Here is a 98,077-nt window from a genome sequence, read left to right as displayed (position 1 = left end):
TGGGGACCCCCCCGCTCCCCCGGTCCGGGGGGGCCCGGCGGGCCCCGGGGGGGGGGGGCCGGGGGCCCCCCGCAGCCGGTCCTTCCCCGTCGTGGTGATCAGCATTCAAGCGCCTCGGCGAGTAGTTCGGTCAAACCGGAGCCAGCCCTACCCGTAGCCGTACTCGTCCACGTCGAGCTCTGCTCTCGTCAGTCGAAGAAACTCCAACACCCGAGCTTCGATGTGCCAGCCCAGCAACTGGTGCTGACCAGGGAGCTTCTGCAGGCCTTCGACGGGGCTGGTCAGGTCTTCTTCCTCGCCATCCGGATGCTCGAACACCCGGACGACCTGCAGCATGCTCGCGCCCGGCGCTCCATCGATGTGGTCCAGTTCGACGGCCAGTTCACCGATGCGCTCCGCGTGACCGAAGAGCCGATCCACGATCCGGTTGATCTGTTCGTCGACGGTCAGCCCGGGCTTGCGACACGTGATCTTCCACCGGTGGCTGGCGGGCCGCACCGGGCTGGCCCGGCGGCTGCCACGAACGACAATCTCGTCCGGTTCGATGCCGAGTCTCGCGGTGATCTCGGCGGCGGAAACCCGGTTCGAACTCAGCGCGAAGTACGCGTACTGAGAGATGATCACCGGCGGACCCTACCCACGCAGGTACCGACGGCGCTGCCGGTTTCTTGCTGCACCTCGCTGTGGTACGAGGTCGGAAACGTGCTTCCCCACGCCTTGTTGCTGCGGAGACTCGGGTGGGGCCGGTAGGAAACGACAACGTTGGAGAGTGGTTTTCACCCTGGCGTTCGTCGGTTTCTGTCCAGCGGTTGTCACCGTCGTGGTGGCAATGCTTCTACTACGCACCAGACTTCGCGGCGCTGGCGTGGGAGCGTTGAGTGGAACCCGATCCTGATTCTGCTGTGGATAGTCGGCGTGACGTCCTACGCCGCCGGCGTCGTGTCACCAGGGATGACGGATGTAGCAGGCCACCGTCGTCCAAGGTCGTCCGTCGTTGTTCGCACCGATCGTCACCCAGTTGGTCACCCGGCGCGAATCCGAACGGGGTTGCCAGGATTCCACCGGGTGCCGCCACGCTCACCGCCGACTGGACCTCAAGCGCGACCTGATCGGCGAGCCTTGGACTAGTTCACTTGAGTTCGGCTATACCCGCTCACAGATCAGCGCGCAGCGGGCGGGGCTGTGGTGGCGAGCGTTGCCAGGTAGCCGTCCAGGAGGCGGATCTGCCGCTCGGGCGGGAACTCCTCCGCGTCGAACAGCGCCTGCACGATGAGGCCGAGCGCGAAAGACTGGACAGCCGCCGCGATGTCGTCCGGATCATGCGGTGGCAGCTCCCCGAGGCGTTGCGCCGCCTCCACATGGTGGCGGATCCGGTCGCGCGAGCGCGCATAGCGGGCCGCGTGCCCGACCGCGAGGTCCGGGTCAGCCAGCGAGGCGTCCCACGAACTGACCCAGATCCGATTGTCCGCGGCAGCCTGCGGCGTCAACGGAAGGATGTCCATCAGTATCGCCCGTAATGCGGCGAGCCCTTCGGGCTCGGGTGCGATGCGCCTCGGCCGTGCCGCACGGTGCTCGTCCAGCAACGTCAACGCATGCGCGACCAGGTCCTTCTTGTTCGGAAAGTAGTGCGTGAGCAGGCCGGTAGTCGCGCCCATCTCAGTGGCGACCGCCCTCAGCGTCAGGCCGCCGAACCCGTGCGCGGCCAGCACCCGCCACACGGCGCCGGACACGTCGCGGCGGCGGGCGTCGTGGTCTCCCTTGTGGCGTGGCATGCCGACAGGATACATTCACGCAACATCTGTTATGTGAATGGAGATTCCGTGTTCGCCACCGCGCTGCGCGCCAATGCCGAGCTGCGGGCGCTCGAGCCGCACCACGCCGAGGAGTTCCTGGCCCACCTGGACCGCGCCCGCACACACATCGCACCCTGGGTGGGCGCGAGCTTCGTCGCCTCCGACCTCGACGCCGCGCGCGCGGTGCTCCAGCGCTACGCCGACGGCCAGGCCGCCGACCGGCAGCGCCTCTACGGCATCTGGCTCGACGACACCCTGGTCGGCGGCACTATGTTCGTCAGCTTCGACACCGCCCTCGGGGGGTGCGAGATCGGCTGCTGGCTCGAGCCCGCCGCGGAGGGACAGGGGCTGATCACCCAGGTGGTCCGGATGATGATCGACTGGGCCTTCCACACACGCGGCCTGGCCCGCGCTCAGTGGTGCACCCTGCCGGACAACACCCGCAGCATCAACGTGGCCAAGAGGCTTGGTATGGGCCTCGACGGCACGCTGCGGCAATACAATCCGGGCGCCGACGGGCTTCGGCGCGACAAGCAGGTCTGGTCCGTGCTCGCCACCGAATGGCCTGAATCCACCCACCCTGGAGGGGGTGCGGACGTCAAGGCCGAGCTCGACCAGCTGATGCGCGCCTTCCTCGGCGCGTTCACCAACACCGGCGGCAGCCGGCCGAACCTCGGCGCTATCCATGAGGTGTTCATCCCACAAGGAACGATCATCAACAACGTCGGGGCAGTGCCCGTGATCTACGACCTCGACGCGTTCATCGCGCCTCGGGAGAAGATCCTCACCGACGGGACGCTGACTGAGTTCTCCGAGTGGGAGATCGCCGAGCGGACCGAGATCTTCGGGTCGGTCGCGCACAGGTTCAGCCACTACCGCAAGTCCGGTGTCCTCAACGGCGAGTGGTTCGAGGGCTCCGGCCACAAGACCACCCAGTTCGTCCGGACGCCCGACGGCTGGAGGATGAGCTCGATGGCTTGGGATGACGTCCGGTAGGACCCGGCCTGTCCGTCACCGCGATGCGGGAACGCCCGCCAAGCGTCGCGGCACAAGCCAGGCCGGGGCGGCTCCTTGTACGGCGAGTCGGCCATCCTGGAGCCGGAGCGCTTCCGCCGGAGGCGCACCAACCGCGACCCCGCGACCGCCGCCAGCTCGCCGACGCGGCCGCCGTGTTCTCCCCTACGCCGCGCGAGTCCTGGCCGCGCAGCCCGGCCGGCTGCCGGCCCACCACATCACCCTTCAACGGGTCAGTCGTTCAGTGGCGGCCCTCTGGGCTTCCCGCTGTCCGCGCCAGTCGCCGGGCATCAGGGGTGACGGCCGCGGAGCGACAGCGGCAGCGGCCGGCGCGCGCCCTGGCGGCGGCCCGTTGCGGGCCGCCTTGACAGACGTACAGAAACTTCTCCCACACCAGCCGGCAGCCGGCTGTCGTACTCCGCTTGATGCGTTACGTCGTGGCTTCACTTGATGCGTGACACGATGCCCTGGCTCGTTGGCTACCCGCTGTCGCGGGCGGCCGGAGAGGCTGGCGCATCCGCTTCTGGCGATGAGCAGCGATGGATCTCCGGACCGCTCGGCGATGCGGCTGTCCGTGCTTCGTCGCGATGAGGCAGCCGGTCAGGCTCAGGCAGTGAACGAAGCAATGCCGCCAAGTCGCCGAACAGGAGGGGAAGGCCGCCCAGCTCGCTGATCCCGACCCATGCGATGTCGTCATGCTCATCAGGTGCACGGTTGGTCGGAGAGCCAACCCAGTCTCCAATTTGCCAGACGCCCACGTGAACGGCGTCCTCACCACTGCCGGCATGCCAGTCGCCCAACCGTGAAGAGGACTCCGCCACAATGTGAACACCGAGCTCCTCGCGCATCTCACGCGCGAGGGCTTGTAGTTCCGACTCACCCGCTTCGACATGCCCCCCGGGCAGATCCCAGAGATCTGGGTATGCCCGGCGGGTCGGGCTGCGGTGTACTAGCAGGACCGCGCCGTTTTCAACGAGTGCGCCTGTGACGACGACATGCATGACGGGATTAGAGCACAGGGATAGGACAAGCTCGCTCCAGCCAAAGGGGACGCGCAGACGCCCGGATCTGCCGCTGACCGCGCGCCTCTGACGGGCCGTCGAGTCCGCCCGGCGTCCGGCTGAGTAGTAACTCGATGTAACAACGGCAGCCCATCGCGCGGAAACCCGTAACGCGTCAAGTGGAACCAATGTGTCACGCATCAAGTGGAGCCCGACACGGCCGGCAGCCAGCCTGTCCTCCGTCGACTGACGCGCGACACGGTGCGCCAACTGATCCGCGCCAACCTCAGCGCGCTGATCCCAGCAGATCCGGACGTGCCGAGTTACTCGTAGCCAATGCCGGCCAGGGTGCGTCGCAAAATCGGGGCTCGTGGCCGTAGTGAGCGGATGAAGAGGGTTTGGGTCAGCCTGGGGCAAGGAGGCAGAACTCGTTACCTTCCGGGTCGGCTAGGACCGTCCACCGGACATCGTGGTCCAGCTCGATGGCGGTGGCGCCGAGCGTCCGCAGTCTGGCCGCCTCGGCCTCCAGGTCGTCACCTGGGTATGGGCGGACGTCGAGATGGACGCGGTTCCACACCGTCTTCACGTCGGGTGTGCGGAGGAACTGCAGATATGGGCCGACGCCCTTGGCGGAGCGCAGTACCGCCTTGTGGTCGGTCACCTCGTGCAGGGTCCAGTCCATGGCCTTGCCCCAAAAGCGGGCCATGGCTCGCGGATCCGCGCAGTCGACCACTACCGCGGCGATCGGTCCGGTGTCTCGATAGAGCGGTCGGGGGTCCAGCACGCAGAACTCGTTGCCCTCTGGGTCGGCCATGACCGTCCATGGGACGTCGCCCTGGCCCACGTCGGCGGGTGTTGCGCCGAGATCCTTCAGGCGCGTGACCACCTCCGCCTGATGGGCCGCCGAGGTGGTGGCGAGGTCGACGTGCACGCGGTTCTTCACCGTCTTGGGTTCCGGGGAGACGATGAGGTCTAGGCAGACGGCGACGGGGTCGGGGTAGACGAAGCCCTCGGGTTCGAGGTTGGTCACGCCGGGTCCCTCGCTGGAGACTCCCCAGCCGAGCGCCTCCGCCCAGAAACCGCCCAGCGCGGAGTCGTCCCGAGCCTTCATGTTGACTTGAACAAGCCGCGTTGCCATGCCGACGATGCTAGCGGCAGTCTGGCACATCAAGATCAGCCGTACTGCGGGCGCGCGGGAGATCTCCGTGCACACCACCCGGCGGACATGCGCCTCCCTGCTGGTGGCCCTCGACGTCCACCCCCGGGTGACCATGCAGATCCTTCGGCACAGCCAAATCGCCGTGATCATGAACATCTGCAGCGAGGTCGCTGCAGAGGCCACCGAGAAGGCGCTCAAGCGCCTCGGCCAGCAGCTACGAAGCTAGACGTTGGGAACGCTGTGGCACGAACGCAGTCATTGCCGGGAGCCCATCCACTCCACGTACGGGTGACTAGGACGACTGAAGTTTTGGATGCCATCGACCGACCCGGCCGGTTGGGCGGCGAAGAGCACCAGTAGGTCACTTTCGCGCCCGTCGGCAAGAGCCTCGTCAAGTTGGACGTAGTGCGCGAGCCAGGCATCGAAGGTCGGCATGACTCGCTCAGTCAACTCCCGGCCTAGGGTCACCCCGCAGTCGGGAGCATCTGTCACCGACCCGATCACCCAACAGCCGAAGGGCTCCGCGTAATGGCGCGAGGCTGCCCCGAGTCGCGTCCACCACTGACCGTCGGATGCCGTAGGCCGGCCACGGTGGTCTCCACCGAACCGCTCCTGACGCCAATCCAGCCAGGAAGCCGTGGCGACGCCGAGGTTGACGTAGAAGAGGGAAAAGTCCCCTCCGCCGGCCCTCGAACCCTGAAACTCGATCACCGCCGCGTGGCCGGCAGCGGAAATCCGGCGGAAGGTACCTCCCGACCGTTTGAACCCGTGTCCCCGAAGCACCGGCGCGACTTGCCTGGAGATCATGCCAAGGTATGCCTGCCGCACTGGACGCTCCATGGGCAAGATCCTATTGACCGGTACGACATCGGAGCCGAGCCGTAAGGGCCCAGTCCAGGCTGCTGCACGTCACTGCTGCACAAGATCGAAAAAGGCCGTCTCCCAGGACGGGAAACGGCCTTTGAACTGGGTGGAGTTGAGGGGATTCGAACCCCTGACCCCCTCGATGCGAACGAGGTGCGCTACCGGACTGCGCCACAACCCCTCCGCCGGCGAACCGGCTTCGGTCCCACCTGGCTTTCACCAGGCGGGCCGGCGACAAGGCTAACAGGTCCACCCTCCCCGCCGCGAATCCACCCCCGGCGCACCGACGGGCTCCGTCCGAAGATCGACTCGGGATGCGGCATGTCGCGGTGTCCGAGCCACCGAACACCCCGACACGCCGCAAACGGCGCAAGGAACAACGGACGCGAGGAACAACGCGGCGAGGAACAACGCGGCGAGGAACAACGCCGGTCAGGCGGGGTGGGAGGAGCCGCGGCCGGACTGGTACGGCCGTCCCCGCAGTCCACCGGCCCGGCGGTAGGAGACGGAGCCGCCCCCGCTGGCCGCGGCCGGCAGGTCGCCCGACCGGTCCAGGCCCATCGCGGTGCGGCGTACCGCCTCGCGCTGGGCCGCCAGGCGGCGCTGCGCCTCCCGGCGGGCCGCCGCCCGGCGGGCCTGCTCCCGCCGCACCTCGGCCTGCCGGGCGGCCAGCCACGCCGCCTCCCGGGCCTGGATCCGCCTCCGTCGGCGCTCCGCCACCGCCCGCTTGCGCAGGTGTACGACGTACGCCACCAGCAGCGTCCCGGTGACCGAGATGCTGATCCAGAAGCCGGGGCTGACCACGATCACGCCGATCAGCTCGACGAAGTTGAGCAGCAGCAGCGCGGCGAGCACCCGGCGACGCCGGTACACGGCCGGGGTGTGGCGGCGCCGGGGCGGGGGGCGGCGGCGGGCCTTGCGCGCGGCGGGCGGCACGGCGCGCAGCCGGCCCGAGCGGCGGCCCGCCGCCGGGGGCGCGGAGACCGGGGCACTCAGGCCGCCCGTGTTCGCATCGTCACTCAGCGTGACGACGAGGGCGCGGGACGGGTTGACCGGCCGCCGTCCCGGGACAGTACGGCGTCGCCGACGGCGCTGGAGCACCCGCGCCGTCGACTGCGCCCGCTCCGCCACCAGCCGCTCGGTGGCGTCGTACCGGCGGACCAGCGCCGGCGCGAGGGCGAGCAGGCCGGCGGCGGCGAGGACGGCGAGGAGCACCGAGGTCGGCACCCTCACCCCTCCCGTCACCGAATTCGGGGCAATCGCCGGGCCACCGCAGGATCTTCCCCGGATGGTCGTCCACGGCGCAGATCGTACGGGCGGGCAGCGCTTGCCACAGCTTGCAGTTACTTGAGGTTACGGGCGTTCGACCCTGATGCCGGCGCGCCGCGCCGATCCCGTCCGTGGGACGGCTCACCCCTTGCGATCACGGATCCGGTGCCAGCGGGCCAGCAGCCCGCCTTCGGCGGCCACCTCCTCGCTGGTCATCGCGTATCCGATGTGGTCGCGCCACGCCCCGTCGATGTGCATGTAGCGTACGTGGTACGCCTCTTCGCGGAAGCCCAGCTTCTCCACCACCCGGCGGGACGGCCGGTTCTCCGGCCGGATGTTCACCTCGACCCGGTGCAGCCCGCCCGGCCCGAAGGCGTGGTCCACGGCGAGCGCCATCGCGGTCGGGATCACCCCGCGACCGGCCACTGCGGAATCCACCCAGTACCCGACGTACCCGGAGCAGAACGCCCGCCGGACGATGCTGCCCACGTTGAGGTGCCCGACCAGCCGGTGCCGGCCGTCCTGACGAAGGCAGACCGCGAACGGCATCCCCTCACCGGTCCGCGCCGAGCGTCGCTGGTCCTTGTGGACGTAGCGAAACGCGGTCGGCGAGTTGGTCTCGTCCCAGGTGCCCGGCAGGTGCGACTCCCACGGCGCCAGCCAGGCCTGGTTGGCGCGGCGCACCGCCGACCAGGCGGCCGCGTCCGAACGCCGGTACGGCCGCAGCACCACCGGCCCGTCGGTCAACACCACCGGCCAGCCCGGTGCCCGCCCGAAGCCGAACAGACTCACCGGCGCCGGTCCAGCAGGAGTACGTCCACGGTGGAGCCGGCGGCGGCGGTGGTCACCCGCTCGCCGAGCACCATCAGCCCGTTCGCCTCGGCCAGCCCGGACAGGGTGAACGGCCCACCCGGCAGCGGCTGGACCGTGTATCCCCCGCCGCGCCGCTCGGCGACGTGCGCGGGGCGGAACTCGCGCAGCCCGCCCGGGGAGGTGATCGTCTCCAGCAGGTGCGCGCGGACGCTCGGCCGGAACACCGGCTCCGCCCCGGCCAGCAGGTTGATGGCGGGGCGGGCCAGCACCTCGAAGCCGATCAGCGCCGAGCCGGGCTCACCGGGAAGACACACCACCGGTACCTCCTCGGCGCCGACGGTGCCGAATCCGAGCGCGGTGCCGGGATAGAGCGCCACCTCGGTGAAGGTGACCGGGCCGGCCCGACCACCCTCCCTCCTGGACAGGATGCGCCGGACCATGTCGCCCGGGCCGGTGCCGGTGCCGCCAGTGGTGATGATCAGGTCGGCCCGCAGGGTCTGGTCCTCCAGCAGGCCGCGCAGCCCCTCCGGGTCGTCGTCGCAGATGCCGACCCGGTACGCCAGCGCGCCCACCTCGGCCGCGGCGGCGGTCAGCGCGTGCGAGTTGGCGTCCACCACCTGGCCGGGCTGGCTGCCCCGGCCGACGTCGACGAGTTCGTCGCCGGTGGCCACGATGACCACCCGCGGGCTGGGCCGGACCACCACGTGCCCGATCCCGGTGGCGGCGAGGACGGCGACCAGCGCCGGCGAGACGTACGTGCCGGCGCGGGCGAGCAGGGTGCCGGCGGGTAGTTCCTCACCGGCGCGACGGACGCCGTACCCGCGCTTGGGGGTCCGGAAGATCTCCACCGCGGCCATGCCCTGGTCGGTCCACTCGACGGGGACGACCACGTCCGCGGCCACCGGCAGCGGCGCCCCGGCGGCGACCGAGAAGCACGAGCCCGGGGTGAGCCGGACCGGTCGCCAGCTCGCCGCGCCCAGGTCGCCGACCACGTTCAACCGCACGGTACGGCCGCCCGACCCCCCGGAGGGGGCCGGGCCGTAGCCGACGAGGTCCTCCCAGCGGGCCGCGTACCCGTCCACCGCCGCCTGGTCGAAGGCGGGGAACGAGTGCGGCGCGACGACGTCCTCGGCGAGGACGTTGCCGTACGCCTGGGTGAGGTCGAGGTCGAGCGGAGGCAGCGCGCGCAACCTGCGCAGCACACTGCCCAGGTAGTCGGCGAGCGGCGTCAACTCGTTCGCGGCCGCCTCGGCGTCGGCCGTCGCTGTCATGTATTAGGACCGCCCGACGCGTCGGAGTTGACGAACTCGGCCAGCCACTTGCGGAACTCACCGCCGATGTCGTCGCGCTCGACGGCGATCTGCACCACCGTCTGGAGGTAGCCCAGCGGCATGCCGGTGTCGTAGCGGGTGCCCCGGTAGACGATGGCGTGCACCGGCACACCCTCGTTGCGCAGCAGTTCCATCGCGTCGGTCAGCTGGATCTCGCCACCGCTGCCCGGCTCGGTGCGACGGATCGCGTCGAAGATCCGGCCCGGCAGCACGTACCGGCCGAGGACGGCGAGGTTGCTCGGCGCGTCCTCCGGCTTCGGCTTCTCCACCATGCCGGTCACCTTGACCACCTCGCCGATGTCGGTCAGCTCCGACTCGGCCGGCTCGACCGAGGCGATGCCGTACCGGCTGGTCTCGGCCGGGTCCACCTCGAAGAAGGCCAGCACCACACCGCCGGTGCGCGCCTGGAGTTCCAGCATGGCCGGCAGCAGCGGCTGGTCGAGCTTGACGAACTCGTCGCCGAGCAGCACCGCGAAGGGCTCGTCGCCGACGTGCGACGCGGCGTACCCGACGGCGTGGCCGAGGCCGAGCTGCTCCGGCTGGCGGCGGGTGTGGATCTCGGCCAGTTCCGTGGTGCGCTGCACGGCGGCCAGCAGCTCCGGCTTCTTCGCGAGCCGTTCCTCCAGGTCGGGCCGGCGGTCGAAGTGGTCCACCATGGCCGTCTTGTTGCGCCCGGTGATCAGCAGTACGTCGGTGAGCCCGGCCTGGGCGGCCTCCTCGACGATGTACTGCAGGACCGGACGGTCGACGACCGGCAGCAGTTCCTTGGGCACCGCCTTCGTCGCCGGCAGGAACCGGGTGGCCAGGCCGGCGGCCGGGATGACGGCCTTGACTGCACGGGGACGACCGGTCGCGGCGGCCGTCGAGGGGTTCGCTGAGTGCTCCGACATGTCGCGAGACTATCGGCCACGGCTCTGCCGCGGCGGGTGAGGACCGGAAGACGCGCCGCCCGTAGCCGGCTGTGTCACACCCGGAGCGGGTGCCGGGACTGCGGCGGCCGGCCGGCTCGAACCCTCCGCCGCCCTGGTGGTCGCCGGCCCGGCGCGCGGCAGCTCGTCGTCCGGGCTGACCGCGCCGGCCGGCACCGGGATCTCCTCGGTCACCGCGTCGGGGCGCAGCCCGGTCACCCGGTATCCGTCCCGCCCGGCGGCCTTGGCCGCGTACAACGCCTCGTCGGCGGCGTCGAGCACCTGCTGGCCGGTGCTGGCGTGGTCGGGGTAGACGGCGATGCCGATGGAGACGGTCACCGTGATCGCCACGTGCTCGTCCACCACGATCGGGGTGTCCCGCACGGCCGCGCCCAACCGCTCGGCGACGATCGCCGCGCCCCGGGCGTCGGTCTCCGGCAGCAGCACCACGAACTCCTCGCCGCCCTGCCGGAACGCCAGGTCGACCTCGCGGATCTCCCCGCGTACCCGGCGGGCGAACTCGGCCAGCACGACGTCGCCGGCGGTGTGCCCGTACGTGTCGTTGACCCGCTTGAACCGGTCCACGTCCAGGGCGAGGATGCTGAGCATCCGTCCGAACCGGCTGGCCCGCTCCACCTCGCGGCGCAGCGACTCGCGCAGGTAGCGGTAGTTCCAGAGCCCGGTCAGCGGGTCGGTCAGCGAGAGCCGTTGCGCCTCCTCGTGCACCCGGACGTTCTCCACCGCGACCGCCGCGTGGCCGGCGAAGGTGCGCAGGGTGGCCAGGTCGTCGTCGTCGAACTCTTCGCCGCCCAGCCGGTCGTAGAGGGCCAGCACCCCGACCGCCGGCTCCCGGCCCGCCGGTTCGGCGCCGCCGGGCGCGGCGAAGGGCACCGCCACGTACGTCTCACAGCGCGGCTCCCCCGCCGGCGCCTCGGCCGGCTCGACCCGGCCGCGCTGCGGCTCCCCGGTGGCGGCGACCGCGCCGATCACCCCGGCCCCGATCGGCACCCGCAGCGGCTCGGCGTCCGGCACCCGGCCGTCCAACCCTTCGGCGCACTGTCCCACCAGCACGCCGTCCGGGTCGAGCAGCAGCACCGCCCCGGCCCGCGCCCCGGTCGCCCCGAGCGCGCTGTGCAGGATCACCCGCAGAATGCGTTGCAGGTCGTGGGTGCTGGCCAGGGTGTCGCCGAGCACCGCCAGGTGCCCCCGCAACTGGTCCCGACTGCTGGTCAGCGCCGCCACGTAGCTGGCCGTCTCCCGGGTCATCCGGTTGAACGCCCCGGCCAGCCGGCCGATCTCGTCCCGACTGCGCACCGGCACCCGCGCGGTCAGGTCGCCGCGGGCCACCCGGTCCACCGCGCCGGCCAGCTCGACCAGCGGCCGGGTGGTCACCCGGGCCAGCCGCCAGGCGGCCAGCACCGCCAGCACGGCGGCGAGGAGCACCGCGCCGACCAGCACGGCGGGCAGCTTGGCCGGCTGCTCGCCCGGGACGGAGAGGACCAGCGGCAGCGGCTGCCCCGGGCTCGGGCCGAGGCGGCGCACGTACCTGCCGTCGGGGGTCTCGGTGACCCGGTCGCCGTCGACGGTGCTCGCGGCGGCGAGCACCGCCTCGCGTACCCGGTTGGACTCGGTGGTGTGGGTGATCCGGTCGGGGGCGGCGGGGCCGTCGAGCAGGGTGACCGCGACGCCGGTGGCGGCGGCCAGCCGGGCGACGAACGCCGGGTCGACCACCTGGGCGGCGGCGACGGTGCCGAGCGCGACGCCGGCCGGGTCGCGCAGGTCCACCCGGGCGCTGAGCGCCCGGACCGGCCCGGCAGCGGTCCGGTCGCCGGAGCAGTCCTGCCAGGGCGTCGGGGGCGCGCCGGGGGTGGCGTAGGTCGTGGTGCCGGCCACGTCGGTGACCAGGACCGCGCCGGCCAGGCCCCGGCTGACCACCTGGGTGGCGGCGCCGGCGCGGGCGGCGGGCTCGGTACGCAGCGCCACCGCGTCGGCGGCGGCCCGGAGTTGCTGGCAGAGGGCGTCCACCGAGGTGCGCACGGTCGAGGCGGCGAGCCCGAGGCGTTCGGTGGAGCGGCTGCGGTCGACGGCCGCGAGGGTGGTGCCGACGAAGACCGCTCCGAGCAGCACCGGGCCGAGCACCACCGCGAGGAACGCCGCCGTCAACCGCCCGCGTAGCGTCAAGCTTCCCCCCGGAAGTTCTGCGCCCGTTCCTGCGATGCTGACACAGAGCAACCGGAAGACGCGGTTTGCGCAAGGGAGTGTTGCGTGCCCGAATTTCCTGATGGAGCGCATGAGGCCAAACGCGAGACGCGGGTCGCGCTGCTCGCCCACCGCCGGGCGCTGACCGCACCGCAGCGGGCCGAAGCCGCGGCGCGCATCCGGGCCGAGCTGGTGGATCTGGTACGCCGGCTGCGCCCGCGCCGGATGACCGGGTACGTGCCGGTGGGCTCCGAGCCGGGCGGCCCGGAGCTGCCGGAGGCCCTGCGAGCGGCGCTGCCCGGCCGGGCCGAGCTGCTGCTGCCGGTGCTCCGCGACGACCTGGACCTCGACTGGGCGGCGTACGACGGGCCCGACTCGCTGGTGGCGGCCGGACGCGGCATGCGGGAGCCGGCCGGCCCCCGGCTGGGCCGCGCGGCGATCGGCGAGGCGGAGCTGGTGGTGGTGCCGGCGCTGGCGGTGGACCACCGTGGCCTGCGCCTGGGGCGCGGCGGCGGCTCGTACGACCGGGCGCTGGCGCGGGTGCCGGGAAGAGTGCTCACGGTGGCGCTGTTGCACGACGGTGAGCTGGTCGAGACATTGCCCGCCCAGCCGCACGACCGCCCGGTGCACGCCGTAATCACCCCGTCGGGCGGTCTGCGTACGCTGACCGACGCGCCCGGTGTCGATCCCCCCACGTCCGCTGGACGAACCCGGGCCCGATGACGCACCATTGGCACTCGAAACCGTCGAGTGCCAACCGGCCGTACCAGATCCGGAGGAGAACGTGCCCACGTACCAGTACGCCTGCACCGCGTGCGGCCACCAGCTCGAGGCGGTGCAGTCCTTCTCCGACGAGCCGCTGACCGAGTGCCCCACGTGCGAGGGGCGGCTGCGCAAGGTCTTCAACTCGGTTGGTGTCGTGTTCAAGGGCTCCGGCTTCTACCGCACCGACTCCCGCTCCTCCGGCTCGGAGAGCAAGACCGGCGGCACCACCCCGAAGCCGGCGAAGTCGGACAGCGACTCCTCGTCGGGTAGCGGGTCGTCGGGCACCTCGTCCAACGGCGGCAGCACGTCCGGCTCGTCGGGCTCGTCGAACGGCGGGTCGGCCAAGACCGCGGCCAGCACCTCCGCCTCCTCCTGATCTCGAACGCCACCGCCCCCGCCGCCCTGTTCGGGCCGCGGGGGCTTTCGGCGTCCGCGCTCCCTTCGCCTCGCCTGCGGTCCTCGCTTGATCAGGCGCCGGCCGGTGGCCGAGGCGAAGGGCCAGATTCGGCTTTCCTGGGTGGCGCGGTCCCCGGGACGCGAGAAGCTGGCCTTTCGCTCGGTCAGTCCGGTCGCCCGACCACACCGACCTCGGTAGCAGGTCGAGCACCGCTTCGGGCGTTGTCCACAGCCCTGCCGGTTGTCCACAGGCCGGTGCACACGACACTGCTGCGTCGGCTCCTGTCCCCTAGCGTGCTGTCCGAGCGCCGCGACGGCGGCGGACAGCGAGGCGAGGGCCGGCGGTGGGCCCTCGGGATGCGGGGCGGCCTGACGGCGAGGCAGGCGCTGGGTTCCGGGGCGGCTCGACGGCAGGCACGCGCTGGGTTCCGGGATGGGTGGCTCGACGGCGAGGTGGGAGGTGGGCGGCATGGCTGGTGGTGGCCCGGACGGGAGGGACTCCCTGCGCCCGGTGCGTGGGCTCCGCCGCCCGGGCGGCGGCACGCTGCTGCGCCTCGGGCTGGTCGCTGCCCTGCTCGGCCTGGCGGTGGTCGTCCTCGACTCGTCCGGCGGCTGTCCCGCCCCGGCTCTTTCACCGGGCTCCTCGGCTGACGGCGCGACCGCCGGAGGCACACCGGCCGAATCAGCGGGCGGGACCGGATCAGCCGGGGACCTGTCGGGCGGGGAGCCGTCCAACTCAGGCGTGCCGGGGGCGGGACCGCCGACCGAAGGTGGTCGGCCGGGGGCGGGACCGCCGACCGAAGGTGGTCGGCCGGGGGCGGGACCGCCGACCGAAGGTGATCGGTCGGGGGCGGGACCGCCGACCGGAGGCGACCGGCCGGGCGCACTGCCGCTGCCGAGCGGGTCGGTGGGCGTACCGGTGCGGCTGGCCGAACTCGCCGCGCTCGCCGTGCTGCGGCCGGGAGCCCGGGTCGACCTGCTGGTCGTACCGGCCGGCCGAACACCGGTGGAGGCCGCACTGGTGGCCTCGGGAGCGCTGGTGCTCGACGTGGTGGGCGGCGACGCCGCCGACGAGTCCTCGGCCCTCTACCTCGCGCTCCGCCCGGACCAGGCACAACGTGCCGTCGGCCAGCCGGAGGGCAGTCGCTTCGCCGTCGTGGTGCGCGGCTGACCCAGCCCGTCCCGCGCAATTGCTACCTGATCATGGGGCGCTGTCGGAGAGCCCGCCAGCCAGACGGAAGGAGGGTGGGTCAGCCCCAGTGCGGCGGGCGCTCGGCGAGCAGCCAGTCGTCGTTGCCGCCAATGCGCTCACCCCAGCCGTGGTCGGTGTCGTCCACGGTCTGCTCGGGCAGCACCACGAAATCCTCGCTGAGATCGACGGCGCGGTCGTCGTCGCGCACGTCCGGATTCTCGATGCTCACGAGCGGCAACACTATCCCAGCCCAGCCCGATCCTGGCGGCCATACGTAGACCAGGACGGCGAGCGCCGCCCGGCCTCATCGACCAGACGAGCCTGACCCGGGACTGCACCCACCCGCAGCTCGGCTGCGAGCCACACCAGGCCCGGTCGCCGCCACCTCACCGCTGTCACCGGCACCGACCCGTCGCCGCGTCGGGCGGCCGAGCGCTCCCCGCGTTGGTAGCGTCGGACGGCGTGACGACGCCCAGCAGTGCCAGCTCCGAGGACGAGTTCTGGCGACGGCCGCCCGAGCAGGCCCAGCCGACGGCCCCGGACACCGGCCGGACGACTCCCGACACCGGCCGGAGCACCCCGGGCACCGACGGTGCGACGCTCGGCGAGCCCACGTTCGGCCTCAACCCGGCAGCGGGGTCGCAGCCCTCCGGGCCGGCGACCGGCACCAGGGCGACGACCAACGGCGTGGCGGCTGCCGGCACGCCCGCCGCACCGACCTCGCCGTCACCGTGGGCCGCCCCGACGGACGTACCCCCGCCGCCGGTCCCGGGGCAGGCGGCTGCGCGGCCCGTCGGTGGCTACGCCGGTCCGCCGCCGACCACCCCGCCGCCGCCCGGTTGGCGACCGCCGGTGCACCTCCAGGCCACGCCGCCGCGGGCACTGCCGCCGCAGGACATGGAGGCCATGGACGCGGCGGAGCAGCGCGCGCAGCGGGTCACCTACGCCGTCGGCGGGGTGGCCGGGACGGTGTTGCTGGTCCTGCTCTGTCTGCTCTGCTCCCGGGCGCTCTTCTGAGGCGGACGACCGGTCAGAGGGTGTTGCCCCAGACCGACTGGGCACCCGTGTCGCCGGTCAGCACGACGTAGCTCAGCGCGAACACCCCCAGCACCACGATGACGCCGCTGAGCAGCCAGCTGACCCAGGAGGGCAGGCGCGGGGTACGGACCCGGTCGCTGGTCAGCGCCAGCAGCACCAGGGCCGCCACGGCGAGCCCCAGGGTGAGCCAGAACGTCGTGTCGCCGTACTCGGAATGCTCCTCGATCTTGGCCAGCAACTGGGGCGGGTAGTTCTTGCCCTTCAGGAACTCCTCGAACGCCTCGCCGGACTCGGTGGCCACCCAGGTGATCACCGGCGTCACCACGGAGAGAATCGCCACCGCCCAGGCGAGCCGGGGACGCCAGCGGGGCACCAGCCCGTACGCGGAGGCGAGCAGTGCCAGCAGCGGGACGAACACCACCGCCGCGTGGATCACCAGGATGTGGCCCGGCAGGCCGTTGATCTCCTTGAACACCGACACCTCCGACGATGGCTGCGGTTGGCCGCGAAAGCGTACGACGATCCATCCGTCGCAGCACGCCCCCGATCGGACACACGCGGTGTCAGCCGATCCGGTTCACCGGCCACGAAAAGGCTGTTGAGCTGTGGCCGGGGCCACGTGCCGCCGGGTTCACTTGTCGACCCGGTGACCCCGTGCTGTCATTGCCTCATGTCCAGAGGTGAGGAGCTGCTCCGGTCGAGGGGCCTGCGGGTCACCCGGCCGCGCCTCGCCGTCCTGGACGTGCTGGCCGCCGGCGGCCACCTGGAGGTCGACGAGATCACCCGCCGGGTACGCGAACGCCTCGACTCGGTCTCCACCCAGGCGGTGTACGACGTCCTCGGCGCGCTCTCCCGCGCCGGCCTGTCCCGCCGGATCGAGCCGGCCGGCAGTCCCGCCCGTTACGAGGCCCGCGTTGGCGACAACCACCACCACGTGGTGTGCCGGGGCTGCGGCGAGATCGCCGACGTCGACTGTGCCGTCGGTGGCGCCCCCTGCCTCGACCCGAGCACCGCGAACGGCTTCGAGGTCGACGAGGCGGAAGTGACCTTCTGGGGGCTCTGCCCCACCTGCCAGGCCCGCCGCTCCGCCGACGCCTGACCCGGGGTCGCGGCACCCTCGCTCGCCGTCGACGGTCACCGCCGTGGACCGGGTGACCCGAGGACCGGGGTCGCACCCGAGCGGCCGTGGCACTCTTGGGCGGTGGACTCCGACGACATCGGCCTCTTCGGTCCGGGATCGGTCACCTGGAAGGTGCACGACGAGCCGGTGCTGATCGTCGCCGGCCTGCGCTCCCTCTACCTCCAGGCGCTGCATCCGCGGGCGATGGCCGGGGTGGCGCAGAACAGCAACTACCGCACCGACGCGTGGGGCCGGCTGATCCGGACCGCCACGTACGTCGGCACCGTCATCTACGGCACCACCGCCGAGGCGGAGGCGGCCGGTCGGCGGCTGCGCGGCCTGCACGCCCGGATGCGCGCGACAGACCCGCGGACCGGCGAGGAGTTCCGGATCGACGACCCGGCGCTGCTGCGCTGGGTGCACGTCACCGAGGTCGAGTCGTTCGTCAGCACCGCCCGCCGGGCCGGGCTGTCGCTGACCGACGCCGAGGTGGACGGCTACTACGCCGAGCAGCGGCGCGCCGCCGCGCTGGTCGGGCTCGACCCGACCGAGGTGCCCGGCAGCGCCGGCGAGGTCGCCGACTACTACCGATCGGTACGGCCCGAGCTGCGGATGACTCGGGAGGCGGCCGAGACCGCCCTGTTCCTGACCGCGCCGCCGATCCCATGGAAGCTGAGCCTGCCGGCCCGGCTGGGCCTCAGCCTCGGGCCGCCCCGCTGGGCGTACCTGGGGATCGCCGGCACCGCGCTCGGCCTGCTGCCGCCCTGGGCACTGCGGTTGTACGGCGGACTGGGGCTGCCCACCACCGCGCTCTCGGCCGACCTGGGCGTCCGCGCGCTGCGCCTCGCCCTGGCCGCGCTGCCCCGCGACTGGCGCGAGGGCCCGATGCAGCAGGCGGCCAAGGAACGGGCCGCCCGGCTCGCCGCGACGGTCGCCTGACCTGCGACGGTGACGGTTCGGTCGGTCACCCCGAAGGGTGCGGCCCTACCCTGGCACCTTCCCGCCCGCCGCCCGGAGCGGTCGGCTCGGCATCCACCAGCCATGGCTGGTCTGACAGAGGGCGCTGACCGCCCGAAGCGCGCCGGCGGCCAGCCGGCACATACCCTGGTGAGCGATATGCCTGAGCGGAATATTTATGCCTGACAGGCATATCGCTCATTCTCAAGTCCTGCGGCACGGGCGGCACTCTGGGCAAAAGCCGGACATCTCGCGGGGCGAGGCGGGCGGGGTCAGCGGCGGGCGGGGTCAGCGGCCGGCGTCAGCCGTGACCATCTCGATCCGGGCTGCCGGCCATCGCTCAGGGCACCGTGCCGCTGTTGGCCAGGGCTTCCCGCCTCAGGCACCGCCGCCCGCCACCGGGGAGGAGTCGGCGCCGGGTGCGGCCGGGCGGTCCATCGCCGCCCACGGCTCGCGGCCGGGCACCTGCGCCCCCACCGGGCAGCTGCGGCGGTAGTCGCACCAGCCGCAGCGCGCCCCGGCCACCGGCGGGAACGCCTCGTCGGGGTCGGCCCCGTCGGCGACCGCCCGCTCGGCGGCGATGATGTCGCGCGCGGTGTCCTCGGCGCGGGTGAGCTGCCGGGCCAGTGACTCGGTGGTGTGGTCGTGCGCGGCGACCGTCCCGGTGGGCAGATGGTGCAGCTCCACCCGGCGGCACGGCCGGCGGAACGTCCGCTCGGCGGCGTACGCGTACAGCGCCAGCGCCTGCGAGCCCCGCGCGTCGTCGGTGTCCAGCCCGGTGCGGCCGGTCTTGTAGTCGACGATGACCAGCTCGGGCCCATCCGGCCCGGGTCGGGAGTCGATCCGGTCGGCCCGGCCGTTGAAGGCCAGCACGGCCGTGCGGACCGCGACCACCCGCTCCACGCCGAGCGGGTCGGCGCCCGGCTCCAGCGTCTCGACGTACGCCTCCAGCCAGCCGAGCGCCCGCCGGTAGGCCTGCCGCTCCTGCTCGTCGTCGCGGTAGCCCTCGTGCACCCAGGTGCCCTTGAGCAGCCCGGCCAGCGCCTCCGGCCGGCGTCGCTCCGGGGTCAGCGCGTACCAGTTCTTCAACGCGGTGTGCACGCTGGCGCCGAGCGAGTTGTGCGCCCACGGCGGCCCCTTGGGCGGGGCGGGCCGGTCGACGTAGGAGTAGCGGTAGCGGCGGGGGCAGTCCTCGTACGCGCCGAGCTTGCTGGGGGTGCAGACGAAGAGCCGCTCCGGCATGCCCTCGAAGCCCAGCTGCTCGGCCTGCTCGGCACGGGGTCGGGGGGTGCCCGCGGATCGTCCGGCGGAGGAGGCTCGTCGCACGGGTCCGATCCTGCCACCCGGGTCCGACACCGCCACGCTCGCACCGCCGCCGGGGCCGGGCCGGGTCAGGTCATGTTCACGTACTGGGTGACGAAGGCGGCGACCGCGTCGGCGATGAGCTGCACGGCGATCGCGGCCAGCAGCAGGCCGGCGATCCGGGTCAGCACCTCGATGCCGCCGGGGCGCAGGACCTTGACGATGCCGCCGGAGAAGCGCAGCACGATCCAGACCGCGATCATCACGGCGACGATCGCGGCGGCGATCGCGAAGTGGTCGTCGAGACCGTCGGCCTGCTGCACGAAGAGCATGGTCGCCACGATGGCGCCCGGACCGGCCAGCAGCGGCGTGCCCAGCGGCACCAGCGCGATGTTCGAGGTGACCTGCTGGCTGGGGTCGTCGGCCTTGCCGGTCAGCAGTTCCAGCGCGACCAGCACCAGCAGCAGGCCGCCGGCCGCCTGCAACGCGGGCAGGTCCACGTGCAGGTAGTCGAGGAGCGTCTGACCGGCCACCGCGAAGATCACGATCACGCCGAGCGCCAACGCGACCGCCTGCCAGGCCGCCCGGTGGCGGTCGCGCGCGGTCAGCGGCCCGGTCAGGGCGAGGAAGATGGGCATCATGCCCGGCGGGTCGACGATCACCAGCAGGGTCACGAAGACCTCACCGAAGAGCTTGAGATCCACCGGCTAACCGTAGTCGGGCCGCTGTGGACGGAAACGCGGATCAGCCGGAAGCGACCCCGGTCACCCCGGAGGCCGCCGCGACGATCCGCTCGTACGCCTCCGGCGCGGTGGTGTGCGCGCCCAGCCGCACGGTCTTGTGCGTGCCGTGGAAGTCCGACGAGCCGGTCACCAGCAGGCCCAGCTCGGCAGCGAGCGCGCGCACGTGCGCGGCCTCGGCCGGGGAGTGGTCCTCGTGGTCGGCCTCCAGGCCGGCCAGCCCGGCCGCGGCCAGCTCGACGATCAGCTCGTCCGGCACGATCCGGCCCCGCCGGGTCGCCCGGGGGTGGGCGAAGACCGGTACGCCCCCGGCGGCCCGGATCAGCTCGACCGCCCGGAACACGTCCACGTCCTCCTTCGGCAGCCGGTAGCGCTCGCCCAGCCAGTCCGACCCGAACGCCTCGGTGGTGGTGGCGACCAGGCCAGCCCGGATGAGCGCCGCGGCGATGTGCGGCCGGCCGACGGTCCCACCGCCGGCCGCGGCCATGATCTCCGGCCAGCTGATGTCGACCCCGTCGGCGCGCAGCAGCTCGACGATCCGCTCGCCGCGCACCTCGCGGGCGAGCCGCACCCGGGCCAGCTCGGCGACGAGTTCCGGGTGGTCCGGGTCGAAGAGGTACGCGAGCAGGTGCAGCGGGACGGCCGGCTCGATCCCGTGCCACCGGCAGGAGATCTCCGCGCCGCGGATCAGGGTGAGGCCGGGCGGCAGCGCCCGCACGGCGGCGTCCCAGCCGGCGGTGGTGTCGTGGTCGGTGATGGCGACGACGTCCAGCCCGGCGTCGGCGGCGGCGCGGACCAGCTCGGCCGGGCTCAGCGTGCCGTCGCTGGCGGTGGAGTGGGTGTGCAGGTCGATCGCCGGACGCGAGATCACGCTCTGACGCTACCGCCCGGCCGTCAGGAGGCGCCGGACACCACGACCGGGCGCTCGCCGGAGGTGACCCCGCTCAGCATCGTCGTGGAGGCCCGTCCCCCGGCCAGCACCTTGTCGGGGTCGACCCGCGCCAGCGCCCCGCCCCGGTCGACGTAGGCGGCCATCGTGGCGCCGTTCCAGGCCACCTCGCCGCTGATCGTCGGGCCGGCGGCCCGGGCGGCGTGGCCCGGTTCCGGGCCGGTGAGGTCGACCAGGAGCGCGCCGTCCGTCCCGCCGGTACGGCCGTTGACCAGCAGCCACCGGCCGTCGGGCGAGACGGCCCCGAGGCCGTCCCCGGTCAGGGGAGCCGCGCAGCCGGTGGCGGTCGGCGCGAGATCGGCCGGGTCGAGCACCGCCAGGCAGGACCGGCCCGGGTTCCCGTCGGCGGGCACCCGCCCGACGGGCCGGCCGTCGGGCAGCGCGCCGTAGACGTCGAGGACCCGGCGGTCGCCGTCGGGCAGCGGGCCCGCCGCGGGCCGCCACAGCAGGTGACCGCCGGTGCGGGTGCGCACCAGGACGCGGTCGCCGACGAAGCGGACCGGCGTGGCGCCGTGCGCGGCGGTCGTACCGGCGGTGGCGAGGAGCCGGTTGGCGACCAGGCCGGCCGCGAAGAGCCCGTCGCCGTCCCGCCAGGCGACCTGCCGGCCGTCCGGGCTCGGCACGACCGCCTCGGCACCGGCCAGCAGCACCTGCGGGGCGTCGCCGGACGGCACGACCCAAAGGGTGCGCCCGGCCGGGGTGGGTGCCCCCACCACCAGCCAGCCGCCGTGCTCGGGCAGCCGCTGGGCCCGTTCGACCGGGCCGATGCCCAGGTCGTACCGCTTTCCCTCGGCGGTGACCAGCGCACCGCCGACGATGAGTTCGACGTCTCCCCCGGCGCGCGGGGCCGGTGGGGCGGGGGCGACCGGCCAGGCGGCCGCGGTGGCCCCGCCGCGCGGGTCGCCGAGCACCACGGTGGGCGTGGTGGAGCGGCCGGGGTGGCCCCCGAGCTGCGCCATCCCGGCGGTCACCGCCGCGGTGGCGACCGCCGCCAGCGACAGCCCGGTCAGCGTCCGCCGGTAACGGATCCGCCGGGCCCGGCCGATGGCCAGCCCCGCCGGGTCGGCGGCCAACGGCGGAGGCACGGCGACCCGGCGGGAGAAGGTCTCCCGCAGCGCCCGCTCCAGGTCGTCCTGCGTCACAGCCATTGGACGCTCCGGGCCGCCGGTCTGGTTGTCCCGGCGGCCGGGGTCGGCTTCACCGGGTCTCCGCCGGGACGGCCGCCCGGGGGCGGACGGCACCGGGCACGGGCAGTTCGGGCCGTCGACCCGTTCCGGCGGGCACGTCCCGGCCGGCACCGCGGGCCTCGGCCGGGCGGGGCGACGGGGTGGTCGCGCCGCTCCCGGCCGTCCGCCCCGGTCGCCCGGCCTGCGGGGCACGCCGTGGGCCGGCGGGTTCCGAGGGTACGACCGCAGCCGCCCCGGACGACGCTGGCCGCCCTCCGGTCGGGGTCGCCGTCTCCGGCAGTTCCCGGGCCGCCTCCTCGCCGAGTCGACGGCGCAGGGTGGCCAACGCGCGGGAGGTCTGGCTCTTCACCGTGCCGGGCGAGATCTCCAGCAGCGCGGCGGTCTGCGCCTCCGACATGTCCTCGTAGAAGCGCAGGACCAGCACGGCCCGCTGCCGGGCGGGCAGCGCGGTCAGGTGCCGCCAGAGCACGTCCCGGTCGAGCTGCTGCTCGATCTCGTCGACCCCGGCCCGCTCGGGCAGCACCTCGGTGGGGCGTTCACCGTGCCAGCGCCGCCGCCACCAGCTGGTCGAGGTGTTGACCATGACCCGCCGGGCGTACGGCTCGATTGCCTCGATCCCGCCGAGCCGCTTGCAGGCCAGGTACGTCTTGGTCAGCGCGGTCTGGAGCAGGTCCTCGGCGGTGGCCCAGTCCCCCGCCAGGAGGTACGCGGTGCGCAGCAGGGCACTGGAGCGCGCCGCGACGAAGTCGCGGAACTCCTCCTCGAGCGGATCCCGCTCGGCCACGCGTCACCTCCGCACCCCGTGCCTGCAGGCAGGGTGCCATGGCCGAGGCGGCGGGGTCGACGGCGAAAGGTTCGCAGTTCCTCCGATGAACGGACGAAAAGCTTCAGGCGCCGTCGTCGGCCTTGGCCTCGTCGGCCTCCTTGCCCAGCCGCGCCTCGACCGCCTGCGGCTCGTACATCTCCTCGACCACACGCAGGTAGAGCTCGTTCGGGTTGGGCAGGTTCTTGATCTCCCGCAGCGCCTGCTCCTGGCCCGCCGACTCCAGCACGAAGGTGCCGTAGTTGAGCGCGCGGCCGGTCGGGGTCTGCTCGTACTTCATGTCGGTGACCCGGACCAGCGGCATCATGGCGACCCGGCGGGTGATGATGCCGTTGACCACCATGACCCGCTTGTTGGTGAGGATGAAGCGGTCGTACCACCAGTCGGCGACCCGCCAGGCGACCCAGCCCATCACCGCGAACCAGAGCAGCACCGCGACGGTGGTGAGGGCGCCGACGTCCTGCCCGGCGAGGAAGCCGGAGAGGTAGCCGAGGATGAAGGTCGCGGCGATGCCGACGACGATCGGGGTGGCGAGGTGGATCCAGTGCCGCTTCCACTCGCCCCGGTAGCGCTCGGTGGGGAAGAGGTAGCGGGCGACCAGCGAGCTGGGCTCGTCCTCCAGGGGCAGCACCCGCCGGGGACCCATCGGCATGCCGGAGGCGTCCACCCGCAGCCCGGCCAGCTCCTCCTCGGAGATGGTGGCCTGCTGGTAGCCGGCCTCCGGGTCACGCGCCCAGGTCCGCCCGGAGCGGCCCTCACCGGCGTATCCGGGCCCCTCGCCGTAGCCGATGTCGTCCGAAAGGGACGGACCGTCGCCCAGGCCCGGGCCGGAGCCGTAACCCGGGCCGTCGTCGGGACGGAACCGCGGGATCGGCTCGGTGTCCCGCTCCCGGCGCTCCCGGTCGGGGTCGTCGGGATCGAAGGGGGGTCCGGAGGGGCTGCCCATGGGCGGTCAGGCGACGAGGCTGGTGAAGAAGTCGCCGAAGCCTTGGGCGATGTCCATGATGCCGCCGCCGAGCGACTTGAAGACGTCCGCGGCGGAGTTCGGCCGGTAGGCGACGAAGAAGATCAAGAATGCGACGCCGGCCCAGGTGAGGACCTTCTTGACCATAGCGGGCCATCCTCTCGCGCGGGGCCGGGTCCGTTTACCGCAGCGGCACCCAGAGTATCAGTATGGTGTCGTACAGTGAATATCTGCGTCCGTTCCCTGACAAGTCCGTCAGGGCGGTCAGGCCCTGCCGTGCAGGTTGGGTGACGGCGCGCCGTACACGAGCTCGGGCGGTGTCCACTCGGAAAGGTCGTGCAGGACGACGTCTTCCGCGAGGAGGTGACCCGCGCTCGCCGGCCAGGCTATCGCATGCAGCCACATTCCCCGAGCCTCGCCCGCGTACGCGCTTCGATCCGCCGCCGAATTCACCAGCCACAGTGGAGTGGGGTGGCCACCGACCCTGATCCGGGCCGGCTCGACGTGCTCCGGGTGGCCGAGTCCGGGGCCGGGGCCGGTGAGCGCCTCCGCGAGTTCGGGCCCCGGGTCCGGTCCGGACACGCCGGCGAAGCGGGCACCCAGCCCGACGCCCGGCTCCTCGGCCACCAGCAGGAGTTCGGCCGGTCCCCCGCCCAGCGGCGCCGGACCGGCGCAGGCCACCGCCGTGGCCCGTACACCGGAGGGGTCGTCCCCGGCCCAGCCGACCCCGGTGACCGTCCAACCCTGCGGCAGCGGCCACGGACACCAGAGCGGCACCCGGAGTCGCTCGGCCTTCTCGTCGGCGACGACGCGGTCGACCACGCTCGCCATGATCTCGGCTCCGATGTTCTCCGGGACGTGCAGCGGCGCGACCGGGCCGCACCGCGCGCACCGCGACTCGGGGTGCATCAGGTCGGGGAGCCGGACCTGACCGGCGCACCTCGGACAACTCACCACGACACTCACATCCCCACCGTGGCCCCCCGCCACCGGCCCGTCAAGCGGAGCGGCCGTTTCCCTTCGGCGAGCCTCGAGCGACCTCAGCCGGGCGGAGGGCCGGCGTGGGCGCGGATCCAGGCGTGCATGGCGATGCCGCTGGCCACGCCGGCATTGATCGACCGGGTCGAGCCGTACTGGGCGATGGAGAAGAGCTGGTCACAGGCGGCGCGAGCCGGGTCGGACAGGCCCGGTCCCTCCTGGCCGAAGAGGAGCACGCAACGGCGGGGCAGGGTGGTGGTCTCCAGCGGCCGGGAGCCGGGCAGGTTGTCGATGCCCACCACCGGCAGGTCCCGTCCGGCGGCCCAGGCGACGAACTCCTCGATCGTCGGGTGGTGCCGGACGTGCTGGTAGCGATCGGTCACCATGGCGCCGCGCCGGTTCCACCGGCGCAGTCCGACGATGTGCACCTCGGCGGCGAGGAAGGCGTTGGCGTTGCGGACCACCGTGCCGATGTTGAAGTCGTGCTGCCAGTTCTCGATCGCCACGTGGAAGTCGTGCCGGCGCTCGTCCAGGTCGGCGACGACGGCCTCGCGCCGCCAGTACCGGTAGCGGTCGACGACGTTGCGCCGGTCGCCGGCGGCGAGCAGCTCCGGGTCGTAGCGCGGGTCGTCCGGCGGGTCGCCGGGCCACGGTCCGACACCCACGTCGAGCTGGTCCTCGGTCACGGTCACAAGAGGGTACGGCCGGCCGGGGCACCGCCGGACGCCACCCCGGTCACCGCAGCCCCAGGGCACCACCCAGCCGGTCCAGCAACCGTCGGTCGGCGGGCCCGGGCGGATCGCCGGCCCGGCAGACCCGGGCGGCCACCGACTCCACCCACTGCCGGTACGCGGCCGAGTCGGCCGGGTCGGCCCGCTGACCGAGTACGCGTACCGCGGCCCGGCAGGCGGCGAGGAGGTCGACCAGGTCGGTGAGCCGGTCGGCCTGGGCCGGCGCCCCGTCGTGGCGGGCATAGATGGCGGTGACGACGGCGCGTACCAGGTCGCTGTCGGAGGCCCGGCCGGCGGCCACGGCATCGAGCCCGGCGAGCCCGGCGGCGACGCCGCGGGGCGGGCGGCCAGGGGTGGGGGAGGCGGCGGCCACGAGTACCCGGCCGGGCAGGGTGGTGAGCAGGTCCCACTCGGCGGCGGAGTAGACGGCGGTGGTCAGCGGTGCGGCACGGCGTCCGGCAGAGGGCGGCTCTCCGGCGAGGGAGTGGCTCATCTCAGACCTCCGGCGTCAGCATATGCCCCGGATCGCGAAAAGGGCCCCTTCCCGACCAGAACACGGTGGGAAGGGGCCCCGTCGGGGCTGCGGTCAGCGGGGCTCGGGGAAGCTCGGCCGCTCCGGGTCGACGCCGTCCGGCACCGCCGCGGCGGCGTACTCCTTCTTGGGGACCATGACCTTGCGCCGGAAGACGCAGACCAGGGTGCCGTCCTGGTTGTAGCCGCGGGTCTCCACCGCGACGACGCCCCGGTCCGGCTTCGACCCGGACTCGCGCTTGTCCAGCACGGTGGTCTCGCCGTAGATGGTGTCGCCGTGGAAGGTCGGCGCGACGTGTCGCAGCGACTCCACCTCGAGGTTGGCGATCGCCTTGCCGCTGACGTCCGGCACGGACATGCCGAGGAGCAGCGAGTAGATGTAGTTGCCGACCACCACGTTGCGCTTGAACTGGCTCGCCGACTCGGCGTAGTGCGCGTCCATGTGCAGCGGGTGGTGGTTCATGGTGAGCAGGCAGAAGAGGTGGTCGTCGTACTCGGTCACGGTCTTGCCGGGCCAGTGCCGGTAGACCGCGCCGACCTCGAACTCCTCGAAGTAGCGGCCGAACTGCATCCTTGTCCCCTTCGACGGGCGGCGATGGAGTTCGGCACAGCATGCCTTACCGGTGGTTAAGGCGATGACGGGGGCGGAGGCCGAGTGGAAATGTCACACCGGGCGTATCCGGGGGGAGACGCAATGAGCGGCGGGGCCCTCCCCGGCACCCGCCGCCCACGCTCTGATGCCAGAGATTCTGCCGTACGCGGTGGACACATCGACAGAGACGGACGTCACATTTACCGTTTTGTGACATCACTGTGAGTAATCGACGGCACCGTGCTATGCGATCTCTAGCCGCACAGTCACCCCTTGTCAAGGCTGAAGTTACCGATTCGTACCGACGAGTGGCATGGATCTCTTTGGGAACGCTCCCATCACGGGAGGTGACGCAAGTGCGTGGTGCATTTGCGTTCCGCAGCGCGGGATCGACAGATGCGGTTCGATGGCTTCCCGGCCTGCGGCCGCCCCGCCCCGGGCCGCGCCGGTTTCGGCCCGCCCGGACCGGGAATTCAACCGGGGCTGCCCTGGTTCTACGGGACGAAAAAGCAATCCGCTGATCGGAGAGTGCAATGGCAACGGTTGAGCTGACCACGGCCAACTTCGACGAGGTGACCGGGAGCGACGGCATCGTGCTGGTCGACTTCTGGGCCGATTGGTGTGGCCCGTGCAAGCGGTTCGCCCCGGTCTACGAGCGCTCCTCGGAGAAGCACTCGGACATCGTCTTCGGCAAGGTCGACACCGAGGCGCAGCAGGAGCTCGGCGCGAAGTTCGACATCCGCTCCATCCCGACGATCATGGCGATCCGGGACGGCGTGATCGTCTTCGCCCAGCCGGGCGCGCTGCCCGAGTCGGCGCTGGAGAACCTGATCGAGCAGGTCCAGGCCCTCGACATGGACGACGTGCGCAAGCAGCTGGCCGACCACAAGCACTGAGCACCACCCACGACGGCCGGGCTCCCCACCAGGGGGTCCGGCCGTCGGCGTATCCGCCGACACGCAGGGCCAGCGGCAGACCGCGCAGGGACACCGTCGTGACGTCCCGATCCCGTATCGTCACGACCCGATGGAGACGTTGACCCCCCGCGGCCGCGCGGTCCGGCTGGGCGCGACCGCGCTCGGCCTGGCCCTGCTGCTCGCCGGCACCCTCTGGGGGGTCGACGACCACTTCCCGTTCGGGCCGTTCCGGATGTACTCCACGTCGGAGCCACCGAACGCGCCCGCCCCCGACACCCGGGTCGAGGGCGTCGACCGCACCGGCGCGGTGGTCGCGCTGGGCCAGGACGCCACCGGCATCCGCCGCGCCGAGATCGAGGGCCAGCAGGACCGCTACGCCGCCGACCCGGCGCTGCTGCGGCAGGTCGCCGACGCGTACGCCGAACGCCGGCCCGGCGCGCCGGAACTGGTCGAGGTCCGCATCGTGATCCGCTGGTACGGGATCCACCAGGGCCGGCCCACCGGACGGTGGACCGACGAGACCACGGTGCGCTGGCAGGAGGCGCGGTGACCCGCTGGCTGACCGAGGCGGTCCCCCGCGGCCGGGTGGCCGCCTTCCGCACCCTGGTCTACCTCTTCGTCGCCGCCGACCTGGTCGTCTTCACCCCGTGGGTACGGACCCGGGTCGACGTACCGGGCGAGCTCTACCAGCCGTTGCTGATCGGCCGGCTGCTCCCGCTGCCCACCCCGACCCCCACCATGGTCGCGGCCATCTTCTGGACGCTGCTGCCACTGGCCCTGCTCGCCGCGACCGGCCGTGCGCCACGACTGCTCGGCTGGTCGGTCTTCGCGTTCTACCTCGAGTGGATGATCATCGCGATGAGCTACGGGAAGGTCGACCACGACCGGATCGGGCTCCTCGTCGCGCTGGCCGTCCTGCCCACCGCCGGCCGCGCCCGGCACGGCGACCCGACCCGCACCGAGGCCGGCGGCTGGGCGCTGCGGGTCACCCAGATCGCCGTGATCTGCACGTACTTCCTCGCCGCCTGGGCCAAGCTGCGGTTCGGCGGGCTGGACTGGGCGACCGGCTCGGTGCTCGCCCGGGCCATCATCCGGCGCGGCACCGACTTCGCCGACCTGATCGCGCAGGTGCCGTACCTGCTGCTCGTCGCCCAGTTCGGCATCCTCGCCTTCGAGTTGCTCAGCCCGGTGGTGTTCCTGCTGCCCGAGCGCTGGCGGGTGGCCACGGTCGGCTTCTTCTACTCGTTCCACCTGGTGACCATCGCGACGATCACCATCTCGTTCGCGCCGCACCTGGTGGCGCTGACGAGCTTCCTGCCGCTGGAGCGGATCAGGCCGGTGGTGTGGGCCCGCCAACTGATCACCCGTCGCCGTGACGGCGCCGCGCCGACCGACTTGACCCCGGATGTGCCGGCATCGAAGGACCAGGAGCCGGCACCGGACGACGTACCCGCTGCGGCGCCACCGGTGGCCGGCCCGGCACCGGCGGTCGGGCCGGCGACGCCGTAGCCCGGCGACGCCAGCGGCGGTCAGGCGTCGGTGGTGGGGCGGCCGCTCGGGCCGTACAGGCGTTCCCGCGCCTCCTGGGGCAGCGCGCAGGCGGCGGTGCCGCCGGGAAGCCGGTGCCGGTTGCGGGCCACCCAGCGGTACGCGGGCCAGGCGGCGAGGCGGACCGGCGGGACGCGCAGCCCCGCGCCCGCCACCCGCCACAGCGGACCGCTCTCGCCGAGCAGCCGGGCGATGGCGTCGGGCCCGGCGGCACGGGAGCCGTCGGCGCCGACCCACTGCACCGCCTCCTCGCACTCGGCCTCGGTCAGCCCGAGGGCGTCGAGGTCGGCGAACTGCCACGGCACCACCCGGGCGCCCGACGGGATGCGCCGCTCGACGAACTCGGCGCACCGGGTGCAGAACGCGCAGTCCCCGTCGTAGACGAAGGTCGACCTCTCCATGGCTCCATCCTCCACCCGCCGCCCGGCGGGCGGGAGCCGGTGTCCGGCGGGTCACTTGCACTCTTCTCGTACACATGTTCGAATGAATGTCATGCGCTGGGAGAACCTCTCCGCTCCCCCGGACGAGGGGCATCCCGACGGGTCAGCGCCAGCGACTCCACCCCTGCCGCTGGCGCTGCCCGGCGCGATCGCCCGCACCTTCGACACCCCCGGTTTCGCCGGGATGACCTTCTACGAGGTGCAGGCCAAGTCGATCATCAACAAGGTGCCGGGCGCGTCCCGCGTGCCGTTCGAATGGACGATCAACCCGTACCGGGGATGCAGCCATGCATGTAAATATTGCTATGCACGCAACACCCACACCTACCTGGACCTCGACGCGGGTGCGGACTTCGACCGCAAGGTGATCGTCAAGGTCAACGCCGGCGAGCTGGTCCGGCGGGAGCTGGCCGCCCCGCGCTGGCGCGGCGCGCACATCGCGATGGGCACCAACGTGGACTGCTACCAGCGGGCCGAGGGGCGGTACCGGTTGATGCCGCCGATCATCGAGGCGCTGCGCGACTTCGCCAATCCGTTCTCCATCCTGACCAAGGGCACGCTGATCCTGCGGGACCTGCCGCTGCTGCGCCAGGCCGCCGAGGTGACCCGGGTCGGCGTCTCGTACTCGGTGGGGTTCGTCGACGAGGCGCTGTGGCGGGCGGTCGAGCCGGGCACCCCGAGCCCGCGCCGGCGACTCGACGCGGTACGCGCGCTCACCGACGCGGGCTTCGAGGTGGGCGTGCTGATGGCGCCGATCCTGCCCGGGCTCAGCGACAGCGACGAGTCGATCGAGGCGACGGTGGCGGCGGTGGCCGCGGCCGGGGCGGGCAGCGTGACGCCGATGGCCCTGCACCTGCGCCCCGGCGCCCGCGAGTGGTACGCGCACTGGCTGGCCCGGGAGTTCCCGCACCTGGTGCCGCGCTACCGCGAGCTCTACCGGGCGGGCGCGTACGCGCCGCAGGCGTACCAGCGGGAGTTGACCGCGCGGGTGCGGATCGCGGCCCGCCGGCACGGGCTGCACCGGGGCGAGCGGGGCGACAACCGGCGGCTGCCGACCCCCGAGGCGCCACCCGCCGCCGAGCAACTGTCGCTGCTGTAGCCGGCGGGCCACCGCACCGGTGGGGTTAGAGTCGGCGGGTGCGTACCGCTCAGCAGATCCTCGCCGACTCGGCCGTGATCGCCGTCGTGGGCGCGTCCCGCGACCCCCGCAAGGCCGCGCACAGCGTGCCGTTGCAGATGCAGCGGTACGGCTGGCGGATCATCCCGGTCAACCCGACGGTCGACGAACTCTTCGGCGAGCGGGCGTACGCGTCGCTGGCCGACATCCCGCACCCGGTCGATCTGGTGGACGTGTTCCGGCCGGCGGCGGACGCCGTGCAGGTGGTCCGGGACGCCGCGGCGATCGGCGCGCCGGCGGTGTGGCTGCAACTGGGCATCGTCTCGGCGCAGGCGCGGCGGATCGCCGAGGAGGCGGGCATGGAGTACGTCGAGGACCGCTGCCTGATCGTGGAGCGCGCCGCCGCCGGGCTGACCCGGCTGGGCTGAGCGGCCCGGTTTTGCTGGCGGCCGATCCGTACCCTGCGCCCATGCCTCTGCTGCGGACGCCGCGTCTGCGCCTGCCCCCGACGCGGGACGGACTCTGGTCGCGCCGCCTGCTCTCCCTGGCCGTCGCCGCAGCGGTCACGGCGGCGGTGGCCGCGCCACTGCTGGCACTGTCCCGGTCCACCACCTTCGACAGCTTCGCCTGCGTCGCCTGGCTGATGTTCGGCGTGCACCAACTGGAACGGCGCTGGTGGCCGCGGCGGAACGGCCGGCTGGCCTGGACGGCCCGGGTGGCCGGCCGGGACGCGGTCGAGCCCGGACTGGTGGCCCGCCGGTCGCTGGCCGGCTGGGCGGGTCTCCTGGCGGACCTGACCCTGGTGGCCGGGACGGCGGTGGTGATCACCTCGTGGTTCCCGACCGACCGGGAGTGGGGCCGGATCGTCCGGACACTGCTGGTCCTCGGCGCGGCGGCGGCTGTGGGACGGATCGCGTACCGGGAGACGCGGTTCACCGGCCGGTTGGCGCTGACCGCCAGCGGGATCCGCTACGGCAGCCAGTCCTACGACTGGTCCAACATCGACCGGGTCAGCCTGCACAAGCGGGAGAGCCGGTTGAACGGGGTACGGCTGCGACCGGTCAGGTGGCAGTCGCTGGAACCGGCGCCGGTGGTCGGTGGTCGGGACACCGCGGTGCCCGAGCAGCGGCTGGCCGCCGCGATCGAGGAGTACCGGTCGCGCCCGTACGTGTTGGCGGGCGGGCCGGTCACCGCCCCGGAGCCGGCTGCCGAGCCGGCCGGACGGTGACCGGCGCACCGGTCAGAGCTTGTACTCCTTGAGCAGGCCCCGGGAGATGATGGTCTTCTGGATCTCCGAGGTGCCCTCGCCGATGAGCAGGAAGGGCGCCTCCCGCATCAGCCGCTCGATCTCGTACTCCTTGGAGTAGCCGTAGCCGCCGTGGATGCGGAACGCCTCCTGGACGACCTCGGCGCAGTACTCCGAGGCGAGCAGCTTGGCCATGCCGGCCTCGACGTCGTTGCGCTGGCCGGCGTCCTTGAGCCGGGCGGCGTTGACCATGAGCGCGTGCGCGGCCTCGATCTTGGTGCCCATCTCGGCGAGCTTGAAGGCGATGGCCTGGTGCTTGGCGAGCGGCTGACCGAAGGTGCGGCGCTGCTGGGCGTACTGGACGGCCAGCTCGAAGGCGCGGATGGAGATGCCACACGCCCGGGCGGCCACGTTGACCCGGCCGACCTCGATGCCGTCCATCATCTGGTAGAAGCCACGGCCGACCTGGTCCGCGCCGCCGAGGACGGCGGACGCGGGGACGGTGACGCCGTCGAGCACCATCTCGGTGGTCTCGACGCCCTTGTAGCCCATCTTGTCGATCTTGCCGGGGATGGTCAGGCCGGGCGCGGTCTCGCCGAAGCCGGGCTCCTTCTCCAGCAGGAAGGTGCTCATGTTGCCGTAGACCGACTCCGCGCCGGTGTCGGTCTTGACCAGGGTGGCCACCACCGACGAGTACGCCCCGTTGGTCAGCCACATCTTCTGGCCGTTGAGGACGTAGTTGTCGCCGTCGCGGACGGCCTTCGACTTGATCGCCGAGACGTCGGATCCGGTCTCCGGCTCCGACATCGAGAACGCGCCGCGCACCTCGCCGGTGGCCATCTTCGGCAGCAGCCGGGCCTTCTGCTCGGCGGAGCCGTGCTGGGAGATCAGGTACGCCACGATGAAGTGGGTGTTGACGATGCCGGAGATCGACATCCAGCCCCGCGACAGCTGCTCGACCACCAGGGCGTAGGTCAGCAGGGACTCGCCCAGGCCGCCGTACTCCTCGTCGATGGTGAGACCGAACAGGCCCATCTCCCGCATCCCGTCGAGGATGTCGGTCGGGTACTCGTCGGCGTGCTCCAGCCGCTGCGCGTGCGGGATGATCTCCTTGTCGGCGAACTCCCGGACGGTTTCCAGGATCGACCGCTGCACGTCGGTCAGGCCGGGCGTCTGGGCGAGTCTGGCCATCTCAGCCTCCGGGGGATCGGCGCATTACTCATGGGTAACTGAACGCTCGGTCAGTATCGGCCCCGGGACGGTCGAGGCCAAGGTGACCAGTCCACACAACCGCTGTGAAAAGGTTCACCGCTGCGGGTAGCGTCCGCAAGAGAGAGGCGCTGTGACCTGCGGCGGAGGAGGCGAACGGACGTGAGTCATCCACCACCCGGCGAGCCGGAGCAGCCGCCGTCGCCGTACGAGCAGCCGGGCCAGCCCTCCGGGCTGCCCCAGTGGGGCCAGCAGCCCGAGCAGCCGCAATGGGGCCAGCAGCCGGACCAGCCGCAGTGGGGCCAGCAGCCGCAGGAGCACCAGCAGTGGGCGCAGCAGCCGGCGTACCCGCCGCAGGGCCCGTACGGCCAGTACGGCCCGCCACCGGGAGGCGGCGGCGGACCGAACACCATGGCGATCCTGTCGCTGGTCTTCGCCTTCGTCTTCGCCCCGGCCGGGATCGTCCTCGGCCACCTGGCCAAGCGGCAGATCCGGCGGACCGGCGAGGACGGTGACCAGCTCGCCACCTGGGGGCTGATCCTCAGCTACGTCTTCACCGCGATCGGCCTGCTCGCCTGCTGCGGCTGGATCGCCCTGGCCGTCTGGGCCAACTCCGACGGCGGCGGCGGCACCTACAACTGACCCGGGCGGGGGTCAGCGGAACTGCGCCTCGCGGACGCTGTTGCCGCCGTCCACCACCAGCATCTGCCCGGTGATGTACGAGGCGGCCGGCGAGCAGAGGAAGGTGATGGCGGCGGCCACCTCGTCCGGGGTGCCGGGGCGCCCGACCGGGGTGCCCATCCCCTGCTTGATCTCGGCCACCGTCGAGGCCGCCGTGTAGATGGTGCCCGGGGCCACCGAGTTCACGGTCACCCCGTCGGCGATCATCTCCATCGCCAGGGCACGGGTCAGCCCGACCACACCGGCCTTGGCCGCCGCGTACGCCGCCTCGGTGGGCAGCGCGTTCACCGGCCCGGCGGTGGCCGCCAGGTTCACGATCCGCCCCCAGCCCCGCTCGGCCATCCCGCCGATGAAGGCGCGGCTGCACAGGAACGCGGTGGTCAGGTTCCGGTCGATCTCGCCCCGCCACTCGTCGTAGCTGAGCTGGGCCACCGGGCGCAGCACCTCCGGGCTGGCCCGGCTGGCCAGGCCCGCGTTGTTGACCAGCACCTCGACGTCGCCGAGCTGCTCGGCCACCGCGTCGGCGAGCGCGCCGACCTCGGACTCGTCGGTGAGGTCGGCGACGAAGCCGGTCACGCCCAGCTCGCCGGCCCGTTCGTGGATCCGCCGGGTGGTGGAGACGATCGCCACCCGGGCGCCCAGGTCGGCCAGCCGGCGGGCGGTCGCGTACCCGATGCCGTCGGGACTGCCCGCGCCGGTGACCAGGGCGACCCGCCCGTCCAACCGCATGGTGACCGGCTCGGCCACCGGCACCGGCTCGTCCTGGTCGTCCGGCCCAATGGTGGCCACGGCGCGGGTGCGCCGGGCCAGCCCGGGGCGGCTCACGTCCCGCCTCGGTCGGCTGCCGGAACGGTCGGCACCACGCGCGTCGATAGCCATGCGGAGATCCTGCCCGTTCGGGACGTCCCGGGCAACGCGGCACCACGGGGACCTCTTGTTTGTCCGGTCATGACTACCCTGACGGCGCACCCACACGCGACGGAGAGACCTGATGACCTATCCCCCACCGTCCGGCGGCTGGAGCAACCCGGCCGGCGACCCGACACTGCCGGTCAGCGGCCAGCCGATCCCGGCGCAGCCGACGGGCAGGGACCCGTACGCCCCGCCGGACCCGTACGCCGCCGCGATGCCGCCGCAGGCGGCTCCGGTCGATCCGTACCAGCCGCACGGCTACCCGCCCCCGACCGGTTACCCCGGGTACGGCTACCCGCCGGCCCCGCAGACCAACGGTCTGGCCATCGCCGCGATGGTCGTCTCGATCCTCGGCGCGCTCGGCCTCTGCGGCTACGGGCTCGGCGGCTGGATCGGGCTCATCGGCGCGATTCTCGGCCACGTGTCCCGCAAGCAGATCCGGGAGCGGGGTGAAGGCGGCGAGGGCTTCGCCACCGCCGGCATCATCGTGGGCTGGATCGCCACCGTGATCGCGCTGCTGGCCACCATCGCCATCGTGGTGTTCTTCGTCTGGCTGGCGAACCAGGACCCATCGACCTACGACAGCAGCACCTACTGACCGGTGCCGCCGCCCCGGTCGCCCGGGGCGGCGGCGTACGGGTCACTCCGAGGGCGGGGTGAAGCTGGAGGTGCGGGTCATCCCGGCGGCGCGCCCCTTGGCGGCGATCACCAGGGCCATCTTGCGGGACGCCTCGTCGATCATCTCGTCGCCGAGCATCACCGCGCCGAGCTTGCCGCCGGCCTCCGAGGTGTAGTGCTCGTACGCGTCGAGGATCAGCTCGGCGTGGTCGTAGTCGGCCTGGGCTGGCTGGTAGACCTCGTTGGCGGCGTCGATCTGGCCGGGGTGCAGCACCCACTTGCCGTCGAAGCCCAGCGCCGCGGAGCGCTTGGCCACCTCGCGGAACGCGTCGACGTCGCGGATCTGCAGGAACGGGCCGTCGATGGCCTGCTTGTCGTGCATCCGGGCGGCCATCAGGATCCGCATCAGGATGTAGTGGTAGGGGTCGCCCGGGTAGTCCGGGATCAGCGCGCCGACCACCAGCGACTTCATGTTGATCGAGGCCATGAAGTCGGCCGGGCCGAAGATGATGGTCTCCACCCGCGGCGACGCGGCGGCGATGGCGTCGACGTTGACCAGGCCGGCGGCGTTCTCGATCTGCGCCTCGATGCCGATCCGGCCGACCTCCAGGCCCAGGGTCTTCTCGATCTGGGTCAGCGTCAGGTCCAGCCACTGCACCTGGGCGGCGTTCTGCACCTTCGGCAGCATGATGCAGTCGAGGTTCGCCCCGGCGCCCTCGACCACCTCGATGACGTCCCGGTAGGTCCACGGGGTGGTCAGGTCGTTGACCCGGACCACCCGGGTCTTGCCGGCCCAGTCGCCCTCGTTGAGCGCCGCGACGATGTTCTTTCGGGCGTCCGGCTTGGCCAGCGGGGCGACCGCGTCCTCCAGGTCGAGGAAGACCTGGTCGGCGGGGAGGCCCTGGGCCTTGCCGAGCATCTTGACGCTGGAACCCGGCACGGCGAGGCAGGACCGGCGGGGGCGACCGACTGCGGCCATAGGATGCGCTCCTTCCAGCGTTCGGCGGGCACGCCGACGCCACCTGGATGACGAGAACGAGAACTTAACGATCCCAAAGGGCGTTGTGACGCCACGGTAACCTCGTGCCGTGACCGGGGTGAATGGACCTGTGGAAGATCTCACTGGGCGTCGGACCGTGGTGGTGACCGGGGCCAGCTCCGGCATCGGCCTGGCCGCCGCGACGGCCCTGGCCCGCCGGGGCGACCGGGTCGTGCTGGTCGGGCGGGACCCGGCCCGACTCCAGGCCGCCGGCGACCGGGTACGCGAGGCCTGCGGCGAGCGCCCCGAGCTGTTCCGCGCCGACTTCGCGGTGCTGGACGACGTACGCGGGCTCGCCGAGCGGCTGCGGGCCGCGTACGACCGGATCGACGTGCTGGCCAACAACGCCGGGGCGATCGTGCTGGAACCGCTCACCACCGTGGACGGCTTCGAGCTCTCCATGCAGGCCAACCACCTGGCCCCGTTCCTGCTGAGCAACCTGCTGGCCGACCGGATCGGCCGGATGGTGGTGACGGCCTCCGGGGCGCACCGCAGCGGGGCGCTCGACCCGGACGACCTGAACGCCACGCTGCGCCCGTACCGGCCGGTCCGCGCGTACGGCACCAGCAAGCAGGCGAACATCCTGTTCACCGCGGAGGCGGCCCGGCGCTGGCCGGACGTCCGGTCGTACTGCTTCCACCCCGGGGTGGTGCGGACCCGGTTCGGGGCGGACAGCCGGCTGGTCGCCCTCGGCATGCGGCTGCTGCCGTTCCGCAGCCCGGAGCGGGGCGCGGAGACGCTGGTCTGGCTGGCCAACCAGGACCCGTCCCGGCTGGTCGACGGCGCCTACTACGCCGACCGGAAGCTGCGCCGGCCGCTGCGCAAGGCGGCCGACCCGCAGCTCGCCGCCCGGCTCTGGACGGCCAGCGCCGAGGCCGTCGGCATCGACGGATGAGCGCCCCGGACGAGGGGCTGCTCCTGGTGGCGGTGGTCGACCTGGCACCCGACGCCGTCGATGCCGGCCACCGGTACGAGGACGCCGTGCTCGGGCTGCTCGGGCGGCACGGCGGACGGCTGGAACGGCGGTTGCACAGCACCGACGAACGGACCGAGGTGCACCTGATCCGGTTCGCGTCGCGGGCCGGGCTGGCGGCGTTCCTGGCCGACCCGGACCGGCTGGCCCAGCGGGCGGCGATCGGCGACGCGGCACCGACCACCCGGGTGATCGAGGTCCAGGACCGCTGACCGCCCACCGGGCGGCCCCACGGTCACTCGCTGAGGTGCACCGGGACGCTGGTGACCACCACCCCCGGCAGCGGCCGCAACGCCCGGCGCAGCCGCTGCTCGGCCCGGCTGTGCAGCGGGCGGTGCCAGCTCCGGCGCAGCACCACCTCGGGCACGATCACGGTCAGCACCAGTTCCGGCCCGGTGTCGTGCAGCGCCTCCAGGTAGTGCGCCAGCGGCCCGATCACCGCCCGGTACGGCGACACGATGGTCTCCAGCCGCACGTGGTCCCCCCAGGCCCGCCACTGCTCGCGGAACCGGTCCGCCTCCGCCTCCTCCGGCGCGATGTGCACCGCCAGGGTCGGCTGGCCCAGCGACACCGCGTACGCCAGGGCGCGCAGCGATGCCCGGTTGAGCCGCGCCATCGGGACCACCACCAGGTGGCGTACCTGTTGGGGCAGCTCCTCCCCCTCCGCGGGCCCGGCGGCGACGGGCGCGACCGGCGGCGGGTGCAGGGCCAGCGCGGCGTGCAGGTTCCGGTAGTGCCGGTGCACCCGGTGGAAGAGGAACACGAGCAGCGGTACGGCGATCACCACCACCCAGGCGCCCTCGGTGAACTTGGCGACCGCCGCGGTGACGAGCACCAGCCCGGAGAGCGTGGCGCCGACCGCGTTGACCGCCAGCCGGCCCCGCCAGCCGGCCCCGCGTCGGCGGCGCCAGTGCACCACCATCCCGGCCTGGGAGAGGGTGAAGGCGAGGAACACCCCGACCGCGTAGAGCGGAATCAGCGCCTCGGTGTACCCGCCGAAGGCGACGAAGACCAGCGCGGCGGTTGCGGCGAGGGCGACCAGGCCGTTGCTGAAGGCCAGCCGGTCCCCCATGTGCAGGAAGCGGCGCGGCGCGTGGCCGGCCCGGGCCATGAAGAACAGCAGCCGGGGAAAGCCGTTGAAGGCGGTGTTCGCCGCCAGCAGCAGGATCAGCGCGGTGGCGGCCTGGATCAGGCCGTACCAGGGGCCGGTCGGAAAGGTGCTGCGGGCGAGCTGGGACAGCAGGGTCTGGTCCACCCTCGGCACCAGGCCGGCCAGGTGGAACAGCAGGGTGAGCGCGGCGAAGAGCAGCACCAGCATCGCCACCATCCAGCCGAGCGTGGTGCGGGCGTTGCGCCACTCCGGCGGGCGGAACGCCGGGACCGCGTTGGACACCGCCTCGATGCCGGTCATCGACACCGCGCCCGAGGCGAAGGCCCGCAGCACCAGCAGCAGGCCGAGCCCCTCGGCCGCCGGCACGGCCGGCGGCGGCACCGGCGTGAAGCCGCGCCCGGCGACCCGCAGGTAGCCGACCGCCAGCAGGGCCAGCAGCGCGACCACGAAGGCGTACGTGGGGAGCACGAAGATGTTGCCGGCGGTCCGGACCCCGCGCAGGTTGGCGGCGAGGAGCACCGCAATGACCAGCACCCCGAGCGGGACGGCGAACGGCGCCAGCCCGGGCAGCGCCGAGGTGACCGCGTGCACCCCGGCGGCCACCGAGACGGCCACGGTCAGCACGTAGTCGAGGATCAGCCCGGCCGCCGCGGTCAGCCCCGCCGCGGAGCCCAGGTTGTCCCCCGCGACGATGTACGACCCCGCGCCGTGCGGGTAGGCGTGGATGGTCTGCCGGTAGGAGACGCCGACGGCGATCATGAGCACCACCAGCGCGACGGCCAGCGGCAGGGAGAGTCCCAACGCCGCGCTGCCGGCCAGCACCAGCACGGCCAGCATCGCCTCCGGCCCGTACGCCACCGAACTGAGCAGGTCGGAGGAGAGCACCGGCAGCGCCACCAGCTTGCGCATCCGCTCGTAGAGCACCGCCGCGCTGGACAGCGGCGGCCCGAAGACGGCCCGGCGCAGCCGGGTCAGCGCCCGGCCGAACCGGGTGCCGGGCAGGTTGGCCGGTTCGGTGGCGACCAGTTCGTCCGGCTGCTCCCGGCGGAACATGGCGATCGGGGCGAGCCGGCCGAAGCGGGTCGGGGTGGGACGCTCCCCGTGCCGACCGAGGGTCGGGTCGATCGGCAGCTCGCCGGGTTGGTCGGCGCGCCAGCGGTCGCCGATCCGGCGCAGGGTGCCCAGCTCCTCTGGAGCGAGCGGCGGGAACTCGGCCGACGGGGTGACGACGGTGCCGCTGTCGGCCTCGTCCTCGTCGCCCGGTCGCCGCGCCATCTCGCCACACCTCCCTCCGCACTCTCACGCGCGAGCGGCGGTCGTGGCGGTGGAATCGGCGTTCTCCCGCCGAGCGGGCGGGGCGGCCGGCGGTGGGCCGGGCGGGCCGATCCGGGGTCGCGCGGCGGGTGGCCTCGGCGTCGGGGCCGCTGGTCGACCGCCTGGCGGGGACGGGGCGACCCGGAGTCAGGCCGCCGGCGGGGCGGCGTCGGCGGGGACCGGGGCCGGTGCGGGCCGGCGGCCGGCGCGGGCGCCACCGACCACCACCACGGCCACCCCGACCAGCAGCAGGGCCAGCCCGGGCAGGGCGAGCGGGCGGGGCAGCTGGCCGAGCCAGACCCAGCCGATCAGGGCCGCGCCGGGCGCCTCCAGCAGGATCAGCACGCTGACCGTGGTGGCCGAGACGCGGCGCAGCGCGTAGTTGAACATCGAGTGCCCGAGCAACTGGGCGCCGGCGACCAGGCCGAGGATGGCCAACCAGGTGGCGGAGTCGTACCCGCGCAGTCGCACGCCGCCGACCAGGCACACCACCAGCAGGATCAGCGCGCACACCCCGTAGCAGATGGTGGTGTAGGTGGTGGTGCTGATGGTGGCCCGGGCGCGCTCGCCGAACGCGGTGTAGACCGCGGCGAACAGGCCGCCGGTGATCGCCAGCAGGTCCCCGGCGAAGGCCCGCCCGGAGACGGCGACGTCCGCGCCGGTCGCGAGCACCGCGCCCGTCACGGCCACCGCGATGCCGACCCAGACGGCGTACGGCAGGTGCCGGCCCTGCCAGCGGGCGATCAGCCCCTGCCAGACCGGCTGGGTGGCGCCGAGCGCGGTGGCCGCGGCGACCGAGGTGAGCTGCGCGCTCGGCATCCAGGTGGCGAAGTGGGCGGCCAGCGCCACGCCGGAGAGCGCGCAGTACCAGCCCTCCCGCCGGCCCGCCCCCACGGTCAGCGCCCGGAACTCGGCCCGGCGGCGGGCCAGCGAGAGCGGACCGAGCACGGCGACCGAGAGCAGGTTGCGCCAGAACGCGACGGCCAGCGCCGGGGCCGCGGCGAAGGCGATCAGCGGGGCGGAGGAGGAGACGGCGGTGACGGCGAGCGCGAGGACGCCGACGGTCAGCGGGTCCACCGTCGGGCGGTGCGGGGTGGGCGACACGGAGAGCAATACTCACACAACTTTGGACACCACTGAGCGTCAACGCCCCGTTACGATCATGCGCGTCCGCACCGGCGATCCCCTCGACGTCCGGAGGCGCTTTCCCATGCCCAGGTACCCCGCGGTGCTGTTCGACTTCTTCGGCACCCTGACCCGCTGCGTCCAGCGCGGCGCAGCCCACGAAACCACCGCCGAGCTGCTCGGCTGTCCTGTCGACACGCTCGCCGCGGTCCTCGACCGCACCTTCTACCAGCGGGCCAGCGGCCGGCACGGCAACGCCGAGGCGACGTTGCGCTGGGTCTGCGCCCAGGCCGGCATCCACCCCTCCGACGACGCCGTCCGAGCGGCGGTGGCCTCCCGGCACCGGGCGGTACGCGCCGACACCCGGCTGCGCGGCGACGCGGTGCCCGCGCTCGCCGCGCTGCGGGAGCGGGGCATCCGCACCGGCGTGGTCAGCGACTGCACCCACGAGCTGCCGGCGTTCCTGCCGCAGCTGGCCGTCGCCCCGCTGCTCGACGCGCGGATCTTCTCCGTCCACGTCGGCCGGTGCAAGCCGGACCCGGCGCTCTACCTGGCCGCCTGCCGTCGGCTCGCCCTGCGGCCCGAGGACTGCCTCTACGTCGGCGACGGCGGCAGCCGGGAGCTGACCGGCGCGCAGCGGGCGGGGATGACCGCCGTGCGGCTGGCCGCCCCCGACCTGGCCGGGCATCTGGTCTTCGACGCCGAGCCGGACTGGGACGGCCCGGTCGTCGGCTCGCTGAGCGAGGTGGTCGAGCTGGTCGACGCGGTGCCGGTGGGTTGCTGAGCGCTCAGCGGCTGTCGGGAAGCCCGGGCGGTGTTTCCCGACAGTCGCTCACCGGCGGCGGACCTTGTGCAGGCGGAACGGTTTACGGGTGGCGCGCACAGCGGGAGTCTCGCGCGGCACCTCGGCCAGCGAGTCGGCCGGCAGGTCCGGGCCGGCGTCCGGCGCGCCGGCCGGGGCGAGCCGGGTCAGCGCGCAACCGTCGGCCACCCAGCGGGCCACCAGGTCGGCGGTGGGTCCGGGGGCGTTCAGCCGCTTCGCCGCCACCAGCGGGGCGGAGGTTTCCCACGCCTCGGTGCCCGGCGCCAACCGGGTCACCCGGGCCGGCCAGGTCACGATCCGCCCGCCGTGGTCGCCGCGCAGGGTCACCCGCACCTGCGCCGCCTCGGCCAGCCCGGGCGCGGACTGCTCGCCCGGCCCGCTGACCACGAAAAGCGACCCCTCCAGCGGTACGCACCACAGCGCCAGCGCCGGGCCGTCGCCGACGCTCACCCAGGCCACGGCCGCCTTCTTCATCGCCTCGTCGACCAGGGGCGTCGACACCGGGGCGTCCACCTCGTCCGTCACACCGGCATCCTCTCGTACGTGGGGCGTGCGGTCACCGGCTCCGGTCAACCGACGAACGGCGGGACCAGGATCTCGCCCCGGGCCACCGCCATGACCTGGCCGGAGACGGTGGCGCCGACCGCCGCCCCGTCGGCCGCGGTCACCGTGCAGGCCAGCGCCGACGGCCGGTGGATCTCGATGCCCTGGCGGACCGCGTACGCGGAGCGCCCGTCGCCGGGGAGCAGCCCGCTGGCGACCAGCCAGACGCCGAGCCCGAGGGCGGCCGAGCCGGTGGCCGGGTCCTCCGGCACGCCGAGCCCGGGCACGAAGACGCGGGCGTGCGCGGTTTGCGTCTCGGCGTCCCAGGAGAAGACGCTGACATGCTCCACCCCGTACCGTTCCGCCGCCGCCGCGTTGACCTTGGCGCGGGCCACCGCGTCCGGGCGGACCGGAAGGTAGGGGAACTCCAGCCCGCAGCCGGCCACCCGGGGCGCCGGGCCGGCGTGGTCGTCGGCGGTGAGGCCGGCCATCTCCAGCAGCGGCTCCGGGTCCAGCTCCGGCCCGAGGGTGGGGGTGCCGCCGGTCAGGGTGGCACCGGTCTCGCCGACCTCGATCGGCAGCACCCCGGCGGCGCACTCCTGGGTGATACTGCCCACACCGAACATCCCGCGCCGGCTGGCGGTGACCGCCGCGCCGACGCTGGGGTGCCCGGCGAACGGCAACTCCGCGGCCGGGGTGAAGATCCGGGCCCGGTAGGTGGCCCCGACCTGGGTGGGCGGCAGCACGAACACCGTTTCCGAGAGGTTGAACTCCAGCGCGAGCGCCTGCATCTGTTCGGTGGCGAGCCCGTCGGCGCCGAACACCACGGCCAGCGGGTTGCCGGCGAACGGGCGATCGGTGAAGACGTCCACGATCTCGTAGGCCAAGGTCGACATGTTGATAAACACTAGGCGCTTAGGCTGGTGCCCGTGAGCACGCCGAACCGGGTCTACATCGCCCGACTCGCCGGAGTCGCCGTCTTCGACCCGAACGGCGACCAGGTGGGCCGGGTGCGTGACGCGGTGGCCCGGATCCGGCCGACCCAACGTCCCCCCGAGGTGGTGGGTCTGGTCGCCGAGATGCCGATGCGTCGGCGGATCTTCCTGTCCATCAACCGGATCACCACCATCGACGCGGACGCGGTGGTGCTCGGCACCGGCACCCTCAACCTGCGCCGCTTCGAGAAGCGCCCCAACGAGCTGCTGGTGCTCCAGGAGCTGCTGGACCGACGGGTCCAGCTCGAACCGGGTGGCCAGCCGGGCGCGGTGGTCGACGTGGCGATGGAGTGCAGCCGGGGTGGCGAGTGGTCGCTGTCCCGGGTCGCCGTCCGCGAGCAGACCGGCCGGCTCACCCGCCGCGGCCACCTGCACCAGGTCGAGTGGGACCGGGTGCGCGGGCTGAGCGGCATCGCCGCCAACCGGGGTACGGCCAACCTGCTCGCCGTGCTGGAGGACATGCGCCCCGCCGACCTGGCCAACGCCCTGCAGGACCTGCCCGACGCGCGGCGCAACGAGGTCGCGGCGGCGCTGGACGACGAACGCCTCGCCGACGTACTCAGCGAGCTGCCCGAACACGACCAGGTGGAGATCCTCGCCGCGCTGGACCGGGAACGGGCCGCCGACGTGCTGGAGGAGATGGACCCGGACGACGCCGCCGACCTGCTCAACGAGCTGCCGCCGCCGGAGCAGGACGTACTGCTGGACCTGATGGAGCCGAACGAGGCCGACCCGGTCCGCCAGCTGCTGCGCTACGCCTCCGGTACGGCGGGCAGCGTGATGACCTCCGAGCCGGTGATCCTGCCGCCGGACGCCACCGTCGCGGAGGCGCTCGCCCGGATCCGGGAGGAGCAGCTCTCCCCGGCCGTCGCGGCCCAGGTGTTCGTGGCCCGCGCGCCGATGACCACGCCCACCGGCCGCTACCTGGGCATGGTGCACTTCCAGCGGCTGCTCCGGGAGCCGCCGGCGGAGATGCTCGGCGGGGTGGTGGTCAACGACATCGACCCGTTGCGGCCGGCCACCCCCCTGCCGGAGATCACCCGCCGGATGGCCACCTACGACCTGGTGGCGATGCCGGTGGTGGACCGCAACAACCGGCTGGTCGGCGCGGTCACGGTCGACGACGTGCTCGACCACTCGCTGCCGCGCGACTGGCGGGACCGGGACGCCGTACCGGCCCCGGGCCCCGTCGAGGGGACGGACAGCGCTGATGGCTGACCAGCGACGGGCCGAGCGACTGGACCAGCCGCGCGAGCCCCGGGGCCTCAAGCTGCCCCGGTTCGACCCGGAGGCCTTCGGCCGGTGGTCCGAGGGGATCGCCCGGGGCATGGGCACGGCGAACTTCATCGTCTACATGACGGTGGTCATCGCGCTCTGGTTCGGCTGGAACACCCTGGCCCCGGCGCACCTGCGCTTCGACCCGTACACCTTCACCTTCCTCACCCTGATGCTGTCGTTGCAGGCCTCGTACGCGGCCCCGCTGATCCTGCTCGCGCAGAACCGGCAGGCCGACCGGGACCGGGTGGCGCTGGAGGAGGACCGGCGGCGGGCCACCCTGCAGAAGGCCGACACGGAGTACCTGACCCGGGAGATCGCCGCGCTGCGGATCGCGATGGGCGAGGTGGCCACCCGGGACTTCCTCCGCTCGGAGCTGGCCCGGCTGGCCGAGGAGCTGGACGAGGCGGCCCAGCGCCGGCAGCGGCTGGAACGCCGGCAGCAGGAGAAGGCCGTGCGGCGGGGCGGCGAGGGCCTCGACGAGCCCCGCGACGACCTGGACGGCGACTACGCCCGCGACGGCCGGCCGGAGGGCTGACCGACGGGGGCCCGGCCCGCCCGTGGAGCCATCGATTCGCTCACACCGGCCCCGCTGGCGGCGGCCACCGATCACCCCCGACGTAGCATTGCGGGCATGTCAGCTCCCGTCAGCACCATCTCCGACGCGATCCAGGCCGCCCTGGCCACCGTCAACGACCCGGAGATCCGCCGCCCGATCACGGACCTCGGCATGGTCCGCTCCGCCGTGGTCGGCGACGACGGCGTCGTACGCGTCGAGCTGCTGCTCACCGTCGCCGGCTGCCCGCTGAAGGACAAGCTGCGCTCCGACATCACCGCCGCCGTGGGGGCGGTCCCCGGCGTGACGGGCGTCGAGATCGAGTTCGGCGTGATGAGCCCCGAGCAGCGCCAGGAGCTCCAGTCGAAGCTGCGCGGCGGCAACGCCACCGAGGAGCCGGTGATCCCGTTCGCCCAGCCGGGCTCCCGGACCCGGGTGTACGCGGTGGCCAGCGGCAAGGGTGGCGTCGGCAAGTCGAGCGTGACAGTCAACCTGGCCGCCGCGCTGGCCGCCCGGGGCCTCTCGGTCGGCGTGGTCGACGCGGACATCTACGGCCACTCGGTGCCCCGGATGCTCGGCGCGGACGGCCGCCCGACCCGGGTCGAGGACATGATCATGCCGCCGCAGGCGCACGGCGTGAAGGTGATCTCGATCGGCATGTTCACCCCGGGCAACGCCGCCGTGGTGTGGCGTGGCCCGATGCTGCACCGGGCGCTCCAGCAGTTCCTCGGTGACGTCTACTGGGGTGACCTGGACGTGCTCCTGCTCGACCTGCCCCCGGGCACCGGCGACATCGCCATCTCGGTCGCCCAGCTGCTGCCGAACGCCGAGATCCTGGTGGTGACCACGCCGCAGGCCGCGGCCGCCGAGGTCGCCGAGCGGGCCGGCGCGATCGCCCTGCAGACCCACCAGCGGGTGGTCGGCGTCATCGAGAACATGGCCTGGCTGGAGCTGCCCGACGGCTCGCGGATGGAGGTCTTCGGCGCCGGTGGCGGCCAGGCCGTGGCCGAGTCGCTGAGCCGGACGATCGGCGCGCAGGTGCCGCTGCTGGGTCAGATCCCGCTCGACACCCGGGTACGCGAGGGCGGCGACGCCGGCAACCCGATCGTGCTGGCCGAGCCGGACGCCCCGGCCTCGAAGGCGCTGGCCCAGATCGCCGACCGCCTCGCCGTCCGCCGCGAGTCCCTCCTCGGCAAGCCCCTCGGCCTCAAGCCCGCCGGCCGCTGACGACCACCCCACCCGCGCGCTCCGCGCGCCTCAAGATCCGCCGCACAGATACAGAGAAAGAGTGGCCTTCCGCGCTCGGGAGGCCACTCTTTCTCTGTATGTGCACGCTGCGCGCGCCCTGCCCTGGTCGGGCGCGCGGAGCGCTCGGGACGGGGGCGTGGTGCGGGTGCGGTCAGGTGGGGAGTGCGGGACGCGTCAGGTGGCGTCGTCGTAGCTGGGGCGGGGGGCCGGGGCGGGCGCGCCGCCCGTGGCGGTGGCCTTGCGGCCGCCCCTGCCGCGCGGATCGGCGGCGTCGGCGACGTCCTTGAGCTCGTTGTGCACGCCGGTCACGTCCGCCCGCAGGTTGTCGTAGACGCCCTGCAACGGCTTCCGGATCGCCTGCTCGTCCTCTTCGCTGAGCAGGTGCTTGCGGATGAACGCCTTGGGGTGCAGGTCCTCCAACTGGATGTCGGTGCCCAACTCGCGGCTCAGGTCGCCGGTCGCGTTGCGGGCCATGCCGCGCAGGTTGCGGACCATCCGCAGGCCGTCGTTGATGACGTTGGGCAGCCGGTCACCGAAGATCAGCAGCGCCAGGAGCAGCAGCGCACCGATCTCCCACCAGTTCAGGTTGTCGAGCACTGCTGGGGCCTCCTCGTCGGCGTCAAGGCAAGACTACGCACGTCGGGTGCCCGGCCGGGAGGGGGTGACCGGTCCTCACTTGGCGTCTGCGGCGAGCGTCACCGAGGTGTTCTGCCGGGCCGACCCCCGCCGGTACTCCACCGTCACCACCGATCCCGGGGCGAACTTGCGGACCAGCGCGATCAGGTCGGTCGGCTCGGTCATCGGGCGGCCGTTCAGCTTGAGGATCACGTCCCCGGCCTTCAGCCCCGCGCCGGCCGCCGGCCCGGACGGCTCCACCGCCGCCAGCCGTACGCCGGCGCCGCCGGTGACCGTGCCGGCGCCGCCCACCTGCGCGCCGATCACGGTACGGCGGGCCTTGCCGGTGCCGATGATGTCCTGCGTGATCCGCTTGGCCTGGTTGATCGGGATGGCGAAGGCGAGGCCGATGTTGCCCGCCTCCTGCCCCTCGGCGACCAGTGACTTGATCGTGGAGTTGACCCCGATCACCCGGCCGGCGGAGTCGACCAGCGGGCCGCCGGAGTTGCCGTGGTTGACCGCCGCGTCGGTCTGGATCGCCGCGTAGTAGCGGACCTGGCCGCCGGGCTCCCCGGCCTGCATGGTGCGGTCCAGGGCGCTGACGATGCCGGCGGTGACGGTGTTGGCCAGCGAGAGCGGCGAGCCGATGGCGAGCACCGGGTCGCCGACCGCCAGCGCGTCGGAGTCGCCGAACTCCACCGGGCGCAGCCCGGTGCGGCTGACCTTGATCACCGCGATGTCCGACTCCGGGTCCTGGCCGACGACGGTGGCCGGCGCGGTGCTGCCGTCGTTGAAGACCACCGAGGCCCGGCCGGTGGCGCCGGAGACCACGTGGTCGTTGGTGATCACGTGCCCGTCGGCGCTGACGATGAAACCCGAGCCCTCGCTCACCCCGCCCAGGCTGGACACCCGGACGGTCACCACGCTGGGCAGGACCTTCTCGGCGACTCCGGCCAGCGACTCGGGGCGACGCTGGGCCAGGCCCGGCGCCTCGGCCGGTCGGGCGCCGAGCGCCACCCCGCCCCCGGCCCCGCCGCGGACCGCGAAGGCGTACCCGAGGGCTCCGCCGAGGGACCCGGCGAGCAGCGCGGTGATCAGCGGGACGAGCAGCAGCTGGCGCAGCTTCGGGCGGCCCGGGGCGTCCGGGTCACTGACCGGTTCCGGCGCGGCCCCGGCGTCGGGCGCGCCCGGGACGACCACGGCGGCCGGCGCGTACGGGTCACGCCACGGGTCGGCCAACGCGTCGGACCACCAGGGCGATGTCGTCCCGCCCGGGGCGCCGTGCGGCGCCGTAGGCGGCCCCACCGGCGTCGCCCCGGCCGGCGGTCCCGCCGGTGCCGGAGTCCCACCGGGCTGGCGCCAGTCCCAGCCGTCGGTCACGTCGGTGCCTCCCAGTCCGTCCCCCGACCCCCCGTGCCGCGTGGTGCGGCGGCCGTCGCGAAACGAGGGATACCGCTTCCAGGATTGCACGGATGAGCCGGATGGCATCAGCTCTTGCCGGGCGTGATCGTCGACGGCGGACGGCGCGGCTGCGCGCCGGAAGGCTCGCCTCTAGGCTCATACCGCCAACCCGCCCCCCGCACCACTCCCGCCGCCCGGAGGTGTCCCATCGCCACGGTCGCCAATTCCGGCACTCCGACGGCACAGGCGCTGCAGTTCGCCGAGTCGTACGTCGGCGAGGACCTCGTCCTGCGGACCGCCCGCAGCCTCGCCCGGGAGGTGGGCCTCGACGCGGTGACGCCCGGGGCCGGGGCGGCGCTGCGCCTGCTCGCCGCCGCCGGGAACGCCCGGGCGGTGGTGGAGATCGGCACCGGCACCGGGGTCAGCGGCGTCTGGCTGCTGCGCGGGATGCGGGCCGACGGCGTGCTCACCACCATCGACCTGGAGGTCGAGCACCAGCGGATCGCCCGGCGCATCTTCGTCGAGGCCGGCTTCCCGTCTGGGCGTACCCGGATCATCACCGGCCGGGCGCTGGACGTGCTGCCCCGGCTCGCGGACGGCGCGTACGACCTGGTCTTCGTCGACGCCGAGGCGACCGGCTTCGCCGCGTACGTCGACGCCGCGCTGCGGCTGCTGCGACCCGGCGGGGTGCTGGCCCTCAACGGCACCCTGGCCGGCGGGCGGATCGGCGACCCGGCCGCGCGGGACGCCGAGACGGTGACCGTCCGCGAGACGGTCAAGGCGCTCCGGGAGTCCGAGCACTGGATCCCGGCGCTGCTGCCGGTGGGGCACGGCCTGCTCGCCGCCGTGAAGTGCTGACCCGCCGCCGACCGCCCGGCCCGGCGTCCGCCGCGCGCCGGCCGGGACCGCCGGCTCAGTCCAGCGTCGCCAGCCAGCGCAGCAGCCCGCGTACGCCCCAGCCGGTCGCGCCCCGGGTCAGTTCGGCGTCGTCGCCGTCGGCCCAGGACGGCGCGGACATGTCGATGTGCAGCCACCGGTCGCGCAGGTCGCCGGTGAACTCGCGCAGGTAGAGCGCGGCGGTCACCGAGCCGGCGCCGACGGCGGGCGAACTGTGCAGGTCCGCCAGGTCACTGCCGAGGTGCTCGACGTAGTCGGCGGCCAGCGGCATCCGCCAGGCGGCCTCGCCGGCAGCGTCGACGGCGGCGAGCAGGTCGGCGGCGAGCTGGTCGTTCTCGCTGTAGAGGGCGCCGGTGCGCTTGCCGAGCGCGACCGCGTTGGCGCCGGTCAGGGTGGCCAGGTCGATCAGCAAATCCGGCTGGAGTTCCCGGACCGCGTACGCCAGCGCGTCGGCGAGGACCAGCCGGCCCTCGGCGTCGGAGTTGGTGGTCTCGCTGGTCAGGCCGCCGTAGTGGCGGACGATGTCGCCGGGGCGGAACGCCGACCCGCTGACCATGTTCTCGGCCAGCGGGGCGAGCGTGGTGATCCGCACCGGCAGCCGCAGCGCGGCCGCGCCCAGCGTCGCCGCGACCACCGCGGCCGCGCCGGCCATGTCCTTGCGCATCAGCTTCATCGCCGGCACCGGCTTGATCGAGATGCCGCCGGTGTCGAAGGTGATGCCCTTGCCGACCAGCACCACGTGGGTGCGGACGTCGGCGGGCCGCCAGTCCAGCTCCAGCAGGCGCGGGGTGCTGGCCGAGCCGCCGCCGACGGCGAGGATGCCGCCGAAGCCCTCGGCGGCCAGTTCCTCGGGCCCGCGTACCCGCAGGTGCAGGTCGGGCTGGTCGGCCGCGGCGGCCTCGACCTGCGCGACGAACCACTGCGGGTTCTTCACGGAGGACGGGGTGTTGGTGAGGTCCCGGGCGAGCCGGGTCATCCGGGCGGTGGTCTCGGCCACCTCGACCGCGTCGCGGTACGCGTCCGGGTCGTCGACCAGCAGGTCCACCCCGGTCAGCGCGGGCGACTCGCCGGCCTCGGTCATCCGGAACCGGTAGGAGGCGAGCAGCAGCCCCTCGACGAGGGCGCGGACCGCCTCCGCGCCGGTGTCGGTCGGCACCGAAAACGTGATGTGCGTCTCATCCTTGCCGGCGCGGGTCAATGCCGCCCCGGCGGCCCGCCAGGCCCGGTCGGCGCCGTCGCCGATGCCGAGCAGCAGCAGCCGGGCCGGGGTGCGGGCCGGTCGCAGGTGCGCGTACGTCTCGCCGGCCCGGCCGGTCAGCCGGGTGGCCGGCAGCAGGGCGGTCGCCTCCGCCAGCACCTCGTCGGGCAGGGCCGGCCCGGTCGGGGCCAGCGTCGCCGGGGTGTCGCCCCCGTCGGTGTCGGCCGCGGCGCGGACGGGCAGGACGAGGGTGTCGAGCCGGTCCGGACCGGCTGACAGGCGGATGGCGAGCACGCTGGACCGTACCTCCGGGAAAGGATCGTGGTGCGGGGCCTGGCCACCCGCATGCAGAGATGAAGACCCTGAGCCACCGGCCGTGGCCGGTGGCTCAGGGATACGACGAACCGCCCGCGCGTCGCCGCGCGGCCTGTCGGTCGATCAGCCGGCGGCCGCCTTCAGTGCGTCACCCAGTGCATTGGCCTCGTCGGGAGTCATCTCGACGACGAGCCGGCCACCGCCCTCCAGCGGGACCCGCATGACGATGCCCCGGCCCTCCTTGGTGACTTCCAGCGGACCGTCGCCCGTCCGCGGCTTCATCGCCGCCATGTTGTCTCCCCTCAGACCTGTATCAGGGTCGGTGGGTTGCCCCACAGCCACTTCGTCACGACCACCCGCAACGTACGCGGAGGTGTCGACCAACGATTTTCCCTGATGAACACCGCCGGACCCAAACCGAAGCAGCATTGATGTAACAGCATCTAGCTTATCTTGAGAAGGCCTGTCACAATGTGCGGTCATGCAGGCACGGTCGGCACTCTTCGACCTGTACGGCGACTACCTCCGACCGAGGGGTGGCCGTGCACCGGTCGCCGCCCTGGTCAAGCTGCTGGCGCCGCTCGGGATCGCTCCTCCGGCCGTGCGCACCGCGGTCTCCCGGATGGTTCGCCAGGGCTGGTTGGACCCGCTCCGGCTGGCCACCGGACCGGGATATTCCATCACACCGAAGGCCGCCCGGCGACTCGACGAGGCGGGCGCCCGGATCTACCGCACCGGCCGGGTCACCTGGGACGGCCGGTTCGACCTCCTGGTGCTCCAGACCCCGACGGCCCGGCGGGACCGGCAGCGCCTCGCCGCCAACCTGGCCTTCCTGGGCTACGGCACCCTCGACGAGCACACCTGGGTGGCCACCCGGGCGAGCGAGGACGTGGACCTGCTCCTGGAGGAGGCGGGCGTGCGCTACGAGCGGTTCACCGCCGCGCACGCCGCCGGCACGCCGGGCGCGATGGGGGTGGTCCGCCGGGCGTGGGACCTCACCGAGATCGGGCACGCGTACGAGCGGTTCGTCGCCGAGCAGCGGCCGCTGCTGTCCGGGGTGACCGTGCGCAGCGGCGACGAGGAGGCGTACGCGGCCCGGTTCCGGCTGGTGCACGCGTGGCGTACCTTCCTGTTCCGGGACCCGCAGCTGCCCCCGGCGCTGCTCCCGGAGCGCTGGCCCGGCACCGCCGCGGCCAGCTTCTTCGACCGGCACGCGGCCCGGCTTCGGCCGGCCGCCGACCGGTACGTCGAGCACTGCCTCGACGCCAGCAACCGCATCGCCCGACAGAAGGGTCGTTAGAAACGTGACCGAGCCGCTGCTCGTCGACCGCACCGACGCCGTGGTCACCCTGACGCTGAACCGCCCCACGGCGATGAACTCGCTCGACGTGGCGCTCAAGGAGGCGCTCCGGGACACCCTGGCCGAGCTGGAGGCCGACCGTTCCTGCCGGGCCGTGGTGCTGGCCGGCGCGGGCGGGCAGTTCAGCGCCGGCCAGGACCTGCGCGAGCACGTGCAGACCCTCCAGTCGACCACCACGAACCCGCTGGACACCGTGCGGGCGCACTACAACCCGATCGCCGCCCGGCTGGCCAGCCTGCCCAAGCCGGTGGTGGCCGCGGTGCGCGGGATGGCAGCCGGGGCGGGCGCCTCGCTGGCCTTCCTCGCCGACTTCCGGGTCGGCGGCCCGAAGACGAAGTTTTTGATGGCGTTCGCCGGGGTGGGGCTGGCCGCCGACACCGGGGCCTCCTGGACGCTGCCCCGGCTGGTCGGCCACGCCAAGGCCGTCGAGCTGCTGATGCTCGCCGAGCCGGTCGGCGCCGAGGAGGCCTGCCGGCTGGGCCTGCTGAACAAGCTGGTCGAGGACGACGAGCTGGTGCTGCCGACCGCGCAGGAGCTGGCCGCCCGGCTCGCCGCCGGCCCGACCGTCGCGTACGCGGCGATCAAGCGTCAGCTCTCCATCGCCGACGCGGGCACCCTCGCCGACGCCCTCGCCGCCGAGGCGCAGGCCCAGGCGATCTGCGGCGCCACCGCCGACCACAAGGCCGCCACGATGGCGTTCGTGGAGAAGCGCAAGCCGGTCTTCGAGGGCCACTGACGGCACTGTCGCCGGCCCGGTCCGCCGGGCCGGCCGGCGCTCACCGGGTCAGTCGTCCTCTTCCGGGTCCTGGTTCGCCTCAGCGCCCAGCACGAACGCCTGCATGGCCAGCTCGTCGCCGGACGGGGAGACGAACGCGGGCAGCTCGGCCGGGCCCAGCTCCTGCACGTACGACCAGAAGAGGCGGACCGCCTCGGCCCGGGAGTCCGCCTCGATCGGGAGGTCCAGGCTGACCAGCCAGGTGCGGCGCAGCGGCGGCGGGCCGAGCCGGTCGGCCAGCTCGCGGTAGACCCCGGCGTCGAGTGGGGTGACCGGCCCGGCGACCGGCACCTGGTCGGCCGGGGCCGGCTCGTCGAAGGCCCGCCGGGTGTACGTCACCACCAGCGAGTCCGTGCCCGCGCGGGCGACCCGACCCAGGGCCACCAGCCGGGGCGGCTCCGGCACCAGCACCGCCACCGGGTCACCGGGGCGCGGCCGGGACTCCCCGACCGGGGCGGGCAGCGCCAGGGTGTCGTGGTGGACGAGGCGTTCGGCGTCGTACCGGCCGGCCGGCAGGAGCACCGCCCAGGCGCCCTCAGCCGGCCCGTCGACGTCTGTCGTCCCGCTGGCGCGGTGGTCGGTCGCGGTCATGCCCCCATCTCATCACGGGCCAGCCGGGCGGCTGCCACGTGGCAGCCGGCCAGGTGATCGTCGACCATGCCGGTGGCCTGCATCAGCGCGTACGCGGTGGTGGGGCCGACGAAGCGGAAGCCGCTCTTCTTGAGGGCCTTGGCCAGCGCGGTGGACTCCGGCGTCAGGGCGGGCACCGAGGCGTTCGACACCGGCCGGGCGGCCCGGGGCGGCGGCGCGTACGACCAGAGCAGCGCGGAGAGCCCGTCGCGCAGCTCCAGGGCGGCCCGCGCGTTGGCGATCGCCGCCTCGATCTTGGCGCGGTTGCGGACGATCCCCGCGTCGGCGAGCAGCCGGGCCACGTCGGCCTCGCCGTAACCGGCGACCCGCTCGATCCGGAACTCGTCGAAGGCCAGCCGGAACGCCGGGCGCTTGCGCAGGATGGTCAGCCAGGACAGGCCGGACTGGAACGCCTCCAGCGTCAGCCGCTCGTAGAGCGCGTCGTCGCCGCGCAGCGGCCGGCCCCACTCGATGTCGTGGTAGACGGCGTAGTCCGGGGTGCTCGACCCCCAGGCGCAGCGGGTCAGGCCGTCGGGGCCGGTCACCAGGTCAGTCACGGCGTACAGGCTAGGGCCTGGTCCCGACAGCGCCGGGTGGGGTCAGGGCAGCCGGCCCTGCTCGACCAGCCGGGCGAAGCGCTTCAGCGCCAGGGTGAGGCCCGCCTTGGAGCCCGGCCAGAGCAGCGGCCACGCCACCCGGCCGGCCGGCCCGCCCGGCAGGTGGAACCACTCGTGCCAGACCACCTGGGTGCGGTCCCGGGCCAGCGGGGTGCAGCGCAGCACGCCGGGACCGCGGAGCAGCTTGCCGCAGTGCACGACGCCGACCTCGTACGGCGCGTCGACCCGGACCACCCGCATCTCGTCGCGCAGCACCGCCGGCCCGAGCGCGGTGACCGCCTCGACCAGGGTGCCCTCCCCGCCGTCGCCCTCGACGACGCGGACCCTGGTGAACGGGATCCACTCGGACTGCCGCTCCCAGTCGGTGAGCGCGGCGAAGACCCGGGGGGCGGGGGCGTCCACGATCACCGTGGCGGTGAACTCGCCGGCCCCGGGCTGGGCGGCCTCGCGCAGGCCGTCCACGCCCTCCGGGCCGGTCACAGCGACTCCGAGCGGACCCTGTCGCCGGGCCGCCCGCCAGCCGGGTCGGCATCGGAGTCGGTGCCGTCGGAGCGGGGGTCGGTGTCCACGGCCGCGCTGCGCAGGGCGGGCGCGGCGTCGTCGGACGCCTCGGGCGGGGCCCCGGCGTCAGCGGCGCCGGTGCGCAGGGCCAGGGCGTCGAGCGGCCGGTCGGCGTCGTCGGCCGCCGACAGGTCGGCGTCGAGCGGGCGGATGCCGTCCGGGGCCGCCGCGCTCGGCTCGACGTCCGGCGGCGCGTCGGTCGATCCGTCCGCCGGTGTCGCGGCGGCGCCCCCGAGGTCGGCGTACCCGGGGTCGGTGGCCGGGGCGTCGCCGGCCGCCTCCTCGCGGGCGCGGCGCAGCGCGTCGGCGTCGGCCAGCCGGCCCTCGCGCAGCGCCGCGACCTCGGCCTCCAGCACGCCGATCAGCTCGGCCTTGTAGCCGATGTCGTAGGCGGCCCGGCGCATCGCCTGGTCGACCTGGGCCATCCGGTAGCCGCGCAGCGCGGTGTCGAAGCGGACCTCGCCGACGTCCGCCTCGCGCAGCGGGCGGCTGCCCGGCAGCGGCACGGCCCGGCCGTCCGGCTCGGCCGGCGCCAGGCCGGCGTCCCGGCCGGAGACCAGCACCGTCACCCCGAACACCACCGCCGCCACGGTCAACGCGATGACCAGTACGAGCAGAACCTGAGCCATGGACAGATCGTGGCACGGCGACCGCCCCCCGAGCGACCCCAACCACCGCAGCGCCCCGGATCCCCTGGTGACGTCCCGGCCCGGCGGCGCGCCGGCGGACCGGATAGCGTCGTCAGCGGCCGGGCGACCCGGCCGGCGACGGGCGGGAGGCGGGATGGCCGGGGCGCTGCGGCTCGGTGGGCGGACGTTCGCACCGGGCGAGCTGGTGGTGATGGCGATCGTCAACCGCACGCCGGACTCGTTCTTCGACCACGGCGCGACCTTCGCCCAGGACAGCGCGCTGCGCGCGGTGGAGGCCGCGGTGACCGAGGGCGCGGAGATCATCGACATCGGCGGGGTCAAGGCCGGGCCGGGCGACGAGGTCGACGTCGCCGAGGAGATCCGGCGGACGGTGGACACCATCGCCGCCGTCCGGGCCGCCTTCCCCGACGTGGTGATCTCGATCGACACCTGGCGGGCCGAGGTCGCGGTGGAGGCGGTGGCGGCCGGCGCCGACCTGCTCAACGACACCTGGTCCGGCGCCGACCCGGCGCTGGCCCGGGTCGCCGCGCAGACCGGGGCCGGGCTGGTCTGCTCGCACGCCGGCGGGCTCGCCCCGCGTACCCGGCCGCACCGGGCCGCCTTCGACGACGTGGTCGCCGACGTGGTCACCACGGTGACCGGGCTCGCCGAGCGCGCGGTGGCCCTGGGGGTACGCCCCGACGGCATCCTGATCGACCCGGCGCACGACTTCGGCAAGAACACCCGGCACTCGCTGGAGATCACCCGCCGGCTCGACGAGCTGACCGGTACCGGCTGGCCGCTGCTGGTGGCCCTGTCGAACAAGGACTTCATCGGCGAGACGCTGGACCTGCCGGTGCCGGAACGACTGGAGGGCACCCTCGCCGCGACCGCCGTCTCGGCCTGGCTCGGTGCCCGGGTCTTCCGCGCCCACCAGGTGCGCCCCACCCGCCGGGTGCTGGACATGGTCGCCTCGATCCGCGGCGACCGGCCCCCGACGCTCACCCGCCGCGGTCTCGCCTGACCGGCGCGGGCGTCAGGTCCAGCGGAGGATGTTCTTGCGCCAGGCGTAGAGGATGCCGAGCGCCACCACGGCCACGAAGATGCCCATCTCGGCGACGGTGACCAGGCCGAAGCCGGGACGGTCGAAGACCAGCGCCCAGGGGAAGAGGAAGACCGCCTCGACGGCGAACAGGACGTAGAGGTAGGCGTACACGTAGTAGCGGATCTGCATCTGCGCCCAGTCGCCGCCGACCGGGTCGAGACCGCACTCGTAGCTGGTCCGCTTGCCCCAGGGATCAGCCGGACGGCCAGGACGTAACACCCGATTGGCCGAGAACGCCGTAACGAAGAAGAGGGCGCTGGCGAGCAGCAGGAGCCCGAGCGTCGCGTACGAGCCCAGGTAACCGGTCACGGTGGGTCAGCCTACCGGCCGCCGGTCCCGCCCGACCGGCCCGGGAGGCGTACCGAACACGTTACGAATTTGTTTCCCGGTGGGACTGGTGCCCTCCGGCAACTGTTACCGAATAATGAAAGCGCACCCAGTGTCACGGAGGACAGATGGCCCGCGTGGACGTACGCCCCGGCCGCCGGGCGCTCGCCTGGCGTACCTCTTCGCTGGTAGCGGCGTCGCTGGCCACCGGGCTGGCGGTCGCGCTCGCGGCCGCTCCGGGCCTGGCCGCCTCCCCAACGGTGCTACGGGTGGTCACCGCCGCGACCGACGCGACGACGCCGGGGGGTGAGCCGACGGACGAGACGACCCCGCCGGTCGAGCCGACCGCCACCGAGCCGCTGCCGACCACCGCGCCGCCGACGCTGCCCCCCGACCCGGAGCCGACCACCCCGGCACCCGAGCCGACCACGGCCACCCCGACGACGCCCGCCCCCGGCGACCCCGCCCCGACCACCACCGCGCCGACCACCACCGCGCCGGCCCCGCCGCCGCCCCCGCAGGGTGGCGGCGGCCGGCCGGTGCCCCCGGCCGACCCCGCGCCGAGCCAGCAGGACACCGGCGGCCTCGGGGTACGGGTCACCACCCGCGACATCGTGCTCGGCCCCGGCTACTGGAACGCCCGGAGCACCACCACCACGCTGCGGGTGACCGTGGCCAACACCGGGACGCTCGCCGGGCGGGTCCACCTCGCCTACACCCTGCCCGCCGGGATGACCGACGCGGGCACCCCGGGCTGCGCCGCGGTGGGCGGCGGCAACTGGCAGTGCGGCGAGTGGGCCGCCGCCCCGGGCGCGAAGTTCACCAGCCTGATCCGGGTCCGGGTCGACGGACAGGCGTGGCGGAAGATGCCGCTCAGCGGCTCGGTACGGGTCACCGCGTCCGGCGCGGGGACGGCCACCGCCGCGGACAACGAGGGCTTCGCGGTCCTCTTCCCGCCCGGCCCGCCGGCGCCCGGGATGAGGCTCGACGCCGACGAGGTGGCCTTCGACATCAGCGGCGGTCCCGTCGAACTGGCCGTCCGGCTGGGCAACACCGGCCGGGTGGACGCCGCGGGACGGGTCGAGGTGGTCCTGCCCGACGGGGTCAGCGTGCTCTCCACGCCCAATTGCGAGGTGGTCTCGCCGACGCGTACCCGTTGCGACGCCGGGACCGTGGCGGCGGGCCGTACCGCCACTCTGCGCCTGCCGGTCGCCGCCACCCCGCAGGCCCAGCGCGAGGCGCCGCTGGCCGGAGCGGTGATCGCCCAACTCGACCCACGCTCCGGGCGGACCCGGCAGATGCAGATGAGCTTCCGGATCACCGCGGCGGTGGCGCTTGCCACTCCGCCGGCGGCCACCCCGGTCCCCACCGGCTCGCAGGGCGTGATCGCCGCGGGCGCTCAGACCTCCGACGGGGGCGCGATGACCTCGGCGCAGCGGATCGCGGTCACCCTGATCGTGATCTCCGGGCTGCTGGTGGTGCTAGCGCTCGTGCTGGCCACCAGCTCGTTGCGGCGCCGGATGAGCGGGCCGGTGCCGGACCCGTCGGCGAATCCGGCATCCGACTGAACCGGCCGGCCCGGTAAGGGTCGGCGGCCGTGATCTCGATTACGGCGGTCACCCCGAAACGGCCCACAACCGGACGAACAACCTTCGGATTCGTTCCCACTCGTCGGACCTCCACCAAGGATGCCCTAACGGCTCGACGTAGGCTCTGGGGTGAGAATCGACAGCGGGCCGGACCTGCCACGGGCGGATCGGCGCAGCGGCGCGTCAAGGAGGTCACGTGGCGGGGCAAGGCCGGGTCACCATCAGGTTCAGCCGCCCGCGCGACGGGGCTGAGCGAAGCGAGGTGCAGGCGTGACCAAGCAGATCCGTCAACTGGACCGGGTGGTCATCCGGTTCGCCGGTGACTCCGGCGACGGCATGCAGTTGACCGGCGACCGGTTCACCTCCGAGACGGCGCAGCTGGGCAACGACATCTCCACGTTGCCCAACTTCCCGGCCGAGATCCGGGCGCCCGCCGGCACGCTGCCCGGTGTGTCGAGCTTCCAGGTGCACTTCGCCGACTACGACATCCTCACCCCCGGCGACGCGCCGAACGTGCTGGTGGCGATGAACCCGGCGGCGCTCAAGGCCAACCTGGCCGACCTGCCCCGCGGCGCGGACATCATCGTCAACACCGACGAGTTCACCCGGCGCAACCTGGCCAAGGTGGGCTACGAGTCCAGCCCGCTGGACGACGACTCGCTCGCCGGCTACGTGGTGCACCCGGTGGCGCTGACCTCGATGACGGTCGGCGCCCTCGCCGACCAGGCGGTGTCCAAGAAGGACGCCGAGCGGGCCAAGAACATGTTCGCGCTGGGCCTGCTCTCCTGGATGTACTCCCGGCCGTACGAGTCGACGCTGCGCTTCCTGGAGCGCAAGTTCGCCGCCCGTCCGGAGCTGGTCGCCGCGAACGTGGCCGCCTTCCGGGCCGGCTGGAACTTCGGCGAGACCACCGACTCGTTCTCCGTCCGGTACGAGGTGAAGCCGGCCAAGATGCTGCCGGGCACCTACCGGAACATCACCGGCAACGCGGCGCTCTCGCTCGGCCTGGTGGCCGCCGGCGTCCGCTCCGGGCTGCCGGTGTTCCTCGGGGCGTACCCGATCACCCCGGCGTCGGACATCCTGCACGAGCTGAGCAAGCACAAGCGGTTCGGCGTTGTCACCATGCAGGCCGAGGACGAGATCGCCGCGGTCGGCGCCGCGCTGGGCGCCTCGTACGGCGGCTCGCTCGGCGTCACCACCACCAGCGGCCCGGGCGTGGCGCTCAAGAGCGAGACGATCTCCCTCGCGGTGGCGCTGGAGCTGCCGCTGGTCATCGTCGACGTGCAGCGGGCCGGGCCGTCCACCGGCATGCCCACCAAGACCGAGCAGGCCGACCTGAACATGGCGCTGCACGGCCGGCACGGTGAGGCCCCGGTCGCGGTGATCGCGCCGAAGTCGCCCTCCGACTGCTTCCACGCGGCGCTGGAGGCGGCCCGGATCGCGCTGACCTACCGCACCCCGGTGATCCTGCTGTCCGACAACTACGTCGCCAACGGCTCCGAGCCGTGGCTGCTGCCCGACGTGGAGTCCCTGCCCGACCTGCGGGTCGAGTTCGCCACCGAGCCCAACGGCGAGGACGGCGCCACGTTCCTGCCCTACCTGCGCGACCCGGAGACCCTGGCCCGGCCGTGGGCCATCCCGGGCACGCCGGGGCTGGAGCACCGCATCGGCGGCCTGGAGAAGGCCGACAAGACCGGTGACATCTCGTACGACCCGGCGAACCACGACTTCATGGTGCGGACCCGGGCGGCCCGGATCGAGACGATCCCGGTGCCGGACGTCGAGGTGGAGGACCCGGACGGCGACGCCCGGGTGCTGGTGCTCGGCTGGGGCTCGACGTACGGGCCGATCGGCGCGGCCTGCCGCGCCCTGCGCCAGCGCGGCCTGTCGATCGCGCAGGCGCACCTGCGCCACCTGGCGCCGATGCCCGCCAACCTCGGCGAGGTGCTGCGCTCCTACGACCGGGTGGTCATCCCCGAGATGAACCTCGGCCAGCTCGCCCACGTGATCCGGGCCAAGTACCTGGTCGACGCGATCAGCTACAACCAGGTCCGCGGCCTGCCGTTCACCTCCGCCGAGCTGGAGACGACGCTGGAAGAGGTCCTGAAGAATGTCTGAGCCCGTCGCCCTGAAGCTCACCGCCAAGGACTTCAAGTCCGACCAGGAGGTGCGCTGGTGCCCCGGTTGCGGTGACTACGCGATCCTGGCGGCCATCCAGCAGTTCATGCCGGAGCTGAACATCGCCCGGGAGAACACCGTCTTCGTCTCCGGGATCGGCTGCTCGTCGCGCTTCCCGTACTACATGAACACCTACGGGATGCACTCGATCCACGGCCGCGCCCCGGCGATCGCCACCGGCCTGTCGGTGTCCCGGCCGGACCTGTCGGTCTGGGTGGTCACCGGCGACGGCGACGCGCTGTCGATCGGCGGCAACCACCTGATCCACGCGCTGCGCCGCAACGTCAACCTCAAGATCCTGCTGTTCAACAACCGGATCTACGGCCTGACCAAGGGGCAGTACTCGCCGACCTCCGAGGTCGGCAAGATCACCAAGTCGACCCCGGTCGGCTCGGCGGACGCCCCGTTCAACCCGCTGTCGCTGGCGCTGGGCGCGGAGGCCACCTTCGTCGGCCGCACCATCGACTCGGACCGCAAGCACCTCCAGTCGGTGCTGCGGGCCGCCGCCCAGCACCAGGGTTCCGCGTTCGTGGAGATCTACCAGAACTGCAACATCTTCAACGACGGCGCGTTCGACCAGCTCAAGGAGCCGGCCACCCGGGACGACTACCTGATCCGGCTGGAGCACGGGCAGCCGATCACGTTCGGCAAGGACGGGCAGTTCTGCGTCGTCCACCCGCCGGGCGGGTTCGGGCTGGAGGTCCGGGAGACCGCGGCCACCCCGGCCGAGGAGATCGTGGTGCACGACGCCGGAGTCAACGACCCCGCGTACGCCTTCGCCCTGTCCCGGCTGCCCGGTCTCGACCTGCGCAACACCCCGATCGGCGTGTTCCGCTCGGTCGACCGCCCGTCCTACGACAGCGTGGTGCAGGAGCAGGTGGCCGCCGCCAAGGCGAAGGTCACCGAGACCCCCGAGCAGCAGCTCGCCGGCCTCCTCGCCACCGGCGACACCTGGACCATCCTCTGACCCACCCGCTCCACGCACCTCCTACCGAGAAAGAGTGGCTATTCCGTCTGGAATAGCCACTCTTTCTCGGTAAGTGCGCCCGGGCGCCACCCGGGGGTCAGGGGTGGGTGGCGGTGGTTTGGGGGCGATCGTCGCGGACGTGGACGAGCATGTCGCCGGTTTCGATGACCGCGCCGGCCTTGTCCGCGAGGGTGACCACCTTGCCGCGGCGGACCAGGGCGATGACCAGGGACTCCAGCTCGCGGGGTGACTTGCCGACCTCGTGCCGGTCGGCGGAGCGCATCGCCAGCGCCATGCCCTGGCCGGGGGTGAGCAGGTCCTCCACCACGTCGATCAGCGGCGGCGCCGAGGTGGAGAGCCCCAGCAGCCGGCCGGCGGTGGCCGAGGAGACGATCACGTGGTGCGCGCCGCTCTGCCGCAGCAGCGGGGCGTTCTCCGCCTCGCGGACCGCCGCGATGATCCGGACCTGGCCGGCGGTGAGCTGCCGCGCGGTGAGCGCCACCAGCACCGAGGCGTCGTCGCTGTCGGTCGCGATGATCACCGCCTTGGCGTTGCGGACGTGCGCCTCCTCCAGCACCGACGAGCGGGTGGCGGAGCCCTCGATGGCGACCAGGCCGGCGGAGGTCGCCTGCCGCAGCGCGGTGCCGCTGCGCTCCACCACCACGATCCGGGACTTGTCCAGGCCGTTCTCCAGCAGGGCGGAGACCGCGCTGCGGCCCTTGGTGCCGTAGCCGCAGATGATGACGTGGTCCTTCACGGTTCTCCTCCACCGCCCCAGCCGACGGCCGGTCCGGTACTGCTCGGTCAGGACTTCCAGGGTGGTGCCGACCAGGATGATCAGGAAGAGCACCCGGGCGGGGGTGATGAACAGGACGTTGACCAGCCGGGCCGACGGCGAGAACGGGGTGATGTCGCCGTACCCGGTCGTGGAGAGGGTGACCACCGCGTAGTAGGCGCAGTCGAGCAGGGTCAGCCCGTTCTCGTCGACGTCGCGGTAGCCGTTCCGGTCGAGGAAGACCACCGCGACGGTCAGCAGCACCAGGCCCAGGGCGGCGGCCAGCCGGATGCTCAACGCGCTCAGCGGGCCACGCCGCTGCGCCGGGAAATGGATCACCGTCGGTCCTGCTTCCCGCGAATGGCCTGCACGCCCACAACATAGCGGTTGGGCCGGCATCCGCACGCCGGGGTCGCCGACCGGGCGGGTGGGCGGGCACGACGACGGGCATGATGGGGGTAGTTCCGCCGACCGCCGACCGCGAGGAGGCCCGCATGTCGTTGCTGCGCCGGGTGATCGGTGGGGTCCTGCGCCGGCTACGGCTGCGCCAGGGCCGGACGCTGCGCGAGGTCGCCGAGGCGGCCGGGGTGTCGCTGCCCTATCTCTCCGAGGTGGAGCGGGGGCGCAAGGAAGCCTCCTCCGAGGTGCTCGCCGCGATCTGCCGCGCCCTCGGCATCAACCTGTCCGACCTGCTCGAAGAGGCCCGCGACGACCTGCGCCGGGTCGAACGGCGGATCCCCGCCGCGCCCCGGGCCGCCCTGTCCCGGCTGGACCGGGTGCCGACGGCCCGCGGCGAGACCGGCCCGACTGTCCGGATCGGCTTCCAGCCCGCCGGGGCGGCGCCGCCCGTGTCGGCCGCCCCGACCTCCTTCCGGCACCCGGCCGGGCCGGTGCTGCGGCTGGGCGGGCCGATCCTGCACGTCGGCGGTCCGGCGTCGCCCGTCGGGTCGACCGTCGGCGGGGCGGGGCTGCGGGTCCGGTTGATCGCCTCCGCGCCGGCCGGGCGCCCCGGCCCGCGTACCTCCAGGATGCTGGCCCGCCGCCGGGCCCGAACGGGCCGGCGGCGGCTGACCGCGGCGTAGGCCGGCCGCGGTTCTGCCGTCGGCCGATCTGCCGCCGGCAGAAATCCTGGGGCCGCGACCGGCGCCGGGCGCAGGCTGGAGACGCCGGTTCCCGGGCGGTGCTCCTCGCCCGCCGGCACCAGTCTGGAGGGCGGTCGCGATGATCGGGTACGACGTGCGCATGCTGGACGGCGGTCAGCCGACCTTCGGGGACCACGTCTTCGAGCGGCTGCTGCGGGAGCGGATCGTCTTCCTCGGCACCGAGGTCACCGACGCCACCGCGAACCAGATCTGCGCGCAGATCCTGCTGCTCGCCGCCGAGGACAGCGAGCGGGACATCTTCCTCTACATCAACTCGCCGGGCGGCTCGGTGAGCGCGGGAATGGCCGTCTACGACACGATGCGCTACGTGCAGAACGACGTGGCCACGCTGGCGCTCGGCTTCGCCGGGTCGATGGGGCAGTTCCTGCTCTGCGCCGGCGCGGCGGGCAAGCGCTTCGCGCTCCCGCACTCGCGGATCATGATGCACCAGCCCTCCGGCGGGATGGGTGGCACCGCCGCCGACATCACCATCCAGGCGGAGAACATGCTGCACGTGAAGCGGACCATGCAGGAGCTGATCGCCCAGCACAGTGGTCGCACCCTGGAGGAGATCCAGCGCGACTGGGACCGGGACCGCTGGTTCACCGCCGAGCAGGCCCGCGACTACGGCCTGATCGACCAGGTGATCGCCCGGGTGGACCAGCTCGCCGGTTGACCGGCGGGCGACGGGCGACGGCCCCCGTGCTGACGCGGATGCTGGACACCGACGGTCCCGGCCCGGAGCGGACTCGCCCCCTCGATCGCGTCCGCCCGGCCGTGACCTGCGATCCTCGGTGCATATCGAGCCTATGCCGGGCATGCGCCGCGCCGCTCAGCAAGAAGGCGCAGCGCTTTCGGAGCGAATCGTGTTACATGACCACCCGCCCCCGGTACAGGGACGGGCGGTCACCGCCGCGCGGTCGCCCGCGCGCCGTGCTCACGGGTAACTGATCACCGGGCTGGTGCCGTAGCTGCCGACGACCGGGGTGCCGACCTCGTTGACGGTCTTCTCGATGCCGCCGCTGCCGTCGAGGAAGACGGTCACCATGTTGTGGAAGCGGACCCCGGGCCGGCGCGGCGCCTCGATCCCCCGGTCGCAGCGGATGTCCACGCCCTGGTTGAAGTAGGAGTAGACGCCCAGCCCCCAGGCCTCGTGCTCGCGTACCCGGTCGCCGACCTTGTAGGACGCCCAGCCCCGGCCGGTGGGGCTGGTCCAGGCGGCCTGGCTCGGCGGGTCGTAGGGCAGCTCGCTCTGGTAGAAGATCGTCCGGCCGCGCTCGCCGTTCCAGATGGTCTGGTAGCGCTGGTAGTGCTCCACGAAGAGCCCGTACGCCGTCACGTCGTCGCCGTTGACGATCACCCCGGTGCCGGCGGTGTTCGCCGTCCAGCCGATGCCGTTGCCGTGGTCGCCGCGCCAGGCCCAGACGTTGTCGATCAGCGTGTGGTCGCTCTCCACCACCAGGCTGGTCCGCGCCCGCCCGACCCAGGGCCCGCCGATGCGGATGAAGACGTCCTGCACCGAGATCGGGTCGTCGGCGTGGTCGCGGCGGGAGTGCCGGTGGCCGATCTGGACCAGCACGTCCGACTCCGCCTCGCCGGCGTCGACCAGGATGCCGGCGATGCGCACGCCGTCGACGTCGGCGACCCGCAGCGCGGCGTCGCCGCCGGTCGGGGCGAGGCTCGGCATGCCGAGGCCGAGCACCACGGTGCCCGGGTGGATGACCCGCAGCGCGCGGTCCAGGCGGTAGACGCCCGGGGTGAGCAGCAGGTGCCGGCCGCGAGCCAGCTCGCGGTTGATCCGCTGCGCGTCGTGGCTCGGACGGGCGATGAAGAAGTCCCGCAGCGCCAGCGAGCGGGCGGTCCCGCCGCCGGCCGCCCAACTGGTGCCGGCGGTGTCGCGGCGCAGCCCCGGCACGGCGACCCGCCAACGGCCGGCGGCGTCCACGAACAGGTACGGCTTCTCCCGGGTCACCGGGCTGGTCGGCAACGTGGTGTACGGCGGGTTCGGGAAGCCCTGGGCGGGTGCGCCGAGCACGCCGGAGAAGACCTGGTTCCAGACCCCGTTGGTCCAGTCGCCGCCCAACTCGCTGTCGCGGGTCAGCCACTGCTGCTGCGAGCCGTTGATGGTGATGCCGTCCACCTTGGAGTCGGCGATGAAGCCACCGCTGGAGTAGCCGCCGTTGCCGGGCTCCAGCCAGAGGATGCCCTTGACGTGCACCCGGCGCATCGGCGACGCCTGGGAGACGGCCCACTGGTTCGACCAGTCGGTGGGGGTGATGGCGAGGTTCTCCGCCGAGCGCCAGAAGTTGGTCAGCGCGGAGATGCCGGCCGGGGAGTTCGGGTCGGGCTGGCCGACGACGCGTACCGCGCCGTGGATCTCCACGTCGTCCGGGTGCTCGCCCAGGCCGGCCACGGTCGTGTAGTAGCCCAGCCGGGCGTTCACCTCGTAGCGGCCGGGCTTGAAGAGCACCGCGTACCGGTCGGTGCCCATCTCGTTGTGCTCCTGCCGGGCGAAGAGCCGGTCCACGGTGGACTGGATCTCGGCGGCCGGAGTGCTCGGGTCGTAGACGAAGACGTTCGGGCCGAAGTCCGGCTCGTCCTCGTGGTGGCGTGCGGGAGCGGCGGAGGCGGCGGAGGCGGGGGCGAGTCCCGCCGCGGCGGCGGTCGCGGCAGCGAGGGTGAAGAGCTGCCGACGGGACGGGTGGAGGTGGGCTGTCATCGACCTACCTGTCGGTGTGGGCTGCCGATCGGTGACGTGAGAGCGCTCTCTCGGCGATGCGGCCGGCATCCGGGCTGACGTGGGTGGGGAATGAGCTTGTTTCTACCCCGCCGGGCCCGATCGCGCCAGAGGGGCGGCCCTTGACAGGGGTATCGGAAAGCCTAGACTTACCGTTCGTGGCCACTTACCAAGGGCGGATGTTGGACGCCCTGGGCGACGCGACCCGGCGGTCCGTCTTCGAACTGCTCGCCGCCGGCCCCCGTTCCGTCGCCGAGATCGCGGCCGACCTACCGGTCAGCCGTCCCGCGGTCTCGCAACACCTCAAGGTCCTCAAGGAAGCCCGACTCGTCTCGTCCACCCCTGTGGGCACCCGCCGCGTCTACGCACTCGACCCGCAGGGCCTGGCCGCCGTACGCGGCTACTTCGACCAGTTCTGGAACCACGCCCTGGCCGCGTTCGCGCAGGCCGTGGAGCAACCGTCCGAGGAGGCACCGTGACAACCGAGACCACCGGGGGGACCGTCGTACGCACCAGCGTCGAGGTCGCCGCCCCGCCCGAGCACGCCTTCACCGTCTTCACCGCCGGCATGGACCGCTGGTGGGAACGCTCGCACCACCTGCTGCCCGGCGAACTCAAGCAGGTCGGCGTCGACCCGCACGTCGGCGGACGACTCTGGGAGGAGAACGACGCCGGCGAGGTCTGCGTCTGGGGCACGGTCCTCGCCTGGGATCCGCCGCGCACCTTCGCCTTCGCCTGGCTGATCGGCCCTGACTGGAAGGTCCCGCCGCCGGACGCGACCGGCAGCCGGGTCACCGTCACCTTCACCCCCACCGAGACCGGCACCCGGGTCGACCTGGTCCACGACCAGCTCGACGCGCACGGGACCGGCTGGGAGGGCGTCCGGGACGCGGTGGCCGGTGAGGGCGGTTGGCCGGCCGGCTTGCGGCTGTACGCGGCGACCGTCTGACCGGTGCGCTGCGGGGTCGGTCCGGTGCGCCGGGCCGGCCCTGCTGCCTTTCGGGTGCCCGCCCTCAGCCGGCGGTGTCGCACCGGAACCCCGGGCTGGCAACCCGCGCGCCTGCTCGTCGTCGTGCAGGTACGGCTCGTCCGGCCCGTGTCGCAGGATGTCGAGCGCCCGGCACATCGCCTCGTCGACCTCGTCGTCCGCCAAGTCGCCGCCCCCTTGATGCTCGCCCCTGTGCCAGTGCGCTGTGTGGACCGCTACCGTCGCCGCATGCCCGAGCTGATCGCGCCCACTGTCCGCCTGCACGCAGCCTGGCTCGAGGCACAGGACGAGTGGGGTCCCGGCGCCCACGAGGACGGTTTCGGACTCCTGCCGTCCGACGAGGTGGACTCGCCCAGCGGGTTCGCGACGTGGGTGGCCCGGCTGGCTGCCGAGTCGGAACCGGCGAAGGCGCACGATGCCGGTCGGGTGCCGTGCACGTACCGGTGGATCGTCGAGGGCGAGCGGGTGCTCGGCGGGATCGCCCTGCGGCATGAACTCAACGACTTCCTGCTGCGGGTCGGCGGCCATGTCGGCTACGGCATCCGGCCGTCCGCGCGCCGGCGAGGGCTAGCCACCTGGGCGCTGGGCCGAATGCTCGGTGAGGCACGGGCGCTCGGCCTGGACCGGGTGCTGGTCACCTGCGAGGTGGAAAACATCGCCTCGGCGAAGACGATCGAGCACCACGGCGGTGTCCTGGAGGACGTCCGGGACACCGAACTCGGCACCGCACGGCGGTACTGGATCACGCTCTAGCGACAGGTAGATCCTTGGGGAGGATCTCGGCGGGCAGCCTCAGACCTGCCCGCCGACCGGGCCGGGACAACGAGAGCACCGTCGCGGACCAGGGAGGTTGGCGTGCGCAGGCGCTGACCTGGTGCCCCCGGCAGGATTCGAACCTGCGACACACGGTTTAGGAAACCGATGCTCTATCCCCTGAGCTACGAGGGCGCGATGGACCAGCTTACCTGCCAGCGGATAGCCACGAGTGCCCAGGAGGGTCCACCCGTGCTCGCCGCTGGCAGCCGCCGTTGCCGACCGGTGGAGCACACACAGAGCATGCGATCATCGCCTGCCAACGCCTGGTACCCACCCATGACACTCGCGAAGGCACCTGGTACGTGGAGTACCGCAGGGTTCACCGCCCCGACGACGGGTGGCACTACGAGGCCACCAGCGGCGTGGATAAACGGGATGAAGAGTGAGGAGCAGCTGCTCCCCATCGCGGCGGCGGTCACCGATCCGATCGCTCATCTCCGCCATCGACGAAACGCGGCTGCGGCTGTCCCGACTAGCAGTGTGGCAGCGGTTCCCACCACCCGCCGGGCTATCTTCTGCCCGCTGTCCCAGCCGCCGTGGGTTGTCACCGGTTGCAGGGCTGGCCGGAACAGGTTTCCAGCGGTATCCGGCGCGGGCCGGGGCAGGAAGTGCTGCCGGCCGACCTGGATGGCCATGAGCCGCTCGACCAACCCGGGAGTCAGCCGGGACTGCATGAGCAAGGCGTGGGCCGCCGTCCCGACGGCCACCTCCCGCCGGGGCCGCCGCACAAGGTTCACAGTGGTCCGCGCGACCCGCTCGGGCGGGTATACCGGTGGCACGGCCCGCACCGCCCGGCCCGTGTAGTTTGCGGCGTGCTGAAAGATCGGTGTGTCGATCGTTGCCGGCAGAACGGTGCACACATGGATCCCGGACGCGGCCTCCAGCTGCAGTTCCTGCCGCAGGCTGCCGCTCAACGCCCGGACCGCGAACTTCGCCATCGTGTACGCGTGCGTGTAGGGCTGCGTCACCACCCCGACAACCGATGACACGTTGACCAGTACGCCGTGGCCCTGATCCCGCATCACCGGCAGCGCCGCACGGGCACCGTGCACGTAACCCATCACATTCACGTCGAGAACCCGCCGAAAGTCTTCCTCCGGAATGTCCTGAAACGGTCCGAAAGCGCTCACCGCAGCGTTGTTGACCCATACGTCGATCCGCCCGTACCGCTGGATAGCTCGCCGAGCCAACTCCTGCACCGCCGACGAGTCGCTGACGTCCGTGGGCACCGCGATCGCCTGCCCGCCGCGCCCCACGCACTCCTGAACAACGTCGTCCAATGCAGCGTCTCCTCGCGCCGCCAAGGCGAGGGCGTTGCCCTGGTCGGCGAAGGCACGGGCGGTCGCCCGACCGATGCCGCTGGACGCCCCAGTGACAACAACGACGAGATCCCTTGTTCGCATGGGCCGCGGATACCCCACGCCCACCAGGTCAACCCCTGCTTCCAGCGCCCCCGATGAGCCCGAAGGACGGCAGGTGCTGCTCACGGTTCAGCGGGCCGATGCCAATCAGTCGAGCCTGGTCGCGAAGCGGCGCATCGGTTCCGACCACGCCTTGGGGTCCAGCCATGGGAAGGTGTGGGCGCCGGCCACTTCGACGTACTCACCCGTAGGCGGTAACGCAGCCAGCTGCCGGCCCCACCGCGAAGTACTGATCACGTCGTCGCGCCCGCGGATGACCAACAGCGGAACCTCGAGACGGGTCACCGGTCCCTCGATCGTGTGGTCGAGATGTGCGCGTGCGAGGTGCAGCATGCGGGCAAGCCCTGCCCGCTTCCACTCGGGCCGATGTGACTCGGTCAACCCCGGTGGCTCCCGGTGCCCGTCCAGACGCCAGCGGATGAACAGACGCAGCGGCCCCCGAGCGACCGGATCAACCGTGGGGCTGGCCAGGACGACACCATGCACATCGGGGTGGCCCACCGCGGCCTGCGCGGCAACCTGAGTGCCGCTGGAATGGCCGGCGAGCAGCACCGGACCGAGTCGCTGGGCGGCGAGCCAGTCCGCGACCGTATCGCCGAACTCCGCCACGGTGAGCTCGTGCGGCGGTTCACCGCTGCCGGCAAAGCCGGGTAGTTCGACGAGGTGTGCCCGGGTCCACCCGCCGAGAGCGCCAAGGCCCGGCATGAGGTAGTCGGCAACTCCCATGCCCTGGACGAGCACCAGCTCCGGCACATCGGATCGCGGCTCGCCGACCGCCCGGCTGCGCATCCGACCGAGCGGACCGTCGTGGTACGAGGTCGTGACGTCCGCCGGGAATGGTGGCGTACACGGCTGGCCCTTCTTCCGCATGGTCGGGGTTACCCGCCAGCCGCGGACGGAACCGGGCGTACCGGACGACTTTCGGGGTAGACGCCGGCGGGAGGTGTGATGAAACTACCCCGCGAGGTGGCCGCATTCGACTCCGCTTCCGCGATGGTGGTGGCAACCGCCCGCTTCCTGCATAACCGCGACACCCCACCAATGGGCCGGCCGGCCGGGCGTCTGCTGGGTCCGCTCGCAGTCGCCGCGAACCGGCTTCCGATCCGGCTCAGAGAGACGATCTACAGCCTGGCTAGCGGAGCCGAGGCACGGCCGGCCGCGCACATGGCGGCTCTCGACATCGAGGATGTCGCCGCCGCGATCGCCGGGCTTTACCCGCGGCGCCGGTATCCGGCGGTCGCCATCGGCTCGTCCAGTGGGGCACTCGTGCATCTGTGTGCGGCCCTCGGCATGGCGTGGTTGCCCCAGACGCTCCTGCTCCCGCTGCGTCAGCGGCAGGTCCCCCCGGACGATTCCATGCGCGCCGTACACGCCTTCGACGCCACCGCCCAGGCGCTGTTGGCCCGCAACCCCGACTTCGTCCTGCACCACATGCATGATCCGAACCAGGATCGATTGACGTCGCGGCGGATGGCCTACTTCCGGGTCAAACGCACCCGACTCGGCCCCGCGTACGAGCGGTTCCTGGCCGAGACGCTCGATCCCGGCGGCGTGCTCCTGCTCGCCGAGTGCACCCGGCGATGGCCCACCACCCGCGTCGGCCAGCGACACGTCTTCCAGTTCGGTGCTGTGGGCGGGCTGGAGCCGCAGCAGTACCACGAGGGCGATCCCCGAATAGCCGACTATCTACGCCGTTACGGAGTCCAGCGGACACGGTGGCAGGTACCAGCGCCCGATGGCGAAAGCCCTGAGGCGGAGTGGGGGTTCGAACCGGCGCTACGGGACGACGTGATCGCGTTCGCGAGCCGGCACGGCTATCAGGTACGGCGACTGGTCTTCGACGACCCGGACGACCTCAGCCCACTCGTCGCAGATTTGTACCGATGGTGGTACCGGCGACGCGGCCTGCCGGCCGATCGACTGCTGGTGGAGTCGTTCATGCTCCTCGACCCTTGGTGGGCTCTGCGGACCGGTTGCGTGCCCTACTGGAGCACCTTCCCCGTCGAGGGTTCGGCAAATGCCCTTACGCGTTATCTCGAACAGTCGGACGCCTACGACTATTTACACCTCATGCTGTTCTGCCATGGGGTGGAATCCGTGGGGCTGGCAACCGTCGACCAGTGGAAGGCGGTGCTTGACCACGCACGGGTAGCGGGATCGTTCGCCGGAGTAGATCCGGGGCGTTACCCGAGCGACCTTGCGACTTTCTTCCGCTACCAGTCAGCCTTGCGCGCCATACCCGCTCGGTACCCGATCCCCGAGCCACTCCCGCTGACCGAGTTCGGCAGGTTCTTCGCGGAGCATCGCCATCGCTACCCGGCCGTCAAAATAGAGGACTGAGCTTCCACACTCGCACGGATGAGGGCTCAGCTGCCGTCCGCGATCGCGGCGATCGCCGACCTGTTGACACCGCCCCGCAAGCGGGCGACGAAGAAGGCCCGCTGAGCGGCACTGTCGGCAGCCGGCATGAGCTGGGCGATGACATCGACACCGGCGGTGTGTCGCAGGGTGTCCGGGCGGTCACTCCGGGCACAATCACAGGCCTTGGGAGAACGAAGGCGATCCATCGGAGGTGCCTGTTGTCGCGGTGTCGAGGCCGGCTGGCTCGGTGGACGCTGCGTGGCGCTCTCCTGATCGGAGGCGTGGTCGGTCTATGGGGCTTTCACGAGGCGGTTGCGGATGACGCTGCTCGGGCCGCCGAGCGCGCGGTGTCCTGCACCCTCGGTGACCTGCTCAGCTCCAGCGGAGCCCTTGCCGAAAGTTCCCTGCGGTGCGAGCCCTTCTCGCTCACTGGCCCTGGGATGGAGAGGGCGTCCGGCCGTGTCGGCGGTGCGGAAGCGGTCCCAGACTGGGGCCAACTGGCGGGCCTGGACGTACCGGCGCGAATGCCGACGGGACAACGGTCGGCGGGTGTGCAGATTGCAGTAGGCCAGGTGGTGGACCCGACGACAGCCGCCGACGCCGAATCGGTCGTCGAGGCAGTCGCCTCGGCGACGCGTCCGGTTGTGGGCCTGACGTCGCCCGTCGTGGAGGAGATCGCCGGGACAGGCCTGCTGGAACCGGTCGGCACTGCCGTCCAGCCCGTGACCCAGCCGATCGTTGACGTTCTACCACCCGCTCTGGCCCCGGTGCTCGGCCTGACCCAGCCGATCATCGGCTCACCCGCCGCGCCGTCGATGCCTCCCGCCGGCCCTGCCGTCGACGCGCCGCCATCGACGGATGCGGCACCGAGGGTCGCAACGCCCAGCGCGATCATGCGGCCGCTCCCCCCGATGGCGGCGGTCCACCTGGTAGCCCCGCAGAAGGCGCGGACGTCCGTGACAGCGAGCCCTGACCCGAGGTCGCCAAAGGCGGCCGGGACAAGTCAGGTGCCGTGGGCAGGCGACCTGGTCCACACACCCGGGTTGACTCCTGGCGCTCCCACCAGCGCCGGCGGCCACGGCTCCGCTACCGGCGGGACAGGAATCCCGGCTGACGCTTCGCTGCGGGCATGGGCCCCGGCCCTGCAACGTGTCGGCGGTTACGTCACCGGATGCGAGAAGCTCGCGGGCCGCTGCGGTCAACCGGGCACCAGGCCCGCCTGAGCAACCCTGACCATCCTCGCGCCAGCGGGACAGCCGCGACGACCATCCGCCCCACACAGGCGCACGCCATCGCCGCTGCCACCGGGGTCCGGTCCGGTCCCGCCTTCACGGGCCGCGCAACCGCTTCTGCCCGTACCGCGCCTGACTGATCGGCACGGTTGGTGAAGAAGAAGTCGCATCTGCTGCCGAGCGTCATGACGTCCCAGAATCCTGCGCAGCCCGGCGACACCCCCATCCCTGACCAGCCGCATTTGCTCCCCGGAGAACCGCGTGATCAACAATCTGCCCGTCTGCCGCGCTCACTGGCACGACATCCCCGACATCGTCGATCTTGTCGTCGACCCCTTCGCCGACAGCACCATCGGCGCATGGCTCGTACCCGACGAACACCGCCGACGGGTCATCCTCAGCGCCGTCGTCCGCATCTGGACCGAACACGCTCTGCTGTTCGGCGAGGCCTGTCTCCTGCAGGATCGTTCCGCCGCCGCCGTGTGGCTGCACCGCTACGGTCCCATCTCACCGCCGAGCGGGTACGGCAAGCGGCTCGCTGTCGCCTGCGGCGAGTACGTGGACCGTTTCCTGCACCTCGACGACGTTCTGCACACGCACCGACCGGAAGGCCCGCACAACCACCTGGCGTTCTTCGCCGTCGCACCGAAGCCGTACCGGGCCAGCCGTGCCAGCACCCTGCTCGCCACCAGCAACGCTCGAATGGGCCAGGTGCCGCTGCCCACCTACACGGAGGCGACAACCCTCGCCGACCGGGACCTGTACGCACGGCACGGCTACGTCCCCCTCGCACCATTCACTCTCCCCGACGGCAGCACGATCTACCCCATGTGGCGCACCCCAGGGCAGCGCCGCCCCCGCGACCGCTCATCTCCCGCCGGACGGGATCAGCCCACCCCCACCCTGAACGACCTTCCGATCCGACTCATCCTCGACACCTCCGCCATCCTCGCGTTCACCGAGGGCTCGACCGCCGTGGGCGAAGCGATCGCCAAGGTCGCCAACGAGGGATCCCTCTTCGGGCTACCCGTGATGTGCCTGGCAGACGCAGCCCGATCAGTCGCCGACACCGACCGGCTCGACCTCCTGGTCAACCATCCGGCTGCGGCGGTGCTGACCGTTGACCCACTCCAGTGGAAAACCCTCGCCGCCACCCACCACGCGGTCGGCCGGCTCGACACCGCAGCCGCTCTACTCGCGGCAGCGACCAACGACTGCAGGGTTCTGGCCGGTCAGCCCGGACAGTAGCGGTCCGACCCAGGCAGGCGAACCGTCAGCTCGACGAGTGGCAGGGTGCGTCCGCTCGCCTGGCAGCGGCCGCGAGTTGGTGCTCGCACGCTCAGCCTTCCACTCCGGTGGCAGTATGCGCCGCCCCGACCGGCTTGGATTGCGAGGATCCCCGCTGCCGCAGGTAGATCGACAGGACGACCATCGACGTGACGGCCAGCAGTTCCGACTGCCAGTTCTGCAGGGTGCGGTTCCAGAAGTCGGGCTGGAGCAGGTACTGGCCCCAGGACACCGGATCCTGGAGGTTCCCGAGCTGCTCCTCGTTGTACGCGGCGACCCCGCTGACGGACTGAGCCAGCCACGACAGCACGAAGATCGCGCCCATGACCAGGCCCAACGAGTGGGAGAACAGCGCCTGCCGCAGGCCACCGGCCCGCGCCCACGCCGGCGAGGTTCCGGTGGCGTGGGGGCCGACCATCTGGTCCTCATCCGATTCGCGGCCGGCTTTGTCGAGCTCCTTGGACTCCGGTGAGCCCTTCTGCAGCAGCCAGACGGTCAGGAAGATGTAGAGGAAGAACTGCAGGTACTCCGACTGCCAGTTCTCAGTGACGTCGACGGCGAAACTCGCGGACGTGACGTACCGGCCGAACGAAACCTGCTGCAGACCCTCGCTGAGTTGCTGCTGGTTGAAGTCGGCGTGCCCGGCGAACGCCTGACCGACCAGCGTGACGAGGAACATCAGCCCGAACACCACACCGAGCGAGTTGTCGCGCAGGAACTTCCTCACCGGTGCAGCACCCCCAGCGCGGAGAAGTACACGAGCCCGGCCGCGACCACGAGCAGCAACAGAACGAACTGAGGTCGCATGCTCAGCCTCCCTGGAGCACGCAGTCGTAGGGCCCGTCGCCGCGAGCGGTGCAGCCGACGGCGACCACCCGCCAACCACCGGGAAAGACGGCGAGGAAGACCATGTCGCCGCTGAGCTGGACCTGGGCCCACTGGCCGTACACGCGGCTGCCCGACACCGAGCCCGGCCCGGGCAGGTCCTCCTCCAGGATTGCCTCCGCACACGGCTTGTCGGCAGACTGCTCAAGCTCGGCTGCTGTGTCCGGAGCCAGCAGGGCGCAGGCGGCGGGCCCGTCCTTTGCGGTGACGGCGCTCATCATCCGCATGGTGACGGCAGCCGCCGCGTCACCGCGGTCGGTCACCGGGCCGCAACCTGCCACGGTCGCCACAGCCACGGCTGCGCCCACCGCCCCCCATACCACCCGCACGTAGGGATACATCCCCCGCTCGATGCGCTCCAATCCGAACTCGATCACCCACTCACACGGCCACGAGTTGGTCACCGAGAAGGCGCCGTACAGCCAATTCCGCCGGCAGCGCGTCGAGCGTCTGAGCGACCTGAAGGAGGTCCGGATGGCGTCTGAGGGTGATTTCAGCGTCAACACCCGCGGCCACGACAAGCCGCCTGACGGCGCCGGCCGTCCGGACGCTGGTTGAGGCCGTTTGGCCCCGGTGCGTCCGGGAAGACGAGGGGTGACAGTGGCGCGGAGCCGCCCGCGCCACCGCACCAAGGGGAGGCCGACATGGGTGACCGGGAACGGCTGCATGGACTTCGCCAGCAGGCCCACGACGCGGGCATCGAGGGCAACTCCAAGATGACCGAGGAGCAGCTGCGCGAGGCGCTGCGCAGGGTCGGCAAGGGCGAGCAGCCCCAGATGGCCAAGCACGAGGCCAAGCGGTGACACCGTGAGTGGTGCCGGTGCCGGCCGTGGTGGCCGGCACCGGCGGCTTCGTCAGCCGATGGTGGCGAGCAGGTCCCGGCAGGCCCGCTCGCACGCGCGACACGCGTCGGCGCAGATCCGGCAGTGCTCGTGCCGGTCGGCGTGACCGGCACACTCGTCCGCGCACGACGGCCACGCCATGGCGCACGCGTCCAGCACGGTGCGGCTGATGTTCGCGTCGTAGCCGGTGTGCCGGGACAGTACGCGGGCGGTGGTGGCGCAGATGTCGGCGCAATCCAGGTTCGTCCGCACGCACTTCGCCAGTTCGGCGACCATGTCCTCGCTCAGGCAGGCGTCCGCGCACGCCGTGCAGGCCTGGGCGCAGTCGTTGAGCGCGTCGATCGCGGCGGCCAGCTTCGACCGGTCCAGGTTGATCGACTTCGGGTACGTCTCCAGCATCGACCTGGTGATGCTCGCCATCGGGTCTCCCATCTCTCGCTGGATGCGCCCCTACCCGAAGACCGCCGAGACACACCTCATCGCGCCTGTCCGCAGGGTGCTCGACCGGGTACCGCCCCCACATGGTCAATCCGGTTCCGGTGCGGTCGTCCACCAGGCGCACCCCCACGGGCGGTCACCTCGCCACCGTTCGGGGCATGCCCGCCGAGCCGTTGACGTCTTCCCACGACGTCGGTACGGCATCGGGACCGACATGACCTGCCGGTCAGGACGATGATCGGACGCGCGCGCCGCGGGCCACGGCAGGAACGTGAGGACGACGCCTGGCTCAACGGCCTCCACCGCCGGCTGGACAAGCCGCCCGCGCTCACGTCCAGCTGACCCTGCGCGACGCGGCCCCGTGCGTCACCTACCTGCTGGCGGTGACCGGCACCCCGATGAGCTTGGCCGAAACCACTGCTACCTCGATCCTGACCAGCGATGCGGTCCATCGGACCGGTGACCTCTCACCGCATCCGCGCCTCCCGACGGCCGACGGACACGGCAGCGTCAGGCGGGCACGGACGACATGGGCGTAGCTCCCCTGCTGGATCGAAGCGTCACCCGATTCCGGGGATCCGGCCGGGCGCCGACCCAGACCAGTCCGTCACCTCCTGTGCTGGTGCAGGAGGGCGGTTGCCGTTCCGGTCAGCGGCCGGCCCGGTTCGGTCGCCTCGACCAGCTGCAGGTAGGCCGGTCCGGACACGGTCGCGGGGCCGACGATCCTGGCTCCTGCCCTACCCCACCGGTCGCCGGCTAACACCCGGCCCTGCTCCCGGGCACCAACACGCTCACGGCGCGTCAGTCGCGGGACGTCCCGGCTGCCCGGTCGACGAGGGCCTGGGCCACGTCGCGGACCTTGCGGTTGGAGTCCTGCGACACCTTCGCCAGCACCGCGAACGCCTCCGCCGGGCTGCAGCGGCGCTCGCCCATGACGATGCCCTTGGCCTGCTCGATCACCGCACGGCTCGCCATCGCCTCCTGCATCTGCCGGGCCAGGGTCGCGGTGCTGTCGTAGAGCTGCGCGTTGGCCAGAGCGACCGCGGCGTACGCGGCGAACGTCTCCAGCACCGACACCGAATCGTCGTCGAAGGCGCGCGACGTGCGCGCGTAGACGTTCAGCGCCCCGACGACCGCCTCCTGCATCGGCAGGCCGACCGACACCGAACTGCCCACCCCCGCCTTGCGGCCGCGTTCGCCCCAGTCGGGCCAGCGGTCGTCGGCGGCGAGGTCGGGCACGGACATGATGTCACCGCTGGTCGCGGCCTCCAGGCACGGGCCGCGCCCCTCCGCGTACTGCCGCTCGTCCATGTCGCGGGCCAGGTCGTCGGTGAACGCCGCCGTGTACGCGGTTTCACCGCGTACCAGCGTGACCGACACCTCCACCGGTGTGGGCAGCACCCGCTTGGCCAGTTCCGCGACCCGCTGCAGGACATCGTCGAGACCGACCTCGCCGAGCTTGATACGGCCGAGTTCGGCGAAGGCGTCAGCGGGGTCCGTCGGCAGGGGGCGAGTCATGGCACCAGATCCTCACGACCGGCACGCCCAGCCCGGAACCGAAGCCGAGGAGAACGCGCGGATGGCAGCCCACCTGACGGGCCGCTGCACGGACCCACCAGGGCGGAGCCGGGACCCACGCCACTTCCTTGACGCCGGTTCGCCGCACCCATACCGCGGATGCGAACTACAGAGCCCCAACGTACTCCCCCTGTCGCGGAGAGCGTTACCGCGGAGCACGCAGGATTCGGGATACGAACGAGTCGGCGAGGAGCTCCGGGGCGTGTGGTCCGAGGGCCAGTCCGGCGGATGGCGGCTCGGGCGGGTCACGTGCGACAGGCGCGCGCCGGCGAACAACGCCGTCACCTTCGCAGGGACACGGTCTCATCAGGATCGGAGCCAAGAGGATGGCCGCACAACTGACTGTTCAGTCAGCAGTTGCGTCGATCCGCACCGCGCATCGAAATGGTTCTCTACCATCACGACAGGCCACCACCACATCCTGAAACGGTGCGCAATCGCCTCTTGACGCCTGGTCACTCGACTGCCTTTACGGCAAACTCCTGAACGTTGCTGACGAGGAGATACCCAGTGGATGTTTTCCGCGGCACCTCGATCATTCGCAACACCGTCAGCCAAACCACCTCCACCATCAGTCAGGACCCCCACGCCCCACCGGCCCTCACCGAACACGCCGAGGCCGTCGGCGCGCTCCTCAACGACATGATCACCTGCGTCCTGACCGAGGACACCTGGCCAGGGCCCCTCGTGCTCGTGTCGCTGTGCAGAACCCTGGACATCGACCGCGCGGGGCTGGACCTTCTGGCGCACCACACCCTCACAGCCCTGCTCGCGCAGCAGCCCGGCCCGGAAGCCCTCGTGCGCACAGCAGCCACCTTCGCCGCGGCGACCTGTCACCTACCTGTTGCGGACGATCTGCACCGGAACCGGCACCTGTCCAGACCGACGCATCCAGCCACCGCTCCGGCCGAGACACACCTACCCATGCCACCCACCTGGGCCTGCAGCGGCTGCGCTCACGAATGGCCCTGCGCCACGAAACAGAGCCAACTTCTCGCGGAATTCGGCGGAACCCGGCCCGCGCTCGGCATCTACCTGGGCTCCTGCTTCAGTGCGGCCCTGTTCGATTTACCTCGGGCCAACAAACAACAGCTACGACACCGCTTCCTCGGCTGGCTACCGCGAGAGACCTTCTAGGCGAGACGGCGGCAGCTACGCCTACCGCCACTCGTCCTGCGCACCATTCCTCACTCGTAGGAATTCGGCGGGAGGACCGAGCAGCGCCGGCACCGCCGTTTCGGCAGAGGGTGGCACCGCGCGTGGCGGCCGGCGGGCGGCCCGCTGCGGCGGCGGTGCACGACGGACGGCAATGCCGGGTAAGGTTCGGGGTGTGTCGCCGGGCGGTCGCCCGTGATCGAGACACCGCCACCGAGCGCCAGTGCGAGCGCCGGCCGGTTACCACGAATGCCGCGGCGAGAACTCCCCGCGAACCAGTGCGCTCCTCACCTGCCGAAATGGGACTGTTGCATGACATCGAACGACAATGATCGCTCCGCGTTGTTTCTCGCCACGCCGACTACCGACGAGCGCGACGACCCGGGCGTCACCTTCGACGGCAGCGAGGAGGCGATGCGGCAGCTGCGCCATCCCTTCACGGTGACCCCGACCCGCCCCTCGAAGCGGCCGACGGCGACCAGGGGTGACGACCCGGAGCAGCGCGACTGACCCGACGCCGTCGGCCACCCGTCCCACCGACCACGGGCAGGCCGCGGTCGAGGAGCGGCCGAGCAGGCCGACGCCTTCGGGACCGGACCAGACCCACGAGGTACGCGGGTACCCGGCTTCAGCGCAGTGCGGCGTCCGGCCGCGGCTCGCCGGATCCGATGTCGTCCAGGTGGCGCAGTGCCTCGGCCCACGAGCGGCCGAGGGTGGTCTCGTGGTAGTCGATGTCGTGCTCGGCGCAGAACCGGCGGATCAATGGCCGGGCGTGGCGCAGGTTGGGGCACGGCATGCTCGGGAACAGATGGTGTTCGATCTGATAGTTCAGCCCACCGAGCAGGGCGTCGACGAACCGCCCACCGCGCACGTTGCGGGAGGTGAGGACCTGCCTCCGCAGATAGTCGAGGTTGTCCTCGGCGTCGAGGATCGGCATGCCCTTGTGGTTGGGCGCGAACGAGCAGCCGAGGTAGAGGCCGAGCAACCCCTGGTTGACCGCGATGAACGCGACGGCCTGCGCCGGGCTCAACACCAGGAGGATGGCGGCGAGGTAGCCGCCCAGGTGCAGGGCGAGCAGTCCGACTTCGGCGGGCCGACGCGCGATGTGGCGTGGGCCGAGGAGGGCCTTCACGCTGTTGGCGTGCAGGTGCAGGCCTTCCAGCAGGAGCAGCGGGAAGAACAGGTACGCCTGGGAGCGGACGACGAGCGCGCCGAGGCCGCGCCGTCGCCGGGCCTGGCCGGCGGTGAAGGACAGCGGCGCCACGGTGATGTCGGGGTCCTTGCCCTCGGTGTTCGGGTGGGCGTGGTGCCGGTTGTGCTTGTCCACCCACCAGCCGTAGCTGAGCCCGGTCAGCAGGTTGCCGTGCACTATGCCGATCAGGTCGTTCCCGCGCCGCGTACGGGCTATCTGCCGGTGCCCGGCGTCGTGGCCGATGAATCCGGCCTGCGCGAAGACCACCGCGAGGGCCGCGGCGACGCCCAGCTGCCACCATGATTCACCCAACCGGGCGAACAGACCCCACAGCCCGACGAAGGATGCGACGACGAGGCCGATCCGCACGGTGTAGTGCCCCCGCCGCCGCTCGAGTAGACCCGCGGCCCGCACCTGCCGGGACAGGTCGGCGTAGTCACTGCCGCGCTGGCGGTCGGCGCCAATGCTGGTGTCACTCACGATCGCATGTCCAGCCGTTGCAGTCCGCCAGTTGATCAGCGGCGTCGACCCGGTCCTCCGGTCACCCGCTCCATGAGCTGTCGAAGCTTCTGCTGGGTGCTGGGTTTGGCCGCCTGGGTGCGGCCGAACCGCATCAGGTCACGACCCTTCGGGCTGTTGAGCAGACCCTTGATCCGTTCAGTCATTGATCCCGACGTCACGATGCACTCCCTCCTGACGGCCGGCTGCCGGCTGACCCGGTGCCCTTTCACCTTCAGTGTCAGCCATCGCCGAGCCGTGTCGGGGCGGATTGGGTGATCCTCCTGCCGTCGTCGAGTCACCGGCCGCCACGCTGGGACGCCTCATACTTTCGGCTAGCAATTGATCCGCCTTTCGGGTAGCGTTCGCGGTATCAAGTGAACGACATGACGCGGTGGCGAGGCCCGTGATCGTGGCCTTGCGACAGCGCACCAGCCCGTACGTGCGCTCCGGCGACAGCCGGTTCGGAGATCTTCCGGTCGTTTCGATCAGCGGGCCCGTGCGGGAAGGCCACACTCATGGTCACCACCTTCGAACCGACGACCAGCACCCGCTTCGGCCAGCGCAGCAGCGTGCAGAGCGCCGACAGCGCGGATGCCCTCCTGGCGATGATGGCCACCACTCCGGCCGGCGACCCCCGTCGCCCGGCGCTGCGGGAACGCGCCATCGAGGCGTGGTTGCCGCTCGCCCGCCACCTGGCACGCCGTTACTCGGGACGCGGCGTACACGACGAGGATCTGGCCCAGACCGCGGTGGTCGGGCTGATCAAGGCCGTCGACAACTTCGACTCCACCCGGGGCGTCGACTTCACCGGGTACGCCATCCCGACCGTCATCGGCGAGATCAAGCGGTACTTCCGCGACCGTACCTGGGCCGTGCGGGTGCCCCGCCGCCTGCAGGAGCTTCGTCTGTCGATCACCGAGGCCAACAGCACCCTCAGCCACACCCTGGGGCGCTCACCGACCGTGGCCGACATCGCGACCTACCTCGACCTGCCCGAGGAGACGGTCCTGGAAGGACTGGAAGGGGCCCGCGCCTACCGCGCCACCTCCCTGTCCACACCGACCGGTGCCGACGGCAGCACGGAACTCGGCGACACCCTCGGCGCCCACGACCACGGCCTCGACCTCGTCGAACTCCGCGTCGCCCTCGGCCCGGCCCTCGCCACCCTGCCGGAACGCGAACGCCGGATCCTGAACATGCGCTTCCACGGCAATCTCACCCAGGGCCAGATCGCCGAGCAGATCGGCATCTCGCAGATGCACGTCTCCCGGCTCATCACCCGAGCGCTGGCCACCCTGCGCGGCCACTTCGCCGACGAGCGCCCCTGAGCAGCCGGGCCATCAGGCCCGCGCAGCGCCCGCGGTCGCCGCACCTGCGATCGGGCGGCGGCGTACGTCCACAGCGGTGAGCCAGGGGTGGCGGCAGTCAGGCCGCGGTGCGGGCTGGTGCGGGCAGGCGCTCCGGCACCGCCTTCCCAGCCCCGGCCCCGGTGACCGGTGACTGGCCGCCGAACTGGTCGCTCTCGATGTGCGCCACCCTCATCGGGACGGTGCGTCCACGAGGTCGGCCGGATCGAGATGCAGGGTGGCGAACAGCCCGACGTGCTGCGCCGGGTCCACCAGTTCCGGCAGCTCGCGTTCGATCCAGTCGGCCCTCATCTGCTGGCCGCGTTCGCGAAGGACGGTGACGATCCGGTCTCTGGCGATCCTCATACGGGTGCTCCCTTGCGTGAAGCCGTCCGAGGCGGTCGCGCTCACGGACGGCGGTGTGGTTGCGCCGGTCGATCCACCGCCGGCTGTCGGGGCGGGGCGACCCTGAACCGTGCGTGACCGGCGGATCGTGCGTCGGGACGTGGTAGGCGATCAGCCAGCACGGCGAGCAGCTGTCCCGATGGGGATAACGATTGGTCAAGGCCGCCTTGAACCGGCGGCGACGGCACCTGACGGCCACCGGGGGCCCGGGCGACAAGCCAACGGTACGCCTCACGGCCTGGATCGGCACAATCACCGGGGGCAGGGCCTCCGGTGAACCCCCTCGGTGGCCGAGGCGTGGCTGGCGCGGTCGGCCCGCTCTCCTGTTCAGGGCGCGATGCGCAGCCGGCGGATCTGCCGGTCGTCATACTCCGCGAAGCGGAAGCGCAGGCCGGCGACGGGGCTGCCGGGAAAGTCCCCGCTGATGGTGGCGGTCACCACCGTCCCCGCCGAGGTGTCCTCGACGTCGGTGATCTCGTACGACACCAGGGGCGTGGCCCGGCGCCAGGCGCGGATCGCCTCGATCCCCCGGTGCTCCCTGCCCTCGTCCTCGATGACCGCGTCGTCGGCGAAGAGCGCGAAGTAGGCGTCCCGGTCCGGCTGGCCGGCCAACGCGAAGTAGCGACGGATGATCTCGGGTGAGTCGGTCATCGGAGCCCTCCGGTGGACGTGCGTCGGTCAGACGGTCGGGATGAGATCGCCTTCGAAATGCGCCGGGAAGGTGCGCGACGACGGCGCGAGAGTCACTGGCCGAGCGACCCACCTACGTCACGCAACGTCACGACCCACCCGAGGATCATCGCACTGCTGAAGGCGCCCGCGGACGTCATCGCCACCGCACTGGCCGGCCAGCGCACTGCGCCCAGCGCAGCCCAGGTCGGAACGACTACGGCCCCGCCTGACGGGTAGGAAGTGGCGTGAGCGCGCGTGCGGACTGTCCCCCCGGCTGCGGAGCGGCGCCCCCGACCCGCCCGCCGGCGGACGGACCGTCCCGGGCCGCCCGATGACCGCTTCTCGGGCACGATCGTCGTGTCGCAGTTGGGCATCGTGGTGAGCGAGACGCTCCAGGCGTCCGGCCTCGACATGGCGGAGGCGAACCGGCAGGCCGGCATCGCGGCGGGCATCTGAACGCACCGGCCCCGGGCCACCACGGCCGCCCGACGTACCGTGATCAACGTTTTTGGTACCTGACGCGGACGGCGGAACCCCGGCGGCGCGGACCACCACGCCGGCGGGGGTCGGCGTCAGTTTCGCGCGAACCCGCCCGCGCTCAGCGGGGCAGCTCGCGCCACGCGGGATTACCCCCGCGCCACGCCCCGGCGAGAATGCTCGCCGAGGTACGACTCGGACACTCCTGCACCTTCGAGCGGCCGTAGGCGCCGCCGATCTGTGCCTGTACCTCCCAGCGCAGCCCGTCGCTGCGGATGTACACGTCGCGACGGCCGCGTGCCGTCGCGTCCCCGTTCCACCAATGCTCCTCGACGATCACCTCGCGACGGTATCTCAACCGGCGTCCGATCGGCATCGCCCGGTGGCCCACTACCGCAGCTCGATCGGCCGTTCGGGCGGCCGGACCTCGGCGAAACGGACCGCTTTCGGTCCCACCGTCGCAGTCCGGGCGACCGGACCGGCCAGTCGTCAGTCGTCGGAGTCGGGCGACCAGTTCTCCAGCTTCCTGCGCTTCTTCTCCTGCTTGCGCAACCGCAGCTCCCGCTCGGAGGGCTTGCGCTTGATCGCCACCCCGCCCCAGAGGGCGAACCCGCCGACGGTGACCGTCGGCGCACCCGGCGCGCCCGGCCCGGTGGCCCGGTGGTCGAAGCCACCCATCACCCCGACCCCGGTCACGTGCACGGTGGCCTGCTCGGGCACCCAGATCTCCAGGCCCCCCATCAGGGCGTAGGCCTTGATCCGCACCGCACCCACGGTGAAGATCGCGTCACGCAGGTCGACCAGCCCGCCACCCCAGAACGCCAGGCAGGTGAACTCGGGGCCGACGCTCCACGGGCCGGACCGTTCGAACTTGCCGGCCAGGGCGTAGCCGCTGCGCGACACCGGCGCCGGGGCGACGTACGCCGGCGGCGGGGGCGGGAACAGCGAGAACCCCACGGCGGGGAGGTCGTGGGTCAGGGGTTCCAGTTCGGCGTAGGTGCGGGCGGCGTAGACCCGGCCCAGCCGCTCGTCCAGCTCGCCCAGGTCGAGCCGGCCCTCGGCCGCCGCCTCCCGCAGCACCGCCGCGACCCGCTCCCGGTCGGCGTCGGAGGTACGGATCTGTCCCGGGTGCACCGGTTCCGGAATGAGCTCGCTCACATAGAGGAGGGTAGAACAACCACGCACCCGGCCGGGCCCGCGCCACCCGCCCGACGGGGGCCCGCGGCGGGTCGCCGCAGGCCGGGACGGCGGCCTGCGGCGGGGCACTGTCCAGGTCACGACACCCGGGGGGAACCGCTTAGGACGCGGCTACGGAGGGTAAACCGGGACCATGGCACAGCTGCGCACCTCACCCCCGTCGCCGCAGGCTACCGAGCTGCGGCGGTGGCAGCTGTCCAGTCCCGCCGACCTGCGCGGCCTGCGGGCGTCCCTGCACCAGGCGCTGACCGGCGAGGAACTGCTCGCCGGGGAGAAGCTGGACGAGGTGCCCGAGCTGATGGTCCTGGTCGCCAGCGAGCTGGCCACCAACGCCCTGCGGCACGGCATCCCGCCCACCATCGTGCGCCTGCTGGTCGCCGAGGACCGGTTCATCCTGGAGGTCGCCGACCACGACCTGAGCACCATCCCGGAGCTGGTCGACACCCGTCCGATGGGGGCCGGCGGGCGCGGGCTCCAGATCGCCGAGGCCGTCTCGCTGGGCGTCGGCTGGTACGCCACCGACGGCACCAAGAACATCTGGGCCGCCTTCCCCCGGAGCTGACCGGCCGGCGTTCCGAGCGGTGGCCGGCGGGGTACCCGTACCGGCAGGCGGGCGGCAGGACGGAGGCGACGGTGAGCGAGCGGGCAGCGCTGCACGGACTGCTGCGTCACTCCCACCACGCGCGCCCGGAGGACCTGCCGGCGCTGGCCCGACGGATGGCCACCGAACTCGGCGCCACCTCGATGCGCATCCACGTGGTCGACCACGAGCAGCGGGAGCTGCTGCCGATGGACGACGAGGCCGCCGACCGGGGCTCGCTGGCCGTCGACGGCACCCTGGCCGGGCGGGCGTACGCGATGATGCGCCCGTACGCCGCCGACGGCGGGCCCGGGCCGGCGCGGCTGTGGGTGCCGCTGCTGGACGGGCTGGAACGGCTGGGCGTGGTCGAGGTGCTCTCCGCCGAGCCGATCCCCGCCGACCGGGTCTCCGAGTTCGAGGCGGCCTGCGCGCTGCTGTCGGAGCTGGTGGTCACCCGGTCCAGCTACAGCGACACCGTGGAGCTGGTGCGCCGCCGCGCGCCGATGCGGATGGCCGCCGAGATGCTCCGCGCCCAACTGCCGCCGCTGACCTTCTCCACGGGCAGCATGACCATCAGCGGCATCCTGGAGCCCAGCTACGACGTGGGCGGGGACGCCTTCGACTACGCGGTCAACGGCGACATCGCCCACCTGGCGCTCTTCGACGCGGTGGGGCACGGCTCGCACGGCGGGATGCGGGCGGTGATGCTGGCCAGCCTGGCGCTGGCCGCGTACCGCAACGCCCGGCGGTCCGGTCGCGACCTGGTCGCCACCTACCACCACATCGACACGGTGGTCCGCGACCACGACCGGCGGGGCCTGATCACCGGCGTGCTGGCCGAACTCGACCAACGCAACGGCCGGCTGCGGGTGATCTCCGCCGGGCACCCGAGCGGCCTGGTGCTGCGCCGGGGACGGGTGGCGATCGTGCTGCCCACCCCGACCGCGCTGCCGGTCACCCTCGGCGAGCACCGGGCGCCGGTGGTGGTCGAGGAGGACCTGGAGCCCGGCGACGACGTGCTCTTCCACACCGACGGGATCACCGAGGCGCGCTCCGCCGACGGCGCGGCCTTCGGCGTCGACCGGCTGGTCGACTATGCCGTCCGGGCGCTCGCCGACGACCTGCCGCTGCCGGAGACCGCCCGCCGCCTGGTGCACGCGATCCTCGCCTACCAGGACCACCAGCTCGTCGACGACGCGACCGTGCTGCTGGTGCGCTGGCACGGCCCCGCCCGGCAGCCGTTGACCTGATCACCCACCGGATTGACGCGCGGCGCGCCGGGGTATCGGCGGATTCGTCAAGGACCGCGTCGGGGTCGGTGACGTGCCGGAACCCCGAATGCGGTGGGGAGGAGGCACCGTGCCGGCCAACGATCAACCACATTCCCGACCTGCTGTGTCCCCTCCCGCCGGCGGGGACGGGGCGACCGGCGGTCACGCCCTCGCCGCCCGGCTCGCCATGCTCGCCCGCGAGTTCCAGGGCGAACGGACGGTGGAGGACACCCTGCGGGCCATCGTGCACGCGGCCGTGGACACCGTGCCCAGCGCCTGGCACGCCGGGATCACCGAGATCGAGGGGCGGCGCCGGGTGAGCACCCCCGCCGGCACCGGCGAGGTGGTGCTGCGGGTCGACCGGGCGCAGTACGAGACCGGCGAAGGTCCCTGCCTCACCTCGGCGTACACCGAGCGGACCGTCCGGCTGCCCGACGTGGACACCGAGGAGCGCTGGCCCAGGTTCATCGCCCGCGCGCGGGAGTTGGGCGTCGGCAGCATGCTGTCGTTCCAGCTCTACGTCGCCCGGGACAATCTGGGCGCGCTCAACCTCTACGCCCGGGAGCCGCACGCCTTCACCGGCGAGTCGGAACGGGTCGGGCTGCTCTTCGCCTCGCACGCCGCCGTGGCGGTCGCCGACGCGCGGCGACTCGACCAGCTCAGCCGGGCGCTGGACGTACGGGACCTGATCGGCCAGGCCAAGGGCATCCTGATGGAACGGCACCGGCTCACCGGCGCCCAGGCCTTCGAGCTGCTGGTGATGGCGAGCCAACGAATCAACGTCAAGCTGGTCGACGTGGCCCGCGACCTGGTGGAGACCGGCGAGCTGAGCGTCACCGGCCAGCCGGAGCGAGCCCGAGCAGGGCGAGCACCCCGGTGATCTCCAGGACCCGACGCACGACGGGCTGCGCGTTCGCCACCACCAGCGGGCAGTCCCGGTCGGCGGCCCAGGCGTATGCGTCGAGCAGGACGTGGACGCCGGAGGAGTCCAGGAAGGGCACCTCGGCGAGGTCCACCTCGACGGGGGTGCCGGTGAGGTCGGCCAGCACGGCGTCCAGCGCCGCGCGCAGCTCGCCGGAGGTGGCGAAATCCACCTCGCCGGCGACGCTCACCCGCAGGAGGTGGCCGATGTTGGTGAGAGTGATCCGGAGGTCGGCCGCCGATGTCGACAACAGCTGCCCAGGCTCGGTGTGCACTGCACTGCTCCCTACGCCCACCGGGCTCGTTCCCTCGTAGCAGAAGGCAGAGACCAGCGCAGCCAGCCTAGCCGCAGCCGACGGGGAAAGCACGGTTCCGTCCCGTGGGCGGGACACCGACGCCGGGGTCAGTCCCCGGCCGGCACCGGGTCGTCGTACTCGCCGGGACGGCCGGTGTGCAGGGTGCCGTCGACGTACGGCCAGGCGTTCGGCGCGCAGCCGTGCAGCCCCAGCGTCTGCTGCTGCATCACCGGGGCCGGCGCGCCCCGGGCCGGGCACAGCTCGTGTCCCATGCCGAGCCGGTGGCCGACCTCGTGGTTGAGCACGTACGCCCGGTAGGTCGCCAGGTCACCGCCGAACCCGGGCACCCCGCGCGCCCAGCGGGCCACGTTGACCACCACCCGGTCCCCGTTGCGGCAGGAGGTGTAGCGGTCGTCGGCGTCCCCGCACAGGTCGGCGCGGGTCGCCGGGGTGGTCAGCAGCACGGTGAAGTCGGCCGCGACGTCCGGGCCGACCCGTTGCAGCCGCCACCGCCCCCCGCCCGTCCAACCCCGGCGGTCGGCGAGCACCACGGCCACCTCCCGGCCGAGGAGTTCCACGTCCACCTCGTCGATGCCGCCCTCGACCGCCACCCGGTACCGCAGCAGCTCGCCCGCGCGTCCGGCCACCGCACCCCGGGCGGTCGCCGTCCGCCAGGTGCCCGTACCCCGCTCGGGGTAGCCCAGGACGGGAGCGGTGGGCGTCGCCGCCGGCCGGCCCGGTGCGGCGGCCACCGCCGCGCGGGCCGGCGCGGGCGCCCGGCGGACGTCACCGACCAGCTCGCCGAGGTCCAGCTCGCCGCGCCCGGCCGCCCAGGCGCCGCCGCCCAGGCCGGCGACCACCACCAGCGCCAGCACCACCGCGCCCGCCCGGGCCCCGCGACGACCACGGTGCCGGCTGCGGTCGGCCGACCCGCTCACCGTGAGGCTGCCCACCCTCGACCCTCCGTCCGCTCGGGCAGTAGTACGCGGACGGGGCCCGTGCGGATGAGTGATCCGGCTGTCGAATTCGCACCCGGTACCGTTGCCGGGCAGACACTCCCGACGATCCGGACACCACCCGGGCGTCTTGCCCAGGAAGGACCACCCGTGCCGGACGCCCACGCCCTCATCGCCGACGCGGTCGCGGCGGTGCGCGGCACCGACGTACGCGACGCGGAGCGGAAGCTGGACCGGCTCGTGGTCGGCACCGGCGCCCCGGACGGCACGGCGGTGGTGGACGCCGCCCTCCTCGACCGCCTGGCGGGTGCCCTCGCCCGCCTCTGGCCGCGCGGCTGGCAGCCGGTCGACGTGGCCCGGATGGTGACCCGTCGCCTCGGCGCGCGACCCGGCCGGCTGGTACGCGACGCGGTCGCCGCGCAGCGGCGGGGGCAGGCCGGCGACGTCCCGCCGTGGTGGGACGAGCAGCTCGACGGACTGGCGGCCCGGGTGTGGTGGGACGACGACGCCGGCTGGCTGGCCCGGTGGGCCGCCCGCGAGGGCGAGGACCGGATCACCGCGCTGCGCGACGCGGTCGAGGTGCTGGCGCTGCTGGACGGCCTGCCGCCGATCGCGATGCTGCGCCCGCCGCCGGGCGGGGACGGGCCGGCCGTGGCCCGGCGCGCCGCCCCGGGGCGCAGCGGTTCGGTGATGCTCGACCGGGTGCGGGCGCTGCTGGCCAAGGCCGAGTCGACCACCTTCCCGGCCGAGGCGGAGGCGCTGACCGGCAAGGCGCAGGAGTTGATCGCCCGGCACAGCCTGGACCGGGCGATGGTCGAGGCCACCGCGGAACGCCCCGACCTGCCCGGCGGGATGCGCCTGAGCACCGACGCCCCGTACGCCGGGGCTAAGGCGCTGCTGGTGCAGGAGGTGGCGGCGGCGAACCGGTGCGAGTCGGTCTGGAACGACGACCTGGGCTTCGCCACCGTGCTCGGCTTCGCCGGCGACCTGGAGGCGGTCGAGCTGCTCTACACGTCGCTGCTGGTGCAGGCCACCGCGGCGATGCTGCGCGGGCGCGCCGAGCGCAAGCGGGGCAGCAGCCGGCGGACCAAGGCGTACGACGAGTCGTTCCTGCACGCGTTCGCGCTGCGCATCGGGGAACGGCTGCGGGCCGCGACCGAGGAGGCCGACCGGCAGGCGGCCGAGGCGACCGGCCCGGAACGGCTTTTACCCGTGCTGGCCGCCCGCTCCGACGCGGTCCGCGAGCGGATGGAGAGCCTCTTCCCCGGCGTCACCCGGGCCCGGCTGACCATCCGGGACGCCGACGGCTGGCACTCCGGCACCTCCGCCGCCGACCGGGCCTCGCTGCACGCCGGCACGCCATCGCCCCGGCCGCTGCCCGGCCGGAGCTGACCGCTCGGGCAGAATTCTTTTCGGCGGCGGTGTCGGATCCAGCGGGCGGGCTCCGACCTGTCATCGAGGGCCACGAACGGCGTGGCCAACCGACGTCAGGAGCACCACGTGAAGTACATGTTGCTGATCTGGAACCGGCCCGGCTTCGTCGAGGGCCTCTCCGAGCAGGAGCGCACCGCGCTCTTCGGCGAGGTCGACGAGATCATGAAGGAGCTGACCGAGTCCGGCGAGCTGGTCGGTGGCCAGGCGCTGGCCGACCCGTCGCAGACCCGGACGGTCCGGCTCCGTGGCGAGCACCCCGAGGTGACCGACGGGCCGTTCATGGAGAGCAAGGAGCAGTTCGCCGGCTACCTGATGGTCGACTGCGACAGCCCGGAGCGGGCCGTCGAGATCGCTGCGCGCTGGCCCGACGTCCGGATGGGCTTCGGCGTGCTGGAGGTGCGCCCGGTGATGGACGAGGCCGGGACCGAGATGTGACACCTCGGGAGGTGGAGGACCTGCTGCGCGCCCTCGCGCCGCAGGTCCTCGGCATCCTGGTCCGCCGGCACGGCGCCTTTTCCGCCTGCGAGGACGCGGTGCAGGAGGCGCTGCTGGCCGCCGCCACGCAGTGGCCGGAGCGGGGGGTGCCGGACAATCCCCGCGCCTGGCTGCTCACCGTCGCCGGCCGTCGGCTGACGGACGAGTGGCGCAGCGAGCGGGCCCGCCGCGACCGCGAGGTCGCCGTCGCGCTCCGGGAGCCGGCGTACGCGACGGTCGCCCCGCCCGCCGACGAGTCGCCGTCCACCGGGGACGACAGCCTCACCCTGTTCTTCCTCTGCTGCCATCCGGCGCTGCCCCGCTCGGCGCAGCTGGCGCTGACCCTGCGCGCGGTGGGTGGGCTGAGCACGGCGCAGATCGCGCAGGCGTTCCTGGTGCCGGAGCCGACCATGAGCCAGCGCATCCGCCGGGCCAAGCAGCGCGTCGAGGCAGCCGGCGCGCGGTTCGTCATGCCGTCGCCGGCCGAGCGGGACGAGCGGCTGCGGACCGTGCTGCACGTGCTGTACCTGATCTTCAACGAGGGCTACACCGCCTCCAGCGGGGCGGACCTGCACCGGGCCGAGCTGACCGGCGAGGCGATCCGGCTGACCCGCCAGCTGCACCGGGCGCTGCCCGACGACGGCGAGGTCGCTGGCCTGCTCGCGCTGATGCTGCTCACCGACGCGCACCGGGCGGCGCGGACCGGGCCGGGCGGGGAACTGGTCCCGCTCGCCGAGCAGGACCGGAGCCGATGGGACCGGGCCGCCATCGCCGAGGGGGTGGCCCTGGTGACCGAGGCGCTGACCTGGTCGCCGCCGGGCCCGTACCAGCTCCAGGCGGCGATCGCGGCGGTGCACGCCGAGGCGCCCGCCGCCGAGCGGACGGACTGGCCGCAGATCGTCGCGCTCTACCGCGTGCTGGCGGCCGTGTCGCCGAACCCGATGGTCACCCTCAACCGGGCCGCCGCGGTGGCCATGGTGGACGGTCCGCGCGCCGGGCTCGCCCTGCTCGCCCCGCTCGACGCCGACGAGCGGATCGCCGGCCACCACCGGCTGGCCGCCGTCCGGGCCCACCTGCTGGAGCTGGCCGGGGAGCGGGCGGCGGCGCGGGAGGCGTACCTGCTGGCGGCTCGGCGGACCACCAGCCTGCCGGAGCGGCGCTACCTGGAGGCGCGCGCGGCCCGGCTGGCGGGGACCGATGAGTTCCGGTGACGACGGGAGTCCACCCCGCATGACCACAGTGAGCTGTCAGATCTCGATGTCGTTGGACGGGTACGTGGCGGGGCCGGACCAGAGCCGGCAGGACCCGCTGGGTCGGGGCGGGCTGCGCCTGCACGAGTGGTTCTTCGGGTTGGACGCCTGGCGGGAGCGGCACGGGCTGGCCGGTGGGGAGCGCGGCGTCGACGCCGAGGTGGTCGACGAGCTGACCCGGGACGTCGGGGCGTACGTGATGGGACGCCGGATGTTCGGCGGCGGCGACGGGCCGTGGGACCTCGACTGGACCGGCTGGTGGGGCGAGGACCCGCCGTTCCGTACGCCGGTCTTCGTGCTCACCCACCATCCGCGCGAGACGCTGGTGATGCGCGGCGGGACGGAGTTCCGGTTCGTCACCGACGGGCTCGCCGCCGCGCTGCGGCAGGCCCGGGAGGCGGCCGGTGACCGGGTGGTCTCGGTGGCGGGCGGCGCGAGCACGGTCAACCAGTGCCTGGCGGCGGGGCTGCTGGACACCCTCCATCTGCACCTGGTGCCGATCGTGCTCGGGGCCGGCGAACGGCTCTTCGAGGGGGTCGGCGACCCCCGACTGGAGCAGGTGTCGGTGGTCGCCGGCCCGACCGTCACCCACGTGACCTACCGGGTACGGCGCTGAGCATCTGGTCGGCCGGTCGGGGCAGGGGTCGCTCGCTGTGGAGCTGATGTCGTGAACGAATCACGGGTGGGATGGACTGCCGTCGGCCACCGGCCCCGATCGGTGATTCATCTACGACATCAGCTCCACAGCGTCTGTGGCACGCCTGTGGTTACCGCTCAGCGGGCCGACTCCACGGCACCAATCGCTCGCCGGGCCGCCGCCGGTCAGACGTGGCAGTCGCGGGTGAGCCGCTCGGGGATGCGGACGAAGCCGGTCGCCATCCAGGTCGCCGGGCTGGCCGCCGCGGCTCCCGCGTCGATCTGCTTCGCGGCGTCGGTCACCAGATCCCTGATCCGCGGGTCCTCGGCGTTGCCGGCCTGCTTGCGCAGGTCGTCGGCGAGCCCGGCGAGGGTGCCCTTGAGCTGGCCGTTGAGCTGCTCCGGGGTGAGTTCGCGGCGGGTGGCCGCCGCCGAGTCCTCGGCGATCCTCCGGCTGGCCTCGATGATCAGGTCATCGGCGCGCCGGCAGACGGCGGCGGTGTTGGCCGCGCTCGGGCCGGTCGGCGACGCGCTCGGGCTGGGCGTCGAGGCGGCGCTTGCGGTGGCGGTGGCGCTCGCGGCGGCCGGAGCGGTCTGCGGGTCGGCGGCGTCGTTTCCGGCCTGCTGGCAGCCGGTGACGAGGGCGGCGCAGGCCACCAGGGCGAGCGCGGCGGCGGAGCTTCGGAACATCGGTTTCCCCGTTCGGGTGTCGGCCGTCCGAAGGGGACGGCGCGGGTCGACCATCGGCCGGAACTCGTCGCCCGGCCGCCGGGCCGGAACGCGGCGGATGTCGTTCTGGCAACGACCAGGATCGCTGCGAGGTCACGTCGGCGTGCTGCGGCCGTCGTACCGGAGGCACTCACGCTCCGCTGCCGCGAACCGGTTCCCCGGGTGGTGACAGCGATCGTCGTCGGGCACAGCGCGCCGCACGCCGGGCCGACAGGTCGTCGGCCCGGCGTGCGGGATGCGTCGGTCAGCTCTTGAAAGCGTCCTTGATCTTCTCGCCGGCCTGCTTGAGGTTGGACTTCGCCTGGTCGTTGCGGCCCTCGGCCTCAAGGCGCTCGTCGTCGGTCGCCCGACCCAGGCCCTCCTTGATCTTGCCCGTGGTGTTCTCGCCGGCATTGTCGATCTTGTCGTCGATACCCATGCGAACCTCCATTTTGCAGTTCCTCCGACGTCCCGGATGTACCCCGGGCCTTTTCGCCGGAAACACCGATCACCCATACGTGATCACCCACGGTGACCGGCGACCGGTCGGGGCAGCGGGATGGGGACGGGGAGGAACGACGCCACCGCCGGCCTCCACGGTGGGACCGGCGGCGGCGCGCCCGTGCTCAGCCGACCGGGCGGAACCCGCGCAGCCGGAGGCTGTTGGCGACCACGAACACCGACGAGAAGGCCATCGCGGCCCCGGCGATCATCGGGTTGAGCAGGCCGGCGGCAGCCAGCGGCAGTGCGGCCAGGTTGTAGGCGAACGCCCAGAAGAGGTTGCCCTTGATGATGGCCAGGGTCCGCCGGGAGAGCCGGATGGCGTCGACCGCAGCGGTGAGGTCGCCGCGCACCAGGGTCAGGTCGGCCGCCTCGATCGCCACGTCGGTGCCGGTGCCCATGGCCAGCCCCAGGTCGGCCTGGGCCAGCGCGGCGGCGTCGTTGACCCCGTCGCCGACCATCGCGACGGTCCGCCCCTCGCCCTGGAGTCGCCTGACCACGTCGACCTTGTCGGCCGGAAGCACCTCGGCGATCACCTCGTCGATGCCGACCTCGGCCGCCACCGCCCGGGCGACGGTCGCGTTGTCGCCGGTGAGCAGCACCGGCTTCAGTCCCAGGCCGCGCAGCCCGTCGATCGCCTCCCGGCTGGTCGGCTTGACCACGTCGGCGACCGCGAGGACGCCCCGGGCCTGGCCGTCCCAGCCGGCCAGCACGGCCGTCCGGCCGGCCGCCTCCGCGTCGCCCGCCGCCCGCACGACCTCCTCGGGTACGTCCAGGCCCCGCTCACGCAGCAGCCGGAGCCGACCGACGACCACCTCGTGGCCGTCCACCGTGCCGGTGACGCCGAGCCCCTCGGCGTTGGCGAAGCCGGTGACCGGCGGCAGCGCACCCGCCTCGGCGGCGCCCGCCGCGACCGCCCGGGCGACCGGGTGCTCCGAGCCGGCCTCCAGCGCCCCGGCGAGCCGGAGCAAGTCCGCCCGGTCGACCCCCTGGGCGGGGAGCACGTCGACCAGGGTCATCCGGCCGGTGGTGACCGTGCCGGTCTTGTCCAGCACGACGGTGTCCACCTGGCGGGTGGACTCCAACATCTCCGGCCCCTTGATCAGGATGCCGAGCTGGGCTCCCCGGCCGGTCCCGACCAGCAGCGCCGTGGGCGTGGCCAGGCCGAGCGCGCACGGGCAGGCGATGATCAGCACGGCGACCGCGGCGGTGAACGCGGCCGTCGGGCCCGCCCCGGTGCCGAGCCACCAGCCGAGCGTGCCGGCGGCCAGGGCGATCACGATCGGGACGAAGACGCCGGAGATCCGGTCGGCCAGCCGCTGCACGGCCGCCTTGCCGGACTGCGCCTGCTCCACCAGCTTCGCCATCTGGGCGAGCTGGGTGTCCGCACCGACCCGGGTGGCGGTGACCACCAGCCGGCCACCGGCGTTCACCGTCGCGCCGACCACGGTGTCGCCCGGGCCGACCTCGACCGGCACCGACTCGCCGGTGAGCATGCTGGCGTCGACGGCCGACGTACCCTCGTCCACCACCCCGTCGGTGGCGACCTTCTCGCCGGGGCGGACCACGAACCGGTCCCCCACCGCGAGCTCGTCGACCGGGATCCGGGTCTCGACGTCGCCGCGCAGCACCGCGACGTCCCGGGCGCCCAGCTCCAGCAGGGCGCGCAGGGCGGCGCCGGCGGTCCGCTTGGAACGGGCCTCGAAGTACCGGCCGGCAAGGATGAACACGGTGACGCCGGCCGCCGCCTCCAGGTAGATGTTGCCGGCGCCGTCGGTGCGGGTGATGTCGAGCCGGAACGGGTGGGTCATCCCGGGCATCCCGGCGTCACCGAGGAAGAGCGCCCAGAGCGACCAGCCGAACGCGGCCAGGGTGCCGAGCGAGACCAGGGTGTCCATGGTGGCGGCGCCGTGCCGCTGGTTGATCCAGGCGGCCCGGTGGAACGGCAGCCCGCCGTAGACCACCACCGGGGCGGCCAGGGTCAGCGACAGCCACTGCCAGTAGGTGAACTGCCAGGCCGGCACCATGGCCAGCAGGATCACCGGCACGGTCAGCGCGACCGAGACCCACAGCCTGGTCCGCAGGCCGCGCAGCTCGTCGGCCGGCTCGACGGCAGGTCCGGCCGTACCGGCCGGGGTGGGCGGGGGAGGCACGACGGCGGTGTAGCCGGTCTTCTCCACCGTGGCGATGAGGTCCTTTGGTGTGACCTCGTCGGCGTACCGGACGGTGGCCTTCTCGGTGGCGTAGTTGACGGTGGCGGTCACGCCCTCCATCCGGTTGAGCTTCTTCTCGATCCGCGCGGCGCAGGACGCGCAGGTCATCCCGCCGATGGTCAGCTCGATCCGGTGGGGTGCGACCGGCAGGGATTTCGTGGTCGGGGTCATCGCGGCACCTCCGATCAGTTGTGCCCGTGACCGGGGGCGCCGTGGCCGGCGTCGGCGGTCGGGGTGGGAGCGGTCGGGGTGGCGCGGGTGCCCGCGGTGCTCGCCGGGGCCGCCGGGGCGTCGCCGGCCAGCACGGTGAACTCGGCGGTGTGCACCGCCCCGCCGTGCCGGAAGTCCAGGTAGAGCCGGTAGCTGCCGGCCGAGGGCACCTCGGCGGCGAAGCTCACCGCCGGCCCGGCCGGGGTACGCCCGTCACCGGGCACGCCCTCCGGGTGCACGTGCAGGTACGCGAGGTCGCCCTGCCGCAACGCCACCAGGTGCCCGTACGCGCCGAGGTAGGGCTCCAGGTCGGTGACCGGCTTCCCGTCCCGGCTGACGGTCAGCGTCAGCTGGCTGGTGCGGGCCGGCTGCGGGGTGCCGGTGAGGGTGACCGTGTAGCCGTCGACCGTGGTGCTGGCGGCGGGTGCCGGCAGCGGCCGGGGCTGGAGCTGGCCGGGGACGGTCACGTCGACCCCGAGGGTGAGCGGCTCCCCGCCCGACGGGGTGAAGTCGGCGAAGGCCCGCCAGACGCCCGGCCCGCCCAGCGGGGAGTCCACCCGCCAGGTGCCGTCGGCGCCCAGCTCGGGGTGGACGTGCCGGAAGCCGGACAGGTCGCGCCGCGCCACGATCAGGTGCATCCGCTTGTCGTGGGCGATCTCGTAGCCGGTCACCGCAGCGCCGTCCGGGCCGGTGATCCGGAAGGCGAACTGCCCGTTCGGGGCGTCCACCGGCTGCATGGTGTAGCCGCGGTCGGAGACGAGCAGCCCGCCGGGCAGGTGCGCGGCACCGGTCTGGTCGCCGCCGTGCGAGTCGGAGCTGCCCTGCGGGTCGGAGCTGCCCTGCGGGTCGGAGCTGCCCTGCGGGTCGGAGCTGCCGTGCGGGTCGGAGCTGCCGTGCGGGTCGGAGCTGCCGTGCGGGTCGGAGCCGTGGCCGGCGCCGGCGGGCTCGTGGCGGGTGTCGGCGGCCGGGGTGACGGGGTCGGCCAGGTGGCCGACCCCGTACGCCGTGCCGAACACCGCCGCGAGGCCGAGGGCGAAACCGCTCAGCTTCGTCGCCGTGTTCATCGTGATACCTCGGTTCTCTGGGGTCGTGACCCCGTCACGCCTCGACGAGGTCGTACCCGGCCTCGTCGACGGCGGCGCGTACGGACTCGGTGTCCAGCGGGCTCTCACTGGTGACGGTGACCCGGCCGGAGACCAGGTCCACCTGGACGTCGCTGACGCCCTGGATCGCGCTCACCTCGGTGCTGACCGAGCTGACGCAGTGCCCGCAGGTCATGCCCTGCACCTGGTACGTGGTGGTGACCATGGCAAATCTCCTCCCGCATCCATGCTATACCCCCCAGGGGTAGCTCTCCCGAGGACGGTAGCATACCCCTGGGGGGTACGCTATCCTGGTTGGCATGACCACACCGAGCACCCCGACCCGGGGCTACACCGCCAGCAAGGACCAGCTGCTCGCGCGGCTGCGCCGCGTCGAGGGCCAGGTCCGCGGCGTGGAGAAGATGGTCGACGACGACCGGTACTGCATCGACGTGCTGACCCAGATCTCGGCGATCCAGGCCGCCCTGGACAAGGTCGCCCTCGGCCTGCTCGACGGCCACGCCCGGCACTGCATGCACGAGGGGGCCGCCGAGGGCCGCGCCGACGAGATGGCCGCCGAGATGATGGCCGCCGTCGGCCGCCTGATGAAGCGCGGCTGAGCCCGCGG

General features: G+C 72.9%; 110 protein-coding genes, 2 tRNA genes and 2 pseudogenes. 51 read left to right on the top strand and 63 right to left on the bottom strand.

Annotation, left to right across the window (positions count from 1 at the left end):
• Window positions 1–147 precede the first annotated feature (147 nt).
• On the bottom strand, window positions 148–624 hold the full coding sequence (locus tag M2302_RS19350) for a DUF4279 domain-containing protein (protein WP_280839242.1): 477 nt from the start codon (window positions 622–624) through the stop codon (window positions 148–150).
• 536 nt (window positions 625–1,160) lie between these two features.
• Window positions 1,161–1,772, bottom strand: a complete 612-nt coding sequence (locus M2302_RS19345) for a TetR/AcrR family transcriptional regulator (protein WP_280839241.1) — start codon at window positions 1,770–1,772, stop codon at window positions 1,161–1,163.
• A gap of 48 nt (window positions 1,773–1,820) precedes the next feature.
• Between M2302_RS19345 and M2302_RS19340 the strand changes: the two are divergent.
• Window positions 1,821–2,279 (top strand): annotated as a pseudogene (locus M2302_RS19340) (GNAT family N-acetyltransferase); the annotation flags it as partial.
• A gap of 1,007 nt (window positions 2,280–3,286) precedes the next feature.
• On the opposite strand, the gene M2302_RS19335 reads toward M2302_RS19340, so the two are convergent.
• Together M2302_RS19335 and M2302_RS19330 are read right to left on the bottom strand one after the other, a co-directional pair.
• Window positions 3,287–3,808: an NUDIX domain-containing protein gene (locus M2302_RS19335; RefSeq protein ID WP_280839240.1), complete on the bottom strand. Its 522-nt coding sequence runs from the start codon at window positions 3,806–3,808 to the stop codon at window positions 3,287–3,289.
• 403 nt (window positions 3,809–4,211) lie between these two features.
• Complete coding sequence (locus tag M2302_RS19330; RefSeq protein ID WP_280839239.1) at window positions 4,212–4,946, bottom strand: VOC family protein; 735 nt, start codon at window positions 4,944–4,946, stop codon at window positions 4,212–4,214.
• 7 nt (window positions 4,947–4,953) lie between these two features.
• Here M2302_RS19330 and M2302_RS19325 point away from each other — a divergent pair, with 7 nt between their 5' ends.
• Window positions 4,954–5,193: a hypothetical protein gene (locus M2302_RS19325; RefSeq protein ID WP_280839238.1), complete on the top strand. Its 240-nt coding sequence runs from the start codon at window positions 4,954–4,956 to the stop codon at window positions 5,191–5,193.
• 29 nt (window positions 5,194–5,222) lie between these two features.
• Here M2302_RS19325 and M2302_RS19320 read toward each other — a convergent pair whose 3' ends face one another.
• The 7 genes from M2302_RS19320 to M2302_RS19290 form a co-directional block, all read right to left on the bottom strand.
• On the bottom strand, window positions 5,223–5,807 hold the full coding sequence (locus M2302_RS19320) for a DUF4304 domain-containing protein (protein ID WP_280839237.1): 585 nt from the start codon (window positions 5,805–5,807) through the stop codon (window positions 5,223–5,225).
• Window positions 5,808–5,938: 131 nt separating this feature from the next.
• Window positions 5,939–6,012 (bottom strand) — tRNA-Ala (locus M2302_RS19315).
• Window positions 6,013–6,263: 251 nt separating this feature from the next.
• On the bottom strand, window positions 6,264–7,064 hold the full coding sequence (locus M2302_RS19310) for a hypothetical protein (protein ID WP_280839236.1): 801 nt from the start codon (window positions 7,062–7,064) through the stop codon (window positions 6,264–6,266).
• 177 nt (window positions 7,065–7,241) lie between these two features.
• Window positions 7,242–7,892, bottom strand: coding sequence for a GNAT family protein (locus tag M2302_RS19305; RefSeq protein WP_280839235.1), 651 nt, complete (start codon window positions 7,890–7,892; stop codon window positions 7,242–7,244).
• Window positions 7,889–9,184: a gephyrin-like molybdotransferase Glp gene (gene glp / locus M2302_RS19300; protein ID WP_154939801.1), complete on the bottom strand. Its 1,296-nt coding sequence runs from the start codon at window positions 9,182–9,184 to the stop codon at window positions 7,889–7,891. Before glp ends, M2302_RS19305 begins: the two co-directional genes overlap by 4 nt.
• A complete protein-coding gene (locus tag M2302_RS19295; protein WP_179802988.1) occupies window positions 9,181–10,134 on the bottom strand; it encodes a UTP--glucose-1-phosphate uridylyltransferase in 954 nt (317 codons plus the stop codon). Before M2302_RS19295 ends, glp begins: the two co-directional genes overlap by 4 nt.
• A gap of 9 nt (window positions 10,135–10,143) precedes the next feature.
• On the bottom strand, window positions 10,144–12,333 hold the full coding sequence (locus M2302_RS19290) for a diguanylate cyclase (RefSeq protein ID WP_280839234.1): 2,190 nt from the start codon (window positions 12,331–12,333) through the stop codon (window positions 10,144–10,146).
• A gap of 84 nt (window positions 12,334–12,417) precedes the next feature.
• Here M2302_RS19290 and M2302_RS19285 point away from each other — a divergent pair, with 84 nt between their 5' ends.
• The 3 genes from M2302_RS19285 (at window position 12,418) to M2302_RS19275 (ending at window position 14,683) form a co-directional block, all read left to right on the top strand.
• Window positions 12,418–13,074 (top strand): 5-formyltetrahydrofolate cyclo-ligase, encoded by a 657-nt coding sequence (locus M2302_RS19285; RefSeq protein WP_280839233.1) that lies wholly within the window; start codon window positions 12,418–12,420, stop codon window positions 13,072–13,074.
• A 61-nt stretch (window positions 13,075–13,135) separates the two neighbouring features.
• Window positions 13,136–13,492 (top strand): FmdB family zinc ribbon protein, encoded by a 357-nt coding sequence (locus M2302_RS19280; RefSeq protein WP_280839232.1) that lies wholly within the window; start codon window positions 13,136–13,138, stop codon window positions 13,490–13,492.
• 927 nt (window positions 13,493–14,419) lie between these two features.
• A complete protein-coding gene (locus M2302_RS19275) occupies window positions 14,420–14,683 on the top strand; it encodes a hypothetical protein (protein WP_280839231.1) in 264 nt (87 codons plus the stop codon).
• A gap of 79 nt (window positions 14,684–14,762) precedes the next feature.
• On the opposite strand, the gene M2302_RS19270 is transcribed toward M2302_RS19275, so the two are convergent.
• Entirely contained in the window at window positions 14,763–14,933 is a 171-nt protein-coding gene (locus M2302_RS19270) for a hypothetical protein (protein ID WP_280839256.1), read from the bottom strand.
• A 233-nt stretch (window positions 14,934–15,166) separates the two neighbouring features.
• Here M2302_RS19270 and M2302_RS33150 point away from each other — a divergent pair, with 233 nt between their 5' ends.
• Window positions 15,167–15,721: a hypothetical protein gene (locus tag M2302_RS33150; protein WP_348529433.1), complete on the top strand. Its 555-nt coding sequence runs from the start codon at window positions 15,167–15,169 to the stop codon at window positions 15,719–15,721.
• 13 nt (window positions 15,722–15,734) lie between these two features.
• Here M2302_RS33150 and M2302_RS19260 read toward each other — a convergent pair whose 3' ends face one another.
• Window positions 15,735–16,217 carry a DUF2231 domain-containing protein gene (locus M2302_RS19260; protein ID WP_280839230.1) on the bottom strand — a complete coding sequence of 161 codons (483 nt, stop codon included), beginning with the start codon at window positions 16,215–16,217 and terminating at the stop codon, window positions 15,735–15,737.
• A 195-nt stretch (window positions 16,218–16,412) separates the two neighbouring features.
• Here M2302_RS19260 and M2302_RS19255 point away from each other — a divergent pair, with 195 nt between their 5' ends.
• Both M2302_RS19255 and M2302_RS19250 read left to right on the top strand, forming a co-directional pair.
• On the top strand, window positions 16,413–16,841 hold the full coding sequence (locus M2302_RS19255) for a Fur family transcriptional regulator (RefSeq protein WP_280839229.1): 429 nt from the start codon (window positions 16,413–16,415) through the stop codon (window positions 16,839–16,841).
• Window positions 16,842–16,943: 102 nt separating this feature from the next.
• Window positions 16,944–17,801 (top strand): oxygenase MpaB family protein, encoded by an 858-nt coding sequence (locus M2302_RS19250; RefSeq protein ID WP_280839228.1) that lies wholly within the window; start codon window positions 16,944–16,946, stop codon window positions 17,799–17,801.
• Window positions 17,802–18,197: 396 nt separating this feature from the next.
• Here the strand turns inward: M2302_RS19250 and M2302_RS19245 are convergent, their stop codons facing one another.
• The 11 genes from M2302_RS19245 to M2302_RS19195 all read right to left on the bottom strand — a co-directional run bounded on the left by M2302_RS19245 (window position 18,198) and on the right by M2302_RS19195 (window position 26,595).
• The gene (locus tag M2302_RS19245; protein ID WP_280839227.1) at window positions 18,198–19,145 is read right to left on the bottom strand and encodes a PD-(D/E)XK nuclease family protein; all 948 of its coding nucleotides are present in this window, start codon (window positions 19,143–19,145) and stop codon (window positions 18,198–18,200) included.
• 65 nt (window positions 19,146–19,210) lie between these two features.
• Window positions 19,211–19,825 carry a MarC family protein gene (locus M2302_RS19240; RefSeq protein ID WP_280839226.1) on the bottom strand — a complete coding sequence of 205 codons (615 nt, stop codon included), beginning with the start codon at window positions 19,823–19,825 and terminating at the stop codon, window positions 19,211–19,213.
• 40 nt (window positions 19,826–19,865) lie between these two features.
• The gene (locus tag M2302_RS19235) at window positions 19,866–20,729 is read right to left on the bottom strand and encodes a PHP domain-containing protein (RefSeq protein ID WP_210775115.1); all 864 of its coding nucleotides are present in this window, start codon (window positions 20,727–20,729) and stop codon (window positions 19,866–19,868) included.
• A 26-nt stretch (window positions 20,730–20,755) separates the two neighbouring features.
• Complete coding sequence (locus M2302_RS19230) at window positions 20,756–21,958, bottom strand: hypothetical protein (protein ID WP_280839225.1); 1,203 nt, start codon at window positions 21,956–21,958, stop codon at window positions 20,756–20,758.
• A 49-nt stretch (window positions 21,959–22,007) separates the two neighbouring features.
• Complete coding sequence (locus M2302_RS19225) at window positions 22,008–22,781, bottom strand: SigE family RNA polymerase sigma factor (protein ID WP_280839224.1); 774 nt, start codon at window positions 22,779–22,781, stop codon at window positions 22,008–22,010.
• A gap of 103 nt (window positions 22,782–22,884) precedes the next feature.
• On the bottom strand, window positions 22,885–23,766 hold the full coding sequence (locus M2302_RS19220) for a PH domain-containing protein (protein ID WP_280839223.1): 882 nt from the start codon (window positions 23,764–23,766) through the stop codon (window positions 22,885–22,887).
• 6 nt (window positions 23,767–23,772) lie between these two features.
• Entirely contained in the window at window positions 23,773–23,931 is a 159-nt protein-coding gene (locus M2302_RS19215) for a hypothetical protein (RefSeq protein ID WP_170285364.1), read from the bottom strand.
• 117 nt (window positions 23,932–24,048) lie between these two features.
• Window positions 24,049–24,750, bottom strand: coding sequence for a DUF6758 family protein (locus M2302_RS19210; RefSeq protein WP_348529432.1), 702 nt, complete (start codon window positions 24,748–24,750; stop codon window positions 24,049–24,051).
• A gap of 74 nt (window positions 24,751–24,824) precedes the next feature.
• On the bottom strand, window positions 24,825–25,448 hold the full coding sequence (locus tag M2302_RS19205) for an RNA methyltransferase (protein ID WP_280839222.1): 624 nt from the start codon (window positions 25,446–25,448) through the stop codon (window positions 24,825–24,827).
• A 49-nt stretch (window positions 25,449–25,497) separates the two neighbouring features.
• Window positions 25,498–25,986, bottom strand: a complete 489-nt coding sequence (locus M2302_RS19200; protein ID WP_280839221.1) for a hypothetical protein — start codon at window positions 25,984–25,986, stop codon at window positions 25,498–25,500.
• A gap of 93 nt (window positions 25,987–26,079) precedes the next feature.
• On the bottom strand, window positions 26,080–26,595 hold the full coding sequence (locus M2302_RS19195; protein ID WP_179802973.1) for a MaoC family dehydratase: 516 nt from the start codon (window positions 26,593–26,595) through the stop codon (window positions 26,080–26,082).
• Window positions 26,596–27,149: 554 nt separating this feature from the next.
• On the opposite strand from M2302_RS19195, the gene trxA reads away from it, so the two are divergent.
• The 3 genes from trxA (at window position 27,150) to M2302_RS19180 (ending at window position 29,042) form a co-directional block, all read left to right on the top strand.
• Window positions 27,150–27,512, top strand: a complete 363-nt coding sequence (trxA, locus tag M2302_RS19190) for a thioredoxin (RefSeq protein ID WP_210777478.1) — start codon at window positions 27,150–27,152, stop codon at window positions 27,510–27,512.
• Window positions 27,513–27,642: 130 nt separating this feature from the next.
• The gene (locus M2302_RS19185) at window positions 27,643–28,083 is read left to right on the top strand and encodes a hypothetical protein (protein ID WP_280839220.1); all 441 of its coding nucleotides are present in this window, start codon (window positions 27,643–27,645) and stop codon (window positions 28,081–28,083) included.
• A complete protein-coding gene (locus M2302_RS19180; RefSeq protein WP_280839219.1) occupies window positions 28,080–29,042 on the top strand; it encodes an MFS transporter permease in 963 nt (320 codons plus the stop codon). Before M2302_RS19185 ends, M2302_RS19180 begins: the two co-directional genes overlap by 4 nt.
• 20 nt (window positions 29,043–29,062) lie before the next feature.
• Here M2302_RS19180 and M2302_RS19175 read toward each other — a convergent pair whose 3' ends face one another.
• On the bottom strand, window positions 29,063–29,482 hold the full coding sequence (locus tag M2302_RS19175) for a DUF393 domain-containing protein (RefSeq protein ID WP_280839218.1): 420 nt from the start codon (window positions 29,480–29,482) through the stop codon (window positions 29,063–29,065).
• 91 nt (window positions 29,483–29,573) lie between these two features.
• Between M2302_RS19175 and M2302_RS19170 the strand changes: the two genes are divergently transcribed.
• Genes M2302_RS19170 through M2302_RS19160 form a run of 3 tightly spaced genes read left to right on the top strand, consistent with a single transcriptional unit; the run spans window position 29,574 to window position 31,866 of the window.
• The gene (locus tag M2302_RS19170; protein ID WP_280839252.1) at window positions 29,574–30,620 is read left to right on the top strand and encodes an Rv2578c family radical SAM protein; all 1,047 of its coding nucleotides are present in this window, start codon (window positions 29,574–29,576) and stop codon (window positions 30,618–30,620) included.
• Window positions 30,621–30,658: 38 nt separating this feature from the next.
• A complete protein-coding gene (locus M2302_RS19165) occupies window positions 30,659–31,066 on the top strand; it encodes a CoA-binding protein (RefSeq protein WP_280839217.1) in 408 nt (135 codons plus the stop codon).
• Window positions 31,067–31,107: 41 nt separating this feature from the next.
• On the top strand, window positions 31,108–31,866 hold the full coding sequence (locus M2302_RS19160) for a hypothetical protein (RefSeq protein ID WP_280839216.1): 759 nt from the start codon (window positions 31,108–31,110) through the stop codon (window positions 31,864–31,866).
• 12 nt (window positions 31,867–31,878) lie between these two features.
• Here M2302_RS19160 and M2302_RS19155 read toward each other — a convergent pair whose 3' ends face one another.
• Window positions 31,879–33,075, bottom strand: a complete 1,197-nt coding sequence (locus tag M2302_RS19155; protein WP_210777474.1) for an acyl-CoA dehydrogenase family protein — start codon at window positions 33,073–33,075, stop codon at window positions 31,879–31,881.
• Between the two features lie 180 nt (window positions 33,076–33,255).
• On the opposite strand from M2302_RS19155, the gene M2302_RS19150 reads away from it, so the two are divergent.
• Entirely contained in the window at window positions 33,256–33,735 is a 480-nt protein-coding gene (locus M2302_RS19150; protein ID WP_280839215.1) for a DUF4190 domain-containing protein, read from the top strand.
• A gap of 12 nt (window positions 33,736–33,747) precedes the next feature.
• Here M2302_RS19150 and M2302_RS19145 read toward each other — a convergent pair whose 3' ends face one another.
• Window positions 33,748–34,653: an SDR family NAD(P)-dependent oxidoreductase gene (locus M2302_RS19145; protein WP_280839214.1), complete on the bottom strand. Its 906-nt coding sequence runs from the start codon at window positions 34,651–34,653 to the stop codon at window positions 33,748–33,750.
• 112 nt (window positions 34,654–34,765) lie between these two features.
• On the opposite strand from M2302_RS19145, the gene M2302_RS19140 reads away from it, so the two are divergent.
• A complete protein-coding gene (locus M2302_RS19140; RefSeq protein ID WP_280839213.1) occupies window positions 34,766–35,284 on the top strand; it encodes a DUF4190 domain-containing protein in 519 nt (172 codons plus the stop codon).
• Between the two features lie 42 nt (window positions 35,285–35,326).
• Here the strand turns inward: M2302_RS19140 and M2302_RS19135 are convergent, their stop codons facing one another.
• On the bottom strand, window positions 35,327–36,283 hold the full coding sequence (locus M2302_RS19135; RefSeq protein ID WP_088964118.1) for a CoA ester lyase: 957 nt from the start codon (window positions 36,281–36,283) through the stop codon (window positions 35,327–35,329).
• A gap of 130 nt (window positions 36,284–36,413) precedes the next feature.
• Between M2302_RS19135 and M2302_RS19130 the strand changes: the two genes are divergently transcribed.
• Complete coding sequence (locus M2302_RS19130; RefSeq protein ID WP_280839212.1) at window positions 36,414–37,238, top strand: SDR family NAD(P)-dependent oxidoreductase; 825 nt, start codon at window positions 36,414–36,416, stop codon at window positions 37,236–37,238.
• Window positions 37,235–37,528: a hypothetical protein gene (locus tag M2302_RS19125; protein WP_280839211.1), complete on the top strand. Its 294-nt coding sequence runs from the start codon at window positions 37,235–37,237 to the stop codon at window positions 37,526–37,528. Before M2302_RS19130 ends, M2302_RS19125 begins: the two co-directional genes overlap by 4 nt.
• A gap of 23 nt (window positions 37,529–37,551) precedes the next feature.
• Here M2302_RS19125 and M2302_RS19120 read toward each other — a convergent pair whose 3' ends face one another.
• Window positions 37,552–39,702 (bottom strand): APC family permease, encoded by a 2,151-nt coding sequence (locus M2302_RS19120; RefSeq protein ID WP_280839210.1) that lies wholly within the window; start codon window positions 39,700–39,702, stop codon window positions 37,552–37,554.
• A gap of 186 nt (window positions 39,703–39,888) precedes the next feature.
• Window positions 39,889–40,845, bottom strand: coding sequence for a DMT family transporter (locus M2302_RS19115; protein ID WP_280839209.1), 957 nt, complete (start codon window positions 40,843–40,845; stop codon window positions 39,889–39,891).
• A gap of 106 nt (window positions 40,846–40,951) precedes the next feature.
• Here M2302_RS19115 and M2302_RS19110 point away from each other — a divergent pair, with 106 nt between their 5' ends.
• A complete protein-coding gene (locus M2302_RS19110; protein WP_280839208.1) occupies window positions 40,952–41,650 on the top strand; it encodes an HAD family hydrolase in 699 nt (232 codons plus the stop codon).
• Between the two features lie 48 nt (window positions 41,651–41,698).
• Here M2302_RS19110 and M2302_RS19105 read toward each other — a convergent pair whose 3' ends face one another.
• On the bottom strand, window positions 41,699–42,163 hold the full coding sequence (locus M2302_RS19105) for a hypothetical protein (RefSeq protein ID WP_280839251.1): 465 nt from the start codon (window positions 42,161–42,163) through the stop codon (window positions 41,699–41,701).
• A 95-nt stretch (window positions 42,164–42,258) separates the two neighbouring features.
• Window positions 42,259–43,128 carry a PhzF family phenazine biosynthesis protein gene (locus M2302_RS19100; protein WP_280839207.1) on the bottom strand — a complete coding sequence of 290 codons (870 nt, stop codon included), beginning with the start codon at window positions 43,126–43,128 and terminating at the stop codon, window positions 42,259–42,261.
• 33 nt (window positions 43,129–43,161) lie between these two features.
• Between M2302_RS19100 and M2302_RS19095 the strand changes: the two genes are divergently transcribed.
• The 3 genes from M2302_RS19095 (at window position 43,162) to M2302_RS19085 (ending at window position 46,285) form a co-directional block, all read left to right on the top strand.
• Window positions 43,162–44,445: a CBS domain-containing protein gene (locus M2302_RS19095; protein WP_280839206.1), complete on the top strand. Its 1,284-nt coding sequence runs from the start codon at window positions 43,162–43,164 to the stop codon at window positions 44,443–44,445.
• Window positions 44,438–45,040 (top strand): DUF1003 domain-containing protein, encoded by a 603-nt coding sequence (locus M2302_RS19090; RefSeq protein WP_280839205.1) that lies wholly within the window; start codon window positions 44,438–44,440, stop codon window positions 45,038–45,040. Before M2302_RS19095 ends, M2302_RS19090 begins: the two co-directional genes overlap by 8 nt.
• Window positions 45,041–45,136: 96 nt before the next feature.
• Complete coding sequence (locus M2302_RS19085; RefSeq protein WP_088964126.1) at window positions 45,137–46,285, top strand: P-loop NTPase; 1,149 nt, start codon at window positions 45,137–45,139, stop codon at window positions 46,283–46,285.
• A gap of 195 nt (window positions 46,286–46,480) precedes the next feature.
• Here the strand turns inward: M2302_RS19085 and M2302_RS19080 are convergent, their stop codons facing one another.
• Both M2302_RS19080 and M2302_RS19075 read right to left on the bottom strand, forming a co-directional pair.
• Entirely contained in the window at window positions 46,481–46,903 is a 423-nt protein-coding gene (locus M2302_RS19080) for a preprotein translocase subunit TatB (RefSeq protein WP_088964127.1), read from the bottom strand.
• Window positions 46,904–46,978: 75 nt separating this feature from the next.
• A complete protein-coding gene (locus tag M2302_RS19075; protein ID WP_280839250.1) occupies window positions 46,979–48,316 on the bottom strand; it encodes a trypsin-like peptidase domain-containing protein in 1,338 nt (445 codons plus the stop codon).
• 255 nt (window positions 48,317–48,571) lie between these two features.
• On the opposite strand from M2302_RS19075, the gene M2302_RS19070 reads away from it, so the two are divergent.
• Window positions 48,572–49,180 carry an O-methyltransferase gene (locus M2302_RS19070; protein ID WP_280839248.1) on the top strand — a complete coding sequence of 203 codons (609 nt, stop codon included), beginning with the start codon at window positions 48,572–48,574 and terminating at the stop codon, window positions 49,178–49,180.
• A 55-nt stretch (window positions 49,181–49,235) separates the two neighbouring features.
• On the opposite strand, the gene M2302_RS19065 is transcribed toward M2302_RS19070, so the two are convergent.
• On the bottom strand, window positions 49,236–50,711 hold the full coding sequence (locus tag M2302_RS19065; RefSeq protein WP_280839204.1) for a leucyl aminopeptidase family protein: 1,476 nt from the start codon (window positions 50,709–50,711) through the stop codon (window positions 49,236–49,238).
• A gap of 144 nt (window positions 50,712–50,855) precedes the next feature.
• Window positions 50,856–51,023: a DUF3117 domain-containing protein gene (locus tag M2302_RS19060; RefSeq protein ID WP_007455245.1), complete on the bottom strand. Its 168-nt coding sequence runs from the start codon at window positions 51,021–51,023 to the stop codon at window positions 50,856–50,858.
• A 190-nt stretch (window positions 51,024–51,213) separates the two neighbouring features.
• Between M2302_RS19060 and M2302_RS19055 the strand changes: the two genes are divergently transcribed.
• Both M2302_RS19055 and M2302_RS19050 read left to right on the top strand, forming a co-directional pair.
• On the top strand, window positions 51,214–52,032 hold the full coding sequence (locus M2302_RS19055) for a PaaX family transcriptional regulator C-terminal domain-containing protein (RefSeq protein ID WP_088964130.1): 819 nt from the start codon (window positions 51,214–51,216) through the stop codon (window positions 52,030–52,032).
• 4 nt (window positions 52,033–52,036) lie between these two features.
• Window positions 52,037–52,828, top strand: a complete 792-nt coding sequence (locus tag M2302_RS19050; RefSeq protein ID WP_088964131.1) for an enoyl-CoA hydratase-related protein — start codon at window positions 52,037–52,039, stop codon at window positions 52,826–52,828.
• Window positions 52,829–52,876: 48 nt separating this feature from the next.
• On the opposite strand, the gene M2302_RS19045 is transcribed toward M2302_RS19050, so the two are convergent.
• The 4 genes from M2302_RS19045 to M2302_RS19030 are packed head-to-tail and all read right to left on the bottom strand — an operon-like array spanning window position 52,877 to window position 55,304.
• Window positions 52,877–53,458: a hypothetical protein gene (locus M2302_RS19045; RefSeq protein ID WP_280839203.1), complete on the bottom strand. Its 582-nt coding sequence runs from the start codon at window positions 53,456–53,458 to the stop codon at window positions 52,877–52,879.
• Entirely contained in the window at window positions 53,455–54,054 is a 600-nt protein-coding gene (locus tag M2302_RS19040; protein ID WP_280839202.1) for a DNA-3-methyladenine glycosylase I, read from the bottom strand. The genes M2302_RS19045 and M2302_RS19040 overlap by 4 nt, the downstream gene beginning before the upstream one ends.
• A 42-nt stretch (window positions 54,055–54,096) precedes the next feature.
• The gene (locus M2302_RS19035) at window positions 54,097–54,594 is read right to left on the bottom strand and encodes an SRPBCC family protein (RefSeq protein ID WP_088964134.1); all 498 of its coding nucleotides are present in this window, start codon (window positions 54,592–54,594) and stop codon (window positions 54,097–54,099) included.
• Window positions 54,591–55,304 carry a DivIVA domain-containing protein gene (locus tag M2302_RS19030; protein ID WP_280839201.1) on the bottom strand — a complete coding sequence of 238 codons (714 nt, stop codon included), beginning with the start codon at window positions 55,302–55,304 and terminating at the stop codon, window positions 54,591–54,593. Before M2302_RS19030 ends, M2302_RS19035 begins: the two co-directional genes overlap by 4 nt.
• 154 nt (window positions 55,305–55,458) lie before the next feature.
• Here M2302_RS19030 and folP point away from each other — a divergent pair, with 154 nt between their 5' ends.
• The gene (gene folP, locus M2302_RS19025) at window positions 55,459–56,328 is read left to right on the top strand and encodes a dihydropteroate synthase (protein WP_280839200.1); all 870 of its coding nucleotides are present in this window, start codon (window positions 55,459–55,461) and stop codon (window positions 56,326–56,328) included.
• A 12-nt stretch (window positions 56,329–56,340) separates the two neighbouring features.
• Here folP and ndhC read toward each other — a convergent pair whose 3' ends face one another.
• Window positions 56,341–56,718, bottom strand: coding sequence for an NADH-quinone oxidoreductase subunit A (gene ndhC, locus M2302_RS19020; protein WP_088964137.1), 378 nt, complete (start codon window positions 56,716–56,718; stop codon window positions 56,341–56,343).
• Window positions 56,719–56,864: 146 nt separating this feature from the next.
• On the opposite strand from ndhC, the gene M2302_RS19015 reads away from it, so the two are divergent.
• The 3 genes from M2302_RS19015 (at window position 56,865) to M2302_RS19005 (ending at window position 61,470) form a co-directional block, all read left to right on the top strand.
• On the top strand, window positions 56,865–58,304 hold the full coding sequence (locus tag M2302_RS19015; protein ID WP_280839199.1) for a hypothetical protein: 1,440 nt from the start codon (window positions 56,865–56,867) through the stop codon (window positions 58,302–58,304).
• Window positions 58,305–58,595: 291 nt separating this feature from the next.
• A complete protein-coding gene (locus tag M2302_RS19010; RefSeq protein WP_280839198.1) occupies window positions 58,596–60,443 on the top strand; it encodes a 2-oxoacid:acceptor oxidoreductase subunit alpha in 1,848 nt (615 codons plus the stop codon).
• Window positions 60,436–61,470, top strand: coding sequence for a 2-oxoacid:ferredoxin oxidoreductase subunit beta (locus M2302_RS19005; protein WP_179802946.1), 1,035 nt, complete (start codon window positions 60,436–60,438; stop codon window positions 61,468–61,470). Before M2302_RS19010 ends, M2302_RS19005 begins: the two co-directional genes overlap by 8 nt.
• A 97-nt stretch (window positions 61,471–61,567) precedes the next feature.
• Here the strand turns inward: M2302_RS19005 and M2302_RS19000 are convergent, their stop codons facing one another.
• Window positions 61,568–62,584, bottom strand: a complete 1,017-nt coding sequence (locus tag M2302_RS19000) for a potassium channel family protein (protein WP_280839197.1) — start codon at window positions 62,582–62,584, stop codon at window positions 61,568–61,570.
• A 155-nt stretch (window positions 62,585–62,739) separates the two neighbouring features.
• Between M2302_RS19000 and M2302_RS18995 the strand changes: the two genes are divergently transcribed.
• Together M2302_RS18995 and M2302_RS18990 are read left to right on the top strand one after the other, a co-directional pair.
• Window positions 62,740–63,327, top strand: coding sequence for a helix-turn-helix transcriptional regulator (locus tag M2302_RS18995; RefSeq protein ID WP_280839196.1), 588 nt, complete (start codon window positions 62,740–62,742; stop codon window positions 63,325–63,327).
• A gap of 139 nt (window positions 63,328–63,466) precedes the next feature.
• A complete protein-coding gene (locus M2302_RS18990) occupies window positions 63,467–64,063 on the top strand; it encodes an ATP-dependent Clp protease proteolytic subunit (RefSeq protein WP_280839195.1) in 597 nt (198 codons plus the stop codon).
• Between the two features lie 261 nt (window positions 64,064–64,324).
• Here the strand turns inward: M2302_RS18990 and M2302_RS18985 are convergent, their stop codons facing one another.
• Window positions 64,325–66,106 carry an adenylyl cyclase gene (locus M2302_RS18985; protein ID WP_280839194.1) on the bottom strand — a complete coding sequence of 594 codons (1,782 nt, stop codon included), beginning with the start codon at window positions 66,104–66,106 and terminating at the stop codon, window positions 64,325–64,327.
• A 176-nt stretch (window positions 66,107–66,282) separates the two neighbouring features.
• Between M2302_RS18985 and M2302_RS18980 the strand changes: the two genes are divergently transcribed.
• From M2302_RS18980 to M2302_RS18970, 3 genes are all read left to right on the top strand, one after another.
• Window positions 66,283–66,603, top strand: coding sequence for a metalloregulator ArsR/SmtB family transcription factor (locus M2302_RS18980; RefSeq protein ID WP_280839193.1), 321 nt, complete (start codon window positions 66,283–66,285; stop codon window positions 66,601–66,603).
• The gene (locus M2302_RS18975; protein WP_280839192.1) at window positions 66,600–67,073 is read left to right on the top strand and encodes an SRPBCC family protein; all 474 of its coding nucleotides are present in this window, start codon (window positions 66,600–66,602) and stop codon (window positions 67,071–67,073) included. The genes M2302_RS18980 and M2302_RS18975 overlap by 4 nt, the downstream gene beginning before the upstream one ends.
• Before the next feature lie 267 nt (window positions 67,074–67,340).
• Entirely contained in the window at window positions 67,341–67,865 is a 525-nt protein-coding gene (locus tag M2302_RS18970) for a GNAT family N-acetyltransferase (RefSeq protein WP_280839191.1), read from the top strand.
• A gap of 119 nt (window positions 67,866–67,984) precedes the next feature.
• Here M2302_RS18970 and M2302_RS18965 read toward each other — a convergent pair.
• From M2302_RS18965 to M2302_RS18955, 3 genes are all read right to left on the bottom strand, one after another.
• A tRNA-Arg gene (locus M2302_RS18965) sits at window positions 67,985–68,060 on the bottom strand.
• A gap of 299 nt (window positions 68,061–68,359) precedes the next feature.
• Window positions 68,360–69,331, bottom strand: a complete 972-nt coding sequence (locus M2302_RS18960; protein ID WP_280839190.1) for an SDR family oxidoreductase — start codon at window positions 69,329–69,331, stop codon at window positions 68,360–68,362.
• Between the two features lie 105 nt (window positions 69,332–69,436).
• On the bottom strand, window positions 69,437–70,138 hold the full coding sequence (locus M2302_RS18955; RefSeq protein WP_280839189.1) for an alpha/beta hydrolase: 702 nt from the start codon (window positions 70,136–70,138) through the stop codon (window positions 69,437–69,439).
• Window positions 70,139–70,297: 159 nt separating this feature from the next.
• On the opposite strand from M2302_RS18955, the gene M2302_RS18950 reads away from it, so the two are divergent.
• From M2302_RS18950 to M2302_RS18940, 3 genes and pseudogenes are all read left to right on the top strand, one after another.
• Window positions 70,298–71,689: a hypothetical protein gene (locus tag M2302_RS18950; RefSeq protein ID WP_280839188.1), complete on the top strand. Its 1,392-nt coding sequence runs from the start codon at window positions 70,298–70,300 to the stop codon at window positions 71,687–71,689.
• A gap of 30 nt (window positions 71,690–71,719) precedes the next feature.
• Window positions 71,720–71,794, top strand: a pseudogene (locus M2302_RS18945) (transcriptional regulator); the annotation flags it as partial.
• A 1,409-nt stretch (window positions 71,795–73,203) separates the two neighbouring features.
• The gene (locus tag M2302_RS18940; protein WP_280839187.1) at window positions 73,204–74,190 is read left to right on the top strand and encodes a hypothetical protein; all 987 of its coding nucleotides are present in this window, start codon (window positions 73,204–73,206) and stop codon (window positions 74,188–74,190) included.
• A 91-nt stretch (window positions 74,191–74,281) separates the two neighbouring features.
• Here the strand turns inward: M2302_RS18940 and M2302_RS18935 are convergent, their stop codons facing one another.
• Together M2302_RS18935 and M2302_RS18930 are read right to left on the bottom strand one after the other, a co-directional pair.
• A complete protein-coding gene (locus M2302_RS18935) occupies window positions 74,282–74,956 on the bottom strand; it encodes a DUF6766 family protein (protein ID WP_280839186.1) in 675 nt (224 codons plus the stop codon).
• Window positions 74,957–75,038: 82 nt separating this feature from the next.
• Window positions 75,039–75,491: a hypothetical protein gene (locus tag M2302_RS18930; RefSeq protein ID WP_280839185.1), complete on the bottom strand. Its 453-nt coding sequence runs from the start codon at window positions 75,489–75,491 to the stop codon at window positions 75,039–75,041.
• A gap of 19 nt (window positions 75,492–75,510) precedes the next feature.
• Here M2302_RS18930 and M2302_RS18925 point away from each other — a divergent pair, with 19 nt between their 5' ends.
• Together M2302_RS18925 and M2302_RS18920 are read left to right on the top strand one after the other, a co-directional pair.
• On the top strand, window positions 75,511–75,672 hold the full coding sequence (locus M2302_RS18925) for a hypothetical protein (RefSeq protein WP_280839184.1): 162 nt from the start codon (window positions 75,511–75,513) through the stop codon (window positions 75,670–75,672).
• An 86-nt stretch (window positions 75,673–75,758) separates the two neighbouring features.
• A complete protein-coding gene (locus M2302_RS18920; protein ID WP_280839183.1) occupies window positions 75,759–75,917 on the top strand; it encodes a hypothetical protein in 159 nt (52 codons plus the stop codon).
• Window positions 75,918–75,968: 51 nt separating this feature from the next.
• Here the strand turns inward: M2302_RS18920 and M2302_RS18915 are convergent, their stop codons facing one another.
• Window positions 75,969–76,376 (bottom strand): four-helix bundle copper-binding protein, encoded by a 408-nt coding sequence (locus tag M2302_RS18915; RefSeq protein WP_280839182.1) that lies wholly within the window; start codon window positions 76,374–76,376, stop codon window positions 75,969–75,971.
• Window positions 76,377–77,195: 819 nt separating this feature from the next.
• On the bottom strand, window positions 77,196–77,912 hold the full coding sequence (locus M2302_RS18910) for a GAF and ANTAR domain-containing protein (protein ID WP_280839181.1): 717 nt from the start codon (window positions 77,910–77,912) through the stop codon (window positions 77,196–77,198).
• Window positions 77,913–78,482: 570 nt separating this feature from the next.
• Here M2302_RS18910 and M2302_RS18905 point away from each other — a divergent pair.
• Entirely contained in the window at window positions 78,483–79,109 is a 627-nt protein-coding gene (locus tag M2302_RS18905) for a hypothetical protein (protein WP_280839180.1), read from the top strand.
• Window positions 79,110–79,439: 330 nt separating this feature from the next.
• Window positions 79,440–79,637, top strand: a complete 198-nt coding sequence (locus M2302_RS18900; RefSeq protein WP_280839179.1) for a hypothetical protein — start codon at window positions 79,440–79,442, stop codon at window positions 79,635–79,637.
• Window positions 79,638–79,755: 118 nt separating this feature from the next.
• Here M2302_RS18900 and M2302_RS18895 read toward each other — a convergent pair whose 3' ends face one another.
• Both M2302_RS18895 and M2302_RS18890 read right to left on the bottom strand, forming a co-directional pair.
• Window positions 79,756–80,799: an acyl-CoA desaturase gene (locus M2302_RS18895; RefSeq protein ID WP_280839178.1), complete on the bottom strand. Its 1,044-nt coding sequence runs from the start codon at window positions 80,797–80,799 to the stop codon at window positions 79,756–79,758.
• Window positions 80,800–80,834: 35 nt separating this feature from the next.
• Window positions 80,835–80,984: a hypothetical protein gene (locus M2302_RS18890; protein ID WP_170285366.1), complete on the bottom strand. Its 150-nt coding sequence runs from the start codon at window positions 80,982–80,984 to the stop codon at window positions 80,835–80,837.
• A gap of 441 nt (window positions 80,985–81,425) precedes the next feature.
• Between M2302_RS18890 and M2302_RS18885 the strand changes: the two genes are divergently transcribed.
• On the top strand, window positions 81,426–82,148 hold the full coding sequence (locus M2302_RS18885) for a SigB/SigF/SigG family RNA polymerase sigma factor (protein ID WP_280839247.1): 723 nt from the start codon (window positions 81,426–81,428) through the stop codon (window positions 82,146–82,148).
• Window positions 82,149–82,358: 210 nt separating this feature from the next.
• Here M2302_RS18885 and M2302_RS18880 read toward each other — a convergent pair whose 3' ends face one another.
• Together M2302_RS18880 and M2302_RS18875 are read right to left on the bottom strand one after the other, a co-directional pair.
• Complete coding sequence (locus M2302_RS18880; RefSeq protein WP_280839177.1) at window positions 82,359–82,532, bottom strand: hypothetical protein; 174 nt, start codon at window positions 82,530–82,532, stop codon at window positions 82,359–82,361.
• Window positions 82,533–82,898: 366 nt separating this feature from the next.
• Entirely contained in the window at window positions 82,899–83,222 is a 324-nt protein-coding gene (locus M2302_RS18875) for a nuclear transport factor 2 family protein (protein ID WP_280839176.1), read from the bottom strand.
• 276 nt (window positions 83,223–83,498) lie between these two features.
• On the opposite strand from M2302_RS18875, the gene M2302_RS18870 reads away from it, so the two are divergent.
• Complete coding sequence (locus M2302_RS18870; RefSeq protein ID WP_280839175.1) at window positions 83,499–83,699, top strand: hypothetical protein; 201 nt, start codon at window positions 83,499–83,501, stop codon at window positions 83,697–83,699.
• A gap of 142 nt (window positions 83,700–83,841) precedes the next feature.
• Here the strand turns inward: M2302_RS18870 and M2302_RS18865 are convergent, their stop codons facing one another.
• Window positions 83,842–84,060 carry a hypothetical protein gene (locus tag M2302_RS18865; RefSeq protein ID WP_088964186.1) on the bottom strand — a complete coding sequence of 73 codons (219 nt, stop codon included), beginning with the start codon at window positions 84,058–84,060 and terminating at the stop codon, window positions 83,842–83,844.
• 149 nt (window positions 84,061–84,209) lie between these two features.
• The gene (locus tag M2302_RS18860) at window positions 84,210–84,878 is read right to left on the bottom strand and encodes a DUF1707 domain-containing protein (protein ID WP_280839174.1); all 669 of its coding nucleotides are present in this window, start codon (window positions 84,876–84,878) and stop codon (window positions 84,210–84,212) included.
• A gap of 172 nt (window positions 84,879–85,050) precedes the next feature.
• On the opposite strand from M2302_RS18860, the gene M2302_RS18855 reads away from it, so the two are divergent.
• From M2302_RS18855 to M2302_RS18845, 3 genes are all read left to right on the top strand, one after another.
• Entirely contained in the window at window positions 85,051–85,479 is a 429-nt protein-coding gene (locus M2302_RS18855) for an ATP-binding protein (protein ID WP_280839173.1), read from the top strand.
• Between the two features lie 71 nt (window positions 85,480–85,550).
• Window positions 85,551–86,747 (top strand): PP2C family protein-serine/threonine phosphatase, encoded by a 1,197-nt coding sequence (locus M2302_RS18850; RefSeq protein WP_280839172.1) that lies wholly within the window; start codon window positions 85,551–85,553, stop codon window positions 86,745–86,747.
• A 145-nt stretch (window positions 86,748–86,892) separates the two neighbouring features.
• Window positions 86,893–87,648 carry a GAF and ANTAR domain-containing protein gene (locus tag M2302_RS18845; RefSeq protein WP_280839171.1) on the top strand — a complete coding sequence of 252 codons (756 nt, stop codon included), beginning with the start codon at window positions 86,893–86,895 and terminating at the stop codon, window positions 87,646–87,648.
• Here the strand turns inward: M2302_RS18845 and M2302_RS18840 are convergent.
• Both M2302_RS18840 and M2302_RS18835 read right to left on the bottom strand, forming a co-directional pair.
• Window positions 87,602–87,964, bottom strand: a complete 363-nt coding sequence (locus tag M2302_RS18840; protein ID WP_280839170.1) for an STAS domain-containing protein — start codon at window positions 87,962–87,964, stop codon at window positions 87,602–87,604. The genes M2302_RS18845 and M2302_RS18840 overlap by 47 nt on opposite strands.
• 128 nt (window positions 87,965–88,092) lie before the next feature.
• On the bottom strand, window positions 88,093–88,938 hold the full coding sequence (locus M2302_RS18835; RefSeq protein WP_348529431.1) for a DUF3152 domain-containing protein: 846 nt from the start codon (window positions 88,936–88,938) through the stop codon (window positions 88,093–88,095).
• 153 nt (window positions 88,939–89,091) lie between these two features.
• Here M2302_RS18835 and M2302_RS18830 point away from each other — a divergent pair, with 153 nt between their 5' ends.
• The 4 genes from M2302_RS18830 (at window position 89,092) to M2302_RS18815 (ending at window position 92,715) form a co-directional block, all read left to right on the top strand.
• Window positions 89,092–90,333 carry a DUF2786 domain-containing protein gene (locus tag M2302_RS18830; protein WP_280839169.1) on the top strand — a complete coding sequence of 414 codons (1,242 nt, stop codon included), beginning with the start codon at window positions 89,092–89,094 and terminating at the stop codon, window positions 90,331–90,333.
• 108 nt (window positions 90,334–90,441) lie between these two features.
• Window positions 90,442–90,810, top strand: coding sequence for a YciI family protein (locus M2302_RS18825; protein WP_348529430.1), 369 nt, complete (start codon window positions 90,442–90,444; stop codon window positions 90,808–90,810).
• Window positions 90,807–92,060 carry a sigma-70 family RNA polymerase sigma factor gene (locus M2302_RS18820; RefSeq protein WP_280839168.1) on the top strand — a complete coding sequence of 418 codons (1,254 nt, stop codon included), beginning with the start codon at window positions 90,807–90,809 and terminating at the stop codon, window positions 92,058–92,060. Before M2302_RS18825 ends, M2302_RS18820 begins: the two co-directional genes overlap by 4 nt.
• Before the next feature lie 19 nt (window positions 92,061–92,079).
• A complete protein-coding gene (locus M2302_RS18815) occupies window positions 92,080–92,715 on the top strand; it encodes a dihydrofolate reductase family protein (RefSeq protein ID WP_280839167.1) in 636 nt (211 codons plus the stop codon).
• A 206-nt stretch (window positions 92,716–92,921) separates the two neighbouring features.
• On the opposite strand, the gene M2302_RS18810 is transcribed toward M2302_RS18815, so the two are convergent.
• From M2302_RS18810 to M2302_RS18790, 5 genes are all read right to left on the bottom strand, one after another.
• Window positions 92,922–93,425, bottom strand: coding sequence for a hypothetical protein (locus M2302_RS18810; protein ID WP_280839166.1), 504 nt, complete (start codon window positions 93,423–93,425; stop codon window positions 92,922–92,924).
• Between the two features lie 283 nt (window positions 93,426–93,708).
• On the bottom strand, window positions 93,709–93,882 hold the full coding sequence (locus M2302_RS18805) for a CsbD family protein (protein WP_088964196.1): 174 nt from the start codon (window positions 93,880–93,882) through the stop codon (window positions 93,709–93,711).
• A 187-nt stretch (window positions 93,883–94,069) separates the two neighbouring features.
• The gene (locus tag M2302_RS18800; protein ID WP_280839165.1) at window positions 94,070–96,328 is read right to left on the bottom strand and encodes a heavy metal translocating P-type ATPase; all 2,259 of its coding nucleotides are present in this window, start codon (window positions 96,326–96,328) and stop codon (window positions 94,070–94,072) included.
• A 14-nt stretch (window positions 96,329–96,342) separates the two neighbouring features.
• The gene (locus tag M2302_RS18795; protein WP_280839164.1) at window positions 96,343–97,431 is read right to left on the bottom strand and encodes a hypothetical protein; all 1,089 of its coding nucleotides are present in this window, start codon (window positions 97,429–97,431) and stop codon (window positions 96,343–96,345) included.
• Between the two features lie 34 nt (window positions 97,432–97,465).
• Window positions 97,466–97,675, bottom strand: coding sequence for a cation transporter (locus M2302_RS18790; RefSeq protein WP_280839163.1), 210 nt, complete (start codon window positions 97,673–97,675; stop codon window positions 97,466–97,468).
• Between the two features lie 94 nt (window positions 97,676–97,769).
• Between M2302_RS18790 and M2302_RS18785 the strand changes: the two genes are divergently transcribed.
• Complete coding sequence (locus M2302_RS18785) at window positions 97,770–98,069, top strand: metal-sensitive transcriptional regulator (protein ID WP_154939970.1); 300 nt, start codon at window positions 97,770–97,772, stop codon at window positions 98,067–98,069.
• The last annotated feature ends 8 nt before the right edge of the window (window positions 98,070–98,077 follow it).

This window comes from Micromonospora sp. A200 (assembly GCF_029893845.1).
GTDB classification, from domain to species: Bacteria; Actinomycetota; Actinomycetes; order Mycobacteriales; family Micromonosporaceae; genus Micromonospora; species Micromonospora purpureochromogenes.
This window is presented reverse-complemented; position numbering and strand designations above follow the sequence as displayed.

Coding starts and splice junctions, on each gene's coding strand:
- M2302_RS18970 (WP_280839191.1), top strand. CDS start 67,341: ATGCCCGAGCTGATCGCGCCCACTGTCCGCCTGCACGCAGCCTGGCTC.
- M2302_RS18790 (WP_280839163.1), bottom strand. CDS start 97,675: ATGGTCACCACCACGTACCAGGTGCAGGGCATGACCTGCGGGCACTGC.
- M2302_RS19140 (WP_280839213.1), top strand. CDS start 34,766: ATGACCTATCCCCCACCGTCCGGCGGCTGGAGCAACCCGGCCGGCGAC.
- M2302_RS18785 (WP_154939970.1), top strand. CDS start 97,770: ATGACCACACCGAGCACCCCGACCCGGGGCTACACCGCCAGCAAGGAC.
- glp (WP_154939801.1), bottom strand. CDS start 9,184: ATGACAGCGACGGCCGACGCCGAGGCGGCCGCGAACGAGTTGACGCCG.
- M2302_RS19185 (WP_280839220.1), top strand. CDS start 27,643: ATGGAGACGTTGACCCCCCGCGGCCGCGCGGTCCGGCTGGGCGCGACC.
- M2302_RS18795 (WP_280839164.1), bottom strand. CDS start 97,431: ATGAACACGGCGACGAAGCTGAGCGGTTTCGCCCTCGGCCTCGCGGCG.
- M2302_RS18800 (WP_280839165.1), bottom strand. CDS start 96,328: ATGACCCCGACCACGAAATCCCTGCCGGTCGCACCCCACCGGATCGAG.
- M2302_RS19335 (WP_280839240.1), bottom strand. CDS start 3,808: ATGCATGTCGTCGTCACAGGCGCACTCGTTGAAAACGGCGCGGTCCTG.
- M2302_RS19120 (WP_280839210.1), bottom strand. CDS start 39,702: ATGGCGCGGCGACCGGGCGACGAGGACGAGGCCGACAGCGGCACCGTC.
- M2302_RS18815 (WP_280839167.1), top strand. CDS start 92,080: ATGACCACAGTGAGCTGTCAGATCTCGATGTCGTTGGACGGGTACGTG.
- M2302_RS19045 (WP_280839203.1), bottom strand. CDS start 53,458: ATGACCGCGACCGACCACCGCGCCAGCGGGACGACAGACGTCGACGGG.
- M2302_RS19005 (WP_179802946.1), top strand. CDS start 60,436: ATGTCTGAGCCCGTCGCCCTGAAGCTCACCGCCAAGGACTTCAAGTCC.
- M2302_RS19125 (WP_280839211.1), top strand. CDS start 37,235: ATGAGCGCCCCGGACGAGGGGCTGCTCCTGGTGGCGGTGGTCGACCTG.
- M2302_RS19055 (WP_088964130.1), top strand. CDS start 51,214: ATGCAGGCACGGTCGGCACTCTTCGACCTGTACGGCGACTACCTCCGA.
- M2302_RS18875 (WP_280839176.1), bottom strand. CDS start 83,222: ATGACCGACTCACCCGAGATCATCCGTCGCTACTTCGCGTTGGCCGGC.
- M2302_RS19215 (WP_170285364.1), bottom strand. CDS start 23,931: ATGGTCAAGAAGGTCCTCACCTGGGCCGGCGTCGCATTCTTGATCTTC.
- M2302_RS19345 (WP_280839241.1), bottom strand. CDS start 1,772: ATGCCACGCCACAAGGGAGACCACGACGCCCGCCGCCGCGACGTGTCC.
- M2302_RS19195 (WP_179802973.1), bottom strand. CDS start 26,595: ATGCAGTTCGGCCGCTACTTCGAGGAGTTCGAGGTCGGCGCGGTCTAC.
- M2302_RS18880 (WP_280839177.1), bottom strand. CDS start 82,532: ATGAGGATCGCCAGAGACCGGATCGTCACCGTCCTTCGCGAACGCGGC.
- M2302_RS18950 (WP_280839188.1), top strand. CDS start 70,298: ATGAAACTACCCCGCGAGGTGGCCGCATTCGACTCCGCTTCCGCGATG.
- M2302_RS19030 (WP_280839201.1), bottom strand. CDS start 55,304: ATGGCTCAGGTTCTGCTCGTACTGGTCATCGCGTTGACCGTGGCGGCG.
- M2302_RS18885 (WP_280839247.1), top strand. CDS start 81,426: ATGATGGCCACCACTCCGGCCGGCGACCCCCGTCGCCCGGCGCTGCGG.
- M2302_RS19090 (WP_280839205.1), top strand. CDS start 44,438: ATGGCTGACCAGCGACGGGCCGAGCGACTGGACCAGCCGCGCGAGCCC.
- M2302_RS19100 (WP_280839207.1), bottom strand. CDS start 43,128: ATGTCGACCTTGGCCTACGAGATCGTGGACGTCTTCACCGATCGCCCG.
- folP (WP_280839200.1), top strand. CDS start 55,459: ATGGCCGGGGCGCTGCGGCTCGGTGGGCGGACGTTCGCACCGGGCGAG.
- M2302_RS19200 (WP_280839221.1), bottom strand. CDS start 25,986: ATGAGCCACTCCCTCGCCGGAGAGCCGCCCTCTGCCGGACGCCGTGCC.
- M2302_RS19170 (WP_280839252.1), top strand. CDS start 29,574: ATGCGCTGGGAGAACCTCTCCGCTCCCCCGGACGAGGGGCATCCCGAC.
- M2302_RS19085 (WP_088964126.1), top strand. CDS start 45,137: ATGTCAGCTCCCGTCAGCACCATCTCCGACGCGATCCAGGCCGCCCTG.
- M2302_RS18955 (WP_280839189.1), bottom strand. CDS start 70,138: ATGCGCAGCCGGGCGGTCGGCGAGCCGCGATCCGATGTGCCGGAGCTG.
- M2302_RS19015 (WP_280839199.1), top strand. CDS start 56,865: ATGGCCCGCGTGGACGTACGCCCCGGCCGCCGGGCGCTCGCCTGGCGT.
- M2302_RS19325 (WP_280839238.1), top strand. CDS start 4,954: ATGCTAGCGGCAGTCTGGCACATCAAGATCAGCCGTACTGCGGGCGCG.
- M2302_RS19155 (WP_210777474.1), bottom strand. CDS start 33,075: ATGGCCAGACTCGCCCAGACGCCCGGCCTGACCGACGTGCAGCGGTCG.
- M2302_RS19105 (WP_280839251.1), bottom strand. CDS start 42,163: ATGAAGAAGGCGGCCGTGGCCTGGGTGAGCGTCGGCGACGGCCCGGCG.
- M2302_RS19320 (WP_280839237.1), bottom strand. CDS start 5,807: ATGGAGCGTCCAGTGCGGCAGGCATACCTTGGCATGATCTCCAGGCAA.
- M2302_RS18995 (WP_280839196.1), top strand. CDS start 62,740: ATGTCGTTGCTGCGCCGGGTGATCGGTGGGGTCCTGCGCCGGCTACGG.
- M2302_RS19330 (WP_280839239.1), bottom strand. CDS start 4,946: ATGGCAACGCGGCTTGTTCAAGTCAACATGAAGGCTCGGGACGACTCC.
- M2302_RS18920 (WP_280839183.1), top strand. CDS start 75,759: ATGGGTGACCGGGAACGGCTGCATGGACTTCGCCAGCAGGCCCACGAC.
- M2302_RS19220 (WP_280839223.1), bottom strand. CDS start 23,766: ATGGGCAGCCCCTCCGGACCCCCCTTCGATCCCGACGACCCCGACCGG.
- M2302_RS18900 (WP_280839179.1), top strand. CDS start 79,440: ATGACATCGAACGACAATGATCGCTCCGCGTTGTTTCTCGCCACGCCG.
- M2302_RS18855 (WP_280839173.1), top strand. CDS start 85,051: ATGGCACAGCTGCGCACCTCACCCCCGTCGCCGCAGGCTACCGAGCTG.
- M2302_RS18910 (WP_280839181.1), bottom strand. CDS start 77,912: ATGACTCGCCCCCTGCCGACGGACCCCGCTGACGCCTTCGCCGAACTC.
- M2302_RS19175 (WP_280839218.1), bottom strand. CDS start 29,482: ATGGAGAGGTCGACCTTCGTCTACGACGGGGACTGCGCGTTCTGCACC.
- M2302_RS18985 (WP_280839194.1), bottom strand. CDS start 66,106: ATGACAGCCCACCTCCACCCGTCCCGTCGGCAGCTCTTCACCCTCGCT.
- M2302_RS19255 (WP_280839229.1), top strand. CDS start 16,413: ATGTCCAGAGGTGAGGAGCTGCTCCGGTCGAGGGGCCTGCGGGTCACC.
- M2302_RS18990 (WP_280839195.1), top strand. CDS start 63,467: ATGATCGGGTACGACGTGCGCATGCTGGACGGCGGTCAGCCGACCTTC.
- M2302_RS19230 (WP_280839225.1), bottom strand. CDS start 21,958: ATGGCTGTGACGCAGGACGACCTGGAGCGGGCGCTGCGGGAGACCTTC.
- M2302_RS19110 (WP_280839208.1), top strand. CDS start 40,952: ATGCCCAGGTACCCCGCGGTGCTGTTCGACTTCTTCGGCACCCTGACC.
- trxA (WP_210777478.1), top strand. CDS start 27,150: ATGGCAACGGTTGAGCTGACCACGGCCAACTTCGACGAGGTGACCGGG.
- M2302_RS19060 (WP_007455245.1), bottom strand. CDS start 51,023: ATGGCGGCGATGAAGCCGCGGACGGGCGACGGTCCGCTGGAAGTCACC.
- M2302_RS18805 (WP_088964196.1), bottom strand. CDS start 93,882: ATGGGTATCGACGACAAGATCGACAATGCCGGCGAGAACACCACGGGC.
- M2302_RS19160 (WP_280839216.1), top strand. CDS start 31,108: ATGCCTCTGCTGCGGACGCCGCGTCTGCGCCTGCCCCCGACGCGGGAC.
- M2302_RS19295 (WP_179802988.1), bottom strand. CDS start 10,134: ATGTCGGAGCACTCAGCGAACCCCTCGACGGCCGCCGCGACCGGTCGT.
- M2302_RS19145 (WP_280839214.1), bottom strand. CDS start 34,653: ATGGCTATCGACGCGCGTGGTGCCGACCGTTCCGGCAGCCGACCGAGG.
- M2302_RS18960 (WP_280839190.1), bottom strand. CDS start 69,331: ATGCGAACAAGGGATCTCGTCGTTGTTGTCACTGGGGCGTCCAGCGGC.
- M2302_RS18915 (WP_280839182.1), bottom strand. CDS start 76,376: ATGGCGAGCATCACCAGGTCGATGCTGGAGACGTACCCGAAGTCGATC.
- M2302_RS18890 (WP_170285366.1), bottom strand. CDS start 80,984: ATGACTGAACGGATCAAGGGTCTGCTCAACAGCCCGAAGGGTCGTGAC.
- M2302_RS18810 (WP_280839166.1), bottom strand. CDS start 93,425: ATGTTCCGAAGCTCCGCCGCCGCGCTCGCCCTGGTGGCCTGCGCCGCC.
- M2302_RS19135 (WP_088964118.1), bottom strand. CDS start 36,283: ATGGCCGCAGTCGGTCGCCCCCGCCGGTCCTGCCTCGCCGTGCCGGGT.